The following is a 115343-nucleotide window of genomic DNA, read 5'->3' on the forward strand; positions in this document are numbered from 1 at the left end:
AACAATAGGATATACGAATAACTATATCTCTGTTTGTATACTAAAAATTGTTAAAAACCTAACCTATAGGTATATACTTTATTATAGGTATAGGTATTGATCCCGCAATTAAGAAACTGTTTAAAAAGTGTATTTTCTGAAAACTACCAATTTTTGATATACATGATTTCTAAACATGTTCTTAAGATTTTTCCCTGATCTTAAATTACGACGAAAATTCTTACACTTCTTACGGGAACCCGTATGAGATGTATTAATTTTTTTTATATGAGCTATGTATTTTAGCTATTATTTATTCAAAACAATGGCTAAAACTAGTTGTAGCCCCTTCAAAAATAGGGGGTAAATGCCCCTTTATTTCGATGTTACATATTTTTTAGGATTCGTTACATCTCTGATATTATCCCAATACAATGCTTTATAACTTTACAGTATTCGATCAATTGATCATAAAATGTTGGGCCAAACAAAATAATAACTCTTATTAAAACCGTATTAATCATGAAAAAAGTAGTATTAATTATCGTAGCTGTTTTGCTAACTACCTTATGGGCTTGTGAGAAAGAAAGCAGTATAGAAGAACAAAATGTGGCAGAAGAGGTAAAAGAAATTGATAGTAACATTTCTAAAAAAGCCAGAGCCTCCCAAAGAGCACTTTGTATATATAGTTTAACACTTGATAAACAAATTTGCGATGATAGAGATAGGGCATGTAGATGCGATCCAAGAGGGTCTGTAATTGGGGTATGTGCACAGATACAGTGTTTGCCAAATGTCTTTAACCCGATTACGCCAGAACCTGTTTATTCTAATCTTTGTAAAATAATTAGATGTGACTGGGTGTACAATGATCCGTGGAGGATATATGATAAGGTAGATCCGAGAGTATTTAATTCTATTAAAGATGTATTGAAATTGACGATCAAATCAGATACAAAAGCAATACCATTTGCTATGAACAAAAATATTTTAGGGCTACAATTTTATAAGCCTAATAACATGATGTATAGAGATTCTAAAACTCTAGAAGCAGGACCCAGTATGTTTCATCTTAAAAACACAGTGATTTTAGACAAAGTATATTTAAAAAGATTGGGACTTAAGGGCAATGTTATTAAACCAGGAAAATACCCTGTTATTTTTAATAAAAAGAACAAGACCTATAATGTAATCCTAAAGGTAAAATGATCAACTTATTTTAACAAATCATAAAACCTCCATTATATAGATTGTCAAGTCAGGTTTGTCGAAATTAGTACTCCCAACGCTTTTTTGATAGACCTGGATTGATTTTATCATATGAAATGATAAAGTAAAAATGATTACCTTTTTTTGAAATATGCCTTTCTAATGAGTAAACCGTAGATTAACATTGGAATAAATAAACAAATTACAACAGAAGAAATCTTGTAATTACTACCGATAGTATTGAAAAGATTTAGAAAATCAGCAGAACTATTAAATAACCAATTGGCAAAATTCTCAAAATCTGGAATCGCCAATAGTATGATGAGAGCAACTACGACAAATCCAATTTTGAAATAGTTTTTTTCTGTGATCTTATCTAATAAAAACATCCAGGTAAAAGGAATTAAGAAAAACCAAATAATGATATTGATCTCCTTGTAAGAAAAACCAGTAAGCTTTTCAAGAAATTTTAAAAAGTCATACGTAATTTCGAATAGAAATTCCATAATAACTTCTTGCATCTAATATCCAACCTTTTCTCTAACTCTCGCCAATACAGTATTGGCAATAGCAGTAGCTTTTTGTGCTCCGATAGCCAGGGCTTCGTCTATTTCATTAAGATTATCCATATAATAGGCATAACGTTCACGTTCGGTAGCAAATTTTTCAATCAATAGGTCATAAAAAGCTTGCTTTGCATGTCCATATCCATAGTTTCCACCTTGATAATTCTTACGCATCTCTTCTTGTTGTTCTACAGTAGCGATAAGCTTGTATAAGGCAAATAAATTACAGGTATCCGGGTCTTTTGGTTCTTCTAGCGGAGTACTATCAGTCGCAATAGACATAATCTGTTTACGCAGTTTTTTATCGGGTAAAAACAGGTTAATGATATTTCCTTTTGATTTACTCATCTTGCTACCATCTGTCCCTGGTACATACATGGTTTCTTTTTGTACCTGGGCCTCGGGTATTACAAACATTTCACCCATTTGGTTGTGCATTCGCGAAGCTACATCACGAGTCATTTCAAGATGTTGTAATTGATCTTTTCCTACAGGTATAATTTCTGCATCGTAGAGCAGGATATCGGCAGCCATTAACATAGGATATGTAAATAATCCAGCATTTACATCTTCGAGACGATCTGCTTTATCCTTAAATGAATGTGCAAGCGTTAGTCGCTGATAAGGGAAAAAACAGCTTAGATACCAGGATAATTCTGTTACCTGTGGGATATCACTCTGTCGATAAAAAACAGTTTTTTCTATATCCAGCCCACAAGCCAACCAGGCGGCGGCAGTAGAGTAGGTGTTCTCTCGTAATGTCTTGGCATCCTTGATTTGTGTAAGCGAGTGCATATTGGCAATAAATAAAAACGAATCGTTTTCTGGCTCATTGGCCATTTGGATTGCCGGTATGATAGCTCCTAATAGGTTTCCTAAATGCGGAGTGCCTGTACTCTGTATTCCTGTTAGAATTCTGGACATAGTGATATATTGATCTGTGTTATAGTTTAAGCCTTAAGTTTTGGTTAAGTATCTTATTAATTTCTAAAATTTAGTAAAGTATTTAGTTCACAGATTTTGGTATCATAAACGACCTTCTGACTGCTTATACTTCGAGTATATAACTATACTATTTTCGGCAAAGGTAATTTTTTTGTTCACATAGCTCAAACCAATTGTGTATTTTTGGGGAGATGCATATACTAAGAAACATACTTATCCTGCTATGGCGTATCTGGTTTTATATCGTTATGGGTATTCCTATACTTATTATGTTTCCTGTGTTATTAGTGCTTTCGTCGAGAGAAGAATGGTATTCACAATTTTTTGTAGTTGCTAGGTTATGGGCAAAAATTGTGTTGTACGGATCAGGTTTTTTACCCAAAGTTATCAAAGAAGCAGAGCCAGATCGTAAAAAAAGTTACATGTTTGTTGCTAATCATACTTCAATGACCGACATTATGTTAATGCTATATGCTATAAAAAATCCTTTTGTATTTGTAGGGAAAAAGGAACTGGCAAAAATCCCGATCTTTGGATTTTTCTATAAACGCACCTGTATATTAGTAGATCGAAATAGCCAACGAAGCAGGAAAGAAGTATTTGATCGTGCACAGGCAAGGTTACATGATGGTACAAGTATTTGTATTTTTCCAGAAGGAGGGGTTCCCGATGATGAATCTGTGATTTTGGATGAATTTAAAGATGGAGCCTTCAGATTAGCAATAGATCACCAAATTCCTATAGTACCATTAGCGTTTCTAGATAATAAAAAGCGATTTTCGTATACTTTTTTTAGCGGAAGCCCCGGAATTATGAGAGCTCGTGTTCTTAAAGAGGTTCCTACCCAAGGATTAACACAAGATCATAAAAAAGAGTTGAAAGAAAACACAAGAGATCTTATTTTAAAGACATTAGAAAATTATACTTTATAAAAAATAGAAAGCCGCTTCTCCATATAGACGGGAAGAATATTTACTGTTGTAAGAAAATAAACTAAAAAAGCAAAAGCGTAATTATGAACTTTGAAAACCTAGTTAAAGACATTTCTGTTGAAACAAGTGTTAGTGTAGTATAGAGGCTTACTTTTTACATAAAAATGGAGGTAGTTTTTTTATTCTTTGTAATAAAAAAGGAGATTTTAAAACAAAACGAGAAGATACTTAAGAAGGCAGACCCCATAATCAACCTTGTTTTGGAAGAAATAAAACAATGGACAAAAGACGGCATACCGGATTGAATATGAAAGATTTTCCTTAATACTAAATATTCATGTCTTGTTTTTTTATTTTAGTATAATTATTACCTAACACAAATATTATGAAAAAAACCAGCCTCTTAAAACCAATAGCAACCCTTCTATTATTATGCTCCTTAAACTTTGTTGTTGCTCAAGCTAAACAGGTAGTAGGCACAAAAAGGATTACTTCAGTTTTATTAGGCACTTCAGTTCCTTTAGAATCTAATAATAAATCAATGAGTGTTTACGAAAAGAACATAGAGTATTTTACACGAGCACAAGATTCGATTACCGTGCTGAACATTGCCCTAACCGATAAAGACTTAATTAAAAGGGTTAAAAATGAATCTAAATTATTAAGCAAAATCACAGATAAACATTTACGATCATCTAGATCTGGTCTAAAATTAAAAAACATGATCGAGATTTTGTCTAAGATATCACAAGAACACAGAAGACTTTTAAAGGAAAACGAATGAAATAGACATGAAAGAGCCTAAACCATTAAAAATAAAGAAATGTCTTTTCGGTTGTGACGTTGATTGTGAGCTTATTGAAAAGAACTAAAAGAAAACACAAGAGATCTTATTTTAAAGACATTAGAAAATTATACCTTATAAAAAAGATAAAGCCGTTTCTCCCCAGAAACGGCTTTGTTCATCATTGCTTTAACCCGGCTTATGTATTAAAACTTCGTTATGAAGGTTTCAATTACCATAAAATATAACATTTTATTAGTTTCAGCATAGCATCGCTATGGTTATACTTAAAAATGTAGCGAAGCGCTATATTTTGCAATAGTTGGAAACTGTAATAGATTTTTTAATACATAAGCCGGGTTTTATAGCAATAACTACCTAACCAACTAAAAAATCTTTATAGTTCTTAAAATTTGATACTTACTCCAGTGTATACCCCAAAATAGTATGGTTTAAAATTATTGGCATTATCATTAAATGCATTAAACTGATATTTAAAAATAGGTTCAAGGTTGATTTCGAATTGATCGGATATTTTATAATCGACACCCAGCCCTATATTACCACTAAAACTTACATCATTAAGGTTACTGGCCTCTCCTATCGGAGTTTCAAAATCACCAGCCTCTATAGAAATTTCGTTGTCTTGTAAGAATAATGTACTTATACCTCCAATCATATTTACTCCAATTTTTTTATCAACCAAAGCATATTTCATTTCAACAGGGACTTCTAGATAGGCAATACTTTGGTTAAGTAATCCAACATTTTGTTTTTGCTCTATCGCATTTCTGTCAAGGTCCGAAAATTCAGATCCGAGATCTGTGTTTCTTACGTTTCCGATGTCAGAAATCAAAATTGCTCCAGCGGTAGAATTATAGCTTACATTTTCTAGGTTTTGCCCAACTGCCGATGGAGAAAAACCAACACCTTCGGTATTATAACTAAGATCTACTTTGTTTACTCCAGAACGCACACTAAATCTTTTGTTTATGGCATAAGAAACATGCACACCATAACTCATATTTACTTGTCCGTTTTTATTATTATCTGCAAATTGAGCATCGATCGAAGACCCGCTTCCGATAGAATTATAATATACAGGGGCGACATTAGGCGAAACATTCCATTTTTTGGTTAATGTGGATTCTTCAGCTATTTCTTCTTCCTCGTCTTTATTAATAACGTCAAAAATGGATTTCTTACCATTGTTATTTGTGTTCTCAACATCTTCTTCAAGAGTTTTGTTCTTTATATCATTATCAACACTCTTTTCTGCTAAACCTTGAGTGTTTGCGTTACTTTTCTCATTTGGTGTTGTAAAAAGAGGGTGTTCTTTTTCTGAAATAGACTTTTTATTTTGTTGATCAGCTATAGTGGTTTTTTCGATTGTGTTCTCTTGCGTAACAATAGGGTCTTCTTTTTGCTTAGAAGAGATTTGTGCTGTATTGCTATTATTTGTTGCAGAATGATTCACTATTGGGTTCTTAGTTGTAGAATGGGAGGAAGGGTCCAATTCACCACCATTTTTGGGTTTTGAAGGCACTTGCTCCAAGGTCTTAGCAACTGCATTTTCTTTTGTGACAGATGGCTCAAAATAATTATGTTGACCAGCATCATTATCTTGATCAAGATTAGTATTTTCTGTTTTCTGATTAGTGGGATTGGTTTCTTTTTCTTCTGAAGTGACTATAACATCTTCTATAGGAGGGTTAACCTCTTTGTTAGTGGGTGTTTTAGTATGTTCAATTATATTTTGAGTATCAGAATCGGTAATGATATTATTTTGTTGTAGATCATTAGTATTAAACGGTAAAGAGCTTATACCAAATATAAGTGCAATTAATGCTGCAACACCAGCAGCTCTATACCAAAATGGTATCAGAAAAATTCTTTTTTTGTTTTTATTTTGACGTGCCTTTATTTTTTCCCATACTATTTCATCAGGAATGACTTCAAAATTCTTGAATTTTTCCTGAAATAAACGATCTATATTTTTTTTATCACTCATCTTCGTTCTTCAATTGGTCGAACATAAAGCTCTTGGTTGGTTTGTAATTTTTCTTTTAAAATATTTCTTGCTCTCGCCAGATTAGATTTAGAAGTTCCTACAGATATCTCCAACATCTCTGCAACTTCTTTATGAGAATAACCGTCTAACACATAAAGATTAAATACTAATCGATATCGATCGGGTAGTTGCTGTATAATCTCTAAAAGATAATCCAGCGAAATCTCTTCTTCATCTACTTCAACCTCAACTTCTTCAATCTGTTCTTCATTAATGATATCAAAAACTTTTTGTTTTCGATATTTCTGTAATGCTGTATTAATAGTTACTCGTTTTATCCACCCTTCAAAAGAACCTTGGTTTTTATATTGACCGATTTTATCAAAAATGGTTATAAAAGCATCTTGCAAGGTATCTTCTGCACTCGAAGCATCACTAGAATATTTTAAGCAAATCGAAAACAACTTACTACTGTATAATCTATACAATTGTTCTTGCGCCTGAGCATTTTTTTTCTTACACCTTTTTATGAGTTGGTCTAAACCCACTAACAACTATTTTTAGTTTACCCATTTCTAATGCATAAAAACGGATTTAATTTATAATACAGGTACTTCTACGGTTAAAAATTGATTATCTCCATTTTCGTCTCTTCCTTGCCAGAATCTAAAGATGTAAGAATCTTCATTTCCTACTAAAAAATCAAAAGAAACTTCGACTAAATCTGTCGTTTCTAAATCTTTACAATTACCTTCATTAACTACCAAATTAACCACAGATACCGTTCGTTCATTTCCTAGCCTATCATAATCAAATCCTGCAAAAGAATGGCAATTAGATGGTCTGTAGTAAGATACAGTAATTGTATATATTTCTTTTCGATTAAACTGGTCGGGCAGTGAAGCTTCCTGTACAGTAGCTAATTCATAAAAAAAACTTGTTCCATTGTCGTCATCAGAACATCCAGTTAAGACAACTACAAGAAAAAATGTTAAAACTATTTTTATCCTTCTCATTTTCTTGGGGTTTTGAGAGATCGTATAACTTATCCATTAGGTAGATGCTCTAATGTAGATAAGGTTGCTTTTAAGGTATAAAAAAATCCCGAAGCTTCGGGATTTTAGTGTTTTTATTAAGAAAGTTTTATTCTTTTGCAATTTTTATGGCTTCCTTGATTTTTTGTTCAAGTTCTTCCATAAGTTCTGGATTATCATTAAGTAAAGATTTCACTGCATCTCGTCCTTGCCCTAATTTGGTGTCTTGATAGCTAAACCAGGAACCACTTTTCTTGACAATTTCGTAGTCTACACCAATATCTATAATTTCTCCATTTTTAGAAATACCCTCTCCATACATGATATCAAATTCTGCAGTTCTAAAAGGTGGAGCTACTTTGTTTTTTACTACTTTAACTCGTGTTTTGTTTCCTTGTACTTCATTATTACTATTTTTGATCTGTGTAGAACGACGAATATCTAAACGTACCGAAGCATAAAATTTTAAGGCGTTACCACCAGTAGTCGTTTCAGGATTTCCAAACATTACCCCGATTTTTTCACGAAGCTGATTAATAAAAATTACGGTACAATTGGTTTTACTAATTGAACTGGTTAATTTTCGAAGTGCCTGAGACATTAATCGTGCATGAAGTCCCATTTTAGAATCCCCCATTTCACCTTCAATTTCACTTTTAGGAGTAAGTGCTGCCACAGAATCAATAACGATAATATCGATAGCTCCAGATCTGATCAGGTTATCAGCAATTTCTAAAGCCTGCTCCCCATGATCTGGTTGAGAAATAATTAAATTATCTATATCTACACCTAATTTTTCTGCATAAAAACGATCAAAAGCATGCTCTGCATCAATAAATGCAGCAATACCTCCGGCTTTTTGTGCCTGTGCAATAGCATGCAAAGTAAGTGTTGTTTTACCAGAAGATTCTGGTCCGTAAATTTCAACGACTCTTCCTCTAGGATACCCACCAACACCTAATGCAAGGTCTAAACCAAGAGAACCTGTAGGAATTACATCTACTTCTTGTACAGAACTGTCACTCATCTTCATTACAGTTCCTTTTCCGTAGGCTTTATCTAATTTATCAAGGGTAAGTTTTAATGCTTTTAATTTTGCGTCTTTCTCTGTACTCATTTGTTGTTCAAATATATCGGGATTTGACATTGATAATAAACTTTTTGCTAAAGTACTATTTCTTTTTGTAGTTGGGATATGGATTCTAAAATCGTTATTAACAACAAATACCTGTATTTTATCTTAAGGTTTAGAGTTTTTAAACCTGTACTAGACATCGATTACATTTTTTTTCAGGAGTATAGCGCAACCCTTTTGTTTTTATAGCATCTATATAAAAAGCAAACATGAACAAAAGCAGAAGGAAAGAGAGATGAAATTTCTTAAAAAGGTCGTAAGACATAATCTTGATGGCTGCACAATTACTAAAATTAGTAATTGTATAGTAGAAGGTGGCTAGCTTCGTTATTATATTTTTTTAATCGTTAAATTATTTAATAACGAATTAGCCCAAAAAAATGCCTTGGAATAAGTTTCAAGGCATTTTTTAAATTCAGAAATTAGAATTTATTGATTTGCATTATCCGAATTATCTGTGTCTCTAGGTTTGCATAATGGAATTGCAGAATAATCGTCACAATTACCACTTCCGGTAATATACCCACCATTAATGATCTGTTGTTGTCTTTTGTTAAGCACTTTTGCGCCTATTAGGTTTTTAAAGCTTTTCATTATAATTTCTTTTAAAGAATTTATATTCCCTGAACATTTAATGACACTCAAGGTTTGTGTCAATCTTTCGCGAAAAGATGAATTACTTCAGATAAAAGTATAGGTTGCGAGTTCCATTTTTCAGGACTGAGATTTTTTTAACAAAAAAATAATATTTTGACAGTAGTGAATATGGCAAAATCCTTTTTTTGTTAAAAACACAAATAAGAGTTTTTGAATATTACTTTACGATTTGTATTTTTGCCGAAATTTATTTCTTTTAACTTAAAACGTAAGTATAGCATGCAACTGTACAACAAATTAAGTGCAAAAGAAAGAGCAGCTCTTATTGATGAAGCCGGTACAGACCGACTTACGCTATCTTTCTACGCATATGCACATATTGGTAATCCACAAATTTTTAGAAATCACCTTTTTATTCATTGGAACGAACTCGAGGTTTTGGGTCGTATTTATGTAGCCAAAGAAGGTATAAATGGGCAATTATCTGTCCCGGCACCTAATTTTGAAGCTTTTAAAAAACACCTGGATAGTATTTCTTTTCTAGAAAACGTACGCCTCAATATCGCAAGAGAGCAAGACGCAAAATCCTTTTTGAAGCTAAAAGTAAAAATTCGTAAAAAGATTGTAGCCGATGGATTAGATGATAACACATTTGATGTCACCAACAAAGGAGTACATGTTGATGCTTCTGCATTTAATGAACTTATCGAAGATCCTGATACGGTACTGGTCGATATGCGTAATCATTATGAAAGTGAAATAGGCCATTTTAAAGGAGCCGTTACACCCGATGTAGATACGTTTAGAGACTCTTTGGATATTATCGAAGAAGATCTTAAAGATCATAAAGAAGATAAAAAACTTGTAATGTATTGCACCGGGGGTATACGCTGTGAGAAAGCCAGTGCATATTATAAGCATAAAGGATTTAAAAATGTATTTCAGTTAGAAGGAGGTATTATAGAATATGCAAGACAAGTCGAAGCTCAGGGTTTAGAAAATAAATTTCTGGGTAAAAACTTTGTATTTGATCATAGAAGAGCAGAGCGTATTTCTGAAGATATAATAGCTAATTGTCATCAATGTGGTACCCCGTGTGATACCCATGTGAATTGCGAAAATGAAGCATGCCACCTATTGTTTATACAATGTGAAAATTGCGCGGCAGAGCTAGAAAGTTGTTGCTCGACAGAATGTATGGAAGTTAATAGGTTATCATTTGAAGAACAAAAAGCATTGCGAAAAGGGAAAGGAAATAGTAATAAGATCTTTAAAAAAGGTCGTTCTGAAGCATTAAAATATAAAAAGTAACACCTAAAAAGGTGAAGATACTATAGCAGATAGTTTTTTTTATCCTCATTTCATAGTATCTTTAACGATTGATACGTTAGAAATGGTAGATTTCTAACTTTAGTAAGAACCATATTTGTTGCGATTATGATCGCAGACAAATTTCAATATAGATAAAAAATATGGGGTGTAACAGTTGTTCCTCCGCAAAAGACGGGCAACCCAAGGGTTGTAAGAATAATGGTACCTGTGGTACAGATGGTTGCAATAAATTAACGGTTTTCGATTGGTTATCCAATATGTCACTTCCTAGTGGATCATTACCTTTTTCTTATGTTGAAATACGATTTAAGAATGGTAGAAAAAACTTCTTTAAAAATACAGAAAATCTTTCTTTAAGCATTGGAGATGTTGTTGCAACAGAGTCTTCTCCTGGTCATGATGTAGGAATTGTTACTCTTACTGGAGAGTTAGTTCGTATCCAGATGAAAAAAAAGAAAGTTGAACTTGATAATGAAGACATAAAAAAAGTCTATCGAAAAGCATCTCAAAAAGATATTGATATATGGCAGAAAGCTCGCGACAGAGAAGAAACTATGAAGGTTCGTGCTCGTGAAATAGCAATTAGATTAGAGCTGCAAATGAAAATTTCTGATATCGAATTTCAGGGAGATGGATCTAAAGCTACTTTTTATTACACAGCAGAAGAGCGAGTGGATTTTAGGCAGTTAATAAAAGAGTTTGCACACGAGTTTAATACTCGTATAGAAATGAGACAAGTAGGTTTTAGGCAAGAAGCCGCACGATTAGGGGGTATTGGGTCCTGTGGGCGAGAGCTATGTTGTTCTACCTGGCTTACCGATTTTAGATCTGTAAATACTAGTGCAGCTAGGTATCAACAATTATCTTTAAATCCGCAAAAACTAGCCGGTCAATGCGGAAAACTAAAATGCTGTCTTAATTATGAATTAGATGCATATATTGATGCACTTAATAATTTTCCTAAAACAGATATAAAGCTTCGAACAGATAAAGGGACTGCTGTATGTCAAAAAATAGATATTTTTAAAGGATTGTTATGGTATGCCTATGAAGGCGAATGGATGAATTGGCACAGAATATCTACCGAAGATGTTAATGAAATTATTGCGGCAAACAAGAACGATGAAAAAGTAGCAAGCTTAGAAGATTTTGCTTCAGAATTAATAGAAGATACTAAAACAGATTTTGAGAACGTTGTAGGACAAGATAGCTTAACGCGATTTGATCAGCCTAAACGTAGTAAAAGAAGAAATCGTAACAAAAGAAAAAATAAAAACAAGAGATCTTCAGATCAGCAAACGGCAGTTTCAAACAAATCAAAAGAAGGGAATTCTGATAAAACAAATAAATCAAATAATCGAGGTAATAAAAAACGTAGGTCTCGTAATAGGAATAATGATAAAACTTAGGTTTTTTTTAATAGTATGTATTGTAATTGGTATGATCTCCTGCGATGATAAACAGGTTTTCGATACTTATCATACAGTAGCTAATGCATGGGAAATAGATGAGAAAGCGAGTTTTACACTTCCAGAACTCGACACAACACAATCCTATAATTTATTTATAAATATTCGTAACAATAATGAATACAAATACAGCAATTTGTTTTTAATTAGTGAAATGAAATTTCCAAATGGCAAAATACTCACTGATACATTAGAGTATCGTCTTGCAGCTCCTGATGGGAACTGGTTAGGAACTGGTTTTTCTGATCTTAAAGAAAATAAATTGTGGTATAAAGAAAATGTAAGTTTTAAAGAAAAAGGAAATTATACGATAACTATAGAGCATGCCATGAGAAAGAATGGTGAAGTAAATGGGATATCGTCATTAGAAGGAATTACAGATATAGGATTTAGGATAGAAAATGTTCAAAACCCTTAATAAATTATAAAAGATAGAATCTATCTTCCATCATAGATAGACAAAAAAATATCATTAAAATACTTTTAGAGAAAGACCAGATAAGGAGGACATCGACAAAAAGGGAAAAAACCTCTTCTGATCTTTTTAAAAAATAGATTTAAATAGCTGAGATATGGCAAAGGCAAAACCCAAATCAACAAAAAAAAGAGCAAAAACTCCTGTGAGTAATACCATAAAATACATAAAAGCATTTTGGATACTATTTGGATCAGGATTGTTTTTAATAGCCTTACTCTTTCTCCTGGCTAGTTGGGGAGTTTATGGAGAAATGCCTAAATTCGAAGAATTAGAAAACCCGCAAAATGACTTGGCAACCCAGATTATCTCTTCAGATGGGGTGCAAATAGGAACCTTTTTTAAAGAGAACCGGACTCCTGTAAATTATGAAGATCTACCACAACATTTGGTTGATGCCTTGGTAGCAACAGAAGATGCAAGATATTATGATCACTCTGGGATAGATGCCAGAGGAACATTAAGAGCATTTGTTTTTTTAGGAACCAAAGGTGGGGCCAGTACAATATCACAACAGCTGGCAAAGCAATTATTTACTGGAGGATCAAAAAATAAGATCGAGCGATATTTGCAAAAAATACAAGAATGGGTAATTGCAACTCGTTTAGAAAGACAATATACCAAGAAAGAAATTGTAACGATGTATCTTAATAAATATGATTTTCTTAATCAAGCAATTGGGATAAGTTCTGCATCGAGAATTTATTTCGGAAAAAACCCTAAAGACCTTAATGTAGAAGAAGCAGCTGTATTGGTAGGGATGTTAAAAAATTCATCACTATATAACCCTCTTCGTAGACCAGAAATGGTAAAAACAAGAAGAGATGTGGTTCTTAATCAGATGGAGAAATATGAGTACATTACAGAAAAACAAAGAGATAGTTTAAAACAGTTACCACTTAAACTGGATTACTCTCCAGAAGGTCATAATGATGGGACTGCAACTTATTTTAGAGAATACGTAAGAAGTTGGATGTCAAAATGGGTAAAAGAAAATCCTAAAGGGGAAAATGCAGAGGGTGATCCCGAATATTTTGATATTTATAGAGATGGATTACGAATTAATGTAACTATAGATTCTCGTATGCAAAAATATGCCGAGGAAGCGGTGCAAGAACATATGGCTAATCTTCAGAAAGAATTTGATAAACAAGAAAAAGATAATAAAACTACCCCTTTTAGAGATTTAACAGAAACTGAAGTAGAAAGAATACTGAATCGAAGTATTAAATCGTCTGCCAGATGGAAAAAGATGCTTAGCCAGGGTAAAAGTGAAAAAGAAATAAGAAAATCTTTTGATGAAAAGGCAGAGATGAGCATATTTAGTTGGAAAGGAGCAATAGATACAATAATGACTCCTAAAGATTCTATCTTATATTATAAAAAGTTTTTACGCTCGGGATTAATGTCTATGGAACCACAAACCGGGCATGTCAAAGCTTGGGTGGGAGGAGTTAATTATAAGCATTTTCAATATGATCATGTATATCAGGGAGCACGACAAGTAGGATCTACGTTTAAACCTTTTGTGTATGCAACTGCAATCGACCAACTTAAACTGTCACCTTGTGATACCATACCAAAATCGCAAATAACAATTCCTCCGGGTTCTCATGGTGTCATTGATAAAGGATGGACACCAAAAAATAGTGATGCAGACTATACGGGGTATATGAGTCTTAAAGAAGCGTTAGCCAAATCTGTGAATACAATTTCTGCACGTTTAATGGATAGAATCGGGCCAGAGCCTATTGTTCGTCTTGCAAAGAAAATGGGAGTAGAATCAGATATTCTTGAAGTAGCTTCTATAGCATTAGGATCCGTAGATTTGAAATTGTCAGAAATGGTAGGAGCATATAGTACATTTGCTAACCAGGGGATATATACCAAACCGGTAACCATTACTAGTATTGAAGATAAAAATGGAACTGTTTTATACCAATTTGTTCCCGAAACACGTGATGTGATTAGTAAAGAAGCCGCTTATGTTACTATTAATCTAATGGAAGGTGTTACCCAATCTGGTTCTGGAGTGCGTTTACGTACAGGACCTTCATCTAGATATGATATAAAAAATGTAGTCACTGGTCACCCATATAAATTTACAAACCCTATAGCTGGTAAAACAGGAACAACACAAAATCAAAGTGATGGTTGGTTTATGGGTATCGTTCCTAACCTTTGTACAGGAGTTTGGGTTGGGGGAGATGATAGAGCTACACATTTTAGAACAACTACCTTTGGGCAGGGAGCTACAATGGCATTGCCAGTTTGGGCGTTATTTATGAAAAAATGCTATGAAGATAAAACATTAAAAATTTCTACAAAAGCTTTTCCTAAGCCAGAAAACTTAACGATCGAAGTAGATTGTAAAGCTTTTAAGAGAAATAGTGTGCAGGGCGAGAACATAGAAGAATTTAGCCTTTAAAAGAGCTTTGTCTGTGAATTGAAAAAATCTTAAAACTATCTAATTTCAAAAGATGAGATACTGTTTTTTTTAGTACTTTTAGTCTGCTAAAATTAGAACACTATGATTCGTAAAACGGTACCCAATGTTACCGAAGCTTTGGTTGGTATCAAAGATGATATGACCTTTATGCTTGGAGGGTTTGGCCTATGTGGCATTCCCGAAAATACTATTACAGAGCTTGTAACATCAAATATCAAAGGTCTTACCTGTATATCCAATAACGCAGGAGTTGATGATTTTGGATTAGGGCTTCTACTTCAAAAGAAACAAATCAAAAAAATGATCTCTTCTTATGTGGGAGAAAATGATGAATTCGAGCGTCAGATGCTTAGTGGCGAATTAGATGTAGAACTTATCCCACAAGGAACGTTGGCAGAAAGATGTCGTGCAGCCCAGGGAGGTTTTCCTGCAATTTATACTCCGGCAGGTTACGGTACCGAAGTAGCCGAAGGAAAAGAAACTCGAGAATTTAATGGCAAAATGTATGTGTTAGAACACGCATTTAAAGCCGATTTTGCATTTGTAAAAGCCTGGAAAGGCGATGAAGCTGGGAATTTGATCTTTAAAGGAACGGCAAGAAACTTTAATCCTTGTATGTGTGGTGCTGCAAAAATAACAGTGGCCGAGGTAGAAGAATTAGTTCCCGCAGGAACCTTAAACCCAGACCATATACATATTCCGGGTATATTTGTTCAACGAATTTTTCAAGGACAAGATTATGAAAAAAGAATCGAACAACGCACTGTTCGTAAAAAAGAAGAAGTTTAATCTTTTTTTGATAGATGTAAAATCATTTTTATAGTCTATTGAAAAAAGAGTATACCACTTCAAATAATAGTATTTGTTTTTAAAACCTTAAACACACACAAATCATGGCTGCATTAAGATTAGGAGATGAAGCACCAAACTTCATTGCACAGACTACAGAAGGAGAAATAGATTTTCATAATTGGTTGGGAGAAGACTGGGGAATTCTATTTTCACATCCGGCGGATTATACCCCTGTTTGTACTACAGAATTAGGTACAGTATCAAAATACACAAATGAATTTAATAAACGCAATGTAAAAGTTGCTGCATTGAGTGTAGATGGCTTAGAATCTCATCACGGGTGGATTAAAGATATTAATGAAACACAAGACACAACAGTTAATTTTCCTATCATCGCAGATGAGGATAGAAAGGTATCAGAATTATATGATATGATTCATCCCAATGCAGATAGTCAACTAACAGTACGTTCTGTTTTTGTAATAGCACCAGATAAAAAGATCAAACTTACAATAACATATCCAGCTTCTACTGGAAGAAATTTTGATGAGTTATTACGCGTTATTGATTCGCTTCAGTTAACAGCATATCATAAAGTAGCTACACCAGCAAATTGGAACCCTGGGGAAGATTGCGTTATTGTACCCTCTGTAGCTAATGAAGAAATAGCCGAATTATTCCCAAAAGGGTATAAAGAGATAAAACCTTATTTAAGGATGACACCTCAGCCTAATTTAAATTAGTAAGTATGAAATAAGCCATAACAATTAAGTTGAAACCCAACCGAAATGATTATATGGCGATTCCATCTGACCATTAAAAAACAATAAATATATAAACAGATGAAATTAGAGTTTACATGCTCTCAATGTAAGATTCAAAATAAATTTAAACCAGTAACAGTAACCAGAGGTGAATTACAAATGAAAATTGGTGATGAAGTGCAGGTTACATGCAAGTATTGTAATAAAGAAGATAAGAAACATATCAATAGAATAGATGCGGTTGTTGATAATAGGAAAATACTCTTTGCACTTATAATAAGTGGAGTAGTTGCTATTGTTCTTTTAAGTTTTTATGGTCTTATAGCTTTGGCTGTGATCTCCATACCATTATTAATATGGATTCAGGAAAGTAAGTCAACCAATCATTTTAATTCATATAAGATTAGAAGAAAATAATTATGTTAGATAAAAACGGAATTGCAAAGCGTATTGCTAAAGAACTACAGGACGGATATTTTGTAAACCTGGGAATAGGTATACCTACATTGGTTGCCAATTATATCCCTCAAGGTATAGAAGTAGAGTTTCAAAGCGAAAACGGAGTCCTGGGAATGGGACCTTTTCCTTTTGAAGGAGAAGAAGATGCCGATATTATAAATGCAGGAAAACAAACTATTACCACAATGCCGGGAGCATCATTTTTTGATTCTGCAATGAGTTTTGGGATGATTCGGGGACAACATGTTGATTTAACAATTTTAGGAGCAATGGAGGTTTCTGAAGAAGGAGATATAGCAAACTGGAAGATCCCAGGTAAAATGGTAAAAGGAATGGGAGGAGCAATGGATCTGGTAGCAAGTGCAGAGAATATTATTGTGGCCATGATGCATACCAATAAAGCAGGAGCGTCTAAATTGCTAAAAAAATGTTCACTTCCACTTACAGGAGTTAGTTGTGTAAAAAAAATAGTTACAAACCTGGCTTTTCTAGAAATCACCGATAAAGGTTTTAAACTTTTAGAAAGGGCACCTGGAGTATCTGTAGAAGAAATTAAGAATGCCACAGAAGGAAACCTCATAATTGAAGGTGATATTCCTGAAATGATATTAGATTGATTTAAATCTAATTCTAGGAATATGGTAACGAATAATAATTAAGTCTCTACGAATAATAAATCAATAAAAGAGTCGTTTAGGTATAACAGGATCCGATTATCTTGTTTTTGAAAGAAAAATACTACACTTTCAAGTGAATTCCTATACCCTTAAACCTTTGCTTTAACCTTTAAAAACCAATAATATGCATTTAAATGTTAAAATTTTGCGTATTTAGTCGATTTTTTTGTGTATTTAAACGTTATTGTTGAAAATATTTTGCATATTAGTGTCCCGATAAAAAATAATGCCCCCTATAAACATTATTTTTTATAAGGATTAAAAAAATTATTAACCCACACAAGTTTCCCCTATTATGAAAAAACGTATAAATCGTCTACAGAAATCGATCAAACCTACAATAGAATTGATTTCAAACTGTGTTTATGTGGCGAAAAAAGTATTTTTGTTGATGTGATTTTTTGTTGTTAATTAATCGCAACCTCCCCAAGTCGCGATGAATGAAACCTGTTAGCCTGTATAAGTTTAACAGGTTTTTTTTATGTCCTTTTCAGACCTCACAGGTCTCCAAGACCTGTGAGGTCTATTTTTTTAATTAGGGTAAGGGTCGTGTTTAATGCAACTTTTTAGAGTAGCTTTCTTTTTTTAACCTATTTTCCCTGCGGGATCGCATGTATTAGTTTTTTGGTATAGTCTCTTTTTGGGTTTTCATAAATCAAATCCGCATCTCCTTGTTCCTCTATTTTACCTTTATTCATGACCAATAACTGATCAGACATATATTTTACCACAGCCAGATCATGTGATATGAAGATGTAGGTAAAACCAAAATTACTTTTTAACTCATTTAGTAAGTTAAGTACTTGTGCTTGTACAGAGATATCTAACGCACTTACAGACTCATCGCAGATAATAAGTTTTGGCTGTAAAGCTATTGTACGCGCAATACCGATGCGTTGTCGTTGTCCACCACTAAACTCATGTGGGTAACGGTTAAAATGTTCCTCGGTTAAGCTTACTCGCTCTAGTAATTCTATTACTTTTTGCTTTCGTTCTTTGTCATTGTTGTATAAATTATGTGCCTGCATAGGTTCCATAATTGCTTTTCCAACAGTTAATCTTGGATTTAGTGATGCAAAAGGATCCTGAAATATCAACTGAATTTCTTTTCGAAGACTTCGTATCTCAGAAGATGATAATTGTGTGATATCTTGCCCTTTGTATATAACCTGACCTCTATTGGCTTTATCTAATTGTAAAATGGTATTTCCTAAAGTGGATTTACCACAACCCGATTCTCCTACGAGCCCCAAAGTCTCACCTTCATAGAGCTTAAAACTCACATCATCTACAGCTTTAAATTCTGCTTTTCCAAATAAACCAACCTTAGAAAAATAACTTTTTTCTACATTTATAACTTCTAGTAGGGGTGGTTGACTATACAAGTTTTGATGATGCTGTTGTCGCTGTTCTTTAGTAATGATTTCCTTTTTTTGATCTGTATCCTCAAAAAAATCCGCAATAGTTGGTAGTTTTTGATATCTAACATTCATTGGGGGCCTTGCATTAATTAATGCTTTGGTGTATTCTTTTTGAGGAGTGTGAAAAATAGTATCGGTTGTTCCGTATTCTATCATCTTTCCTTGATACATAACCAAAACATGATCTGCAACTTCTGAAACTAGTGAGAGATCATGAGAAATAAATAAAATACTCATTTTATATTCTTCCTGCAGGCTTTTTAATAAGCCGATAATTTCTTTTTGTACTGTTACATCAAGTGCCGTTGTAGGTTCATCTGCAATAAGAAGCTTTGGTTTACAAGCAATAGCCATAGCAATCACGATGCGTTGTTTTTGACCTCCGCTTAATTGATGAGGATATGATTTGTAAGCCCGATCAGGTTCAGGAAGTTTTACTTTTTCGAATAAAGAAAGTACTTCTGCTTTTATTTCTACTTTAGACAGTGATGTGTGCTGAAATAAGATTTCTGCGACTTGTTTTCCGCATTTCATAGAAGGGTTTAAAGAACTCATAGGTTCCTGAAAAATCATAGCGATCTCATTACCACGAATCGCTCTATATTCTTTTTCATTAAAACTTAATAAAGAGATATCATCATAGATAATATTCCCTTTAGTGATTTTAGAAATTTTATTAGGTAGTAGCCCCAGGATGGCTAATGAAGCTACAGATTTTCCGCTTCCAGATTCACCTACAACTCCTAATATTTCATTTTCATGAATGTCGAAAGAGATGTCGTAGAGTACTTGATTTTCTTTTTCTTCAGATAAAAAAGAGACACAAAGATTTTGTACAGAAAGCAGTGTAGTATTATCCATAACTTAAACGTTAGGTAAATTTAGGAAATTCAACGCTTTCACAGATTTCTTTTTGCAACTATTTTGGTGTGATATTTGTTATCTTTACCTGTCAAAATATATTATGAGGTTACTAAAACTTTCTCTTCGTACACGAATTTTTATTTCCATGACTATCTTGGTATTACTAGCTTCAATTTTGATTGCTGCCGTTACGATCTATCAATATAAAGAAGAGGCAGAAGAATATCATCAGGGACGATTAGAAAGAAAAGAAGAACGAATTCAGATCACAATTAATAATGTATTAAAAAGGACAACTTATCCTGTAAATAAGGAAAATATAGCATTAATTTTTAGAGAAAAAGATCGCATTTATCAAATTTCTGAAGAACATTCTATGCCTATTAATATTTATGGGCTTACGGGAAAATTATTGGTTAAATCAGAAGGTGGATTTGCAAAAGATACTACCGATATCCAAATCAACCCTATTATTTTAGATACATTGGCTTCGCTTTATAATAAGAAGTATTTGGTAAAATCTGAAAAAAATGGAGAACGATTTTTAACATCCTATACCTATATTACAGATGTTAAATCAAAACCTTTAGGGATTCTACATTTACCATATCTTGAAGATGATGATTTAATCACAAGAGAATTGTTAGAGTTTTTGCAACGTCTGGGGCAGGTGTATTTACTAATGCTTTTAGTGGCAATTGTTCTGGCTTATTTTTTGTCAAAGTACATTACGAGATCCTTAAAGACAATTTCTGAAACTATAGACCAGACCCGATTAGATAAGCGAAATAAACGAATAGATATCGGTGATGCAAGTGAAGAAATTTATTCACTGGTAAATGCTTATAATAGTATGATCGATGAACTTGAACAAAGTGCTGCAATGCTTGCCAAAAGCGAGCGAGAGGCAGCATGGAGAGAAATGGCAAAACAGGTAGCACACGAAATTAAAAACCCATTAACGCCAATGCGGTTAACAGTGCAGAGTTTTCAACGTAAATTTGACCCCAACGACCCTAAAATTCAACAAAAACTTCAAGAATATAGCGATACTTTGATCCAGCAGATCGATACGATGAGTTCTATCGCTTCTGCATTTTCTAATTTTGCACAGATGCCTGCACAAAAAAGTGAGACTCTAGATGTGGTAAAGATCATAGGGCTGGCATTGGATATTTTTAACGAGGACTATATTATTTTTCCTTCAGAAAAAGAAAAAATCATTGCTAAGTTTGATAGAACACAATTGATAAGAGTAGTCACTAATTTAGTAAAAAATGGTATACAGGCAATTCCCGAAGATCGTATCCCCAAAATTATTGTGGATGTATTCTCAGAGAATGGAGAAGTTCTTATTACAGTCGCTGATAATGGAATTGGGATAACCGAAGAAAATACTAAGAAGGTTTTCGAACCTAAATTCACAACCAAAACCAGCGGTATGGGACTTGGATTAGGAATGGTAAAAAATATTGTGGAAACCTATAATGGAAGTATTACCTTTACATCAAAAGAAGGAAAAGGCACTGTTTTTAAAGTTAGATTTCCAAAAGAATAATGTCTTACTTCGATGATTTCTAATATAAATGTTATCATCTACTGATACAGAAGATTTTGGAATAGGGATGTATTTTTACCTGTATTTTGAAAGAGATTTATAAAACAATAAACAACATATAATAAACAACATAAATTACAATGTATAATAATATTCTAACATCTCAGGATAATGGGGTTACTAAGATTACGATCAATCGTCCATCAAAATTAAATGCTCTTAATAAAGAGACTATTCAGGAATTACATGCGGCTTTTAGAGTTGCCAACCTCGATACAGATACTAAAGTTATTATCATTACAGGAAGTGGTGAAAAAGCATTTGTTGCAGGTGCAGATATTAGTGAATTTGCAGATTTTTCGGTATCAGAAGGAGGGAACCTGGCCACAAAAGGACAAGAGCTTCTTTTTGATTTTGTTGCCAATCTTTCTACACCAGTAATTGCTGCTGTAAATGGATTTGCTCTGGGTGGTGGTTTAGAATTAGCTATGGCGGCTCATTTTAGAATTGCTAGTGATAATGCAAAAATGGGATTACCAGAAGTTTCTTTAGGAGCAATACCTGGTTATGGTGGCACACAGCGTTTGCCACAGTTAGTTGGTAAAGGTAGAGCTATGGAAATGATAATGACCGCAGGAATGATCGATGCTAATCATGCATTGCAATACGGACTGGTAAATTATGTAACTGCTCAGGACGAATTAATACCATTAGCAGAAAAGTTAGCGGGAAAAATTATGAAAAACTCATCTGTAGCGATTGGTGCAGCCATTAAAGCTATAAATTCTGGGTATGAAGATGGTGTAAATGGATATGAAACAGAGATTCAACAATTCGGAAACTGTTTTGGTACCGAAGATTTTAAAGAAGGAACTACAGCATTTTTAGAAAAACGTAGAGCTGATTTCCCGGGAAAGTAAATTAGAATATTAATAAAAAGGATAAAGACTTCATGGGTATATACCCATGAAGTCTTTTTTTACCTAATATAATACATTCTTCTACCTGTAGAAATTCATCTCATCAATATATTCCCATACAGTATGTGGAAGTAAAGGTCTTACATTTTTATTTGTTGCAATAGCTTTTCGAATAAACGTCGAGGAGATTTCCATAATAGGAGCATCAATTCGATGTATTTTGGGATGATCTGTAAATTGAGATGCTACAATTCCTTCAGCAATTCTTGGATATACATAGATGTTATGGTTTTCGAGAATAACTTCATGATTTTTCCATTTATGAAAACTCTTTAGGTTATCCTCTCCCATAATAAGATGAAATTGATCCTTCGGGTATTTTTCCTGTAAGTGTGCAAGTGTATGCACGGTATAATTAGGTTGAGGTAGTTTAAATTCTACATCACTAGGTTTTAATTTTGGATACGATTGTGTTGCTCGATATACCATCTCATAGCGATGATGGTTATCTAGTAGCGAACTTTTCTTCTTATGAGGATTATGAGGAGTTACCACCATCCATAACTCATCAAGATCAGAGAACTCAGCCATATGATTGGCGATTGCTAAATGACCGATGTGAATGGGATTAAACGTCCCAAAATACAATCCGATTTTTTTCATAGAAAACAATCATTTTTTTATTCCTGTAAAACAAGAACTCCTACGTCTGGAAACCTATTTGAAAAGAAACTTTTTAACCAGTTGATATACTTCGTTTTTAGCTTTTTCTAGATCATCATTCGTTATGATAGCGTCAAACTGAGGAGCAGTAGCCATTTCGGTAGAGGCTTTGGCAACTCTCATATTGATTTTATCTTCGGATTCAGTTTTACGTTTCTTCAAACGAATTTTGAGTTCTTCAATACTAGGTGGTTTTACAAAAATTGCCAACGTACGATCTGGATATATGCTTTTAATATCTAAACCACCCACAACATCGATATCAAAAATCACATGTTTGCCGTTATTCCAAAGTCGTTGTACTTCGGTTTTTAATGTTCCATAAAAATTATCCCGATATACCTCTTCCCATTCTAGAAATTCTTCGGCTTTAATCTTGTCTTTAAACTCTCTTAATGATAAAAAGTAATAATCTTTTCCATGAACTTCTCCTCCTCGAGGCTGTCGAGAAGCTGCAGAAATAGAAAATCCGAGATTTAATTCTTCTTGATTAAGCAAGTATTTAACTAAAGTAGTTTTTCCACTTCCAGAAGGTGCCGAAAGTACAATAAGTTTACCTTGGTTCATTTACAACACGTTTAGTAATTGTTCTTTAATTTTTTCGAGCTCATCTTTCATCTGAACTACTAGTTGTTGCATGGGGGCATAATTAGATTTACTGCCGATAGTATTAATTTCACGACCTATTTCCTGAGTGATAAAACCAAGTTTCTTTCCATTAGAATCCGAAGAATTTAACGTAGTAGTAAAATACTCTAAATGATTTGCCAATCGAACTTTTTCTTCTGTAATATCAAATTTCTCAAGATAATAAATCAACTCCTGTTCAAAACGATTTTGATCGACCTCTTCTTTTAAATCAGATACAGCTTTGTGTAGTCGTTCTCTAACCGCTTCCATACGTTCAGGATCCATTTGTATAACTCTATCAAGGAGTTCGCTTATATTTTTAACACGAATATTGAAATCTTTTTCTAATGCTTTTCCTTCATCGATTCTATAATTCTCTATCGCTGTTAACGCTTTGGTAAGTTCATCTTTTATCGCATTAAATTCTTGCTCATCGATTTGTTCACGTTCTGTTTTTAAAGCATCAGGCATACGAACGGCCATTTTTAATAACTCTATAGTGTCACCTTCGTGCACATTTGATAATTGTCTGATGTATTCTTTTACAATAGCTTCATTAACCTTGTTTGAAGTTTCTTCTCCTGTTGCTTCAACATATAATCCAAAATCAACCTTACCTCTTGCTAGTTTTTTTGCAATAGTATTTCGCATTTGAAGCTCCTTTTCACGGTATTGTGAAGGGATCCTTGCATTAAGATCTAAGTTTTTACTGTTAAGTGATTTAACCTCAATCGTTATTTTTTTTGTAGGTAGCTGAAGGATAGACTTCCCGAAGCCTGTCATAGATTTGATCATAGAATTATGCTAAAAGTTGCACGAAGATAATGAAAAGTCTTAACAACGACATCTTAACTCATAAAACCAAATTTTATAATCCCGACTGTTGTCATTATTTTTTGGCCAGTTGAAAACGAAATGTTTAAATACATACAAATAATCCAAAAAAGTTAAATATATAACAATTTATTTGCTTAATGATTAGTGTTTTAATAGTTTTAAGGTTCAACTTAAATATACTCATTATGAAAACTTTTAAATTAGCTATGCTGATAGTTATTGCTATCGGTATGGCAAGATGTTCCAGTGACGTTGAAAATGATATTCAACAAGACACTACAATTACGCAACAGGATATATCTCCCGAAATTTTATCAAAATTACAGAGTATGGGGTTTGACACGGATAAAACATCCGTTACATTCGCTAAGGGAGGATATATTGTAGACGGAGATATTTTTATCACCGAAGAAACATTGAAAGAAAATAACTTTCAAAAACAAGCTTTTTATACCATTGTTGATTGCAACAGGGCAGGTAATATTCGTATTCAGAATGCTTTAGGTAATAATGCCGCAGGACAAGGATTTCAAAGAGGTATTGACTTATGGAATAGAGTTAATAGAACAACTTTACGTTTGATACCTGTAAATAACAATCCCGATATTTTGGTTCGTTTGGCAAATCCTGGTGAAATAGGAGGCTGGGGTCTTGGAGAATTTCCTACTAATGGAGTAGAAGGAGGTTTGATTATATTAAACCTTAATGAACCTAGTATTGATGGAGATCCGGTAACAGCTAGAGAATGGGGGAACATATTAACTCATGAAATTGGGCATAATATTGGATTTCTTCATGCAGAGCAAGGGTTTTTTGGTACACAAATACCGGGAACACCTAATGTGGATCCTAATTCGATTATGACTTCTGGATCAAACCCGAATGTGGTATTTAATGCTAATAATGTTTCTAATTTTGATAGAAGAGCCGTAAGACGAATGTATAGCAATAGAAATAACAGATTGTGTAACTAATCGAGTACACTAATAAATTAAGAGACTGTCTGAAAAAAATATTTGGGCAGTCTTTTTATTTTTGTGGTATTACCAAACCTTGAGAAAAAGTAACTTCAAAGGTTAATTATCATGGTGATTTTATCTATGTATTTTTCTTTTTCGAGAAAAAAATTCTCAATAATTCCGGATTCCTTGAACCCCATTTTTTTATATAAACTAATACCAGGAAGATTCGTGGCGTAAACTTCTAGCCATAGTACTTTTAATATTTCATTTTCTTTTGACCATTCTAATACATTTTGAATCAAAAGAGTACCGATGCCCTGGTTTTGCCATTGGGTATGAATTCCCATTCCAATCATGGCAGTGTGTTGCATTTTTTTACGCCAACTACCTGTAAGGTCTATGTTTCCAATAATATCACCGTCACTTTCGGCTACCAATAATAAACTATTGGATTGTTGATGAAGGTTTTGAATAAGCTCACTTTCTTCTTTTATCGTATTAGAGTATTCGTAATCAAACAAAGGAATAGTACTAGTGTTTTTAAGATACTCTAGTTTTAATGCTAATAATTGCTTGGCATCTGCCGAGGTTGCTTCTCTAATTAAAAGAGGTTTTCCTAATTTGGTATGATATGTTTTCGAGATAAAGTTCAATCGATATTATGCGTCGGGATTCTTATCCCGAATTTTTTTATAAAGTTTAATGCCCATCATAAGTATAATTGCGAGTGATAGTATCCCTACAACTCCATATATCCAGTTTACTGCATCTCGAACGATAACCAGAAAAATGACCGAAAAGAGAATGATTGTTGAACCTTCATTCCACATTCGCATTTGCCCAGATGACCATTTTACTATATCAAGCTGCAGTTGTTTATAGATATGATGGCACTTAAGATGATACATAATAAGTAAAACTACAAATCCAAGCTTAACATGCATCCAGGGTTGTTGTAGCCAAGCAGGCATTAAAATAAGTAACCAAATTGCAAATAAAGTTGCTAATATAGCAGAAGGCCAGGTGATAATAAACCAAAGACGTTTGGCCATTAATTTAAGTTGTTTACCTAATATGTTTCGATCAGGTAGAGGCTTTTGAGAAGCTTCTATTTGATAGATAAATAGCCGGGGAATATAAAATAGCCCGGCAAACCATGTGATCACAAAGATCAGGTGCAAGGATTTTATGTAATTATAATATTCGAGCATTTATTTCTAGTATGATAGCATTCTTTTTATCCACTCGGGATGTGATAGTAGTCTAAATCTAATTTCAAAAGTATTAAATAATTATGTACTGTCAACTTGGTTCGAGTCGAGAAATAAGTAATTTTTTAAATGACTATGATTTTTACGTTCTGACAAAATGTTAACGGGACGTGATTTAAGCTTCTTTCGAATTACTTACTTTTTGTAGAGAAAATGGTATTTGATTAGTTTTGATATCAAAAAACTAGCAAATCAGCTTATATTTACCCTAAAACAAAAACGTGATTTATGGATAAATTTACGTTAATAACAATTTTGAACATAATTAATTTCAACAAAGATTGAATACTATATTATTAGGTTTTGCAATTATTGTCAGTGGAAGTATAGGATATTTTATAAGTATCGCATTAGTCACTACTTCTTTTTATAAGAATCGCGCAAATAACTATCTCTCCCTATCATTGTTTTTGCTAACAAGTTTGACTTTATTTGGGTGGTTTGATATAGAAGATACGGTTTTGGAATTTTTAAACAATCCTGTATTGGAGTACCTATTTGGAGTTACTCTATTTACCTATTTTCTAATTCAAATTCAACATAAGTATCTTAAAGAAAGTTGGTATAAATGGCTTTATCTTCCCTTCATTTGCTCTTTGATTATAGAAACTATTCTTTATTTAGATACTATTTTTAACTTCTATAATTCGGATTTTGTTGATCTGCAATTTCATATTATGGATAATGCATCATTTGTCTATAATGTGTTTTTAATCTTTTGGGGAAGGAAATTAATAAAAGGTTCTCATACTATTTCAGAAGATAAAAAGAGTTGGCTATTAAGATTAAACCTTTTTATAATATGCATTATTATATGCTGGCTTTTATCTACTATAGAGTTCTATGTATTTGATTCAGAATATGCTACAAGTTTTCTATGGATACTGCTTTCCTTTTTATTGTGGTGGGTATTATATTACGGAGTGTTCAAACTACAGATAATAGTTCAAAAAGACGAAATACACCAATATTTGGTTTCAAAAAAAACACATAATACTCAGGCAAAAAAGAAAATAAGAGAGACTACTGTTTCTAAAATTATTACCTCGCTTTATATACTAATGGAAGAGGAAGAGTTATATAAAAACCCTCTTTTAAGCAGGTTAGATCTGGCAAATCGGTTAGGAACAAGCGAAGGGTATTTATCTCAAATCATAAATCAGGAAATCAATAAAAGTGTTATTCAGTTTGTAAATGAATATCGAATTGAAGCAGCTAAAAACTTATTGCATGATCCGGTATTTAATAAATATTCTATCGAAGCTATAGGTATGGAAGCTGGTTTTAAATCTAAGAGTGCTTTCTATAGTGCTTTTAAAAAGAGCTTAGGGATGTCTCCAGGTGCTTTTAGAAAACTTCAAAAAACGTCCTGATTCGTATAATCTTATTGTTTCAGGACTTCTTCAATCCCAAAATCACCTTTTTATTTTTTTGATACAGATACTTTTATCTCAGTAAATCAAAAAATATAAAATGACAATATTTAAAAAGATTAAAGTAGCTTTTGTTTCTCTTTTAGTAATGAATTCATATCTCGTATTTTCTCAAAACGCAAAAGAAGTATCTGTAGAAAAATCAGTTTTTGGGATTCAAACTGGATTATTAGGTATATGGGCTCACAATGAATTAAAATTATCAAATCAAGTTGCTTTACGAAGTGAAGTTGGTTTAGGAGGTCTTAATACAGCAAACATTAGACCTGTGTTAGCATTAGAACCTCGTTGGTACTACAATCTAAAAAAGCGTGCTGATAAGAATAAAAGAATAGATGGTAATAGTGGTAATTACATATCTCTCAGAGCCCGTTATCATTTTCATAGTACTGAAGATGCTAAAAAATCTAATCTATATCATTTATTGACTGTTGCTACTTGGGGAATTAGAAGAAACATTGGCAAGCATTTTAATTACGAAGCTGGAGTTGGTACAGGGCTTGGTTTTGAGAAAGGGAATGACAGAGAGGTTAATTTCTTGGTGCCTTATGCTACCTTCACTATCGGATATCGTTTTTAGCAATTTTCGTAATCTTTAAATAGTACAGAATACCGTTTTCTTTCGATCAAGTGTTTTTCTGAATAGATCATCAAACTTTACAATTTTCAACTATAATAATTTCAAAAATAAAACTATGATGAATTCATATATTAAGATAAAAACAGAAATAATAAAGTATGTTAAAGCGTGTTTGCTAATACTCGTTTTATTAATTTTTACCACCTGTCAATCTGATGATGATACACCTTCTCCTATAGTAGATCCAATTAATGGTTTTTGGGTATCAGCCGAAAAAGGGTGGATTTTTGAATTTACTGACGGTAAAGATATATTTTATAATATAAATACTGCGGGATGTTCAATTCAGGATGATGATTTTGTTCCTGAAGAATTTTTTGGATTAAAATTAGATCTGGTGAGCGAAAATGAGCTAATAGCATCTACCGACTTATCAGATTCAGATGTGAAATTTACCCGGTTACCAAATCAAAATCCAAACTGTTTGCCAGATCAGATTTCTGCTACAGAAGATCCACAGGTTAATTTTGATCATTTCTGGAATATTTTTAATGACCACTATGCTTTTTTCGAAACTAGAAATGTAGACTGGTCTCAATATGAGAATTTAAGAGATCAGGTTACAGCTGAGAACTTATATGATATTGTAGAAGAGCTAGTCCTTTTGTTAGAGGATGAACATGTAGGTGTCACAGATGAAGATAAAGATATTCAAATTGAACCAGGAGAGCCAAAATTATTAGAAAGACTAAATGCTAACCTAAGTGAAGATCTCATTATAGAGAATATAGACGATTATGATGCTCTTGCAAGTCAAAAAGTGACAACAATAGTAACAAAATATTTAGGGGGGAATTATGAAATAGATGACAATGGGAATATTCTATGGGGATTGATCAATGATGATATTGGATACATTAATATTGTAAAGATGGAAGGATATGGTACAAATTTTAGTGATGAGTTGACCGCATTAAATGCTGTATTAGATACGATGATGAACGATCTTAAAGCATCAGGAGTTTCTAAACTAATTATTGACATACGTTTTAATGATGGAGGTCATGATACTGCAGCCTTAAATATGGTATCCCGTTTTATGGATCAGGAGCGAATTTCATATTTTAAAAAAGCTAGATTAGGTAACGGTTTTACCGAAAATAAATCCTTTTCTGTAGGACCTCGTGGAGATTTTCAATTTACAGGAGATATCATATTGCTCACAAGTCCCTATAGTATAAGTGCAGCAGATCTTTTTGCTTTATGTATGAAAGATTTACCGTATGTGACCATTGTAGGAGAAAATACTGCTGGTGCTTTTTCTACTATTCTTACGCATGTATTGCCTAATGGAGCAGAAGTAGGACTATCGAATGAAATATATACTGATGCACAAGGAGAAGTTTTTGAAGTTATTGGTATCGGTCCTGAAAAAGAAGAAAATCGAATACCATTTTTGTCAACCTTAGATTTTCAAGAAGAAAAAGATAGGGGGATAGAACGTGCTTTGGAATTACTTAGTAATTAGACAGTTTATTCAGCGCGCTTCAAGAAGAGAATCCAATTTAAAATAAATTACGCTTGTCGTTAAGTTTAGGTATAACAAAAGTGTTATAGAATATAAACCCGTTGCGCATTTTGATATATCAAAATGCGCAACGGATAATATAAATGCAATAGTATGATCTCATAGCTATTGGTGTTTCCAATGTTCTCGTAATAGCAAAAGAATTTTTTGAATTTATTTTTCTACAAAAAGATAATTAAGCTGCAAGGTGTTGAACTCAGTATTAAAACGTTTAATTTCTTCGGTAATTAATTTGTCAAAATTAGCTAATTGATCATCGATCTTTTTAGTGAGTTCATTTTTTACAGCAATATCTTGTTCTGTAGGACCAAAATCCCCCATACCTACCAAAGAATTTAGGTGTCCTAGTTTATTGGTAAGTTTAATAGGAAAGTTTAAAGGATCCTGATTACTTTTGTTTTTGGTTTGGTATAATGCTTTTTCGATTTCGCCAAATTGTTTTTGTAAGTCTGAAGCCTTTTTTACCAGATCTTTAGTTGCCGAATTGTCTTTATACTGTGTCGAAAATGCTTTAAGCTGGGCGTTAATTTTTCTGATTTTCTTTATAGATTTATGCGCCTTGTCTACTGTTTTATTTATACTGGTAATAAAATCAAATTGCGATTGCATTTGTTGTGATGATGCTTCTGTTCTGGGATCGGCAACAATAGTAAAAGGTTGTTTAGATACTTCTTTCCCATTTACTGCAAGACTTACATTATAATTACCAGGTACAACTTTTGGGCCATTAAGATTTGCCCACCAAAGAATCATACCATCTAATTTTTCTGCTCCCTCTCCTCTCATATTCCAGGCAAATAGTTGTGCACCTTTTTTCTCTATTTTTAATTGATCTTTTTTATCTTTTGCTTTTGTACTAAATGATTTTAGGGTGTCATTTTTAGTATTAAAATAGGTTAAAGAAACTGTATCTTTTGCTGCATCATAATTTTTGAGATAGAAATAAGTCATAACACCAGCGGGATGATTAGTTCCTGCGGTCTTAGAATCTTTAACACTTCCTCCACCCATGCGATAAGAGTTCTTGGGTTTATATAGAATATGATTTTGAGTTTTCATAGTATTGTTTAACTGATGTAAGACTGTTAAATCATCAATTATCCAAAGACTTCTTCCTTGCGTAGCAACAATCAAATTATTATCCTTAATGGTTAGATCTGTAATAGGTACAATAGGTAAATTCAATTGAAAAGATTCCCAGTTTGCTCCATCATTAAAAGAGATATACATACCTGTTTCTGTGCCTGCATATAATACTCCTTTTTGATTGGGATCCTCACGAAGCACCCGTGTAAAATGTTCGTTTTTGATTCCGTTTGTAATTTTTGTCCATGATTTACCATAATCGGTAGTCTTATATAGATAAGGAGCAAAATCCCCTGATTTATATTTAGTACCGGCGATATAACATGTACCTTCTGCAAAAACACTGGGTTCGATACTATTGATCATCATCCATTCTGGCATGCCTTTTGGCGTTACATTGTTCCAGGATTTTCCTCCATCCTGACTTACATGCACAAGACCATCATCACTTCCTACCCAAAGTAAACCTTCTTTGACAGGACTTTCTGCTGCTGCGAAAATAGTACAATAATATTCTACAGATGTGTTGTCTTGTGTGATAGGGCCTCCAGAAGATTTTTGTTTATCAGGGTCATTTCTGGTTAAATCGGGACTAATCACTTTCCAGCTTTGTCCTTCATTTTCGGTGACATGAACATGATTAGAGAATGTATATAGTCTGTTTGGATTATGTTTAGAGAATAGTATTGGGAAATTCCATTGAAAACGATATTTCATGTCCTCTACGCCATGCCCCATAGGATTATCTGGCCATACACTAATAGAGCGTACGGTTTCTGTTTTATGATTTACCCGGGTAAGAAAGCCATCATAACTCCCTCCATAAACAATATCATTATCTTTAGGATCGACAGCAATATGGGCCGATTCCCCTCCGGCTGTACTTTCCCAATCATCTTCAGAAATACTCCATCCTGTACTTCTATGATTGATACGTATAGTAGAATTATCCTGTTGAGCAGCATAGATTCTATAGGGAAAACTATTATCGGTAGTCACTCGGTAAAACTGCGAAGTGGGTTGATTGTGATATGTACTCCAGGTCTCACCACCATCGTATGTAACTTGTGCACCACCATCATCGCCAATTACCATACGTTTTGGGTTTTCTGGAGCAATCCATAGGTCATGGTGATCTCCATGCGGAGCGCGATAACTGCTAAAATTTTTACCCCCGTCTTTACTTTTATGATACGATACATTAACGACATAGACAACATCTATATCTTGGGGATCGGCATAAATACGACTATAATACCATGCACGTTGACGTAAGCTTCTACTACTGTTTAATTGGCTCCAGGTGTCACCGCCATCATCACTGCGATATACCCCGCCTTTTTCTTTATTTTCTACAATAGCCCACACTCGTTCACTATTTACGGGAGAAACAGTTACTCCCATAATTCCTAAAGTATCTTTGGCAAATCCTTTGTGTTGCGAAATCTCATTCCATGTTTGTCCACTATCTGTACTTTTCCAAAGGGCAGAACCTTTTCCTCCAGAACTAAGGCTATATGGTGTTCTTCTTGCATTCCATGTTGAAGCATACAAAATTCGAGGATTATTAGGGTCTAAAGTTAGATCTACTGCTCCAGCATCCTGATTTGCAAACAGTACTTTATTCCATGTTGTTCCTCCATCAATACTTTTATATACACCACGATCTTGAGTAGGTTTATATATATTACCCAATACTGCAGCATATACAATATCAGGATTAGTAGGGTGAATAGTTATTCTCGGGATATGTCTGCTTTTAGGAAGACCAGCTTGCACCCATGTTTTACCAGCATCAACACTTTTCCAGATACCATAACCCGAAGATACATTTCCTCGCAATGTTTTTTCTCCACCACCGACATAGATTACATTAGGATCACTTTTAGATATGGCAATAGCACCAATTGATCCTCCAAAGAAACCATCAGAGATATTTTTCCAGGTACGTCCTCCGTCTGTAGTTTTCCATACTCCTCCACCAGTGGCCCCAAAGTAAAATAAATTAGGTTTTCCTGGTACTCCTGTTACAGCAGCACTTCGTCCGCCGCGAAATGGTCCAATAAGTCTATATTCTAGAGCATCATAGAGTTCCTGATTATACGTTTGAGAGTTGGATGTAAAAATACTTGAGAAAGTAAAAAAGAGTATAAGAATTAGGCTAGCGAATTGTGAATGCATAGTTAGTTGATATTTAATTTAATGGCCCCGCATTTTCAGAGAAATTATAGATAAAATAGATTTGATGGGATACTAAAGTCAGGAATTAAAAATTATTCCAAAAGATTTTCACTTAATTTTAACCTTAACTATTATCGTTATTCTTATCTGCTTTTAGTAGTATATGCAAATTCGTCCCTGATTTGTATGAATTCGTCACAAAGTCTGGGTTGTATTTCCCTTTTTTCTGTTTTTGTTCTAGGTTCGTCACCTTTAAATACGGGTAAACCATAATTTAAAAATGGTTAAACATTGGTTTCGAAATGCTAACTATCTACGTTTATTTTCGAATTCAATTTTGATAAAGTATAAAGGGCTTATTTATAGATTGATAACTTTTAAAGTTGATTAGAGAAGTACAATTTTACGCAAAGAGTGTGTTTTTTCTAATCATTATATATTAAAACATAAATGAGCTTAGTATGAAAAAAATTACTCTTGCATGCGATTGTAAATTAAAACTTAATCTATTTATTGTATTTCTTTTTTTTAATGTTGTTGTAAAAGTTCAAGCACAATGTTCAAATTTATTGACCAATGGAGGTTTTGAAGACATAACCACGGGTTTGATTAATGGTGATAATCTTTTTGCTGATATTTCTCCATGGATATCATCTGGGGGTGTACCTAGTATAGTTCGAGTAGATGGAGCAGGAGGGTATGACTATCCAGCACCAAGTCCAGAGGAAGATACAGATGCTACCACGGGAGCAGGAGTTTTTCAGCACTATTTCGATATATTTGGATCAACTACAATTTATCAAACATTTACACTTAGTACTCCTTCAACAATTACGTATTCAGGGTATTTTTCTACCCGCGATAATCTAAATGGACAAGGTAGTATTTCAATATATAATGGTATTGGTACTGCAGGAATTGTTGAAGATACCTCGACAGTTCTAACTATCATTTCTAATGGCGATTCTACAAATACTCCTTGGTTTTTTGTACAACGCACAGTGTCACTAGCAGCAGGAACATATTCATATGCCGTGTTTATGAACCAGAATATTAATTTTGATGGGGCTACGGTAAATGCAGTTCCTTCTGCTCCTGTAGTTAGCACTCCTGTTACCTATTGTGTAGGCGCTACTTCTAGTGCATTAACGGCTACAGGCAGTAATTTATTATGGTATACTGTTTCTAGTGGAGGTACAGGAAGTGCAATTGCCCCAACGCCAAGTACAGCTACTGCTGGAAACACTTCCTATTATGTAAGTCAAAGTGTGAATGGTTGCGAGAGTTCTCGTTCCGAAATTGTAGTTACGGTAAATGCAGTTCCCTCTGCTCCTGTAGTTAGTACTCCTGTTACCTATTGTGTTGGTGCTCCAGCGAGTGCATTAACTGCTACAGGCAGTAATTTATTATGGTATACTGTTTCTAGTGGAGGTACAGGAAGCGCAATTGCCCCAACCCCAAGTACAGTTACCCCAGGAAACACTTCCTACTATGTAAGTCAAAGTGTGAATGGTTGCGAGAGTTCTCGTTCCGAAATTGTAGTTACGGTAAATGCAGTTCCCTCTGCTCCTGTAGTTAGTACTCCTGTTACCTATTGTGTTGGCGCTACGGCCAGTGCATTAACGGCTACAGGCAGTAATTTATTATGGTATACTGTTTCTAGCGGTGGTACAGGAAGCGCAATTGCCCCAACCCCAAGTACAGTTACCCCAGGAAACACTTCCTACTATGTAAGTCAAAGTGTGAATGGTTGCGAGAGTTCTCGTTCAGAAATAGTGGTTACGGTAAATGCAGTTCCTTCTGCTCCTGTAGTTAGTACTCCTGTTACCTATTGCATTGGTGCTACGGCCAGTGCATTAACGGCTACAGGCAGTAATTTGTTATGGTATACTGTTTCTAGCGGTGGTACAGGAAGCGCAATTGCCCCAACCCCAAGTACAGTTACCCCAGGAAACACATCCTACTATGTAAGTCAAAGTGTGAGTGGTTGTGAGAGTTCTCGTTCAGAAATAGTGGTTACGGTAAATGCAGTTCCCTCTACTCCTTTGGTTAGTACTCCTGTTACCTATTGTGTTGGTGCTACGGCCAGTGCATTAACGGCTACAGGCAGTAATTTGTTATGGTATACTGTTTCTAGCGGTGGTACAGGAAGTACAATTGCCCCAACCCCAAGTACAGCTACTGCAGGAAACATATCCTACTATGTAAGTCAAAGTGTGAGTGGTTGCGAGAGTTCTCGTTCCGAAATAGTGGTTACGGTAAATGCAGTTCCCTCTGCTCCTGTAGTTAGTACTCCTGTTACCTATTGTGTTGGTGCTCCAGCGAGTGCATTAACTGCTACAGGCAGTAATTTATTATGGTATACTGTTTCTAGCGGTGGTATAGGAAGCGCAATTGCCCCAACCCCAAGTACAGTTACTGCAGGAAACACATCCTACTATGTAAGTCAAAGTGTGAGTGGTTGTGAGAGTTCTCGTTCAGAAATAGTGGTTACGGTAAATGCAGTTCCTTCTGCTCCTGTAGTTAGCACTCCTGTTACCTATTGCATTGGTGCTACGGCCAGTGCATTAACGGCTACAGGCAGTAATTTGTTATGGTATACTGTTTCTAGCGGTGGTACAGGAAGTACAATTGCCCCAACTCCAAGTACAGCTACTGCAGGAAACACATCCTACTATGTAAGTCAAAGTGTGAGTGGTTGCGAGAGTTCTCGTTCAGAAATAGTGGTTACGGTAAATTTATTACCGACTATTAATATCACAAATCCACCTACTTGTTTAGCTAATTCAACAAGTTATTCTTTAGAAGTGACTGTCAGTTCAGGAAATGTGACAAGTACTTCTGGGATAGTAAGTAATATTTCGGGAAATGTCTGGAATATTAGAGGAGTAACATCAGAAACTGATATTGATGTTACAGTTACAGAGGTTACAGGTTGTCAAGAAACAGTATCAATCAATGCACCTTTATGTGTTACAGATATTGCAAATTTGGATCTCACTAAGACAGGAGAATATATAGATGAAAACGGTAATGGTATTACTGATGCAGGAGATCAGATAGAATATACATTCACTGTAGAAAACACAGGAGCAGTAGATGTTACAAATATTGTTCTTGTCGATGATCTATCAGGAATAGAGGTTTTTGGCGGTCCTATTGATCTAGCTGTTGGTGAAATAGATACAGATAGTTTTACGGCTACTTATATCTTGACAGAAGACGATATAATTTCTGGTATGGTTACGAATCAGGCTTTAGTAATGGGCGTTGATTTAAATGGTAGAGATGTGATAGATATATCTGATGACCCATTTGACGATACTGATGTGGATATGGATAATGATGGTGACTTTGAAGATGAAACTGTGCTTATACTTGCATCGAATACAGGGATTACTATATACACAGGGATGTCTCCAAATGGAGATGGTGTTAATGATGAGTTTAGGATAATAGGGTTAAATAATTTTCCTGAAAATACCTTACAGATATTTAATCGCTGGGGAGTTAAGATATTCGAAAGAGATCGTTATGAACAATCTGGTGTAAAATTATTTGATGGTATAAGTGAAGGCAGAGTTACAGTACAAGAAGAGGAAAAACTTCCTGTTGGCACATATTATTATATGCTAGAATATAAAAATGCTAGCGGCACTACTATGGCTAAGGCTGGTTATTTTTATATAACCAGATAAGCCTTTAAAATAATATCAAAACAATATTCCCCCTAAATCAAAATACCAATGGATAAGAGATTAAATATAAGTATTCTACCTATACTTTTTTTAACCGTTTTGTTGAGTTCAGCTCAGCAGGATGCACAGTATACTCAGTATATGTATAATACAATTAGTGTGAATCCTGCCTACGCAGGTAGTCGAGGGGTACTAAGTTTTATGGGGCTTCATCGTAGTCAATGGGTTGGCTTAGATGGTGCTCCAAAAACACAGACTTTAACTTTTAATACACCACTCGACTATAGTAAAATGATGGGATTAGGAGTCTCAATAATTAACGATAAGATAGGGCCTTCTAAGGAGACTTATTTTAATATTGATTTTTCATATAATATACCAGTTTCAAGAGAAGGAAAATTAAGTTTTGGTATAAAAGCTGGAGGGCATTTATTAAACGTTGATCTTCAGGAATTGACAAGATTTAATGAAAATGACATAGCATTTGAAAATAGCATAAATAATAAGTTTAGCCCTAATGTTGGAGCTGGAATTTACTATCATACAAACCGTTTTTACTTAGGATTAAGTGCTCCTAATTTATTAGAAACAGATCATTTTGATGAGAGTGTTACTACTAATAATAGTACTAAGGCAAGTTTTTTGGCAGAAGAACGTATTAATTATTATTTGATAGCTGGCCATGTATTTGATGTAAGTGATGATGTGAAATTTAAACCAGCAATATTGGGAAAATTAGTGTTTGGAACCCCTTTACAGGTGGATGTTTCTGCTAATTTATTGTTATATGACCGCTTAACATTAGGAATAGCTTATCGATGGGATGCAGCAATGAGTGGCATGGTGGGTTTTCAGGTATCAAAGGCTATGATGATTGGTTTTGCGTATGATAAGGAAACTACAAAACTAGGCAAAACACAGTTCAACGATGGAAGTTATGAAATAATGTTGCGATTTGAACTTTTCAAGAAAGATGATAGAATACTAACTCCTCGTTTCTTTTAACAAAAAATTTAATTCTAATAGTAAGATATGAAGAAATATTTACTAAAATCACAATTAATTTTTGCAATACTATTGATTGGTAATACTTCTGTTTTTTGTCAACAAAAAAAAATAGAAAAAGCCAAAATGCAATATGAAAAATATCGATATATTGATGCTAGAGAAACCTATCTTAAAATAGTAGAAAAAGGATACAGAAGTGTAGAAGTTTTTACTAATTTAGGGAATACTTATTATTTTAATGGAGAATTTGAAGATGCATTAAAATGGTATAAAGAATTAGTGGATTCTTATCCTGATCAGGTAGAGCCAGAATATTATTATAGATACGCTCAATCACTAAAAGCTGTAGAGAAGTACGAAGATTCTGATATATATATGCGAAAATTTGCTGAGCTTAGAAATGATGATAATCGAGCAAAATTATTTTTGAATACACCTGATTACTTAAAGCAGATTGAAGATAAATCTGATAGATATCAGATAGAAAATATGCCTACTAATTCTGTATTTGCCGATTTTGGAACAGCCTTTTTTGGAAAATATATTGTATACAGCTCATCAAAAGATTCATTGATGTTAAATAAGAATATTCATAAATGGACAGGAGAAGCTTTTTTAGATCTTTTTATGGCAGAATACGATACAGAAAGTAGTAGCTTTTCAAAAATCAAGAGCTTCGATAAAGTCATAAATTCAAAATATAATGAGTCAACACCGGTATTTACAAAAGATGGAAAAACCATTTATTTTACGAGAAATAATTTTGAAGAAGGTAAACTGGGTCGTGATCAAGGAGGAATAAGTAATTTAAAAATATATCGCTCCTATAAAAATGATCAGGAACAATGGACTACACCACAAGATTTACCATTTAATAGTGATGAATATTCTGTGGCACACCCTACGTTGAGTAGTGATGAGAAAACATTATATTTCTCGTCAGACATGTCTGGAGGAATGGGGCTTTCTGATCTATATAAAGTGACTATTAATGATGATGGTAGTTTTGGAGAACCTAAAAATTTGGGAGATCGGATTAATACAGAAGGAAAAGAAACATTTCCATTTATAGGAGCAGACAACAAGCTATATTTTTCATCTGATGGACATATGGGGTTAGGAGGATTAGATGTATATGTTACAGCCCTTGATCCACAAAACCAACAAGAAAAACAGGTGATTAATATAGGAAAGCCGATTAATAGCCCAAAAGATGACTTTGCGTTTATAATTGATGATAATACCAAAAGAGGATATTTTTCATCTAATCGAGATGGAGGAAAAGGAAGAGACGATATTTATAGTCTCGTAGAATTAGAACCGCTACGAAAAGAAATTATTTTAGAAGGATATGTAACATTACAAGAAGGAGTATCTGATTCTATCCAAATCACAAAAGTTTCGGTATATGATGGCAAAAATAATTTGATTGAAACCGGAGAAGTAAATAAAGAAGGGTGGTATTCTTACAAAGTATACGAAAATGAAGATTATTTTATTAAAGTAGAGAAAGATGGATATGCCACTGTAGAAAAATTAGTTTCTACTAAAAACCTATCGAAAACACCACTACTAATTCCTGAGATTATACTAAAAAGAAAAGTGATTATTGCTAAAATAGGAGACGACCTCGGAAAACTACTTTCACTTAACCCTATTCATTTTGATTTTAATGACTATTTAATACGTGATGATGCAAAGATAGAATTAGCAAAAGTTATAGAAATAATGCAGCAATATCCAAACATGAAAATCGAAATACGATCTCATACAGACAGTAGGGCTTCTGCCGAGTATAATAAAAAACTAAGTGCTAGACGAGCTAAAAAAACAGAGAATTACATTGCAATTGTTGGTCAAATTGATAGAAGTCGTATTGCCTACAAAGGTTTTGGAGAAGAAGAATTGTTAAATGATTGTGTCACTGATAGCGAATGTTCTGATGAAGAGCATGAAAAAAATAGAAGAAGTGAATTCATTATTGTTCAGTAATTTATAGATTCAAGATGAATTCTGTAGAATAGAGAAGATTGTTAAAAAGGCAATCTTTTTTATTTTGGTACTATCCTATACTTTAAGATTCTCATTTGATCCGTTTTTATAGATTATGAATTGCTCTTATGATTTTCTAATTTTGAAGTATGGTTATAGAAGGTTTTATTCTTGTCTTAAGTTGTTTGGGCGTTATTCAGGCTCTTTTCTTATGCTTTTATCTTTTTACGCTTAAAAAAGGAAATATAAAAGCAAATATATTTTTGGCTTTGGTATTATTGGGATTAACGATACGGATAGGGAAATCTGTTTTTCATAATTATATAGAAGTTGATCCCAGATTAAGAAATTTAGCGATTTCGACTATATTGGCTGTAGGTCCTTTTCTTTGGTTTTACGCAAAAGCTCTTTTTGAGAAACAACAAACATTTTCGAACCAACACTATATTCATTTAATACCTTTTGGATTATTTGTTTTGTGTAGTCCTTTTATTCCTAATAATGGAGATGTGCTCTCATTTGTTGCATATTCTTTGACCCTCCTTCATTTTGGTATCTATTTATTCATTTGCTGGAAAACTATTTTAAAAATTACAAACGATACAAATCCTCAACTTTTAAAATGGTATAGAAATATTGTGGTTGGAGTGAGTTTGATTTGGGCACTGTATGTAGGTATTTTTCTAAGGTTGATCCCATTTTATATTTTAGGCGCTATTTCTTTTTCATTTTTAATATATATGTTTTCTTATCTGCTTTTAAAAAGACATGTTTTTGCTTTAGAAAAATATAGTAACTCCAAAATTGATCGAGAAACCTCTAAAGAATTACTTCATCGTGTAAAGGAACTATTTGAAAATGAGAAAATTTATTTAGATAGTGCTATTTCGTTAAAGACTATAGCAGAAAAATTATCAGTTCCCTCTAGAGAACTATCTCAGGTGATTAATGAAAATGAACAGAAGAATTTCTCTGAGTTTGTAAATCATTTCCGAATAATAAAAGCCAAAAAATTGCTGGTAGATTCTGAGTATGCATTAGAAAAAATTGCAACTATAGCTTATGATTGCGGTTTTGGTAATGTTACATCTTTTAATCTTGCTTTTAAGGCTGAAACTAAGCTTACACCTTCACAGTATAGAACTCAATATAGTGCTGCTTAATTGATTTTTCGTTTTAAAGATCGTGTTTTTTAAAGGATTTTGATCTAGTCTTTTGGATTTTGCGTTCAGAAAAATTTAAAATGACATCAATGAATAAATCAATGTTCTTACTGTTTTTGATTGTGACAGCTTGTACTAAAATTGAAAAACCTTCAGAAGTTTTACAAACAAAAACACATCCAACAAAAGAAATCATTATAGATAGTCTTAAGCATCCCTGGAGCATTGCTTTTTTATCAGAAGAAGAAGTTCTGGTGTCTGAGAAAGATGGAGATTTAGTAAGAGTAAACCTTATTTCAAAAGAAAAAAGAATGATTAAAGGGTTTCCACGTGACCTTACTGATAGTATTAGAGTTATTACAGGAGGTGATAATTCTGGTATTTTTGAAGTATTGTTGGATCCTGATTTCAGCAACAATAAATACGTATATCTTTCGTATGCTGCAAAAAGAAAAGGAGAAGGAAGTGCTACAAAAGTAGTGCGTGCAGTACTAAAAAATGATTCCTTAGTTACTACAAAAACATTGCTCGAAGCCGGGCCTTTTACAAGAGAATATTTTCATTATGGAGGAGGGATGACTTTTGGGCTTGATGGTAAATTATACATTACGATGGGGGAACGATTGTTTAAAGAAATTGATGAACCCGAAATGCCTATTGCTCAAGATATAACCGATAAACGAGGGAAAATCTATCGAATAAACCCTGATGGAAGCATACCTGATGATAACCCTGATTTTGGTACAACCGCGGTTCCTGGAGTTTATGCAATCGGAATTAGAGCTGCACAGGGGATAACAACACATCCAGAAACAGGTGAGATATGGTTTAGCGAGCATGGCACCCGACAAGGGGATGAGGTTAATATGCTAAAGCCTGGAGCTAATTATGGCTGGCCAATTATAACTACAGGAGGTTATCGAAGTAAAGAGTATTATCCTCCTAAAATTGAAGGAGCTGTATTTACGGATCCCATTTGGTATTGGCAGCATACTGTTGCGCCTACCGGACTCATATTTTATACGGGTGATGAATTTCCCGAATGGAAAAATGATTTACTGGTTCCTGGATTGAGTAGAGGAAGTCTGTGGAGATTTAGAATTGAAAATAAAACTATAAAAAGTACCGAGGAATTATTTACTGACGATAGAATACGATCCAGAAAAATAACGCAAAGCCCAGAGGGAAAACTCTATTTACTAACCGATGAACCTAATGGGAAAATCTTAAGAATAAAAAATAATCAATAACCTTAATATGAAGTGATTTAAACTTTTTTTTATTGAAGCGAGAAATCGCTAGTTTTTGATCATTTTGAAGCTTTTTTTGCATTACATAGCAGCGCTACGGAATAATAAAAAATCAAAAAAGGGCAAAAAGAAGCATTTTATAGCCAATTGAGAAAAGTTTAAACCACTTCTTTAATAAAACAAAACACATGAAAACCTATTTTTGGATAACCCTATTTTTAGTTAGCTGTAACATCACCATAGCACAATCAGAAGATGATAATATACGCTCTTCGATTAATAAATATCTGAAGGGAACCTCATACAGCCAACCAGAAGTGATTAAAGAAGCTTTTTATGATGAAGCGAATTTGTTTCTTACTCATAAAGAAAAAAAACTATGGATTGTACCTATTAAAGAATATGCTTCATGGTTTGAAAAAAGGGAGCAAGGAAAATTTAATGGTAGAACAGGTAAAATATTATCTGTAGACAGAGAAAATGATATTGCTATGGCAAAAGCTGAAATCTTGATAGAAGGTAAAGATGTACGATATATCGATATTTTTCTTCTGAAAAAGATTGATGGAGAGTGGAAAATTATTAGCAAAGCTGCTACAACCAAAAAGTAAAAACAACTAGTTATTTTTTGTAATAAGTTTAATTCTCACTTCCCGGTTCAGAAAATACCCAGTAACAATGGTTGCTAATATATCTGCAATCGGGAAAGAAATCCAAACCCCTAATTCACCATAAAACTTAGGAAGAATTAAAATAAGTGGAATAAAAAAGAAACCTTGTCTTGATAATGTAAGTAATAAAGCGGGAATGGCTTTTCCTACGGCTTGAAAATAGGCAGCTCCTATAAGCTGAAGTGCAATAATAGGTGTTGCAGCAAACACCCATCGCATAGGTTCTGCAGTATGAGATAACACATATTGATTTAGAGCTAATTCTTTGGGAGCTAGATTAGGGTTGTTACTCAGAAATAAAGTCGTTATTTCTGCCGGGAAAATCATTAACCCAATAAAAACTAATGATGCCAAAATCGCAGCATATTTGATTGCGGTATTAATAGATTCTCTAACACGAGGATAATGTTGCGCACCATAATTATATCCAGCAATGGGTAAAAACCCTTGTGTAACTCCAAATACAGGAAACAAAGCAAACATTAGCATTCGACCAATAATAGCATATACAGCTACCAAGCCTTCTTGCCCGAGGTCGAATAAAATATTGTTCATTAATAAATAGGTAATGCTTACTACAGCTTGCCTGGCTAGGGTTACTCCACCAAGTGAAGCAATTTCTGAAACGATCTCTTTGTGTAAGCCAAGATGACGAAAATTAATCTTTAATTCAGAGTTTTTAGAACTGAAAAACCAAAATATATATAAAAAACAAGCAAGATACGAGCCTGTTGTCGCCCATGCAGCACCGTGCATTCCCATATCCATTACGTTAATAAAAAGATAGTCCATAAACAGATTACCAACTGTAGGGATGATCATAGCCGTCATAGCAAATTTAGGCTTTCCTTCTGCTCTGATCACCGTATTACCCATCATAGCAAAACCAAGGATGGGTACACCATATAAAATAATCGTATAGTAGATTTTGGCTGGTTCAAAAATATCTCCTTTTCCACCAAATTTTGGAATAATATCATCGACAAAAACCAAACCTAAAACGACCAAAGAAACCATAAAAAGCAGGGAAAGAGTAATCTGATTTCCAAAAGTCTTGAGTGCTTTTTCCTTATCATTAGCACCCAATGCTCTAGAAATTATGCTAGAACCTCCTACACCTATAGACATCCCTAATGCAGCAATAAAAAAGGATACGGGAAGTACTACATTAATAGCTGCAATGGCAATAGACCCAATCCAGTTACCAACAAAGATCGAATCTATTAGAATATTAAGTGACATCACCAATATCCCAATAGATGCTGGGACTGCTTGTTTTATTAGCAATTTCCCAATAGGCTCTATCCCCAGAGCTTCAGCCGTTATTTTTGCCATTATACCGTTTGGGTTTTAACAGTAACCCATTCATTTACCCAATTTGCAAGTAGGTCTGCCCAATCATCACGATCATTAAGACAAGGAATGGTTGTGAATTCTTTACCCCCGACTTCGTGAAAAATTTCTTCTCCTTCCATGGCTATTTCTTCTAAAGTTTCTAAACAATCTGATACAAATGCCGGAGTTACAATAGCCATTTTTTTGATTCCATCTTTCCCCATTCGTTCTATAGTACGATCGGTATAGGGTTGTAACCATGGATCAAAACCTAGGCGGGATTGAAAAGAAGTAGAGTAAGTACTATTTTTAAGGCCTAATTTTTTTGCTACTTGTACGGTTGTCATTTCACATTGATGACGATAACAGTACTTATGTTGCTCTGATCCTTTTTTAAAGCAACACTTACCGTCCATTTTACAGTTTCCATTACTAATATCACTTTTACGAATATGTCTTTCAGGTACTCCGTGATATGAAAATAAAAGATGTTCATATTCAATACCTTCTAGTTTTTCTGCAATACTATCTGAAAGAACTTTGATGTATTCAGGTTTATTGTAAAAAGCAGGAAGATCAACAAGTTTCATATTCGGGAAATGTTCTTTTCGCAATTTTTCGGCAAGAACCAAAATGGTTTCTGTAGTTGCCATAGCGAATTGAGGATAAAGAGGAACAATCATGACTTCATTTACACCTTTGTCGTGTAATTCCTGCAATCCCTTTTTGATATTCATCGAACCATAGCGCATTGCCAAACCAACAGGGATTGAAGTACGATCTGCTACTTTTTTCTGTAATCTTTCTGATAGTACAATTAGGGGAGAACCTTCGTCCCACCAGATTTTTTTATAAGCTGCTGCCGATTTTTTCGGTCGGGTATTTAAGATAATCCCTTTTACCAGTAAAGTTCGCGCCCATAACGGAACATCGATTACTCTGGGGTCCATCAAAAATTCACCAAGATATTTTTTTACATCCTTTGGATCAGTACTATCTGGTGATCCAAGATTAACAAGGAGAACTCCTTTACTCATAATTTTCTTTTTGCACACACAAAAATACAAACTATAAAGAGTAATGATACTAAAAGTGATAAGACTTTTTGATAGTGGTATTGTAGAATTAGTGCATAATCCTATTAAAAACCAAACAGAACTTAAAATACGTTAAATTCTGGCAAACCGAAAGTTGGATAGTTTTATTTTAGTATTTTTAGGTGATTAAAAAAAGCAAAGATGAAACGTATAATTGTAGATGTCGAAAAAGATAAACTACCCTTTATTCTGGAGTTGTTAGAACAGTTTGATTTTGTATCTGTTTTGGCAGATGCTTCTGATGAGGATCAAGGAATGTATGATTCGATAGTATCCTTACAAAAAGGAGTAGGTATTCCCAGAGGGGAATCATTCGACTAAATGAGTTTTAGTTTAAGCTCATCACATATTTTTTTGGAGTAGTGCCAAATTTCTTTTTAAATGCAGCTATAAAATGGCTAGCAGTGCTATATCCAACTTTTAAGCCTACTTCATTTACATTATGACTTCCCGAGGCTAATAGTTGTCGGGCTACCTCCATTTTGTAATCAAACAAGAATGTATATACCGGTTCACCATAAATTTGTTTAAATCCATCTTTAAGTTTTTTAAGGGGCAATCCAATCTCATTAGATAATTCCTGAAGTGTAGGAGGTTCTGCCATACGAGCAATAATAATTTCTTTGGCTTTCCGAATTTTTAGTACATTTTCTTCATCTACCAAAAATGGACATTGCTCTACATCTGCATCCCCTGGTCTGTTAAAATAGAGACTTAATAATTCATATGCTTTTCCTTTAAAGTATAACAGCTTAATCGATCTATGTAAGTTATAGTTCATAATTTGATTTAATACCACAGCCATTGAAGGAGAAATTTTAGCATCAGTATAGTATTTTTTATCACGGTTTCCTTCCCCAAGAAAAGGAATATAATCTGCTTCTTTAGAAAATAAAGAGTGAAACTTTTTTATTGAAATAAGGATAGTGATCAACCAGGAATCCTTTTCCATTTCGAGATTCATAGGAAGATCGCGTTGTGGATTATAGAGAAGAAGCGAATTTTCTTCAGAAAGGTTTATAGCGTAGCTTCCGTTATTAAAGTTAAATTTAATTCCCCCCTTAATACAGAAATGAAATTGGATAAAACTACTATCGATGTCTCTTACAACTCGTTGATTTTCATTGGTTTCATTTTGAAATTTTAGAATATGAAAACCATCTTCTATTTGGGTTTCTTCTAGAATCCCTGGAGCGTTATTTTTTAGTTCAATTTCCATAGTTGTAAAATTTTATTTATTTAGAATGAGTCTAAACTGTCGACGTAAGAATCTCCGGTACCTATACAAAAATAAGGGTTTTTACCCATTTTTTTACAAAAAATATCTTAAACAACGTTTTTCGACACTTAAAATTCTTCTGGCGTTATTTTTTCTGATATATCTAAAATACTTTTGTTATGGAATATTATAGAATTGACTGCATGGAGTCTCACTTAAGAGCGAAAGGAACAAATTTTTACACTATTGGACTTAGTTATAAAAAAGCTGATGCAGAGATCAGAGGTCATTTTAGTGTAAACGAAGAAGCCAAAGAAGGAATACTACAACAAGCAAAAAAAGAAGGCATTGAAGCCTTGCTTGTTACCTCTACCTGTAATCGAACCGAATTACATGGTTTTGCTCAACATCCATTTCAATTAATCAAATTACTTTGCGAACATACTCATGGAACCGTAGAAGAGTTCGAAAAAGTAGCATATGTGCATAAAAATAGTAAGGCAGTATCACATTTATTTAAAGTAGGTACAGGTCTGGATAGTCAGATATTAGGTGATTTTGAAATCATAAGTCAGCTAAAAAAAAGTTTTAAAGCTTCTAAAAAAGTAGAAGTTACTAATCCTTTTCTTGAAAGACTTGTCAATGCCGTAATTCAGGCAAGCAAACGCATCAAGAATGAGACTGAGATTTCATCAGGAGCAACCTCAGTTTCTTTTGCCTCAGTTCAATATATTCTTAAGAATGTAGAAAACATTTCAGACAAGAAAATAGTGCTTTTCGGGACTGGTAAAATAGGTAGAAATACCTGTGAAAATTTGGTAAAACATACCAAGAATGACCATATCACATTAATTAACCGAACAAAGGATAAAGCAGAAAAAATAGCAGGAAAATTTAATCTTGTCGTAAAGGATTACGCTAATATTCAGTCAGAAATAACAAATACAGATGTTCTTATTGTGGCTACGGGAGCGCAGAATCCTACCATTTCTAAACAACTAATTCATTCGCAAAAGCCATTATTGATTTTAGATCTGTCTATTCCAAAAAATGTATCAGATGATGTGGTTGAGTTACCTAATGTAACTTTGGTACACTTGGATCATTTGTCAAAAATGACAGATGACACATTACAAAAAAGAAGACAATATATCCCACAAGCCGAGGGTATTATAGAAGAAGTAAAAACAGAATTTGATAGTTGGTTAGAAACCAGAAAATTTGCTCCCACTATTAAGGCACTTAAAAATAAATTATCTACATTAAAAGATGCAGAAATTAATCTACAACGAAAAAAGTATGCAGATTTTGATGAAGAACAGGCAGATATTATTAGTAGCCGAATCATTCAGAAAATCACGAATCATTTTGCCAATCATCTTAAAGATGATAACACTTCGGCAGATGAAAGCATAGAATTGATTCAAAAAGTATTTCAATTACAAAACAAATAGCTTTGGCAAAAACGATTCGCATAGGTACCAGAGATAGTGAATTAGCACTTTGGCAAGCAAATACCGTACAAAAAAGTTTAGAAGAACTTGGGTATAAAACTCACTTGATCCCTGTTAAATCAACTGGGGATATTATATTGGATAAACCATTATATGAACTTGGGATTACCGGGATTTTTACTAAAACATTGGATATAGCCATGTTACAAGGCGATATTGATATTGCAGTGCATTCGATGAAGGATGTTCCGACGATTCTACCAAAAGGAATTATAGAAGCAGCCGTTTTAAAACGCGCTAATGTAAATGATATTCTGGTTCATAAAGGGTTGGATTTTTTAGAAAATGAAGGAACAATTGCTACCGGAAGTCTTCGAAGAAAAGCACAATGGTTACATAAATACCCAACACATACAGTAGTTGATCTGCGTGGAAATGTAAATACACGTATGCAAAAACTAACCGATAATGATTGGAATGGTGCCATATTTGCCGCTGCTGGATTAGAACGTATTGATCTAAAACCAGATAATTATATTGATCTGGATTGGATGATTCCTGCACCAGCACAAGGAGCAATGTTAGTTGTAGCAAAAGAAGAAGATGAGTATTGCAGAAAGGCATTATCAAATTTAAATGATAACCCATCTGAAATATGTGTACGTATTGAACGCGAGTTTTTACGAAAATTAGAAGGAGGCTGTACAGCACCAATAGGAGCACTAGCAGAAATTAAAGGGGATGTTATCTACTTTACAGGGGCTTTGTTTAGTCTTGACGGAAATGATAAGATCGAAGTGAATAAAGAAATAAAAATAGGTAATGTAGAAAACCTGGGAAAGATATGTGCTCAGGAAATATTGAATAACGGAGGACATGAATTGATGAAAGAGATAAAAGCAGAAATCGGATAGATTGGATACTTCACCAACAATACTCTCAACCAAAAAGCTTTCTGCAACGCAGAAAGAGTTATTGCTAAATACTGGTCTTGGATTTGTCGAGTATGAAGCCATAACTATAGAGATTTTAGAAATTACAATTAAGCATACAGTCCAGAATGCAATTTTTACAAGCAAGAACGCCGTAAAAGCAATTAAAAACTCTAGAATGGTCATTTCAAACTGTTTTTGTGTAGGAGATAACACTAAAAAGCTTTTAGAAGAAAATGGCTTAAATGTGGTAGAAACGGCTCAAAATGCATCAGATTTAGCTAAAATCATTATAAAAAAATACAAAAACGACTCTTTTTTGTTTTTCTGCGGAAACTTGAGAAGAGATGAATTACCAGATCTTTTGAAACAAAATAATGTTGAGATAAAAGAGCAGATTGTATATAAAACACATTTAAAACCGAATAAATTCATCCGTTCGTTTGATGGAATATTGTTTTTTAGTCCTTCCGGAATTCAAAGCTATACTTCAGAAAATAAAATAGGAGAAAGTATTTCGTTTTGTATAGGAAACACAACCGCTTCTGAAGCTAAAAAGCATACAGATAATATTATTGTTGCAAATAAACCTACGGTAGAAAACGTCATTGTTCAAGCCGTAAAACATTTTACTAAAAAATAAATAATAAAGCAATTTTTGCAAAGTCGAAAATTCACGATAGCTATGACACAACTTAAAAACGACTTATTTCTTAGAGCACTAAAAGGAGAAACTGTAGAACGCCCACCAGTATGGATGATGCGTCAGGCAGGGCGATATTTACCAGAATTTCGTGCACTAAAAGCAAAATATGATTTTTTTACACGTTGTAGAACACCAGAATTGGCAGCAGAGATAACCGTACAACCTATAGATATCATTGGTCCAGATGCGGCAATCTTGTTTAGTGATATTTTGGTGATCCCACAGGCTATGAATATCGAGGTCGAAATGAAAGACGGAATTGGTCCCTGGCTTCCTAATCCAATTCGATCTTTGGCAGATGTAGAACAGGTAATTGTTCCCGATGTCTACGAAGAATTAGGATATGTAATGGATGCGATAAAACTAACCAAAGAACGTTTGGATAGTCGTGTTCCTTTAATTGGTTTTGCCGGTTCACCATGGACAATTCTATGTTATGCCGTACAGGGACAAGGGTCTAAAAACTTTGATAAAGCCAAAGAATTGTGTTTTGCACAACCAGAAGCAGCACATCAATTATTGCAAAAGATTACCGATACTACTATTGCATATCTTAAAGCAAAAGTAGCAACAGGAGTTAATGCAGTTCAGGTATTTGATAGCTGGGGAGGGATGTTATCACCAGTAGATTACCAGGAATTCTCATGGAAATATATCCAGCAAATTGTAGATGCATTAAAAGCAGAAACCGAAGTAATCGTTTTCGGAAAAGGATGCTGGTTTGCATTACAAGAAATGGCACAATCGGGAGCTGCTGCTCTTGGAGTAGACTGGACATGTTCTGCGCGTAATGCTCGTTATCTTACCGGAGGAAATATAACACTACAAGGTAATTTTGATCCTTCGAGATTATTATCTCCACCAGCAGAAATCAAAAAAATGGTTAAACAAATGATAGATGCTTTTGGTAAAGATCATTATATCGCTAATTTAGGACATGGGATTTTACCTAATATTCCTGTAGAGAATGCTCAAGCCTTTGTAGATGCAGTAAAAGAATATCAAGCATAAGAATGAGTATAAGGAGTCTGTTAAAACGATTAAGTTTTAGGCAAATCCTTAAGGTAACAGGGATAATGTTTCAGAATCCTTTACTGGTCTATCCAACATTAAAAGCTACAAGGAGAACCATGATTATTTGTGATTTGCATTATGGAAAAGCACATCATAAAAACGGAAAAGCTAATGCTTTTCGACATGCGTTATGGAATATATTGATTTGTCATACTACTTTTAGAGTAACCAAAAACAAAGAAAAATCTGTAAGCTGGGCACAAAAAATAACTGATTTACATGAAAAACTAGCTCCAAATAAGCCAATAGAAACTGCAATGGATTTGCATAACAACGAAATTGGTAGAAAATATTTTTTGGACCTAACTACTTATTTTGAAGAAGAAATAATCACTTTTTTAAAGGAAAACACTCAAAAAGCTAAGAAAGTAACAGATAGTAAAGAAATACTGGATCATAAAGATAAATTGGTTTATCTTTTGGAGATCGATACTAGATCATGAAATATTTCCAAAATTGAAACAAAAATGATAAAAAGACTACTTATAGAAGGAGTAAATCAATCAAAAAAATAGTGACCAATGCTTAAAAATATCATTAACGGGATCAAAGCTTATTTCGGAACGTTTAAACTTATTTCAAAACTAGGATTATGGAAATTTTTTGCGATTCCTATTTTGATAAGCGTAATCACAGGATTATCTTTTGTAGCATTAGTATATTTCTTTTCAGATAATCTGGGAGCTTTAATTTCTCGGATTTGGGTTTGGGAATGGGGATCAGAAACATTTGCAACCATTAGCACATATATTGGTGGGGTATTAATCCTGGTGATAGGATTAATACTATATAAGCACATTGTAATGGCCTTATCCGCTCCATTTATGAGTCCGGTTTCAGAAAAAGTAGAAACGCATCTTCTGGGAGAAACAAATCATTCTCACCGTAATACATCTTTTAGCCAACAATTATCCAGAGGTATCCGTATTAACGTACGAAATCTATTTAGAGAGTTATTATTTATGATTCCGTTAATTATTTTAAGTTTTATTCCGGTTATTGGTATTGTAGCAACAATATTAATTTTTCTGATACAAGCATATTATGTAGGTTTTGGTAATATGGACTATACTATGGAACGTCATTTTAATTATAAAGAAAGTGTCCGGTTTGTAAGAAAAAATAGAGGAACTGCCATTGGTAACGGAATTGTGTTTGTACTCATGTTATTTATCCCAATTATAGGATTTATTATCACCTTACCTATATCTGTGGTTGCAGCTTCTACCGAAACTGTAAAAATTTTGAAAGAAAAAGGATTAATCGAACTAAAGAACGTTTCTGAGGAGATTTCCAAAATTGAAGCATAATATCATAGCTAAATTCAATTGGCTTTTTAAGATCTGATAAAAAAATTATATAATTATAATGAAAGATAAGTTTTATCAATACATACAAGACTTACAAGATACTATAACCTCAAAATTAGAAGAAATAGATGGTAAAGCTAAATTTCAGGAAGATCTATGGGAGCGTTCTGAAGGAGGCGGAGGAAGAACCCGTGTGATCGAAAATGGAAATGTATTCGAAAAAGGAGGGGTGAATATTTCTGGAGTTCATGGGGCACTTCCCAAAGCCATGCAAAGCTATTTTAAAGTAGGTGAGGTTGACTTTTTTGCCTGTGGTTTATCATTAGTACTACATCCCAAAAATCCAATGGTACCGACAGTACATGCCAATTGGCGTTATTTTGAAATGTATGATAAAAACGGAACAATTGTAGATAGCTGGTTTGGAGGAGGACAGGATTTAACACCATACTATTTGTTTGATGAGGATGCAAGGCATTTTCACCAGGTATGTAAAAATTCTTGTGATAAACATGATCCAGATTTTTATACTGTATATAAAAAGAAATGTGATGAGTATTTCTATAATGCACATCGCGGAGAAGGCCGTGGAGTAGGAGGTTTATTTTTTGATTATTGTAAGGCCAATGATGAGATGTCGATGCAAAACTGGTATGATTTTGTAACCGAAGTAGGAAATAGTTTTTTAGAAGCGTATACTCCAATTGTAGAAAAAAGAAAAGAGCTGCCATATACAGAAACGCAAAGAGATTGGCAGGAAATTCGACGTGGACGTTATGTAGAATTTAATCTGGTACATGATAAAGGAACTCTATTTGGGCTAAAAACTAATGGAAGAATAGAAAGTATTTTAATGAGTCTTCCTCCTCATGTACAATGGCGATATGATTACCACCCAGAAACGGGTAGCGAAGAAGCGCGATTAGTAGAAGTACTAACAAACCCTGTAGATTGGGTATAATACCTTTATAACTTGAGTTTATTGTAGTAAAAGCATTTTTTCTTGATCAATAAGAGAAAGAAGATGTTAATATTAATGTAGAAAATTTTATTTCCAATTTAGACCATAGAGTATGATAATTGGCCGTTTTATCACATGGTGTAATGCCATATAATACTTACTTAAAACTTAAAATAGAAAGAAAAAATCAGTTAAAGTGCTTAAAAATTCGGCTGAATGACAATTATGTGGTTTTTTTTTATTAACTTGCAAGACAATCATTTAGGGCTTATCTATATAATGTTATAATAATTAACACAAATGCCTTATGAAAAAAATTCTACTATTGCTAATCGTAATCCTTATTGTAGGATGCGAATTTTTACCCAAAGAATCTAAGTTTTCTAAGTTTTCGAAAAACACAATCGAATTTAGAAACAATACTATTGTGCTTACCAGTGCCTATTCTAAAACATCTCCCGAAGAATTTAAAAGCAGATTAGATTCATTAGAAAATAAACCAAAGTTTAAAAAGGTTGCTTTACATGAATTAAAAAAAATAGAAGATAAAAAAGTAGATTTCGAACTATTTGTTGATGAAAATAATGTAGAAAACTACGTATTTATCTATACTTGTGATTTCTATCAGTTTGATGAGCATAGAGCCGCTAGAGTCGTTGCTGCACTTAATGATCAATTGCAAGATGAATCTAATATTCAGGAAGTAAAATATAAAAGAATTCATGGTCGTTTTTTCTTTACTCCAACATCAAAAGTAGTTAAGCTTAAATATTTAAAAGCTTATAAAAAAGATAGAAAATTCCAGACAGAATATATAGTTGCTTCAAAATCAGGAGGAATCGGATTGTTGATTAGTAACCTGGAGGATATTGATTTTGAAAGTTCTATAAAGCGATTTGCTTCAAAATAAGATAAGGAGATAGTAATTTATCTTTTATCTTGCTTCTTTTCTAAAGATGATGCATAGAATAAAGGTAGTTTTTGTTATTATTTTCGTTGTGAGTTGTGCTCGTAGTGTAGAGCCAACGGTAGAAAATATTAATAAAATATTTACGTCTAAAGATTTTACTTTTGAGTTTAACAGCCATACCGGGGATAAAAAATCTCTTAGTTTTAGGAATGATTATCTAGTTTATAAAAGTGATAAACCTACATATCGCAGAGAAATAAGTTACGACGAGGTACTTTTGATTAATGACTTTATTCAAAAGATTGTTAATCGTCATTCTAAAATATTAGACCCCGAGACCTCCTCACATTATATTATAAAAAATACAGCGTATAAAGTAGTAATCATACCAGATCAGGAAGATTACTACTTTGATGCTTTACTTAAAACATTAAAACTTGATACGGTAAAATAAATAATATTACTCAAAAAGTAATGAAAAAGAAGTCTCCTTATTAGGTATAGAGTGAACCGTTAGACTACCTCCATGCATATGCATTATTTGTTTAGAAAGACTTAAGCCTATACCTGTACCATCGTTTTTTGTGGTAAAAAAAGGTATAAATATCTGGCTCATGATATCAGGATGTATGCCCGGGCCATTATCTTTAACTGTTATGTATTTTTTTCCTTCAGTAGTAATTCCAACAATAAACATAAGAGTTGCTTTTTCGGTATCTTTTAAAGCTTGAATTGCATTTTTACAAAGGTTTAGCAATATCTGAGTAATTAGCTTTTCGTCTGCATAAATTTCGAGATCTTCTGTAGTAGTAAGCATGTCAAAAGAAATGACATTAAAGTCAATTTCCTGGCTCATCAAAACTTTTACCTTCTCTAATAATTCATCTACTTTAATTATTTTCTTATCGGGTACAGGTACATTTAAGAAGCTACGATACGACTGTACAAAACTCATTAAATCATTTCCCTGATTTTTGATTACTTCTAGTCCTTTTGCAGTATTATGAATTTTATTTTCATCAATTGCTGTAACCGGTATGATCCCGCTTTTATCCTTATAATATCCCAAAATAGATTCTGATATTGAAGTAATGGGAGTAACAGAGTTCATAATTTCGTGAGTCAAAACTCTAATGAGTTTTATCCACGAATCTGTTTCTTTTTCGTCTAATTCGTTATGGATATCTTGTATGGTTATTAATCTTAAAACTTCGTTATTTAATACTATTTCTGAAGATTTAATAGACAACTGTATCGTCTCTCGCTCGTTGGTAAGTTGAAAGAGTTTTCGTTCAAATGGTTTAATATTATTAAATAAGTCATACAATTTTTTATCAACCTGCACTAGCTGTTTTATATGGTTTAGAGGAGTATAATTTAGTAATTTTTCGACTTTAGGATTGTTAAAAAGAATATGCCCTTTATGATTAAAAGTCAAAATACCAATTTCTGCTTGCTTTAGTATTTCTTGGTAATACTGTTCCTGTGTCTGGTTTTTTAAGTGTACTTTTCGAATTACATCATTAAGACTATTAAGGCTCTGATTTAATTCGTTAAATGATTTTGGGCCTCCTTTTTCGGGAAATCGAAGTGTGAAATCTTCATTTTTAATTGAATTAAAAAAGTAGGCAATCTTTCTATTATTATGGTTTAGATATTGGATTAAAAATATCGTTTGTAATGAAAGTAATAATAGAACAAAAAAAGACAAAATATACAATTCTTTAAAAAACGCAAAGGCTAATATCAATGCAGTTAAGGAAAGCATTACTACTCTTAGGATTAATTTTGTATAGAGATTTTGGCTTACCATTAGTTTTCTGATTTTTTTATTTTGTTATATAAAGTCTGTCTCGAAATACCAAGTTGATTTGCAGCAGCACTATAGTTTCCATTATGTTTGTCAAGTGCTTTGGCAATCATGAGTCGTTCCATTTCATCAAGAGTCTCAGGACCTTTATCCAAAGAAACCCCTGGGCTGTTACTCAATAAAAAATCTGTTGGTTTCAATACATTTCCTTCACATAAAATTACTGCTCTTTCTATTGTGTGTTGTAACTCTCTTACATTTCCTGGCCAGCGATATCCCATTAATTTTTCTTCGGCAGCAGTATTTATTCGAAGTGACGATTTGCCATATTTTGTCGCGAATTTTTTTAAATAAAAATCTGCAAGTATCAGGATATCATTATTTCGTTCTCGCAATGGAGGTACTTCAATATGAATCGTATTTATCCTATATAATAAATCTTCGCGAAAAATACCTTCATCTACCATTTGATTAAGGTTGCAATTAGTGGCACAAACCAGGCGTATGTTTACGGAGATAGGTTTATTAGAACCAACCCTTACAACTGTTCTGTTTTGTATTGCAGATAATAGTTTGGCTTGTGTTTGTAGTGATAAGTTTCCGATTTCGTCAAGAAACAAAGAACCGTTGTTTGCTGCTTCAAACTTTCCTGCGCGATCTTCTTTGGCATCTGTAAAAGCTCCTTTGGTATGACCAAAAAGTTCACTTTCAAATAATGTTTCTGATATTGAGCCCATATCTACTCCAATAAAAACCTCGTTTTTTCGGGGAGACATTCTATGTAATTCTCTGGCAATTAGTTCTTTTCCTGTTCCGTTTTCACCTGTGATTAAAACGTTAACATCTGTTTTTGCCACTTTTCTAACTAGGTTTAAGACAGCAGTTAGTGCTTTAGAGTTACCAATAATATAGTTGCTGTCTTGATTGATAACCTGTTTTAGGTGGTTTTCTTTCTGCTTTAGTTCTTGTACTTCTTTTCTGGATTTACGAAGTAAAAAAGCAGACTTTATTGTAGCCAGTAGCTTTTCATTATTCCAGGGTTTTAATATAAAATCGGTAGCTCCTTCTTTTAACGCTTTTACAGCAAGATCGACAGCACCATAAGCCGTCATCATAATTACCGAAGTATGAGGAGCTTTTTTCTTTATTTCTCTAAGCCAGAATAAACCTTCATTTCCTGTATTGACACCGGCAGAAAAATTCATATCTAATGCCACAATATCATAATCACTTAGATTGTGCAACGAAGAAATTTGATTGGGATTAGAAATTGTTTTAATGTGTTTGTACTCAAACTGCAATAAAATTTCTAATGCGCTTAAAACACTCTTATTATCATCAATGATTAAAATTTTTCCATCCTGCATCATTTATTATTTAAGTTACCATAGTAAAACTACAAATTTGAGACAGTACTCCTATAGAGGTGTAAAATTATTTGACACTATTTGTATAATAATTTTACATTTTAAAAATTCAATATAAATGCTTTTTATGTTAATGTATTGATATGTAATGTTTTGTGTTTTTGGCACGGCATTAGGTTATGGTTTGGCATCAAAACGTTATTTAAGTGTTTATAAATGATAAAGTCTAAAAACAAAATCTTATATTTTCTCTTGATCTTGATATCAAATACAATGTATTCTCAAGAATCATGGTCATTAGATGACTGTGTAGCCTATGCTGTAGATCATAATTTACAACTCAAGGATTTTAAATACAATCAGGATGCTAACAAAGAAACATATCGGCAATCGGTAAGAAATTTATTGCCAAGTATCAATGCATTTTCAGATTATAATATTCGATATGGAAGATCGGTAGATCCCAATAATAACAATATTGTAAACACTGATTTTTTCTCTAATAATTATAGGTTGAATGCAGAAATTGATTTGTTTAGAGGTTTTCAAAAAATAAACACAATCAAAGCTTCAAAATTTTTGAATAAAGCAGCAAATGAAGAAGTGCTGCATCAAAAATATCTACTGGCATTTAGAGTAATGTCTGCTTTTTATGATATTCAGTTTATGGAAGGACTTTTAACCATTTCTAAAGAACAAGAAGAAGTATCCACTACTAATTATACACTTGTAAAAAGACAAGTAGAACTTGGTCAAAAAGCAAAAGCTGATTTGTATGAAGCAGAATCTGCATTATTAGCCGATCAATTATTGGTTACTCAAAATGAGAATAATGTAGCAGCTGCAAAACTTAAACTCATACAAGAAATGAACTTAGAAGATGTTACTACTATTTCTATTCAATCTTCTCTTATAGAAGCCGATGATAATGTGGATGTTTTTAAAGCAAATAGAGATTCTATTTACAGTAAAGCGACAACTTTTGTTCCTATCATAAAAGCACAAGAGTTAAAAGCAAAAGCAGCCAAAAAGCAATTAGCCATAGCCAGAGGGGGCTTGTACCCCTCTCTGTCTTTTTTTGCAGGTTATCAAACAGGATTTTATGAAACCAATGTTAATGACAATACAGGAAGAGTTATTTCTTTTAAAAATCAGATTAAAGATAATGTCTCAAAATATGTTGGAGTTTCGCTTAACATTCCTATCAGTAATGGATGGTCAAATCGGTCACGTGTAAAACAGCAAAAGGTAGAAATGATGAGAGCAGACAATAATTTTGATATTCAAAAACAAGAACTGTTTAAACTAATACAACAACTTGTTCAGGAAGGAGATGCACTACGTTTTGAATATCAACAGAGTTCGCAAAAAATGAATGCACAGGTATTAACTTTTAAGATAGCACAAAAGAGATATGAAAAAGGGTTGATAAGTGCTATAGAACTTAACCAATCTAAAAACTTATTAGCCAACTCACAAAACGAAAACCTACAGGTACAATTACGTTTAAAAGTAAACGAAAGCACATTGGATTTTTATAATGGATTACCTGTTTTTAATATAAATAGAGCACAATAAAATGGATATAAAAATTGAAAAGAAAAAAGGGTTAAGACCTAAACATTATGGATACATTGCTATAGGTATAGTATTGTTTTTTGTAGGTTGGAAAATGGTATTCGGAAACTCGGCAGCTACATTTAGAACAGAAAAAGAAAAATTGTCGATAGCAGAAGTTTCTTTTGGGAAATTTGATGATTATATTACCATTAATGGTGCAGTAGCCCCAATAAGTACAATTTATATGGATGCTTATGAAGGAGGTAGAGTAACAGAAAAGCTTATCGAAGAAGGAGCGATGGTAAAAAAAGGAGATATTATATTAAGGTTAGAAAATAGTGCTCTTTATGAACAGATTTTGGCTAGTGAAAGTAATTTAGCATTAAAACAGAATGACCTTCGTTCTACAAAGTTGACTTTTGATTCTAGACAAGTAGAAGGCCAAAAAGACCTGGTGAGCTCAGAATATGAATTACAAAAATTGAAGCGAAATTATGAACAGAGTAAGGCTTTGTTTGATGATGAATTGATTTCTCGGGAAGAATATCTAATTTCAAAAGAAAACTATGAGCTATCCAAAAAACGACATGAAATAATTAAGCTTCAAACAGAACAAGATAAATCTCTTCGAGCTACTTCTTTATCAGGATTAGATACCGATCTGGAGCGTATGCAAAAAACACTTTCTATGGTGTATGAACGTTTGGATCATCTAAATGTAAGAGCTCCTGCCGATGGTCAATTAGGATTTTTAGATGCAGAAATAGGTCAGAATATAAGACAAGGACAACGCATAGGGCAGATAAATGTATTAACAGATTATAAAATAGAAGCAACAATAGACGAGCATTATATAGATAGAGTAAAAAGAGATTTAACCGCAGTGTTAGATCGTAATGGTAAAGAATATCAACTTCGCCTTCGTAAAGTATATCCCGAGGTACGCAACGGGAAATTTAAAGTAGACCTGGTTTTTGCAGATCAAAAACCCGAAACTATACGAACAGGGCAGAGCTATAATATAAAACTGCAACTAGGAGCATCAAATGATGCACTTTTACTACCTCGAGGAAGTTTTTTCCAGAGTACCGGAGGGCAATGGATTTTTGTTGTGGATGCTTCGGGCGAAGTAGCATGGAAAAGAGCCATACGTATAGGGAAACAAAACTCGAGATATTATGAATTACTCGAAGGACTAGAAGCAGGAGAAAAAGTAATTACTTCAAACTATGATAGTTTTGGAGACGCCGAAAAAATAATTTTAAAATAAATAGCATTTAGAAAATAAAATCAATCAAAAAATGATACAGATAGAGAACATAAAAAAGAGTTTTAGAACCGAGGAAGTCGAAACTCTGGCATTAAATAATGTAAATCTAAAAGTTGAAGCAGGAGAATTTGTAGCCATAATGGGACCATCAGGTTGTGGGAAATCTACTTTACTTAACATCATTGGTATGTTGGATAACCCTAATGAAGGATATTATCACTTTAATGGTGAGGAAGTAGGTGGATTGAAAGAAAATCAACGTACCAAAATTAGAAAAGGAAACCTTGGATTTGTATTTCAGAGCTTTAATTTGATTGATGAACTTACCGTTTTTGAAAACGTAGAGCTCCCTTTGATTTATCTTAATATGAAAAAGAGCGAGCGAGAGCAAAAAGTAAAACAGGTACTAGAGCGAATGAAAATTGCACATCGCGAAAAACATTTCCCTCAGCAATTATCAGGAGGGCAGCAACAGCGAGTTGCTATAGCCAGAGCTGTTGTAACCAATGCCAAGCTTATTCTTGCCGATGAACCTACAGGAAATCTTGATTCTAAAAACGGTATCGAGGTTATGAACTTACTTACCGAACTTAATCAGGAAGGAACTACCATTGTTATGGTAACGCACTCAGACAGAGATTCGCATTATGCGCATAGAGTTATTAACCTGTTTGACGGACAAATTGTAACCGAAAGCCAAAATAAACCTTTTAAGGTTAATGGGTAATACTCGTTAAATAAACCATTAAAACCAAAGTCATGATAAAATATTTATACCACATAGCAATCGCAATATTACTTTTTTGTATCAATCTATGCCAGGGTCAATCAGAAACAATAGCTGTACAGCATTTTGATAAAGTAATTGTAAGTCCGCATATCCAGGTGATTTTTATTGAAGGTGAAAAAGAAAGTGTTATGATCGAAAACACACGTGTACCACAGGAAAAAATTAATATCGAGGTAGCAGGAAATACACTTCGTATGTATTTGGATGGAGCCAAAACAACAACCAAAACAGTGAAAACAAACGAAAATGGGTGGGAGAGAAAGAAACCTATCTATAAGGGAACCATGGTAACTGCTGTTATAACATATACTCAACTCAGAGAACTTTCAATACGAGGAGAAGAAATAATTGAATGTAAAAGTCCAATAAAAAGAGATGACTTCAGATTAAAAATCTATGGTGAATCTAAAATGACGATGAATTCATTAAAAGTAAACTCACTACGTGTTTCTATTTATGGAGAAAGTTACCTGGAAATTAAAGAGGGTAGTGTAAACGATCAAAAATATACAGTGTATGGAGAAGGAAAAGTGAACACTTTAGGGATGATTAACGAAAATACCAAGATCACAGCATATGGCGAAAGTAATTTTAGAGTAAGAGTTTCAGATCATTTAAAAGTTACTGCATACGGAGAAACAACTGTGGCTTATAATGGAAATCCTTCGATAAATAAAGGAATAATTTTAGGCGAAGCAACGATTCATAAAATAAATTAAACATCAGATCAATCAAAACCTGACATCAAAAAACGACAGTTATGCTAAAAAATCATTTAAAAATAGCCTGGAGAAATCTTACAAAAAATAAACTTCAGACAAGTATAAACCTACTAGGTCTTACTGTAGGTACCGTTTGTTGTCTAAGTATCATAGTATATGTATTTGCTCAATTGGGTTATGATACACATCACAAAGATGCCGAATCTCTTTATAGAATAAGAACTGTAATTACGGGTAATGGTAATGGTGGTGCTGATTTTAATGCAGCTACAAGTTCTCCTCCTATAGCTTTTGCTTTAAAAGAAGATTTTCCAGAAGTACAAGAAGCTTGTCGTATTGTATATTTTGGTGAAGGTAATGATGCACTATTGCGAGTTCAGGATAGTAAAGAAAGCTATTACGAATCTCGTGGTTATTTGGCAGACCCAACTTTTTTTAACCTATTTAGTTATTCTTTTAAAGAAGGTAGTGCCACAGGCGCATTAGTAAATCCTAATACTGTTGTCCTTTCTGCTACGTTAGCCAAAAAATTATTTGGAACGGAGCAAGCGTTACACAAAAATTTGGTTCTAGGCAGTGGTGAGGATGAATTAATTTTGACCATTACAGGGGTTTTTGAGGATAACATCACAAAATCTCATCTTAATCCAAATTATATTTTAAGTATGAATTCTCCTGGGTTGGGAGAGTTTGTAAGAAATGAACAAAACTTTGCAACTCAGAATTTTGTACATAGTTATGTAAAATTGCTGCCTGGGTCTAATGAGAAGCAACTGCAAGAAAAACTACCTGCATTTTTGCAAAATCGTGGTGCACAAAATTTGGCAGCAGTAGGTTTTGATAAAGCCTTACTATTGCAAAAGGTTAAAGATATTCACCTTTACTCTAAGGGAATCTCTAATCAGATTGATACCGTTTCGAATATTCAATATCTATATTTACTACTTATTCTTGCTCTATTTATCCAGGTAGTAGCATGTATTAACTTCATTAATCTTAGTACGGCACGGGCAAATAAGCGTGCCAAAGAAATTGGAGTGAGAAAAGCAGTAGGTGCAAATAGAGGCTCCTTAATACGTCAATTTTTAGGAGAATCAATAGTACTATCTCTTTTTGCTTTAGTGATAAGTATTCCTATAACAGCTTTGGTATTACCTTTTGTTAATGTACTTACCAAGGGAAACATACACTACACTGCTTTGTTTGATTTGAAAATTTTAATGCCTTTACTAGCATTAAGTATATGTAGTGGGTTGTTTGCCGGCGCATATCCAGCTTTGATCTTATCTGCTATCAAACCGGTTAAGGTACTTAAAGGCACCATTAATGTATCAACAGGTAGCGGGAACTTCCGTAAGGCATTAGTTGTCTTTCAATTTATTGTATCAATTGCCTTGATAGCTGCAGTAATAATAGTGAATAAGCAAGTAGAGTATTCACAAACTAAAGATATGGGGTTTGACAAAGAAAACCTTATTGCAATTCGTTTAGGAACTGATGAGGCGATAGGAAAATTTGATGCACTGCGATCTCAAATATCAACAGTATCAGGAGTTACCGATGTTGCAGGGAGTAATCACTACCCATCAGAATATATAATGAATGATTTGGGATTACACCTTCCGGGAGAAAACCCTGCAAATCAAACATTGGTTAAATACAATGGTGTTAGTGATAATTATTTTAAAACCGTAGGAACACCTCTGCTTATTGGTCGTGATTTACGGGCTAATGATAGTACTCAGGTTATCGTTAATAAAGCTACTATTGATGCATTTGATATTGATATCGATAATGCATTAACTTCTAAATTGATACAAACATATGAAGGAGAAACTTCTGTGTTTGAAATTGTAGGGGTTGTAGCCGATTATCATTTTGCATCGTTAAAAGAATCAATAGCTCCGATCTTACTTTTCAATGATAGTGAACCAGGATGGCTTATCGTTAAAACAGAAACTACAGATTTTAAAACCTTGTTAGCTAATCTAGATCGTAGCTGGACATCTATAAATCCTAGTACACCCTTTGTGTACACCTTTGTTGATAAGGAAGTCGGAAAATTATTTGTTGAAGAAAAACGACTAAGTCAAATATCAATTGTATTTACTTGTTTGGCTATTTTAATCAGTTGTTTAGGTTTATTTGGACTGATTTCCTTTATGGCAGAGCAGAAGAAAAAAGAAATAGGAATTCGAAAAGTATTAGGTGCGAGCGTAGGGAATGTGATTAATATGCTTACTAAAGATTTTGTACAACTGGTACTTATAGCATTACTCATAGCTACTCCTCTTGCATATTATTATATGGAAGACTGGTTACAAGGTTTTGCATATAGAATTTCGATTAGTTGGTGGATTTTTGCCTTAGCAGGTGCTATTACTATGGGTATTACAATATTAACTGTCTGTGTACAGGCATTTAAAGCAGCAACTGCCAATCCGGTAAAAAGTTTGCGTACAGAATAAATCATCATCTAGTGCTAAAGGTGCTATCAATATCAAAAAAACAGCAGTTATGTTTAAAAACTATATCAAAATCGCTTGGCGAAACCTAAAAAGAAACAAAGGGTATTCGGTGGTAAATATTGGTGGACTCACCATAGGTTTATCGGCGGTGATTTTTATGCTTTTTTATATAAATCATGAGAATAGTTATGATGTATTTCATACTGATTATGATAGACTTTTTAGAATAGAAAGAACATATGTAAGTAGTATCCAAAGTGATATTTGGGATAGTACACCTTATATATTATCAGATGAATTGCAAAGCTCTATTCCCGAAATTACTAATGCTACCAGTATAAGAACTACCGCAAACTACCTGGGCGTTAATGATGCAATGTATCATGAAAAGAATGGATTGTTTGCAGATAATGAATTTTTAAAACTATTTACTTTAAAGTTTGTAGAAGGTGATCAGAACAGCTCTTTAGAAAACCCAATGAGCATAGTACTTTCAGAATCATTAGCCAAAAAACTTTCTCCAGAAAGTAATATTATCGGAAAAACAATACATATCGATAAAAAATATGACTGTGTAGTTACTGGCGTATTTGCTGATTATCCCGATAATTCTCATTTAAAGATTGATTACCTACTATCTTTTAGTTCATATGAAACCATTACAAGAAATACACTCGATGCGGGGTGGGGTGCAAATAATGCATCTACTTATGTCCAGCTAAGGAATAACACAGAAATCGGCAAGGTGTCAGAAAAAATAAAAGGGTTTTTAGCAGATCACCTTACGCTGGAAGATGGAATTCAGGAATTACTTAGCCTTAGACCTATTAGAGATATTTATATGAAAACGTCTAAGGTAAGAGGAGGAGGAGGAAATAGGAGTGAGATTACTACACTGTATCTTTTTCTTGCAGTTGTAATTTTTACTGCTTTAATCAGCTTGTTAAATTATATAAATTCATCCACTGCCCAGGTTATGAAGAGAGAATTAGAAATAGGAATCAAAAAGGTTATGGGTAGTACAAAGAGCCATTTAAGGTACCAATTTATTACCGAATCATTGGTTATGGTATCCATTTCTTTTATCATTGCTATAGGTTTGGTGGTATTGTTTCTTCCATTATTTAATAAGATTGTCGGAAAGAATTTATCTATTGTTTTTAGTCAGGATTGGCCATTTTTTATATATGCTATGCTTGGTTCACTTCTGGCAGGTATTTTGGCTGGTTTATATCCTGTTTTCTTTCTTACATCCTTAAAAATTTCTTCTTTTCTTCAAGGTAATTCGTCTATTAAACGTCGTTCTGGTCTAAGAAAAGCTCTGGTTGTTTTTCAATTAGTATTAGTGATACCACTGGTATTTACTTCAATACTTATTATAGAGCAGTTTAAATATATAGAGCAACGAGATATTGGATTTGTAAAAGAAGATTTATTAGTGTCATTTATAGATGTTACCAATAAAGAAGACAGAGAGGTACTTAAAACAATAGGAGAACGATTACTACAAAACCCCAATATTCTTAATTATTCTATATCAGATTCGGGTCCATTTGGTGGAGGAAGGCAACAAAGTATAGATTGGGAGGGTAATACAACTAATGAAAAAGCTGTGATTAGGTCACACAGGATAGATTACGATTTTTTGAAAACCTACCAAATGAAGCTAATTGAAGGAAGAGATTTTTCTGAAAATTATGCTACAGATATCCAAAGCGCATGTATCATAAACCAAACTGCTTTAGAATTGTTTGGCTGGGATAATGCCTTGGGTAAGAAAATCGATAATGGTCGTTTAAAAGTGATTGGTGTAGTAAAAGATTTTAATGATTATACCGCATTCAAGAAAATACCACCTATGATTCTTTTTATGGATCAAGGCTCGGGTAGTTCGTATGTAACCATAAAAGTAGCTTCAAATAAAAGGGCAGAAGCCCAAACATTGGTCAATACACTTTTTAACAATAATTTTCCAGAAAACCCCATTGAGTTCAGCTTTTTGGATGACAATCTTGACAACAGTTATTTGAACTCATTAAAAGGTACAATCAATATTTTCATTTTTTTCTCGGTGTTAGCTATACTATTGGCAGTACTTGGGTTATATAGTCTGGTATCCTTTTCGTTAAAAACTCAACAAAAAATGATAGCAATACGAAAAGTGCTGGGAGCCAATGCGAAAAGTATTTTTCTAATACTACTTAGAGAGTACATGATATTATTCTCTATTGCTGCAACATTAGGACTTATTACGGTTTATTTCATTGCAAATAAAATAATACATGTTTTTGCATATCATGAAGGTGTCAAATTCATCTATCTAATTATGGCAGGATTACTAGCCTTATTTGTAGTGCTTTTTTCGGTGAGCAGCAAAATAGTTTCTGCTGTATTACAGAATCCCATAAAAAGCTTACGAAAAGAATAAATCATCATTTAAAAACAACAGTTATGTTAAAAAATCATTTAAAAATAGCCTGGAGAAGTATCTTAAAAGACAAGATGTTTACGTTCATCAAAATAGGAGGTTTTGCTGTTGGGATAATGGCTTGTGTATTGATCGCACTTTTTATCAAAGATGAATTCAGCTATGACAAGCATTATGTTTCTGAAAAACAAATTTATAGGGTATATACAGAAGTAATACATAAGGGTGAACTTATTAAATGGACTCATTATCCTGCACCTTTTGCTAAAGCGCTAAAAAAGGATTTTCCTGAAATAGAAAAGTCAGGGAGATTTCTTACAAGCGAACTTTTTGGTACCGGAAACAAAGAGCTTCGAATAGAAGGAGAAACAGAAAACATTTTTGAAAATGGATTCATTTTTGCCGATCAGGAGTTATTAGAAATTTTAGAAATACCACTTGCACAAGGAAGTACTAAGAGTGCTTTATCCCAACCAGGAACTATCGTAATCTCTCAAGCAAAAGCTGATAAATATTTCCCTAACGGAGATGCTATTGGTAAAACACTGATTTTAGATAATAATACAGAGAAACCTTATAAAATCACTGGTGTAATGAAAGATTCACCAGAAAACACCCATTTTAAGTACAACTTTCTGATGACAATGGTGGGCAGGGATTTTTATCCTTATGAAAAACATAATTGGGGTGCGCAGAATTATCACACTTATGTTTTAGTGAATGATAATACCAATATTCAAGAATTAGAACAAAAAATGTTCTCTATTGTTGAAGATTACATGATCCCTACAGCTAGAGAATCTAACAGGTTTGATAAAATCGATTTTCTAAAAAGCTATCAATTCAAGCTACAACCTATAAGCGATATCCACTTAAAATCAACAGATATTAGTGATGGATTAAAACATGGTGATATCCGTTTTATATGGTTATTTGGTGCCATTGCAATATTTATTCTGCTATTGGCATGTATTAACTTTATTAACCTATCTACAGCCAAATCAGCAAATCGTGCCAAAGAAGTAGGGCTGCGAAAAACCGTAGGAGCTTTTAGGAGAAATTTAATTTCTCAGTTCATCACCGAGTCAGTCTTGTTTAGTATCATTTCATTTGTTTTGGGAGTAGTATTGGCATGGGCATTACTGCCATATTTTAATACGATTGCCTCAAAAACTTTGATTGTACCATGGGGTCAATGGTGGTTTTTATCCGTATTACTGTTTTCGGCATTATGTATTGGGATTTTGGCCGGATTATATCCTGCTTTTTACCTCTCTGCTTTTAGACCAGTAAATGTATTGAAAGGAAGTTTAAGTACAGGTAGTAAAAGTGGTAAACTAAGAAGTAGCCTGGTTATTTTTCAATTTACTACATCCATTGTTCTTATCATCGGCACATTAATCATATACCAACAGATGAATTATATTATGAACAAGAAACTGGGTTATGATAAAGAACAAGTTCTGGTTATTCAAGGCACAGAAAGTTTGGAAAATAAGACACAAAACTTTAAGGATCAACTCTTAAAATTACCCGAAGTAAAACAAGTTTCTGTTAGTGATTATTTACCTATCGAAGGAACAAAAAGAAACGGAAATACTTTTAAAGAAAAAGGAAAAGAAAATGATGGTGTAGCTGTTCCTGCACAAAGATGGGAAGTAGATCACGACTACATTAATACCTTGGGTATACGTATAAAAAAAGGACGAGATTTTTCAAGAGAATTAGCTTCAGACTCTACCGACGCTATGGTCATTAATGAGGTCATGGCTAAGAGTTTTGGTTTTGAGAATCCTTTAGGAAAAAAAATAACTAATGGAAGACACTCCTGGACCATAATTGGTGTAGTAGAAGATTTTCATTTCGAAACCTTAAAAAATGACATTGAGCCATTGGCAATGGCAGTAAATAATAGTCCAGGGATGATTTCTGTACGTTTAAGAACAGATCATATAAATGAAGTATTAAAATCAATTGCTACAATTTGGGATACAAATGTTCCTAACCAATCTTTTAGATATAGTTTTCTAAACCAGGATTTTTCTAAAATGCACGAAGATGTACAACGTATGGGCAAAATCTTTGTCAGTTTTGCTTTGTTTGCAATCCTTGTAGCATGCCTTGGTTTATTTGCTCTTTCTGCCTTTATGGTAGAGCAGCGTAAAAAGGAGATTAGCATCCGCTTGGTTTTGGGAGCCCCTTTTAAGAGTATATATAAGTTATTGACATTAGATTTTTTAAAACTGATTATCATTTCAATAGGTATTGCCATTCCTATTGGTTGGTATATGATGAGCAGATGGCTAGAAGATTTTGCATATCGTATTAACATCGGTTGGGGAATATTTTTAATAGCAGGAATCCTGGCAATAGTAGTAGCTATTTTAACTATAAGTTACCAATCTATCGGAGCAGTATTTATTAAACCGTTAAAAAGTTTACGAACAGAATAATAAAAACATCGCAGAAGTGCCAAATCAATTTTGGTACCGTAAGTCTAAAAATAATATATCATGTACACCTTATATTTTAAAATAGCAATTAGATATCTGTTAAAGAATAAGCTCTATTCTTTTATTAATATTTTGGGATTAGCCATAGGAATCGCTTCTTTTATTTTGATCATGGTTTATGTGAATTATGAACGTAGCTATGATACTTTTGAGGGATCAGAGAATGTATACCGTGTATATATGGATGCTCTTAAAGGTGATGTTTTTGAAGTATCTGATGCACAAACTGCTAATCTTATTGGTCCTACATTAAAACAAGAATTTCCTGAAGTGATAGAGCAGGTACGTCTCTACCGTTTTGATAAAGTGACTTTTAAATATGAAGAAAAAATCATTGAAGAATCCAAAGGTGCCATGGCAGATGAAACCTACTTTGAAGTATTTAAGTATCCACTTTTAAAAGGAGATAAACAAAATGTATTAAAAGAACCTAATACTATTGTACTTACAGAGTCTTTTGCTAAAAAAATATTTGGAACACAAAACCCTATAAAAAATACATTATCAGGTTTTTATGCAGGTGAAGAAGTGCTATTAACGGTAACTGGGGTCTTAAAAGATATTCCCGAAAATACCCATATGAAAACCAATTTCCTGATTTCTTTAAATACTTATGCAACCTGGTTTGCATCAGATGTAGAAAAAGAATTAAACTGGGGACATTGTAATTTTTATACGTATTTAAAAATTGATAAAAATGCTGATAAAGCCCTTCTGAAAAGTAAAGTAATTGCTAGTGATTTTGAAGATGATGAAGATGAAAGATATAATATAGAACCTCTGGAAGATATTCACCTATATTCTAATAAACCTTATGAAGCTGAAACCAATGGAAGTATCAGCAGAGTAAAATTCTTAACAGCAATCGCTTTTATAGTATTGTTATTATCATGGCTTAACTATATTAACTTATCTACAACCAAATCATTAGAGCGTGCCAAAGAAGTAGGTGTTCGTAAAGTGGCTGGGGCACAACGCTTGCAACTTATCTTACAATCGTTAACAGAATCGATTGTTCTAAATGGTATTGCTATTGTGATAGCCATTATACTTACTATAAGTATGCTTTCGCTATATAATAATATTACAGGAAAAGAATTGGTAATACAGACTTCAACTATTACTCAGTTATTACCCATTATTGGTTTTATCGTAGTTGGCGTGCTTTTGGCAGGACTATATCCAGCTATTTTATTAAGCGGATATTCACCTTCAAAGGCATTAAAAGGAAAAATACGCACTTCTGCCAGTGGATTAAACATTAGAAAAGGATTGATTGTTTTGCAATTTCTAGCCACTATCGTTTTGCTTATTGGTACGTTAGTTATTACTAAACAAATAGATTTTATGCAAAAGCAACCGATTGGCGCAGAATTAAATCAAACTATTTCTTTTCATGGTGAATTTTTAAACAATATGACAGATTCTCTGGCTAGAAGAAAATGTAAAATTCTTGAAACAGAGCTACAAAAATTTCCTTTTGTATACGGTACAGCAAGAACTCAAACCTATCCTGGGGATGGTTATGATAATTTATCATCATTCATAGGAATGAAATACCCCAACGGAACAGAGGATAGCAAAAAAATATTTTATAATTATACAGCAGATAGTAATTATCTTGATGTATTAGATATTCAATTTCTTGCCGGAAATAACTTTATAAACAATCCCAAAGGAAATAGCAATACGGTTATAATTAATGAAGCTTGTATGCGCGAAATGGAAATTTTTAATCCAGATGATGCAATCAATAAAACGGTAAGCTTTTTTGGAAGAGAATGGGTAATTTCTGGGGTTATTGAAAATTACCATCATTTTGGATTAAAAAAAGGAGTACATCCTATGGTTATTTTACACGGTAATAGCAGTAATAATTTATTAGTAAAATTTGATGACACTGTTGCTTCTACTTTGGGATACAATAAAGCGATTACCCAGATAGAAGAAAAATGGAAACAAATACTACCACAACGTACATTTGGCTATACATTTTTAGATAAAAAGTTTGAAGCACAATATAATGATGATAAAGAGTTTAGTGCTGCTTTCAGGATGTTTACGCTTCTGGCAATATTTATCGCAGCATTAGGCTTGTTTGGGTTAACATCGTATACCTGCGTACAACGTAAAAAAGAAATAGGGATTAGAAAAGTAAATGGAGCAAGTATTTTTAAGATTCTGAAATTATTAAACATTGATTTTATCAAATGGGTTGGGATTGCATTTATAATTGCGATTCCTGTGGCCTGGTATACGATGAATTCGTGGTTAGAAAACTTTGCATTAAAAACAAATCTTAGCTGGTGGATATTTGTACTTGCAGGTATAATGGCACTTGGTATTACATTGCTTACGGTAAGTTGGCAGAGTTTTATGGCAGCCAACGGAAACCCCGTTGATGTGCTAAGAGATGAATAATATGTGATTTTAAATCAATTAAGAAACAACCATTATGTTAAAAAACCATATCAAAGTAGCCTGGAGAACCCTTTTGAAACACAAAGGTTTGTTTACCATTAATATTCTGGGTCTTGCCATAGGGATTGCTACTGCTCTTGTTATATTTCTTTTTGTGGTAGATGAATTAAGTTATGATCGCCACTATAAAAAAGCAGATCAAATTGTTAGAGTAGTGCTAAAAGGAAAGATGAATGGCGAACTAATAAAAGAAGCTGTTACACCAGGCCCTGTTGCATATACATTACAAGAAGAGTTTCCAGAAGTTTTACAGGCAACTCGTATTAAATCAAGCGGAACACCCCAAATTACCTATAAAAACAACACATTTAGAGATCAAAAATTTGCATATGTTGATCCTAATTTTTTTCAGGTATTTACATTGCCACTCATTAAAGGAGATCTTGTAACAGCATTACAAGAACCTAATACTGTCGTTATTACTCAAAAATTAGCATCAAAGTATTTTGGAAATGAAAACCCTCTGGGAAAAGTTTTGGAGTTTAAAGAATGGAATCAACGCTATACGGTTACAGGAGTAATTAACGATGTGCCTGCAAATTCTCACTTTCATTTTGATGCTTTTGGGTCTATGGAAGGATTTGCAGCTGCAAAAGAACACAAATGGATAGAATCTGGTTACCATAGTTATCTTGTTCTTGATAAGCGTATAGATTATAAAAATGTAGAAGAAAAACTACCAAAAATTGTGCGTAAGTATATGGGGCCGCAGATAAAAAAATCTATGGGGATGACTTTTGAAGAGTTTAATGGAAAAGGAAATGACATTGGATTATTTCTACAACCTTTGACCGATATTCATCTTCACTCAGATTTTGCAGATGCTACCAATCTAGAGCCTGGTGGTGATATAAAAACTGTATACATTTTTGGAGCAATAGCCATATTTATCTTAATTATTGCCTGTATCAATTTTATGAACCTTTCTACAGCAGCAGCATCAAAAAGGGCTAAAGAAGTAGGAGTAAAAAAGGTATTGGGATCACCAAAAAGTCAATTAATTAAACAATTTTTGATAGAATCTTTTATTGCAACTATGGTAGCTATGGTTTTGGCTTTAATTCTGGTTATGATTTCATTACCATTGTTTAATGACCTGTCTGCAAAAGCATTAGATATAACTTATATTCTTCGCCCTCAGGTACTAATGTATTTATTAATATTAGGAATCATTATTAGTTTTTTGGCCGGAGGTTACCCTGCTTTTTTTCTTTCATCATTTGCCCCCATCACTGCACTTAAAAACAAATTTACCAACACAGGTAATAGTAAGGGATTAAGAAGTGGATTGGTGATTTTTCAATTTGCGATATCGGTAGGTCTTATTCTGGCAACTATAGTAGTAGATCAACAGATGTCTTTCATTCAAAATAAAGATATAGGTTATGAAAAAGATCAAATACTGGTATTAAGGGATTCATGGATGTTAAAGAACAATGAAGAAGTTTTTAAGGAACAGTTATTTAAAGACCCAAGAGTATCCAACATTACAATGTCTGGCCATATTCCTGCAGGACCATCTTATAATCATATGTCAAGTATTTATCCAGGTCAGGATTCTGATGCTATTAGAAGAACTATTGTATACAATATTGATGAACATTATATCCCAACGATGGGAATGGAATTGATTGCAGGAAGAAATTTTGCCATAGACGAAGGATCAGAGACCACAAATTTGATTATTAACGAAACGTCTGCCAGGATTCTAGGATTTACCGATAATGCAATTGGTCAGGCAGTAACAATGTCTATAGATAATGAAGGAGGTACAAGACAATATTCTGTGATCGGAGTGGTAAAAGATTTTCATTTCAAATCATTACATCAAACTATAGATCCTCTAATAATGATTAATGAACCAAGTTCGGGGCTTATTGTAAGAGCAAAAACTTCTGACATGAAAGGGTTAATTGCCACAGCAGAAAATATATGGAACGACTTTAAAGTAAATGAACCTTTTAACTATGCCTTGCTCGATGAGTTGTACAATCAAACCTATCTGAAAGAGCAAAAAATGGGAACTATCCTTAGAATATTTGCTTTGCTCACCATTTTTGTGGCATGCCTGGGATTATTTGGCCTGGTAACTTTTACAGCAGAGCAACGATTTAAGGAAATAGGAATTCGTAAAGTATTAGGATCTACAATACCTCAAATTATCACTATGCTCTCATTTGATTTTATGAAACTGGTATGTATTTCTTTTTTGATAGCATTTCCTCTTGGATTTTATCTCATGAATACATGGCTTCAAGATTTTGCTTACCGTATACAAATACAGTGGTGGGTATTTGTTCTGGCCGGTTGTATAACTCTATTAGTTGCATTTATGACTATAGGTTGGAAAAGTTTCAGAGCAGCGTCAATGAATCCTATAAAAAGCTTAAGAACAGAATGATTTAAGTCCTTATGGGTCTTTAAAAACTAGTAAGGATAATATAAAAAGTAAAATCATGATTAGAAACTATTTCAAAATTACGTGGAGAAATCTAAAAAGAAACGGATGGTTTTCTTTCATAAATATTGGTGGACTAGCTTTAGGAATGACAGTCGTTATTATAATTGGTTTATGGGTATTGGATGATTTTACTTTTAATCAGTATCATAAAAATTATGATCGGATAGGACAGATTTATCATAACACGACGAATTTTGAAACTAATGAAATTAATACTGATCCTTCTGTGTTATATACATTTGGGAGTGTCTTAAAAGAAAAATACCCAGAATATTTCAAATACGTTTTAAGATCAGATTGGGTCAAAGATCATACTCTTTCTAACGATGGAAAAATTTCTACAAAAACAGGAACATTTATTGAGAGTGGTGCTATAGAAATGTTTTCATTACAAATGATAAAGGGAACGAATGCCAGCTTGGATGAATTGAATGCCATTGTTTTATCAGAATCTGCTGCATTAGCCATTTTTGGTCAGGAAAATCCTATAGGAAAAAGTATAAAGATTAATAATGAGATGGACGCCGTTGTTAAAGGTGTCTTTGAAGATTTACCAAAAAACACAAGATTTCGTCATGTACAATTTTTTGCAAATTGGAATTTGTTTGAAGCAAATGATAAATTATTTGAATGGGTAAAAGATGTATGGGATGGTTGGTATTTTAATATGTATGTAGAATTAAAGCCAGATGTTGATATTGAGGAAGTAAATAAAAACTTACAGAATTTTTATATCCAATATGGGCCGCATGATTTAGTAGATAGTTATAAAGAATCTAACCTTTATCCATTTGTATACCCAATGAATAAATGGCATTTGTATTCAGAGTTTGAGCAAGGCATACCTGCAAAAGGACGTATTACTTTTGTCTGGCTTTTTATTTATATCGCAATATTTGTCTTATTACTTGCCTGTATTAACTTTATAAGCCTTAGTACAGCTCGTTCAGATAAGAGAGCTAAAGAAGTAGGCGTACGAAAAACAATGGGATCCAAAAAAAACCAGCTTGTCTATCAATTTTTGATTGAGTCTCTTATAGTATCTTTTATTGCACTATTGTTTGCATTAATATTGATATCGGTTTCGTTACCATGGTTCAATGAGCTTTCTCAAAAAGACATGAGTATACCTTGGGATAATGCGCTGTTTTGGAGTATCGTATTGTTTTTTACAGTGTTTACAGGTCTTTTTTCTGGAATCTACCCAGCTTTTATTCTTTCTTCTTTTAACCCTATAAAAGTAATCAAAGGAACCTTTAGAATGGGTAAGTATGCAGAAACCCCAAGAAAAGTTTTGGTAATATTCCAGTTCAGTATATCGATTATGCTTGCTGTAGGTACTTTTATTGTATTTGAACAGATCCAGTTTACCAAAGACAGGCCTATTGGGTATGATGGGAATGATCTTATATACTTAAATATGAACAATCCTGATTATTTTGGAAAATACAATTTACTTCGTAATGAGTTAAAAAATGCTGGAGTAGTTGAGGAAATCGCTCAATCTTTTTCTCCTCAGACTGCTATATATAATAGAGGCGGAGGGTTTAATTGGCCGGGGAAAGATCCAGAAATGGAAGACGAGTTTGGTCTTATGGCCATAACCCATGATTATGGAAAAACCGTAGGATGGAAGTTAATAGAAGGAAGGGATTTCTCTAGAGAAATGCCTACTGATTCGTCAGCCCTTATTGTTAATGAAGCAGCTGTAAAATATATGAAATTGAAGAAACCCGTAGGAACCTATATTACCTATGGGAAAAGTGAACCTCTAAAAATCATAGCAGTTGCCAAAAATATGGTTATGGAATCACCTTATAAACCCACTAGTCCTGCTATTTATTACATTAGTTATAGCAATGTCAATTTTATGCATATAAAATTAAAATCTGATATTGATATAAATACTGCTATTACTGAGATTAAAAGAGTGTTTGCAAAAGTAATCCCTTCTGCAAATTTTGATTACCGTTTTGTGAATCAAGATTATAACCTCAAATTTAGATCTGAACAACGTTTAGGAAACCTGGCTAGTGTTTTTACACTATTGGCTATTTTAATAAGTTGTCTTGGTTTATTTGGTTTAACTTCTTTTGCTGTAGAAAGACGTACTAAGCAAATAGGTATTCGCAGAGTATTAGGTGCTTCTAAATTTAATATTTGGAAAGCCCTATCTAGCGGATCTATAGTACTTGTTTTACTTTCCTGTTTGATAGGAATCCCTATTATCCATCATTTCATGGAACAATGGTTACAAAATTATAACTATCGAATGGAAATTTCATTGTGGATTTATGGTGTTGCTATTATTGGAGCATTACTATTAACCTTATTAACAGTAAGTTTTCAAATTATTAAAGCAGCATCAATTAATCCAATAAAAAGTTTAAGAACAGAATAAATAAAAAGTTACTATGTTAAGACATAACCTTATACTCTTTCTTAGAAATATCAAAAAGTATAAAAGCACTTTTTTGATTAACATCATAGGGTTGTCTTCAGGATTGGCCTGTGTATTTTTGATTGCACTTTGGGTGTTAGATGAGGTTCAAGTAGATAGATTTCATGAAAATGATAAATATCTGTATCAGGTTTGGAATAAGTTTGAAAGTCGCGAAGGTCCTAGAATCTTTAATTGGACTCCAAGTATTTTGGCAGAAACAATGGCTGATAAATTACCCGAGGTAAAATATGCAGTATCTCAAACAATACCTGCACAATTTGCTAAAGTACCACTTCATGTAAATAACAAAGTTATAAAGACTGATGGTGTATTTGCAGGTAAAGACTACTTCAATATATTTTCCTATCCTTTGATAGAAGGAGATAAAGATCAGGTACTTGAAGGGATGAATTCGATTGTTATTTCAGAATCTCTGGCGAATCAACTTTTTGGTTCACTAAATGGAGTTGTGGGAAAAGTAATCGAATGGGATGCAATGGGCATGTTAGAAAAACATCAAGTGAGTGGTGTTTTTAAAGATATTCCTGCTAATTCAACAAATCAATTCGATTTTATATTACCCTTAGCTACCTATAAAAAAGGAATTATACATAATGGCGGAAAGAATGATTGGGTTAATAATAATCCGATAACGTATATTTTACTAAATGAAGGAACAAACGTAGAAGAATTTGCTGCTAAAATAGAAAACTTCTCAAAGCTACAGGACGAAGATGTTACAGCAGACCTTATAATGACCAAATATTCATCTAATTATCTCTACGGTAATTTTGAAAATGGACAGCAAGTTTCTGGACGGATGAATTATGTATACCTGTTTTCATGTATTGCATTATTTATTTTGATCATAGCCTGTATCAATTTTATGAATCTTTCTACGGCAAATGCATCAAGGCGTTTAAAAGAAATAGGAGTTAAAAGGGCATTAGGGTCCAAAAGAACTACACTTATCACACAGTATTTTGGAGAATCAGTGATGACTGCGTTTATTTCTTTATTGTTGGCACTTTTAATAGTATTTCTTTTTATCCCACAATTTAATATAATTACAGGTAAAGTACTATCCTTAAGTTTTGACCCTTTGATTTTTGGTTTATTCTTATTGATTGCTCTTTTTACAGGAATATTGGCAGGAAGTTATCCTGCATTACACCTTTCACGTTTTAAACCAGTAACTATTTTAAGAGGTCAATTAAAAAATTCATGGGGAGAAATTTGGGTTAGAAAAGGTTTAGTGATATTTCAATTTTCATTATCGATTATTTTAATTATAGCAGTCCTATTAGTTTCTCAACAAGTGGTTTATGTACAATCCAAAAACCTAGGAATGGATAAGGATAACGTTGTTTATTTTAAGCAAGAAGGCCATTTAAGACAAAATGCAGAGGCTTTTTTAAAAGAATTAAAAGAGATCCCAAACGTAGTCAATGCTGCCATGACTAGTCAAAATATCATAGGAACAAATATTAATACAACCGGAGGATTAGTTTGGACAGGGAATGAAGAAGAGCGTCGATCTCGTTTTAAAGAACTTCGTATTGGTCATGATTTTATAGAGACAATGGATATGAAACTTAAAGAAGGAAGATCATTTTCTAGACAGTTTCTCGCAGACAGTGCTGCAATAGTATTTAACGAAACTGCCATAAAGATGATGGGTATCAAAAATCCAATTGGAAAAACGGTACGCTACGGATCAACGCAATATAGTATTATTGGAATCTTAAATGATTTTCACTTTCAATCTTTTCGAGAAGTTGTACGTCCTATGTTTTTTAGATTAAATAATAATAGATCCAATTTAGAATTTGTAGTTCGAATTGCTGGTGGAACAGAAAAAGAAACCTTAGCTAAACTTAAAGATTCTTATGCTAAGTTTAATCCTGGATATGTATTTGAATATAATTTTTTAGATACAGATTTTCAAGCGCAATATGCAGCAGAACAACGGGTAGCTTCCTTATCAAAATATTTTGCTGGTTTAGCCATTTTAATCTCCTGTTTAGGTCTGTTTGGTTTGGCTAGGTATATGACAGAGCGAAGACGAAAAGAGATTAGTGTTAGAAAAGTATTAGGACAAAGCGCTTCCCAGATTACTATGATGTTATCTATGGAGTTTACAAAGTTAGTTTTGATAGCAATAGGTATTGCAGTCCCAGTAGCATATCTACTGGGGAGTAATTGGCTTTCAGGTTTTGCATATAGAATTCCTTTAAAAGGATGGTATTTTATAGGTGCTGGTTGTATGGCTTTATTTGTTGCCTTGCTTACTGTTGGATCACAAGCAATAGGTGCGGCAAATAAAAACCCTGTAAATGGATTAAAAGAAGAATAAGGAGAATCACAATATCAAAAAACAAAAAGTTATGTTTAAAAATTATATCAAAATAGCATGGAGAAATGCTCTTCGACAAAAACAATTTACTATTCTCAATATACTTGGGCTTAGTATTGGGATAGGAACATGCTTTATTATTGGATTATATATCCATAGTGAAATGACTTATGATACTTTTCATGACAAGGCAGATCGTATTTATAGAGTTAATCAGCCTAATATTTGGGACGATTGGAATGAAATAGCCTCTAATACAGGACCTAATGTAGCTATTGCATTACGAGAAGATGCCCCAGAGTTTGAAGAAGTAACAAGACTTTTAAGGACCGGTACACAGATTGTAAAATCTAATCATAACGAAGAGGCAAGTTTATATAGCGAAGAGCAATATTTTGCTGTCGAAGAAAACTTTTTTGACGTGTTTTCTTTTAAATTTTTACAAGGTGATTCTAATACAGCACTTAGTGAACCTATGAGTATGGTGATGACAAAAAAAACAGCAGAACGTTATTTTGGTACAGAAAACCCAATAGGAAAAACAGTAGAAGTAAAAGATTATGATAACTCATGGAAAACCTATACTGTAAAAGGAGTACTTGCCGATGTTCCTTATAAATCGCATATTCAATTTGATATGTTGGTTTCCTTAAAAAGTTATTCTGAAATGATGCAAAGGAACGGTTGGAAATGGATTTGGACAGCATTTTCGACCTATGGATTAGTGAAAGAAGGAACCGATATAGCTGCATTTACCAAAAAAATTCAGGCTATTCCCCCAAAATGGGCGCCACCTACAACAGAACGTATTTTTAATCAAACATTTAAAGAATTTACAGCAGGACATGATTGGACATTATACCTGCAACCTCTTAGAGAAATATACTTATCTGAAGCTCCTGCCATTCACTCCTTTGGACCAACTGGAAATCCAATGTTTGTTAAAATATTTGGAGCAATAGGTGTACTGGTACTTATATTATCCAGTATCAATTTCATGAACCTCTCTACCGCAAGATCATCAAAGAGAGCAAAAGAAATAGGAGTGAGAAAAGTTTTGGGATCCAAACGAAAAGCACTAATCAAACAATTTGTTATAGAATCTACACTCTTTGTTTTGATAGGGACTGTTTTTGCCTTGATATTCGTACAACTTTCTTTGGGCATATTTAGTACAATTGCAGATGTACAGCTCGAACTGATTCCATATTTAGGAAACCCAATATTTCTAGGAATTGTGCTATTATTTGTATTAGGATTAGGTTTAATTTCTGGAAGCTACCCTGCGTTTTACCTTTCAATGTTTCAACCTATAGAAACCCTTAAGGGAAAAATAAGCACAAAATTTAAAGGAAAAGGAATTAGAAATGGATTAGTTGTCTTTCAGTTTACTATTTCTATTGCTCTGGTAATTTGTACCTTATTTGTACAAAAGCAATTGGTATATACTTCTTCGTTAGATCTAGGATTCGAAAAAGATAATATTCTACAAATTCATAATATTGAGCAAATCGGTTTTGATACTGAAGCACTTAAGACAAAGCTTTCGTCAAATACTGCTTTCTCAAAAGTTGGAAAATCATTTGGACTACCACCAAATATATGGTCCGGAGATCGATACAAAACACTGGGTGCTAATGACCAGGTGGTTCAACTTAGAAATGTAAGAACAGAAGAAGATTATCTCGATGTATTGGGAGTAGAATTTGTTGCCGGAAGAAATTTTGATTCGTCAAGATCCAATGATAAATATAAAGTGATATTAAATGAAAAAGCGGTTAAAACCCTAGGGTGGGGTAATCAAGAATCTTATAATGCAGATTCTCCTATAGGAAAAATACTGGCTTTAGCTTCTGGAAGTGAAGATGAATTTGAAGTGATGGGCGTAGTTAAAGATTTTAATATTAATAGCGTACAACAAGAAATAGCACCATTGGTCATCATTCATCATCAAAATGATAAGGTTTGGGATTATGGTGCAGGCTTATCTTATTATTCGATGAAACTTAATCCTGCAGTGGTTAAAAACCCTGGTGAACTTCAAACATTGATTGATAAAGTTAAAAATGATATTGCACAAATAGACCCTTCAGTTCCATTTGAATATAGTTTTATGGATCAGGATTTTGAAAACACTTTTGTGTCAGAACAAAGAATGGGAGTAATACTTAGTATATTTACCATTATGGCTTTGCTTATAGCATGTCTTGGCTTGTTTGGTCTGGCTGCTTTTACGGCAGAGCAACGTATCAAAGAATTAAGTATTAGAAAAGTACTGGGTGCCAAGGTATCAGAATTAGCTTTTTTGTTCTCTTCAGAATTTACAAAACTGGTTCTTATTTCTATTATTCTTGCTTCACCTATCGCATACTTTTTGGTAGATGAGTGGCTTAAAGATTTTGCGTATAGAACCCCAATAGATAGTTGGGTGTTTATAGTAGCAGCGATAAGCGCATTTGTAATTACATTGGTAACAGTAAGTTTTCAAACCATTAAAGCAGCATCAACAAATCCTGTAAAAAATTTAAGGGCAGAATAAAACTATTTCAGACCTCACAGGTCTCAAAGACCTGTGAGGTCTGGAGCAAGGACTATTTTAAAAATTAAAAAATAAATCTAATTAAAACCTGGGTATCTAAAAAGAACAATAAAACGTAATGATAGACAGCGCAAAGTATTCTAACGCCTGATTCTTAAAAAACACAGATTACTTTGTACTTTGTAGAAACGAAAAGCAGGACTTTTTAGATATCCTATTTTAAATCCAGATTAAAATATCATAAACAACTAAAAAAATAAAACATGTTATTACAACTAAAAAATATATCAAAGTGGGTACACTCAGGAGGGCAGAAGGTGTTCTTACTAAAAGACATTAATTTTTGGGTGAACGAAGGAGATTTTATCTCAATTATGGGGCCCTCTGGTTCAGGAAAATCTACTTTGCTCAATATCATCGGGATGCTAGATGATTTTAATGAAGGAGAATATACATTTCTGGAAGAAAAAGTACATTCACTTAAAGAAAAACACCGTGCTAATCTGTATAAGGAATATATAGGATTTGTGTTTCAGGCCTATCACCTGATCGATGAATTAACGGTAAAAGAAAATCTTGAGATGCCATTATTATATAAAAAACACAATGCGTCAGAAAGAAAATCTTTGGTGGCTGATATGTTGGATCGCTTTAATATTGTGGGTAAAAAAGATCTTTTTCCTTCTCAGTTAAGTGGAGGACAGCAACAATTAGTTGGTGTTGCCAGAGCACTTATTGCTAGTCCAAAATTAATCCTGGCAGATGAACCTACCGGGAATCTTAATTCTAAGCAAGGAGAAGAAATTATGGAAATTTTTACGCAATTAAATAAAGAGGGGGTAACCATTATACAAGTAACTCACTCAGAAAAAAATATGGCATATGGTTCTCGAGTCATCAATTTATTAGATGGTAAAATTGAGTAAGTATTTTGTTTTAATCAGACTTCGCAGGTTTTAAAAACCTGCGAAGTCTGATTGATTCTTTAAGATTTCACTGAAAGTAGGGTATTTTCAAGAATACCTTCAGTCTACATTTGTTTTCAAATAAACCTGAATAATCAAAAACTATGACTGAGCAAAAAGAAATGACATTATCATCGAACTGGACAACTCTTGGTATTTACATACAACTTCTGGCGTGTTTAATAGGTGTCCCTTACATGTTTTTTTTATTTATGCAAAAAGAATTTGATATTGGAATGGTAATTTTTGGAGCGTTTGTTTTAGGGATTACAGCACTGATTATTTGTCAGTTTATATATGCATGTGATGCTCGGGTCATAAACGACAAACTGGTATTAAAAAAACAATTTAAACCCTCAAAAACGTATTCTTTTGAAAAAATCGGTAATCCACGTTCATTCAGGATAAAAAGGACAAGTTATGTAACAGTAAAAATGGAAAATGAGGATAAGGTCTTAGAAAAATATTTGATCATCAATAATCATCACTTGTTATCATTTGAAAATAAAAATGCCAAACAAGTGCTGATTTCTTTGAGAAATATGGATAAACAAGAAAATGAGACTCTGAACAATACTGATATTAAGTAAGGAGTTACTCCTCAGAAATGAATAGATAGCTTTAAAATATCACTCAGAATCTATTTCGGGAGCAACTGTAAATTGTTTTATAGCAGAATTTGGTTCTATGATGTTGTATCCTTTCCAGAATTCTGGATTGTATCTGGATAGGTATTCTGGTTTAATACTCTTATTTTCGGTGCTGGCCTTGTAATCAGCTTCGGATAATGGGCTAGAGTCAAAAACAACAATCTCGAACTTATTTACATTTGCCATAATCACATCGAGTGCCAGAGACAGCTCATTTTGTTTACGCCTTCCTTTTACATGTTTATTTTTTTCGATCACTTTTAGAGGGCGGTCAAAACCAAAACGATTTCCTCTACGCATTTCAAGATATTTCAGGTCGTATTTGTTGTTTTTTCCTTTAGAAAAAATCACTTTATTACGATATAAATTATCCTGAAACATAACTCCCAGAAGTTTAAAACTTTTAAGGTTTTTTACATTTTCATAATCGGCTCTAACAATAGCAAAATCTTCAGTATTAACATATAATGTACCTTTAAAATCTGCTCTCCATTTTGGCGAAAAATTAATAATATATACACTATTATCATCCATATAGGTGTAATCGATAAGTTCGAAATTATATCTGCCTGATTTGTTCAAAAAATTAGACATCACATCTTCGTTAAAGAAAAGGCTTGACATCAAACTTTCTAATCCAGATTTTCGATGTTTTAAAAATTCACTCTTGTCGTCTTTTTTCTTTTGATTATCGATTTCATCTTTAACAACCGACGCTTCTTCTGTATTTTCTAGCAAAGAATCTACTTGTACCTTGGTGCCAAAGAGGCCAGATTTTATTTTAAGGTAAGAATTAGGTTTTACATTTTTCTTAAATATAGTTTCCATACGTTCGGCTACAGCCTCCATAGACACCCTATTATTTTTATCGTAGAGTTCTGCGGCCTTTATAATGTGAAGTTTCCTCTTATCGAAATTACCATACAGATCACATAAAATTTCGGTATAATATTCTGCTCTTTTGGGAAGAATAGAGGTTACACTATCGATCAATTTTTTATTAAGCTCTTTGATCGTAGATTTTTTAAATTTGACATCAAACTTTTTTACGGTATTAAACTCGGATTCTCTAAAAAACAATCGTCTTTTGGATAACCCAAAATTATAATTTTGATCTACTCGTTCTTTAACATTATCAATAATTTCGTCTACGGTTAGATTTTTATTTGAAATAAAAACACCTTTTAACTCTATTGCTTTGGGCTGGATATAAATGATACTATCGGTTACATTCTTTACGGATACACCTACTTTTTCATACCCCATTGAAGAGATGTAGATAGAATCAATTTTGGCAAGATCACCATTTAGATTTAGACTAAACCTTCCTTCTTCGTTAGTGATTACTCCTTGATTTTCTGATAATTGTATGGTAGCATAGGGAATAGGCTCGTTAGTTTTTTTATCCACTACCTTAGAAGTAATGGTTTGAGCAGTTACCATAGTACCTATGGATAAGAATAAAAATAAAGCCGATACTACCTGATTATAGTGCATAATTTGATATTTAGATCAATAAAGTCCCTATATATAAGACGCTATGTTGGAGTATAAAGTTGCCTGATACATCCAACAAAAGGAAGACTGAAACAAGAACCATTTGTTACAAAGGAATTTACAAATTAAAAAAATCACAATCAAGATACTAGTATCTTGATTGTGATTTTTTTAAGTATTTAAATATATGGCTAGTGACGATATGGGTTGTATTGCCCTAAAAGCTTGTATAATTATGAGTTAGATTAATCATCTTTAGATCCAGGATACTATATTTCTTAAAAAAATAATGCACTTAATTTGTGTAACTTACGGTTTTACCGTAAATTTATGGTGTCAAAATTGTAAAGTCAAAGGGAGGACTTGGAGTAAACACAAAAATGATGCAGTATATACTGCATCATTTTTTTTATGTAAATATAAAGCAATAGGTGATCTCAAATAAAAAAATCACGATCAAGACAGCGCTTCCAGATCGTGATTTTAAATGGCATATCGATTAAGATTACTCTTCTTCTATAGGCCTTAAGTTATCTCCAGAATTTCTGTCGATTAATTTATTATAAGGATCAATGCCTGCTTTTATCGGTTTTTTATCGGTAACAATAGTAAATGTATTTTCACCAGGTTGTAGCCATTTTCGTTCTAAATAATACGGAGTTTTAAGGGGTACTTCCTGTTCGTCAACACTATCTTCACCAAATAATCCAATCTCGATGTAATTAGTAGTATCATCGGTACGTTCTTCTTTGCCCGTATCATCATAATAGATTTTTTTTGAATCTACTGTAAAAGTGGTTTCATACGTACCGTTATCCAGTGCTTTGGTCTTAGCACTAGTAACACGATTTTCATAAAGTACTATTTTTGTAAACCCATCTTCTACAGCGTATTTTAAAGAATCTGGAGCTATTTTATAAATGGCATCATATAGATTTTCTGAAGTAGGATACACTCCTTTTTCATACTCTCTATACTCATTAAGAAAACCTTTAAGAGCTTCATTCACGTTGTTTTCACCAAGAAGATCCTGAAGTTCATACATCACCATAGACCCTTTTTCATACCAGATATGTGGCCCTGTTTCTACATTTATTAGAGATCGTTCTGGTTTAAAACTAAAAGCTCTGCTTTGTAAATACCGATCTAAAGAATATTTAAGGAAGTTTTTGATTCCGTTTTCACCATATTCATGTTTCATGGTCATAAGCGAGGAATATTCTGCCAAAGTCTCAGAAATAATATTGGCACCAGATGTTTTACTAGGAGTGACTAGGTGACCCCACCATTGGTGTGCTACCTCGTGAGTGGTCACTCTAAATGCATAATTAAAATCTTCGGATTTATCAAAATTAGCGGCAAACCCAAAATCTTCAGAATAGGGGATAGTCGTTACAAAAGACTGCGCAAATGTCGAATGTGCAGGAAATTCTACAATCCTGATTACCGAGTTGGGATACTCATAAAAATTGGTTGAGCAGTAGTCTAAAGCTATCTTAACTCCTTTGATAAAATGCTCCAAGTTGCGTTTGTGTTTTGGAGAGTGGTAAATCTCGATATTCACTTTTTTTCCACTTGGTGCAGTCCAACTGGATTTTTCTACATCATATCTCGCAGATACTACATTAAAAAACAGATCAGTCTTTGATTCTAAGGCATAATGATAATAAGCTCTGTTATTTTCTTGCCATTGTTTTACCAATTTACCAGGAGCCAGAGCAGTTTGATCTACAGACGTACTAAGTATAGCTTCAAAATTAATGTAATTGGCGTCTTCATTAAACAGATTTTTCTTTAATGCCAGACTGTCCGTTCGAGGAGGGTATAGATAATCGAGTTTTTTTAACCCGTGTTTTACACGCACTCCATTTTCGACCAGGCTTCGCTCATAATGAAATCTCGGGAATATAGTATTATTAAGAAAAGATCCATTATGCAATATTTCGGTCTCCATACGATTGGTGAAACCTTTGGTTTCTGAAAATACTTCTATGGTAAGATTAGCTTTCTCATTAGGCTGCATTGCTTTAGGAAGCTTATAAAAATACATCCTGTATACAGAATCTGTAACCACAGGCGAGAGGGGACTACCATTATAAATCACTTTTTTCAGGCTGGTATGAGAACCCGGGTATTGAACCTCTAGCAATAAGGTGTCTATAGGAGAATCATAATTGTTTATGATTTTGAAATCTCCTTTGGCTTTTATATTACGGTCTTCAGGAAAAATATCGATATATGCTTTTAGATCGGTTACTTGCGGATGAGCCTGGCCAATATACTTTTCATATTTTTTTTCGGCATCTGCATTGATTTTTTCCAAGTGGTTTCCGGCAACCATTGTGTTAAGTACATTAAGATTATAGTAACTATACCCGGCAACTGCGATAAAAGCCATTACGGTAACTACAAATACTCCAATGGTTTTGGGGGTGAACCTTTGTTTGGCCAACAATAACCGCTCTTTGGCCGTAGCAAAAAACCCTCGAGTCCAGAATACTTTTCCTATGATCATCAAGATCGTAGTACATAGAATCCAATACATATTTAACCAGGTGATTCCTGTAAGATAATGGCCAAAACCATTAAGATCACTTAGAAAAATTGGTGTAGTACCAGTAAACATATACATAGGATTGGTACTTTTAAAAGCAAGCGCTACCAAAAGAGGTAATCCAAAATAGATGATAATAACTATAAAATGACCTAAAAACTTATTATTTACCAGTACATGTACAAAGAAAGAAAGTAAGATAGTCATTAAAAAACCAGGAAATACCAAAGCAAAATTATAGATAAAATACATCCCCAGATCATACTGAAAATACCCGTTAAAAGTTTGAAAGAAAATACCAATGATGATATTTACAATCGTAAGAACAAAAGCGATACCAATAAGCGATATTATTTTTGAAAAATATAAACTAGAATCACTAATAGGTAAGGCATCATAAAAAACAAAGGTCTTATTTTTTCTTGTTCTGTGAACAGCTTCTCCCGAATAGATAACCAGTATTATAATAGAAAAAAAAGAGATAACACCATTGATATACATTACAACATATCGGGTTAATGGTAAATTCGGAGTTCCGTAAGTTTCATTAAGATTGTAAATACTGAACACAGAAAAGATGACTCCTATAATCATTAGAATAATAAAAACAGGACTTTTAAAAATAGATAAAAATTCAATTTTACTAAGAGAAAAAAGGTTGTTCCACTCTGTTTTTTTGGTAAAAACTTGGGTTATAGACGTGATTAGTGAAGGTGTATACTCACCGTTTTCTATTTTATTTCCTTTTTTACCAGAAAGTAAAAATTTCTTATAGTCGAATCTAAAAAGAGTAATGAGAAAGAATAGTAAGCCTATGGCTAACCAGAACATTCTATTTAATAAGAAGCTACCATATATTGGTAGTTGGTTTGTATTCAACTCATTAATTGACCAGTATTTCTTAACAAAAGTAAAAGCTCTGTTTCCAAAAGGATCTAGATAAGGTGTTAACCATTGGTTGTCGAGACTAGATACAAAATCTCCCGAAATACTATATAATAAAAACAAGCAAATTCCGCCTAGATAGATAATAGGCATTTTCTTAAAAAAGGCCATTAGGCAAAAAAACAAAGAACCAATTACTAATGCGTTGATTTGCAGTAAGAATATAAAAGGAAAAAGGTATGACGACAGGTTAAAATCGGTATAATTTCCGTAATCGGCACGTGCCAGATACTCACCAAAGCCAAACCCTATCATGGTACCTAATACAACAGATAGATTGAGTAAAGTAACCATAGCATAGCTACCCAAAAACCGACCTAAAACATAAGATTTTTGAGTAATCGGAAACGTAAAATACGTTTGCGCTGTTTTATGATCCTTATCTCTAAAAATGGGAACTCCCATAATCGCAGCATAAAAGAAAATACAGATAACCGATATAGGCCCCATGGTCTCTGCTATTGTATTGGGACTATTGACAAATTGAGCAGTTACCGATTTTTCAAAAACAGACATTAAAATGGCTATTGTAAATCCCAGAGCAACATATATCCAGGTAGCAGGTCGTTTTAAACGGTATTTTAGTTCGAATAAGAATATTTCTATCATATTGTTGCCTCCTGTTCTTTTCTGTTAATACAGTAGAAATAGAAATCTTCTAAGTCATTATTTACCGCTTCAAATCCTTCTCCTGGATTAGCATCACTATATACGTTTACATAAAATTGCCCGCCTCTTAGGTAATTCGATAGCACAGTAAATTCGTTTTCAAAAGCCTCTAATTCAGATTTGTCGATATGTTTTCTGTATACTTTTCCATTTAGAGTATCAGACAATGTTTGTGGATTACCTTGTACCAATATTTTACCTTCATTAAATACAGCCATATTTTGACATAGGTTGGTTACATCGTCTACAATATGCGTACTTAAAATAACAACAGCATTCTCACCTAACTCACTTAATAGATTATGAAAACGGTTACGCTCCAGGGGATCCAATCCCGCCGTAGGTTCATCAACAATAATTAGTTTTGGATTCCCTAAAAGGGCTTGAGCAATACCAAAACGCTGTCTCATTCCTCCCGAAAAATCACCGAGATTGCGATTTCTAAACTTATATAGATTTACTTTATTTAGTAAATCTGCAACATAACCTTTACGTTCCTGGTTATTGGTAATACCTTTTACCTTTGCAATATGATTAAGCATCATTTCTGCAGAAACCTTTGGGTAAACGCCAAAATCCTGAGGCAGATATCCTAATACTTTTCTTAATTCCCCCGGTTGTTTAAAAACATCAATTCCATCAAAATCAATAGTTCCCGAATCGGCTAGTTGCAATGTAGCGATAGTTCTCATTAATGTTGATTTTCCTGCACCATTGGGGCCTAACAGGCCAAACATTCCTTTCTCTAAAGTGAGATTAACATCATTTAATGCTTGTGTCCCATTGGGATACGTTTTATTAAGATTCTTTATGGTAAGCATATTTACAAATTTGCCAGTTAAATTATTAAACTCTTTCTATCCTGTTCTATTTATTGCAAATTTATCACTTTGCTACTTAATTATTTTATAGCCTCTTTATTAGGAGATTATGGTTATTCTGCTTAATAACAAAGAACAAAAGTCAGAATGAATTCATTTCAATATTAGTAATCTTTGTTAAGATTTTGTTACATGATTTGATATATTTTTAAGTAAAATTACCTTTAGGTACCTAATTATTAATGATCGGTTAGTAATAGATATATGAGTATCTTTACGAGATTAAATTTTTACAGTTAAGAATGCAACAAATACGTAGAAACAGAAGACTAAGGACAAATGATGCTATTCGTTCTTTGGTAAGAGAAAACATAATAACTCCCCATGATTTTTTGGTTCCCCTTTTTATTGTGGAAGGAAAAGGTATAAAAGAAGAAATATCTTCTATGCCTGATTACTATAGATATAGTTTAGATTTACTAGGTAACGAAGTTAAAGAGCTATGGTCATTGGGGTTAAAATCGGTACTACTTTTTGTAAAAGTACCTGATCATCTTAAAGATAATAAGGGTACAGAAGCATTAAATTCTAATGGCTTGATGCAACGCGCAATAAAAATTGTTAAAGAAGCTGTTCCCGAAATGTTAGTGATGACCGATGTAGCTCTGGATCCATATTCTTCATATGGCCATGATGGTATTGTAGAGGATGGGGAGATCATTAATGATGAAACCTGTAAAGTTTTGGCAGAAATGTCATTATCACATGCACAGGCAGGGGCTGATTTTGTAGCACCAAGTGATATGATGGATGGGCGAATCTTAAGTATGCGGGAACTGCTCGAAAAAGAAAATTATAAAAATACTGGCATCATGAGCTATAGTGCCAAGTATGCTTCTGCTTTTTATGGTCCTTTTAGAGATGCTTTGGATTCTGCTCCGGGATTTGGAGATAAAAAAACATACCAGATGGATTTTGCTAATCGTGACGAAGCAATCAAAGAAACACTTATAGATATCGAAGAAGGAGCAGATATAGTAATGGTAAAACCTGGATTGTGTTATCTTGATATGGTAAGAGATATTAGAGATGTGGTAGATGTACCTGTTGCTGTATACCAGGTAAGTGGTGAGTATGCGATGTTAAAAGCAGCTGCAGAAAAAGGATGGCTAGATCATGATGCTGTAATGTTAGAACAAATAATGGCTTTCAAAAGAGCAGGAGCACAAATTATTGCAAGTTATTTTGCTAAAGATGTGGTTAAGCTTTTGAGTTAATTTTGTAACCCGGCTAAGATCTGCGATGATAAAAAGACAATAATTAAATCGATATAAATATCTTTTAGTTAAGAAAGTTTATGTATTAGTGTGACGCTAAAAACCTTAGTTTAACAATAGAATTTAATAAAATCATAAGTTTATGGTCAGTAGAGATAGGATATATCAGACGTTTGGAGAGTTACTTTATGTAATTGCAATGAGTGATGGGGTGATACAAAAAAAAGAAGTCGAAACGCTCGAAGATATTTTAAAAGGACATCCGAAAGGAAAAGATATTAAGTGGTCTTTTGATTACGAAAATGAGAATCAAAATGATGTCGAAACGTTATATAAAAAGATAATCGAAGTGTTTTCTGATAATGGTCCTGATGAGGAGTATGAATTTATGATGTATGCATTAGCCAAAATTGCAGATGCCAGTGAAGGGATGGATCCAAAAGAAGAAAAAGTGATTACCAATTTCTCTAGGGATTTGTTAGAACGTTTTAAAAAAGATATTGAGAAAATCAAAGAAAAATATAAGTAGTCTTTTCTAACCAGAGACTAGTAACACTATCCATTATTTATATGCAAAAAATAACCTTATTCCTCATGGCAGCAGTTTTGTTATGTGTAAGCTGCCAATCTGAAAAAAAGGAAAATTCTAACCTTAAAATAGGAACAAAAAAAGAGAAATCCTCTCCTTATGACCTGGGCAAGAAAATATTTAACGGTAAAGGAAAATGTTATACTTGCCATAAGATTGATAAAAAGTCTATCGGCCCTGGAGTTATTGAGATTATGAAGGTTTATAAAGCTCAAAATAAAGATTTGATCTCATTTTTGAAACAAGAAGCAGATCCCATTGTAGATCCTGAAACCTTTGCTGTAATGAAAACCAATTTTGCGATTATCAAAACATTTACAGAAGAAGAGCTCAAAGCTGTAGAAGTGTATATGACCGAAGTAAAGACCAATAAAGCAGAATGATATACAGAATCTTAGTATTTGTTTTTTTGATTTCTGGTACCATTATGGCCCAGCAAGACACCCCAAAAAACGCTTTTCTCGAAAAATGGAAAAACTCTAAAGATTATCTTTTAAAAATTGCAGAGCAGATGCCAGAAGATGATTTTGGATTTAAACCAACAGAACGAGAAATGAGTTTTAAGGAACAATTATTTCACATTCGTGGAAATATGCTCTGGTTAGGGATTACGTATTTTTCTTCAGAAGAATTTGACAGAGAGAAATTAAAAGAAAACCTACCAGAAACCAAGACAGAAATCATTGCTTTACTCACTAAAGCATTTGATAAAGTATATACTCGCATCCAGAAAACCGATGAAGATGACTTGAAGTTTGAGGTTGATTTTTTTGCAGGGCGAAAATCAAAACTTCAAATTCTTAACCTATTACAAGACCATGTTACCCATCATCGCGGGCAACTCATTGTTTACCTCAATTTAAACAATATTGAACCGCCACGATATGTGGGGTGGTAAGAGGTTATGAAATCTGTTTTTTTAATATTATTAAATACAAAACGTACCTTAGAGTATTTAGATGATCAGGATGAAATAGATCTGAATATAAAAAGTATATTTCTTTTCTTCTATTATGGAATGGTTGTCTATTTTTTGAATTTAGACATAGAAACTGTTTTAATTAACCCTTTTTGGGATATGACATTTGTTTCGTCTCTTTTTGTATTCTTTGGAGTGTTAATGAGTTTAGGGTTACATAAAATAAATATGTGGTTAAAAGGTAATGGGAGTTATGCAGATATACAAGCAGTTATATCTCATGCTTCAATACCAATTACCCTAAGTTTAAGTATTATCTTCTTCTCTAAGAGAATTTTTTTAAGGATCTGGATTTTGATTGGAAAATACTCTATTATCTAAGTTGGATACTAACTATTAAGATTTTAATTCAAGGGTTTTTGAAGTATAATAATTCAAATTATCGTAGAATGTTATTGAATATTAGTCCTTTACTTTTGTTTTATATTGGACTTTTAATATTAAAATTTATGAAGTTTAAATAATTTATTCCATAAATTAAATGGCAAAGAGGGAAGTAATTAGTTAATTTAGCGTTTTCAAGAAAACCACAATGACTCTATTAATTATTTACGCCGTACTTTCTATTTTCTTTTCGTTTTTATGTTCGATACTAGAAGCAGTTTTGCTTAGTGTGACTCCAACTTTTATCAATGTCAAGAAAAAAGAGGGCAAAGCATATGCCAGTAGCCTTGAAACATTAAAAAAAGATGTTGATAAGCCACTAATTGCAATTCTTACAATCAATACCATTGCACATACCGTTGGAGCTATTTTGGTCGGAGTACAGGCAAAAAAAGCTTTTGGAGATGAGGGTAATGGTGTTTTTATTGTTTCGAGTATAATGACGTTATTAATTTTGGTAGCTTCTGAGATTATTCCAAAAACAATAGGAGCAACCTATTGGAAACAACTGGCAAATTTTACATCCAAAATTCTTAAAATTTTGATATGGCCATTGAAATGGACAGGTATACTTTGGGTATTACAATTAACGACCAAACTTATTGGTGGTAAAGGACATCATGGATCTGTATTAAGCAGAGAAGATTTTACGGCTATGGCAGATATTGCCCATGAGGAGGGTGTTTTTGAAGAATCAGAATCTAAGGTAATTAAAAACCTATTATCTTTTAAAGAGGTTTTTACTAAAGATGTGATGACCCCCAGAACAGTAATGAAAATTGCTTCGGAGGATACAACACTTGAAGAGTTTTTTAATGAAAATCAAAATCTTCGTTTTTCTAGAATACCTGTCTATAAAGAGAATGCAGACAATATAACCGGTCAGGTATTAAAGGATGATATTTTTAAAGAAATGGCAAATCAGAATGGGCATAAGAAGATTGGAGAAATAAAAAGACCTATACTTTTTACGACAAGAAATTTGCCAATACCTGATTTGTTTAATGAACTGATTCAGTCCAAAAATCATTTAGCTTTGGTAGTTGATGAATATGGTTCTGTAAATGGACTGGTAACCATGGAAGACGTTATAGAGACATTATTAGGTTTGGAGATAGTAGATGAAAGTGATACCGAAACTGATATGCAAATCCTAGCTCGAAAAAATTGGGAAAACCGCGCAAAACGACTTGGGATTTTGGATGACAAAAAAGAAGAATAATGGATGAGGTATATGTAGAAACCCCTTTAGGAATCGCCACTATATCAGGAGATGAAGATGGTATTGCAAGCGTTTCTGTTACCAAAGAGGCTGCTAATACTCCTTCAAAAACTATTCCTTCACATTTACAAAAGGCAGTCTTACAGCTCAAAGAATATTTTGATGGTCAACGTACCGATTTTGAGCTTACTTTGAATCCGTCAGGAACTGATTTTCAGAAAAAAGTTTGGGCCGAATTACTCAAAATTCCTTTTGGAAAGACCGTATCCTACCTTGATATTGCCAAGAAGCTTGGAGATCCAAAAACAATACGAGCTGCAGCAAGTGCCAATGGTAAAAATCCATTATGGATCATTGTACCTTGCCATCGGGTTATTGGTAGTGATGGATCACTTACCGGATATGCAGGTGGATTATGGCGGAAAAAATGGTTGCTCGATCATGAAAACCCTGTAAAACAACAATCGTTATTTTAATTTCATAAAAATTGTTTAGTTAGTTATTTTAATATTTCCAGTTTCAAAAAATGAAACTGAGATATCGTATTATTGTTTTTTTGTCATAACAGTGATGATAAATATAGGAGTCATCAAATTTTGAAACCCTTTATTTATCTGCAATTAATTTTCATACATTAGCTAAACAAGTTATTTGTTTGTAATACTATCATATTAACTCAAAACTTACATAGAAATGGTAAAACGGATACTCAAATTTTTCTTTAAAAGCTTACTTACTATTATTTTACTCTGTGTAACATTACTGTACATTTTTGATTATGATTATATTCTAAAAGGAGTTAGGGTGGTTTATATGACAGGCCATACCACTGCATATATTGATGATTATTCGTATTTTGATAATCGTACTATAGAAAAGGGAAATGCTACTCTCGCTTGGGCTACTCATCCAGAATATAATAGAACGCAAAGCACAGATAGACTTAATGCTATTAATAAAGAACTAGGTACTGTTGCCTTTATGATTATTAAGAATGATAGTATTTGGTATGAAAACTACGCTGAAGGATTTGGGATCGATTCTAAAACCAATTCTTTTTCTATGGCAAAAAGTATGGTAACTGGTATGCTGGGAAAAGCAATTATGGATGGTTATATTAAAAACCTGGATCAGCCAGTTGGAGATTTTCTTCCCGAATTTTCGCAAGGTCTTGCGGCAAAAACCACTGTAGGAGATCTTTCTTCTATGTCTTCTGGCTTAAACTGGACCGAACATTATACCAGTCCGTTTTCTATTACAGCCAGAGCCTATTATGATCCCAATATCAGAGATGTAATGTTAGGACTGGATGTTGTCGAGGAGCCAGGACAAAGGTTTGAATACTTAAGCGGAAATACTCAATTATTAGGTATGGTTATTGAAAAAGCTACCGGTAAAAAGCTTGCAACCTATTTAAGTGAGAGTTTTTGGAAGCCTTTGGGGATGGAACATGAAGCCATATGGCAATTAGATAGTGAAGATAGTGGTATGGAAAAAGCATATTGCTGTATTGCAAGTAATGCCAGGGATTTTGCTCGTTTTGGAATGCTGTTTAAAAACAAAGGAATGTTTGCAGGCGAACAAATACTACCAGCAGAATTTACAGAATTGGCAACAAAACCAAGATTTGAAGATGGACAAATGTATGGATATGGTTTTTGGTTGTCTGATCATCTGGATAAGAAAATTTTTGCTATGCGAGGTATTTTAGGGCAATATGTAATTTGTGTCCCAGAGGATAATATTATGATTGTACGATTAGGACATAATCGCGGTCAGTTTGTACCCGGAGAATCATTTACAGAGGATTTCTTTGTCTTTATTGAAGAAGCTTATAAAATGCTTAATAATGCTTCATAAACTTAATCTAGAACATATCTTGTTTCTGGATATAGAAACTGTTCCCGAACATGAGCATTTTGAAAACCTTAGTGAAGAAACAAAATACTTGTGGGCCGATAAAACCAAATATCAACGTAAAGAAGAATTCTCTCCCGAAGAGTTCTATGAAAGAGCAGGGATATGGGCCGAATTTGGTAAAATAGTATGTATATCTGTTGGGTATTTTGCACTCAAAGGTGAAACGAGATCTTTTAGGACCACATCCTTTTATGGAGAAGAAAAACAGTTACTGGTAGATTTTAAAAACTTAATCGAAACCCATTTTGGAAGACCACATCATTTGCTTTGTGCCCATAATGGAAAAGAGTTTGATTTTCCTTATATCGCTCGTAGAATGATTATTCATAATATAGGATTACCTCATAAATTGAATTTATTTGGTAAAAAACCCTGGGAAGTACCTCATTTAGATACTTTGGATTTATGGAAATTTGGAGACTATAAACACTATACGTCTCTAAAATTACTTACCAATATTTTAGGTATTCCATCACCAAAAGATGATATTGATGGAAGCCAGGTACGACAAGTTTTTTATGAAGAACAGGATATTGACCGTATCATCATTTATTGCGAGAAAGATACAATTGCTGTTGCTCAGGTTTTACTTCGGTTGCGACAAGAAGAATTATTAGACGAAGATGAGGTTATATCTGTATGATTTAGACAAAAACTTAACCTTTTAATCAATTTGTTTTCTGATATGGAAAAGAAAGGAAACGAGTCCTTTCTTATTCCATAATACTACTAATTTTGACGAAACGTTTACAAAGTCGAGCCGAAAACAGGAGTAACAACTCATTTATTTTAATCAGGGTTTGAATTTTTTAATCTTTCTGTAGCCTACAGAATTATTTTAAACATAAAAAAGTAACATATCTTTTATGTTATTGTTCTTTCTAATTATGACGTGGTGAAAAGATTGCTTACGAAGTATATATCTAAGATACAGATTCTATTAATATGTGCAAATCTTTTTTGAGATAAAATTTTTCTTATGTTATTCTTAAGACATATAATTGATGATATAGTGGTACTCCTAAATAGCAAACAAAAAACCACCTTGTAAAAGGTGGTTTTGTACAGTATATTTGATTTTATCTATTTTAAAATAAGTTTTTTGGTTATGGTTTTAGTATCTGATTTAACCGATACAAAGTACATTCCAGATGGTAAATTATTCAATTCTATTTTATTTGCAGACATTTTACCGTGTCGTACGGTTTGACCTGCTTTATTAACGATTCTGTATGTAGATCCATTAAAATTATTCATTTTGATTATAATGAAATCTTTTGCAGGAATTGGGTGAATAACAATGTCAGAGCTTTCTAAATCTGTTTTAAGACTCTGCATTGTGGCATTACCTACACAGAAGTTTTTAGTATCCTCAGAAGTAAATGATCCACCAGAAGCTAGTACTGCACCAGAGGCACTATTGGTTAATTCATAAGAACCATTACCAACACTACAGCAAATCCCATCACCATATGTATCTTTAAATACTAACGTATAACACCCTGCATCCAGCGTTTTAGTTATATTAAGAGTAGAACCATCAGGTTGAGATGGATATGTTCCTCCAGAATGTACTACCTGGTTGTTACTATCTTTAATCTCCCAGCTTGTTTCTTCAGGGTAGTTATCAAAAGTAATACGCAGTTTTACATCATACGTAGCAGATGCTCCTGTAGTAGTTACATTAAGCGTGTTACTAGCTGCAGATTCGTTTCCAGCCGCATCCTTAGCTTTTACGGTAAACTGGTATGCTGTATTAGCCGTTAATCCTGTAATATTTCTTGTAGTTGCAGTTACCGATCCAAGATTAGTAGATCCCTGATACACATCATATCCGGTCACTCCTACATTATCGGTAGCAGCATTCCATGATAGGGTAAGTGTTGTTTGTGCCACATTAGAAGCTGCTAATCCAGTTGGAGCAGAAGGGGCTTGAGTATCACCACCAGTTGATCCCCCGATCACTACTGTATAGTCTTCTACTTCACCATAATTAAATGATTCACAAGGGCCAGGAATGGTATTGTATCTCATAGATACTCTCATTCTTGTACTTCCGTCTTTTGCACTTGAAGGTACAGTAAAGCTACCACTTACCGGAGTTGTTTGTGAAGCCGCATTAGTCCATACTTGTTCTCCTGTATCGGCAAAGTCACCATCTTGATTATAATCAATCCATACAGAGTATCCTTCATTATATTTAGTTCCGGTCCATGTAGGAGTAATGGTAATGGTATTGGCATTACCTTTAGATAGGTTAGTAGATTCAGCAGTAAAATCACTATATCCACCACTTGCTCCTGTAGATGTTTTATCGATGGTTCCTAATTTTACATTACTAATGTATTCATCAGTTACACTTTGACCATTAGAGTCACAGTAATTAAGTTGTACATCTGTAGTTGTAAAATTAGTAGAGCTACTATAATTAGAAGTAGTTCCATCGGCACATTTACTTCTTAGCTGTACTTCATAAGTAGTAGATGGGTTTAATCCAGAAATCACTTTAGAAGTTCCGTTTTCGGCAGAAGTTGTCCAGTTTGTTGTTCCAGTTTGTCTGTAGCGAAGATCATAGGTTGCACCGGCTACAGCAGTCCATCCTATAGTTGCAGTGTTTGATCCCACAGCCGAAGAAGATACTCCTGTAGGTACTGAAGCAGTACAAGGCGTAGTTGTTCCTGTTAACCCAGTAACAATAAGAGAAAAATTTTGACTCCCTCCTGTTAATGTTCCTTTATGAGTAACCGTAATAGTATAGGTTCCAGAAGCATTAGCTATGTCCACTCTTTCAAATGGATCCACATTATTGTCTCCTGTACTATTTGTAGTAATACTGGTAAGCTTGTACGGGCTAGATGTATTAGAACCTTTTGTAACTCTAATATCTAAATCATTTACTAATACAGGTGTATTAGAATTTGTTGCAGTTACAGCAGTTCCTGCTCTATCTGTCCAGGAAATAGAAGCCATTAATGGGCTACTACCATCTGAGTCAACAGTTATAGTATACGTTTGGCCACTCGTAAGTGTTAGTTCTTCTATTTTTGAAGCAGTTCCTTTATTGGTAATAGCTTCGGCAGCAACTTTGGCATTTAATAACCCCCATCCGTGAACTGCGTCAGGTCCAGAAGGGCCAACATCATCAGCAGTATGAAGCGCTAATCCTTTTAAGGTCGCAGCTTTCATAAAGTTTCCATTATTACTATTGTAGTATTGTTGTAATAGTAAAAGCGTACCGGTTACATTAGGTGCAGCCATTGAAGTACCAGAAATACTGTTATATGCTGTATCACTATTGTCATAGGTAGAGTATACACCAGTACCATTACCAGTAATGTCTGGTTTAATTCTATAATCATCAGTTGGACCTTCACTACTTTGAGAGTTGATAGTCATGCTATTAAGAGTCCCATCATTATTTACATTGGCATCTTGACCATTAGCAACTACAAGATTGTTTTTTGAAGTAGAGTGTCCTGTTAATTTATCATAAGAAGAGTTTCCATCAAGTGGTTGAGCGTTTGAATTGTTATCAAGTCCATCATTTCCTGCAGCTACTACCATAAGATAGAATGGTGCGTTAAACATGATTTCATCCCATTTTCTGGATTCATCTATATAAGCTCCAAAATACTGATCAGGAACTGCACTGGCTCTAAAACCATAAGAGTGATTAGATAATAACATTCCATTTGCAGCAGCTGTTGTTGCTTCTGAATCGTCATTATTCCAATCATGTGTTTTAGCTTTTGCTTGAGAAGCCATTCCTTTTGCATTGGCCTGTACTCCAGAGGCAACTATTGTTCCCGTAACATGCTGGGCATGAAAACTATTACCATTAAGTGTTGTAACACCATCATTAATAGCAACCCTGTTATTTCCTCCTGCACCGTCAAATTCCTGGTGAGTAGGTCTTGTCGCTCCACCATCCCAGACATAAGCAGTCATATTTTGCCCGTCTAGATTTAGGCCTAAAGAACCTCCTGAGTTTAAATGATTTGCTCGAGTAGATTTTGCAGCATCTACATTAAATGTAGTGTAATAGATAGGGGTACCATCTTTTGCTAATCTTTGTAGTTCTGAAAAGCTTCCGTCGGCATTTGTCATTTTGACTTGCCATCCGTTTCTTTTGGCAGCTGCTATAGCTTCTTTCTTTTGTAATGCAGCTTTACTTGCTAATTCAGTCTGTAGTTGATTTAATTTTACCAGATTACTTTGTTGAGCGATCTTTGCCTTTTGTGAAGGATTTTGAGCGAAAAGTCCACCAGATAAAAATATCATTGAAGAAATAATAATGATATTTAATTTTGGTGACACTTGCCCATTAAAGCCCCTCAACGAAATAAGGCTTTTGTAGCTTTTTTTCATTGTTATTGAGTTTGAGTTAGTGTTATTTTTGTTTTTTTGAAGAATTCAAAGAAAACATTCGAATTTCTTAAATTATTCGCAATAAAAAAAAGTTTTTCGATGAAGAGAAAGAAAATTACTGTATAAAACATTAAGATTATTTTAATGCAACTATGTTGCAAGAAAAATCTTTCTTTTATTGTCTAGTTAACTTATTGTTTCAAAACGAAATGCACAACGGGTTTATCAAACATATTTTTATATTAAATTGATATATGTACGTAGTATTATGATGTTTTTCTTACAAAAGAAAAGTATAGGATTAAGCATTTTTAATTTGTCGCCTTAAGACTACGATTGCTGTAAATAGAAGACCCCGAAACAAACTGTTTCGGGGTCTTTTAAAAAATATTGAATTTATATTATTGCTTGATAATAAACTTCTTAGTTAGTGTTTTATCATTTGATATTACCGAAAAGAAATACATCCCATCTGGTAAACCGCTTAATTCTACCTTGCTTTCAGACACTTTACCATTTCTTACCATCTGACCAATGTGATTAATGATTCTATAGTCTAAATCCTTATCATTGTTCATTTGAATTGTAATAAAGCCTTTTGCAGGAACAGGAGAGATCACAAATTCAGAATTTTTCAAATCTGTTGTTGTAATGTCGTTACTGTTGATATTATTTAATTGCGTATTAAAAGGTGGAGTGGCAAAGAATGCACCACATGCTCCAAGATTATTCCATCCAGAGTTAGTACGTTCATAAAGATATCCTTGATACGTTACACGATCACCAACCTGATAATTTACTGAACTATCATATGCAGCCACACCTGTACAAGGGTCAGAACTTCCTCCTGTTGTAGTCACATTAACTGTATTACTAGAACCAGAAACATTCCCAGCAACATCTTTAGCTTTTACCGTAAACTGGTATGCTGTATTAGCCGTTAATCCGGTAATATTTCTTGTAGTCGCAGTTATCGATCCAAGATTAGTAGATCCCTGATACACATCATATCCAGTTACACTAACATTATCGGTAGCAGCATTCCATGATAGAGTAAGCGTTGTTTGTGCAATATTAGAAGCAGCTAAACCAGTTGGAGCAGAAGGGGCTTGAGTATCGCCACCTGTTGATCCACCGATCACTACTGTGTAGTCTTCTACTTCACCATAATTAAATGATTCACAAGGACCAGGAATGGTATTGTATCTCATAGATACTCTCATTCTTGTACTTCCGTCTTTTGCACTTGAAGGTACAGTAAAGCTACCACTTACTGGTGTTGTTTGTGATGCAGCGTTGGTCCATACTTGTTCTCCTGTATCGGCAAAATCTCCATCTTGGTTGTAATCGATCCATACTGAGTATCCTTCATTATATTTAGTTCCGGTCCATGTAGGAGTAATGGTAATGGTATTGGCGTTACCTTTAGATAGGTTAGTAGATTCAGCAGTAAAATCACTATATCCACCACTTGCTCCTGTAGATGTTTTATCGATGGTTCCTAATTTTACATTACTAATGTATTCATCAGTTACACTTTGACCATTAGAGTCACAGTAGTTTGTTGGATTACCACCATCAGTAGTGGTGGCTGTTACAGTATTACTAAAATCAGATTGGTTTTCGGCAGCATCTTTAGCCTTTATTTTAAAAGAATATGCTGTATTTGCAGTTAACCCTGTAGCTTGATATGTAGTAGTGGTTACTGTACCAATAACAGTATTACCTTGATATACATCATATCCGGTAACTCCAACATTATCTGTAGAAGCAACCCAAGAAAGATCAATTGTATTTTGTGTTGCATTGGATGCTGTTAAATTTGAAGGAGTAGAAGGGGCTTGAGTGTCTGCAGTTGATGATCCTACAAGAGGGACTTTCCAAACACCTCTTCCATAAGTACCTGCTAATAATACTTGATCTGTATAATTAACTTCCAAATCTCGTACAGAAACATTAGGTAAATTTTGAGAATAATTTTCCCAATTGTTATTTCCTTGCTTATAATACACTCCTAAATAAGTACCTACATAAATAGTTTCGGTACCTTTTTGGTGTCGGACTACATTTTTGGCTTCACTTGGCAAATTACCTGATATGTTAGAAAAATTTGATCCCTGATCAGTAGATTTAAAAACTCCGTTAGAAGCTCCTGATGAAGAATAACCACTGGTAGATATGTAAATGATATTAGTGTTATCATTGTGCACTTCTATAGAAGTAATATCTGTAGTAGAAGTATGGATTTTTGTCCAGTTTACTCCTTTATTCGTACTTTTATATAAATCATTTTTACGAGAAACATAAATATTGTTTGTATTAGACGGGTCTACTTCAATATGATCCAGTTTACCACCAAAATTGAAGGTAGTAAGTTTTTGAAAAGAATTATTATTTAGTTTATAAAAGCTAGAATATCCTGCATAAATATTTCCATCTTTATCAGAAACCAAAGGAGTAACCCAATTTCCTGATTCAGGACCCCGGGTTACATGAGTTTGTGTTGTTCCTCTATTGGTAGTTTTATAAAGAGATCCTCCACCTTGTATAAATCCATAATATGTATTGGGATCTGTACCACTTACTGCACAATCCATCCCATCGGCACCAAAATAGTTATTCCAAGTGTTTCCGTTACGTGCATATCCTCCATTATCCTGAAGTCCTCCTACAACATTATTAGAGCTACTATTTGCTGCTACCGATATTCTGTAAAACTGACCTATTTGTAGTCCTTTGGTTAAATCTGTAAAGCTTCCTCCATTATTTTCTGATAAGTATACTCCTCCATCACTACCACACATTAATTTTCCGTTATAATAACGTAAAAAGTGAATATCTGCATGGGTGTATGTAGCTTGTTGAGGGTTTGCCCAACCATTGATTACCGAGAAGTTATTTCCCCCATCGGTAGATTTCCATACATTAAGACATCCTACAAAAACAGTATTGGCATTTGTATCCGAAACGGTTAGTGCTAAATCATACCAAGCTTGACTTGATTCAAAGATATTAGTAGTTTCTTGAGTTTTTGTAAAACTATTTCCACTATCGGTTGAGCGGTATAAACCTTGAAAAGCATAATTAGCATTTCTGGTTTTGGCACTTAAAACATAGACATAGTTAGGATTGGCAGGTGTGACTTCGATGACAAACCTTCCCGAACTTGATGGTAGTCCACTTTGTATTTTTGTAAAGCTGGTTCCGCCATTTGTCGATTTATAAAAAGAATCTTTTGTAGCTGCATAAATTACATTAGAATCGCCTGGCTTGAGTTTAATATCCTTTACGTCTCCATTCAATGTTTTAGTCCACGCAACTCCTGCGTTAGTAGTTTTGTAAACTCCCTGACTAGTTGCGACCCATAATGTATTCGAATTATTGGGATCGATATAAATATCATTACTCGTAGTTTGTGAATTTGAAAACTCTAGACCTGTTTTTGCCCAGGTATTTCCTCCGTCAGTAGATTTGAGAACTCCAATGCTATATGAATCATTTGCATCATCATCTCCGGTAGAAATATAAACAATATTCGAATTATTAGGATCGATAGCTATACCAGAAACACCAATTTGAGGAAGATCGTCTGACAAAGAGGTCCAATTTGCACCTTTGTCTGTAGATTTCCATATTCCTCCTGCCGGAGCTCCAATATAAAATGTATTAGGATTATTAGGATCTATAATAGCAACATTTACACGTCCTTGTCCTGGAGACCATGAACCTGTTACTTCATGATTAAATGGCCCCATAGGAACCCAGCTTGCAGCTGCATTTGTAGAAGAAGTCATACTGTTCTTTTCTTCCCAGGCTCTCCATAAGTGCTCAGGAGTTGGTACGGTACCATCTGGTAATAAAGAATTCTTCCAATATTCCTGCCATCTCTTAAAAGGCTTATATCCACTACCTTTTTTCTTATGATTTTTGTCTGTCCAATAGGTATTAAATGCAGTAGTAATCTTTTGAAATTTTACGGGAGTGTTGACTCCTGAAGAACTCTTGCTTTGATTTAAATCCTGCATCCAGGGGGCGCTTGAATTATATTGGGAATGCCCAATATAGCAAATGAGTGCGGCTAAAATGATAAGTGGTTTTTTCATTTTTTGTGTTGAGTTTATGTTAAAAAAATTGATTTATTAAACTTGATGAACTAGAAGTTCATAGATCCATAAGGGTAATTAATCATTACCACTCTATAAATATTATTATAGAATAATAGAAAGTTTTTTATAGGGTTAATTCGTTTCTCGATATTCTTTGAAGTAGAGAAAAACTAGTAGTATACTAAGATTATAAAATTTTAAATCTTATTGCTAATACTGGGAGGAGGTAGGTTTTTGATTTGGTTTCATGTTGAGTTGTGTTTAAGTTAGTTAAATTCCCTTCAAAAAATCGAAGGATCATGACCAAAGGTCATCAAATCTTTTTAATAAAAAAAAGTTTTTCGACAAAGAGAATAAAATTGCTGTACAAAACATTAAGAACTTCATAATGCAACTATGTTGCAAGAAAAATCTTTCTTTTATTCTATGTTAATTTGGTTGATCAAAAAAACTCAATGTTCGCAATTCATTATAATATACTTTATTCGGAAGATAAAAACCTACATGACCACCATATTCTGGGGTTTCAAGAAATAAATTAGGGTTTTCTTCAGCTTCATCAAAAGGATAACAAAGATCTCCCAGGAAAGAATCATTTTTGGCATTAAGGATTAATGTAGGTGTTTGTATATTTTTCAGAAATTGTTTAGAACTACATTTAGAATAATAATCCATTGCATTTTCATACCCATGTGCTCTACTGGTATAGAGCTCATCAATATCCATAAGAGATGTACAGGCTTTAATATCGGATATACTTAGGATATTAGAAAATTGTACTTGTCGATCATATAGCTTGGCTTTGAGGTGATTAATAAACCGTTGTTGATAGATATAATTTTTGGGTTTATTTATTTCTGATAGCGAATCATAAAGATCACAAGGAACCGAAATAGCCGCAGCAGTTTTTATCTCTGGGGCTAATGAACGACCTTCTCCCAGGTATTTTAGTATAATATTACCTCCTAAACTAAATCCGCATATCGATATATTTGTATAGGTATGTGACATAAGAATATGCCTAATAATACGATCCAAATCTTCACTGGATCCGGCATTATAGGATCTATAAAGACGATTTACTTCTCCACTACAGTTTCTAAGATTTATTGCTACAGAATCCCAGCCATTATGATTTAGGTGTCTTGCTAACCCCAGTATATATTGGCGTTGTCCATTACCCTCTAATCCATGAATAATGACTGTGAGTTTTTTTGAGTTTGGTATTGTACTGTAACTCCAGTCAAGATCGATAAAATCTCCATCATCAAGCTCTACACGTTCTCTTTTTTGAGATACTCCTTTTACTTTGCGTAGTAGATTAGGATATATAGTAGAGATATAATCATTTCTGAATAAAAAAGGAGGGGTATACTTAGATTCAAGTAACGGCATTAGTATAATATGTTATCCTTTGGTTGTTCTTTTTCTGGAAGATTTTTTTCATCAAGCATATCACGCAGGTCAATTTCAATAGTTTTACATAATGCAGTCATTGGCACATCATTAATTCTTCCTTCAAAAGGATCTTCACTATTGCTTCCAATTTTTTCCATAGTAAAGAAAACCCAACTTATTAAAATAGAAAGCGGTATCATTAAAAAGACAAACCATTGCTCTATACCATTAGTCATTACGTTTAGTTTATTTTCAAAAACATTAAGTAACCCAAAAGGTAATAGTAGAATAAATATCCAGGTAAACAACGTACTAAAATAGGCATATTGTCTCGGGAAGGGAGTATTTTTTATACGTTCGCATTTACCTTGAAGATTGTATAGTTCTTCTAGGATATTATGCAAAAGCTGCTTGTCAAACTCTGTAATTTTACCTTGATCCAGGAGTTGTTTAATATGAAGTCCTTGATTTTTAACTAAATGAGTAGAGGGATTCTTCCTTTTTAGTAAATCATGATATTCCTGATCAGATACAAAAATTTTTGAGGCGTCACATGCAGGTTTTTGTTCTCCGTGTTTTTTAAAAAGGCTTTCAACGGCTATGTTTTCTTTTAAACTAAAAGAAGTTGGTTGTCTGAGTTGAATTCTTAAAGCATTGATCCAGGCTATATGTCTATAAATCAAAATTTCCTTAGTTTTTTGATCATCATGTACCAGGCATAATACCTGATTGGCCCAGGTTCGGGAATAGTTTACGATACCACCCCAAATCTTACGAGCCTCCCAAAACCGATCATAACTTTGACTGTTTTTAAAACCGATATAGAATGCTACAGCTATACCAATTACAGTGAGAGGTTGAAAAGGAATATCAATAAATTTCCAGTCTAAAAAATGATACAGTGAAAAAATAACTGTAGTGTATATAGTGAAGAAAATGATGTTTTTCCAAGCATAACGAAGGATAAGCCCCCAACCAATATTTCGTTTAATATACATGATGAGTTTTTTTTAAAGTAAAAAGGCCATATAGGTTTTCAAAACCTGTTTCATTAAAATCCTGAAAATAGTATACGGTCTGGATATTTTTTGTTTTATGTGTGTTATCAAATATACATAATTTAATAGCATTCTGTTATGCGCGCATAATAAGTTATTTTGTATTTTTGCCACTCAAAAAGAGCGATATGTATTTAAAAGATTTTGAAATTAGATGGAATGATATTGATGCAAATCGTCATTTGGCGAATAAAGCATATATAGAATTTGCAGCACATACCCGAATGTCTTTTTTAACAGAGAAGGGCTTTGATCAACGTCTTTTAGGTAAGTTTAATATTGGCCCTGTCGTATTTTATGAGCATATTTATTACTTTAAAGAAGTGTTTTATGGTAGACCGGTAAAAGTTTCTTTAGAAATTTCGGGATTAAGTGAAGATGGAAAATTTTTTGAGTTTAGACATAAATACTATGATTATAAAGGGCGAAATTTTGCACAATGCGAAATGATGGGTGCCTGGATGGATTTAAATACTCGAAAGTTAATTGCACTTCCCAAAGAAATACACCAACTATTAGATGCTGTAGAACGACCAGAAGATTTTAAGGTACTTACCAAAGAGGATACAAGAAAATTCGCTAAAACTCCGGTAGATTTAGAATAGGTTTAAGAGGTTATCTTTTTAGGAGGTTTGGTAACCAGATATACGCCCAAAAAAACCAATAGTGCAGATATTATTTTAACTGTATTTAGCGTATCTGCACCCATTAGCATGGCAAAACTAATTGCTAATAGGGGTTGTAAATAAATGAATGCCGCAATTGTAGAAGCTCTTAAATGTCTTAGGGCAAATATATTTAACAAATAGGTAAGAAATGTAGTTGCTACGACAACGAAAATCATTTTCCAGATTACCTCATAAGGTAATGAACTCCATGTTACTTCACTAAATTCTGAAATGGTAAGCGGAAAATTAATAATAACACCTAGTAAGAAAAACCATTTCATTAAAGTAATAGAATGATACTTGGCTGTCAAGGGTTTTACCAATACTAAATAGATAGCATATGAAGCTGCATTGATAATAAATAAAGCATTTCCTAATGGGATGTTTGGAGCATCCTGACGTATTTCGGAACCAAAAAGGATAAGACCCAGCGCTCCCGAAAAACCTAGAAAAATACCAATAGTTCTTAAAATAGTAATTTTTTCTTTTATAAAAAAAGCAGATAAAATAAACACCAAAATAGGAGAAATGGTGATCATTACAGAACTGTTGATAGGTGTTGATAATTGCAATCCTTTAAAAAACATAAGCATGTTGATTGCCATTCCAAATACAGTACAAGCAACTACCCTTGGCCAATCATTGCGTTCTATTTTTTGTTTTGGCGCCCATATAGATGCAAGCCAAAATAATAGTGCAGCACCAACTACACGTAATAAAATAAAGCCAAATGGTTTGATATAGATAGGCATAACACCTTTGGCCACAGTATGGTTTATGCCATATATCAAACTGGCACCAAATGCAGCCAGTAATGCAGCAGTTCTTTTATCCATTAATGGCAATACTGGCCTGTTCGACCACTTTTTTGCTGTTTCCGACAAAGATTTTATCATCAATAATGATTACCGGTCGTTTTAAAAAGGTATAATGATCTAAAATTAATTTTTTATAACCCTCTTCAGATAAATTCTGATTTTTAAGATCCCGCTCTTTGTATAACCGTGCTCTTTTACTAAATAAAGCCTCATAGTTTCCAGCTAATTCATACATTTCTTCAATTTGCTCTGTGGTAATGGCTTCGTTTTTAATGTCTTGTAAAATGAAATCTGAAGATGGATTTAACTCATTTAAAATGCGTCTGCAAGTATCGCAAGTAGACAAATGATATATTTTTTTCACAGTTGATTATTTTAAGTGTCAAAATCATCACAAAGGAAATTCATTTCACAATTAAAACTCATATTTTTAGCTAAAAATTATGAAATGAATCACAACGATCATGTTGTTACTAAATGATATGATCATTGGTACATTCTATACTCGTGCTAATTACAGTGAGAGTATGACTTTTTTAAAAACAATAAAATTAAATATATAAACGCCATGCAAGATCCAATAACAATTACTCGTGTCAATCGAAAAATGTTAGAAAAAATGTTAGATAGTTATTCTTTAGACCAATTAAATGAAGTGCCTGAAGGATTTAAAAACAATTTGATCTGGAACATTGCACACGTGGCGGTAACCCAACAATTATTAGTGTATAAATTGAGTGGATTACCAATGATGATTGACGACGAAATGGTAGATCTGTATAGAAAAGGAACAAAGACAGAACGGCCAGCTACCGCAGAAGAAGTGTCAGAAATAAAGAAGCTTTTATTTACAACATTAGATAAAACAGAAAAGGATCTTAGTAATGATATTTTTAAAAATTACAATGATTACGAAACTAGTACCGGATTTATATTAAAATCTGTTGAAGATGCAATGAATTTTAATAACTATCACGAAGGGATTCATTTAGGATATATTTTGGCACTTAGAAAAGCTATACAATCGTCTTAGATTTTTTAAAAATGCGATTTATATAGTATTTTTCACAAAATATGTTAAACATATACTTTTCTTAATCATGAAAGAAATATTCTTAATAACTTTCACTTAAAACCTAAGATAGCTATAACTTAAAAATAAAATCATGGAAAAAGGAATTAAAATTAGCATAATATTACTGTTGTTTTTTTGTATTGCTTGTAGTTCTGATGATGACAAATTATATGGCCCAGAGGCAGTAGAGTCTAATTTCAAAATGAATAATAAGGTGTATTCGACACCCTTTGGGCATTATCAAAAAGATAATTCTGTAAATAATGTAGAAGATAGATATGTGATATTTCTTTTTAATATTGATTTGATACCAATTACCGAGGAAGATGGAGGCATCCTTTGTTCTTCTCTTTCAGATTTAAATCAAGGTATTACTATTTATCTAAATTCTAGTGAGGATAATATTCTTGCTCCTGGGAATTATAAATATACTAATGATTCTTCTGCGAATTCTGGTTTCACAGGAACTGTATTTCATGATGCACATGTGGAAGGAGATTTTTGCGAAACTATTGAGGTGAATCAGTTGGAGATATCTGGAGGAGAGTTTACGGTATCAAAAAATGAATATATATATACCATTACGTATATCTTTACCTCAAATGATATTACTATTAAAGGCTCTTATCAAGGAGAATTAAGGGAAACTACATTTAGTAATTTGTTATAAATAAATTTAGAATAACTCCTAATATTCATAGGAGTAAAATGTTATAACTTCCTTCTTATTGAATTACAACAGCAAAAAACGAGACAACCTCTTCCTTATTCAATCTTAATTCTATAGGCCCCTCTGCATAGGAGTTGATTTCATATTGATTGTAATAGAGTACCACCTCTTTGTCTGTAAACCCTATAGCCGAAGGTAAGCTGTAAGTATCATTTTCAAAAAAGAAACCTGTACTATTAATCGATTCGTCTTCTGGGATTTTATGTTGTGTTCTAAAGATTTTTTCTGCATAATCTTCAAACTCATCATAATTTTTAAATAATGCTTTATTCGAAAATTGTTTCCCTGTCTTGGTGTCAATATTGAGATAAGAAACTGTACTATTTCCATGAGCACCACCAGTAAATATATAAGAATCCATTAGGACAGAGAGTAAACTTTGACATCGAAAACTAAGCTCACAATCAATAGAAGCTTCATAAGGAATAATTTCTTCAGGGAATTCTTCACTAATATTTTGATATGAACTATTAAATTGAGAGATCGCTTCTTTCAGAGTTGGTGCTGATGTGTTTTCGCCAATATTCAAAATAGAACAAGCAGCATTTTCTATTTCTTTATTAATAGTAGTGGCAATTGGGGTGTCATCAACAGTTTTTAGTAAATTGATCTCTAAAGAAGCGCAATCGACATTTTTGCAATCAAGAAGAGTATCTACAGTAAAATTTTGTTTTTCAAAAGTGAAAGATTCTGTATGGTCGCAGCTATATAATCCCAAAAAAATTAGTAGCAAAAGAATGAATTTTGACTTCGTGTTAGTTTTTGTGTTAATCATCTACTAAAGGTATTCGACGAAATATGATTAGAACGAATTAAATCATACATTTGTCCCGTTTTTCAACATAAAACGACCAAGTTAATTTATTCTTGTTAAAAACTAATAAATAGATGAAATTTAACACTAAAACAATTCACGGAGGACAGAAACACGATCCGGCTTATGGTGCCGTTATGCCTCCGATATATCAGACATCTACATACGCTCAAACCACTCCGGGAGGACATAAAGGTTTTGAATATAGCAGAACGCATAATCCAACAAGAAAAGCATTAGAAGATTCTTTTGCCAGTATCGAAAATGGAAAATTTGGACTTGCTTTTGGATCGGGACTTGCTGCCATAGATGCAGTAATCAAATTATTGAAACCTGGTGATGAGGTTGTTTCTACTAATGATTTATATGGAGGAACGTATCGTTTGTTTACTAAAATCTTTGAAGATTTTGGAATTAAGTTTCACTTTATAGGGATGGAAAATGCAGATAAAGTAGAAGATTATGTAAATGAGAATACGAAATTAATATGGGTTGAAACACCTACCAACCCTATGATGAATATTATTGATATTAAAGCCATAGCTGCAATATCAAAAAAACATAATCTTTTATTGGCTGTAGATAACACTTTTGCTACTCCATATTTGCAAAGGCCTTTGGATCTTGGTGCCGATATTGTAATGCATAGTGCTACCAAATATTTAGGAGGGCATAGTGATGTGGTTATGGGAGCATTGATCGTAAAAGACGAAAAACTGGCAGAGCGACTTTACTTTATTCAGAACGCAAGTGGTGCTGTTTGTGGACCACAAGATAGTTTTTTGGTGTTAAGAGGAATCAAGACCTTACATATACGTATGCAACGACACTGTGAAAATGGTGAAGCCATTGCAAAATATTTGAAGAATCATCCTAAAATAGAAAAAGTATACTGGCCAGGTTTTGAAGATCACCCTAATCATGAAGTTGCCAAAACACAGATGGATGGTTTTGGAGGTATGATTTCTTTTGTTACTAAAGGAAGTGATTATGATAGTGCAATTAAGATCGTAGAGAATCTAAAATTTTTCACTTTAGCAGAATCTCTTGGAGGAGTAGAAAGCCTTGCAGGACATCCTGCAAGTATGACACATGCTTCAATACCAAAAGAAGAACGAGAGAAAACAGGAGTAGTTGATTCTTTAATTAGATTAAGTGTCGGAATAGAAGATGTTAATGATCTCATTGCAGATCTCGAACAAGCTATTGGATAGCCTAATTATTAAATTAAAAAAATAAACTTGTTTTTTTAGGAATATCATATATTTGGCGTGATATTTCAACCTATAGATAAGAATCTATTAATTCAATTAACATATGCAAGCAAAGATAGATGCATTCATGGAAGAGGTAAGGGCTCGTAACGCACACGAACCTGAGTTTTTACAAGCGGTACAAGAAGTTGCCGAAACTGTAATCCCTTACATCGTTACAAAAGAAATTTATAATGGGAAAAACATCCTGTTAAGAATGGTTGAGCCAGAGAGAGCGATCATGTTTCGTGTACCCTGGGTAGATGATAAAGGAGAAATTCATGTGAATAGAGGGTACCGTATTCAAATGAATTCTGCAATAGGACCATATAAAGGAGGGTTGCGTTTTCACCCTTCTGTAAACATAAGTATTCTGAAATTCTTGGCTTTTGAACAAGTTTTCAAAAATAGCTTAACTACACTTCCGATGGGAGGTGGTAAAGGAGGATCCGATTTTGATCCTAAAGGAAAATCAGACGATGAAATTATGCGTTTTTGCCATAGTTTTATGAGTGAGCTTTTTAGACATATTGGCCCTGATACAGATGTTCCTGCGGGAGATATAGGAGTAGGAGGTCGCGAAATAGGATTCCTATTCGGGATGTATCGTAAAATGCGTAATGAATTTACTGGTGTTCTTACTGGAAAAGGACTTACATGGGGAGGATCTCTAATTCGTCCTGAAGCTACTGGATATGGAACGGTTTATTTTGCAAAAAATATGCTCGAAACCCAAGGAGATTCTTTTGAAGGAAAAACAGTAACAGTTTCTGGTTCTGGAAATGTTGCGCAATACGCTGCAGAAAAAGCAACGCAACTGGGAGCGAAAGTAGTAACGTTATCAGATTCTTCTGGATACATTTATGATAAGGACGGAATTGATGCAGAAAAACTAGCTTTTGTAATGGAACTTAAGAATGTAAAAAGAGGACGTATCAATGAGTATGCCGATAAGTATCCTTCTGCAGAGTTTCATAAAGGACAAACCCCGTGGGGAGTAAAATGTGATATAGCCTTACCATGTGCTACCCAAAATGAATTAAATGGAGATGATGCACAAACGTTAATTGCTAATGGTTGTGTTTGTGTTAGTGAAGGTGCTAATATGCCAAGTACACCAGAAGCAATTACAGCTTTTCATAAAGCTAAAATTTTCTTTGCCCCAGGTAAAGCTTCTAACGCAGGAGGTGTAGCAACATCTGGATTAGAAATGACGCAAAACTCATTGCGTTATAACTGGACTCGCGAAGAAGTAGATAATAAACTAAAACAAATTATGGAAGATATCCATTCTGCTTGTCTGGAATATGGTAATGATGGTAATGGATATGTTGATTATGTAAAGGGAGCTAATATTGCCGGTTTTGTAAAAGTAGCCGATGCTATGCTAGCGCAAGGCGTTATATAAATAAGATTTATTTTATAAGCAAAAGCCGTTTAGAGAAACCTCTAAACGGCTTTGTTGTTGATTAAAAGAATATTTAACCCCGATTATGCATTTCGTTTCCTATAAATTATGTTATCCATGAATCAAGTGTAAGGATGATATCATTTTGTTATGTATTTTTATAGTTAAATTGGTTCTTATGAAGCATGCTGGTCTTTTCTTTTTTTTAGTGCTATTAATCTCATGTGGAGTCACACATACGATTTATGATTATGATGAACAACAGGATTTTTCAATATATAAGACCTATGCTTTTTATCCAGAAATGAGTTCTGGGCTTAATGATTTGGACCAAAAACGATTATTGATGGTAGCAGAAACTGTTATGCAAAGTAAAGGGTTTACCAAATCTGAAACTCCGGATATTTATATGAATTTTAAGACGATTATTAATAAAGCACCTTCACGTAATAGTATTGGAGTAGGAGTTGGTAGTGGTAGCGGTGGTGTTAGTATCGGTGTAGGAGGATCTATTCCTATTGGCGGACCAGAAACTTTTCTTGAACTTACTATTGATTTTGTCGATGTAAAAAAAGATGAATTGGTATGGCAGGCGATTGCCGAGAAGAGGTTTTATCCTAATGCCTCGCCAGACGCACGTACCAATTTCTTTCAAAAAATTATTGAAAAATCCCTGGTTAAATATCCGCCTAAGCATAAAGAATAAGATTACCTTTTTATTTATTTTCGATTTATAATGATAATCAACTCACCAGCAATAGTAATACATTCCTTACGATATAGTGAAGCAGACCTGATTGTTTCATTGTTTACGAAAACGAGTGGGTTACGCTCTTATTTACTAAAAGGAGTTTTAAAATCTAAACGAGGAAAAATCAGAGCATCATTATTTCAACCACTCACCTTATTAGAAATACAAGCTTTTCATAGAGATAAAGGCTCTTTAGAGAGAATTAAAGAGGCCAAAATAAAAACAATTTATAAATCGTTACATACAGATTTTGTAAAAGGGACATTGGTGTTTTTTATTTCTGAAGTACTTAAGAACTCTATACAAGAAGAAGAAACGAATACAGATCTATTCGAATATATTGAAACCGCTTTAATGTGGCTAGATACACATGATACTATTGGTAATTTTCATATTACATTTTTAACCAAGCTTACCCAATATCTTGGCTTTTATCCAGATGCCCCTCATGCAGAATCAGACTATTTTAATATGCAGGAAGGCGTTTTTCAATCTATCAGTAGTAATATATATTGTGTAAGCGGAGATCAGGTAAAATTATTTAAACAATTTTTAGGCACAACATTTGAGGCAAGTATGGATATTAAACTATCGAAGAACACACGAAGTGATATTCTAGCTATGCTATTAGTATATTTTGAACTACATTTGCACGGTTTTAAGAAGCCGAAATCACTTTCAGTTTTAAACGAAATTTTTAATTAAGATAATGCGGTTATTTATATTTCTTTTATTGACTATGTTTTTTGCATTGCCTTGTAATGCTCAAAAAA

The 115343-nt window shown here is 33.4% G+C and carries 94 protein-coding genes (2 of these 94 running past the window's edge); 65 read left to right on the top strand and 29 right to left on the bottom strand.

Going from position 1 to position 115343, the window contains the following annotated elements:
- Both DK441_RS12755 and DK441_RS12760 read left to right on the top strand, forming a co-directional pair.
- Window positions 1–2, top strand: partial view of a helix-turn-helix transcriptional regulator gene (locus DK441_RS12755; RefSeq protein WP_108808119.1) — a 2-nt sliver only. 223 nt of this gene lie to the left of the window's left edge; only 2 of the gene's 225 nt are visible here; its start codon lies beyond the left edge, outside the window; only part of the stop codon is in view: it crosses the left edge, with 2 bases visible at window positions 1–2.
- A 499-nt stretch (window positions 3–501) separates the two neighbouring features.
- Window positions 502–1188 (top strand): hypothetical protein, encoded by a 687-nt coding sequence (locus DK441_RS12760; RefSeq protein WP_109851069.1) that lies wholly within the window; start codon window positions 502–504, stop codon window positions 1186–1188.
- A gap of 134 nt (window positions 1189–1322) precedes the next feature.
- Here DK441_RS12760 and DK441_RS12765 read toward each other — a convergent pair whose 3' ends face one another.
- Window positions 1323–1709 (bottom strand): hypothetical protein, encoded by a 387-nt coding sequence (locus tag DK441_RS12765; RefSeq protein ID WP_109851070.1) that lies wholly within the window; start codon window positions 1707–1709, stop codon window positions 1323–1325.
- A complete protein-coding gene (trpS, locus tag DK441_RS12770) occupies window positions 1710–2678 on the bottom strand; it encodes a tryptophan--tRNA ligase (protein ID WP_109851071.1) in 969 nt (322 codons plus the stop codon).
- A 212-nt stretch (window positions 2679–2890) separates the two neighbouring features.
- Here trpS and DK441_RS12775 point away from each other — a divergent pair, with 212 nt between their 5' ends.
- Window positions 2891–3631: a 1-acyl-sn-glycerol-3-phosphate acyltransferase gene (locus DK441_RS12775; protein ID WP_109851072.1), complete on the top strand. Its 741-nt coding sequence runs from the start codon at window positions 2891–2893 to the stop codon at window positions 3629–3631.
- A 385-nt stretch (window positions 3632–4016) separates the two neighbouring features.
- Window positions 4017–4415, top strand: a complete 399-nt coding sequence (locus tag DK441_RS12780) for a hypothetical protein (protein WP_109851073.1) — start codon at window positions 4017–4019, stop codon at window positions 4413–4415.
- Between the two features lie 406 nt (window positions 4416–4821).
- On the opposite strand, the gene DK441_RS12785 is transcribed toward DK441_RS12780, so the two are convergent.
- The 5 genes from DK441_RS12785 to DK441_RS26585 all read right to left on the bottom strand — a co-directional run bounded on the left by DK441_RS12785 (window position 4822) and on the right by DK441_RS26585 (window position 9189).
- A complete protein-coding gene (locus DK441_RS12785) occupies window positions 4822–6426 on the bottom strand; it encodes an outer membrane beta-barrel protein (protein WP_109851074.1) in 1605 nt (534 codons plus the stop codon).
- Window positions 6423–6974, bottom strand: a complete 552-nt coding sequence (locus tag DK441_RS12790; protein WP_025665265.1) for an RNA polymerase sigma factor — start codon at window positions 6972–6974, stop codon at window positions 6423–6425. The genes DK441_RS12785 and DK441_RS12790 overlap by 4 nt, the downstream gene beginning before the upstream one ends.
- 51 nt (window positions 6975–7025) lie before the next feature.
- Window positions 7026–7442: a lipoprotein gene (locus DK441_RS12795; RefSeq protein ID WP_109851075.1), complete on the bottom strand. Its 417-nt coding sequence runs from the start codon at window positions 7440–7442 to the stop codon at window positions 7026–7028.
- Between the two features lie 127 nt (window positions 7443–7569).
- On the bottom strand, window positions 7570–8577 hold the full coding sequence (gene recA / locus DK441_RS12800; RefSeq protein ID WP_109853509.1) for a recombinase RecA: 1008 nt from the start codon (window positions 8575–8577) through the stop codon (window positions 7570–7572).
- Window positions 8578–9024: 447 nt separating this feature from the next.
- The gene (locus DK441_RS26585; RefSeq protein WP_159099241.1) at window positions 9025–9189 is read right to left on the bottom strand and encodes a hypothetical protein; all 165 of its coding nucleotides are present in this window, start codon (window positions 9187–9189) and stop codon (window positions 9025–9027) included.
- A gap of 282 nt (window positions 9190–9471) precedes the next feature.
- On the opposite strand from DK441_RS26585, the gene DK441_RS12805 reads away from it, so the two are divergent.
- The 8 genes from DK441_RS12805 (at window position 9472) to DK441_RS12840 (ending at window position 17549) form a co-directional block, all read left to right on the top strand.
- Window positions 9472–10503 (top strand): rhodanese-related sulfurtransferase, encoded by a 1032-nt coding sequence (locus DK441_RS12805; RefSeq protein WP_109851076.1) that lies wholly within the window; start codon window positions 9472–9474, stop codon window positions 10501–10503.
- Window positions 10504–10664: 161 nt separating this feature from the next.
- Window positions 10665–11933: a regulatory iron-sulfur-containing complex subunit RicT gene (locus DK441_RS12810; protein WP_109851077.1), complete on the top strand. Its 1269-nt coding sequence runs from the start codon at window positions 10665–10667 to the stop codon at window positions 11931–11933.
- Window positions 11920–12411 (top strand): gliding motility lipoprotein GldH, encoded by a 492-nt coding sequence (locus DK441_RS12815; protein ID WP_109851078.1) that lies wholly within the window; start codon window positions 11920–11922, stop codon window positions 12409–12411. The genes DK441_RS12810 and DK441_RS12815 overlap by 14 nt, the downstream gene beginning before the upstream one ends.
- Window positions 12412–12565: 154 nt before the next feature.
- Window positions 12566–14896, top strand: coding sequence for a penicillin-binding protein 1A (locus tag DK441_RS12820; protein ID WP_109851079.1), 2331 nt, complete (start codon window positions 12566–12568; stop codon window positions 14894–14896).
- Between the two features lie 102 nt (window positions 14897–14998).
- A complete protein-coding gene (locus DK441_RS12825) occupies window positions 14999–15706 on the top strand; it encodes a CoA transferase subunit A (RefSeq protein WP_109851080.1) in 708 nt (235 codons plus the stop codon).
- Window positions 15707–15810: 104 nt separating this feature from the next.
- A complete protein-coding gene (locus DK441_RS12830) occupies window positions 15811–16452 on the top strand; it encodes a peroxiredoxin (RefSeq protein WP_074405685.1) in 642 nt (213 codons plus the stop codon).
- Window positions 16453–16551: 99 nt separating this feature from the next.
- Window positions 16552–16890, top strand: a complete 339-nt coding sequence (locus DK441_RS12835) for a hypothetical protein (RefSeq protein ID WP_109851081.1) — start codon at window positions 16552–16554, stop codon at window positions 16888–16890.
- Between the two features lie 2 nt (window positions 16891–16892).
- Window positions 16893–17549 carry a CoA transferase subunit B gene (locus DK441_RS12840; RefSeq protein WP_025665255.1) on the top strand — a complete coding sequence of 219 codons (657 nt, stop codon included), beginning with the start codon at window positions 16893–16895 and terminating at the stop codon, window positions 17547–17549.
- Between the two features lie 650 nt (window positions 17550–18199).
- On the opposite strand, the gene DK441_RS12845 is transcribed toward DK441_RS12840, so the two are convergent.
- Window positions 18200–19891, bottom strand: coding sequence for an ABC transporter ATP-binding protein (locus DK441_RS12845; RefSeq protein WP_109851082.1), 1692 nt, complete (start codon window positions 19889–19891; stop codon window positions 18200–18202).
- 103 nt (window positions 19892–19994) lie between these two features.
- Between DK441_RS12845 and DK441_RS12850 the strand changes: the two genes are divergently transcribed.
- Complete coding sequence (locus tag DK441_RS12850; protein WP_109851083.1) at window positions 19995–21452, top strand: ATP-binding protein; 1458 nt, start codon at window positions 19995–19997, stop codon at window positions 21450–21452.
- Window positions 21453–21592: 140 nt separating this feature from the next.
- On the top strand, window positions 21593–22372 hold the full coding sequence (locus tag DK441_RS12855) for an enoyl-CoA hydratase/isomerase family protein (protein WP_109851084.1): 780 nt from the start codon (window positions 21593–21595) through the stop codon (window positions 22370–22372).
- Between the two features lie 81 nt (window positions 22373–22453).
- Here the strand turns inward: DK441_RS12855 and nadD are convergent, their stop codons facing one another.
- Genes nadD through DK441_RS12870 form a run of 3 tightly spaced genes read right to left on the bottom strand, consistent with a single transcriptional unit; the run spans window position 22454 to window position 24520 of the window.
- Window positions 22454–23035, bottom strand: a complete 582-nt coding sequence (nadD, locus tag DK441_RS12860; protein ID WP_109851085.1) for a nicotinate (nicotinamide) nucleotide adenylyltransferase — start codon at window positions 23033–23035, stop codon at window positions 22454–22456.
- 54 nt (window positions 23036–23089) lie between these two features.
- Window positions 23090–23662 carry a guanylate kinase gene (gene gmk, locus DK441_RS12865; protein ID WP_109851086.1) on the bottom strand — a complete coding sequence of 191 codons (573 nt, stop codon included), beginning with the start codon at window positions 23660–23662 and terminating at the stop codon, window positions 23090–23092.
- Window positions 23663–24520, bottom strand: coding sequence for a YicC/YloC family endoribonuclease (locus DK441_RS12870; RefSeq protein WP_109851087.1), 858 nt, complete (start codon window positions 24518–24520; stop codon window positions 23663–23665).
- Window positions 24521–24747: 227 nt separating this feature from the next.
- On the opposite strand from DK441_RS12870, the gene DK441_RS12875 reads away from it, so the two are divergent.
- Window positions 24748–25536, top strand: coding sequence for a M57 family metalloprotease (locus DK441_RS12875; protein WP_160112083.1), 789 nt, complete (start codon window positions 24748–24750; stop codon window positions 25534–25536).
- 95 nt (window positions 25537–25631) lie between these two features.
- Here DK441_RS12875 and DK441_RS12880 read toward each other — a convergent pair whose 3' ends face one another.
- A complete protein-coding gene (locus DK441_RS12880; RefSeq protein ID WP_109851089.1) occupies window positions 25632–26177 on the bottom strand; it encodes a GNAT family N-acetyltransferase in 546 nt (181 codons plus the stop codon).
- A gap of 6 nt (window positions 26178–26183) precedes the next feature.
- Complete coding sequence (locus DK441_RS12885; protein WP_109851090.1) at window positions 26184–26735, bottom strand: CopD family protein; 552 nt, start codon at window positions 26733–26735, stop codon at window positions 26184–26186.
- A 341-nt stretch (window positions 26736–27076) separates the two neighbouring features.
- Here DK441_RS12885 and DK441_RS12890 point away from each other — a divergent pair, with 341 nt between their 5' ends.
- From DK441_RS12890 to DK441_RS12900, 3 genes are all read left to right on the top strand, one after another.
- The gene (locus tag DK441_RS12890; RefSeq protein ID WP_109851091.1) at window positions 27077–28168 is read left to right on the top strand and encodes an AraC family transcriptional regulator; all 1092 of its coding nucleotides are present in this window, start codon (window positions 27077–27079) and stop codon (window positions 28166–28168) included.
- A 100-nt stretch (window positions 28169–28268) separates the two neighbouring features.
- The gene (locus DK441_RS12895; RefSeq protein ID WP_235015760.1) at window positions 28269–28808 is read left to right on the top strand and encodes a hypothetical protein; all 540 of its coding nucleotides are present in this window, start codon (window positions 28269–28271) and stop codon (window positions 28806–28808) included.
- Window positions 28809–28923: 115 nt separating this feature from the next.
- On the top strand, window positions 28924–30336 hold the full coding sequence (locus DK441_RS12900) for a S41 family peptidase (protein WP_109851092.1): 1413 nt from the start codon (window positions 28924–28926) through the stop codon (window positions 30334–30336).
- A 213-nt stretch (window positions 30337–30549) separates the two neighbouring features.
- Here DK441_RS12900 and DK441_RS12905 read toward each other — a convergent pair whose 3' ends face one another.
- Entirely contained in the window at window positions 30550–33663 is a 3114-nt protein-coding gene (locus tag DK441_RS12905) for a glycosyl hydrolase (RefSeq protein ID WP_109851093.1), read from the bottom strand.
- Window positions 33664–34124: 461 nt separating this feature from the next.
- Between DK441_RS12905 and DK441_RS12910 the strand changes: the two genes are divergently transcribed.
- The 6 genes from DK441_RS12910 (at window position 34125) to DK441_RS12935 (ending at window position 43385) form a co-directional block, all read left to right on the top strand.
- Window positions 34125–37361, top strand: a complete 3237-nt coding sequence (locus DK441_RS12910) for a gliding motility-associated C-terminal domain-containing protein (RefSeq protein ID WP_109851094.1) — start codon at window positions 34125–34127, stop codon at window positions 37359–37361.
- A gap of 48 nt (window positions 37362–37409) precedes the next feature.
- Window positions 37410–38366 (top strand): type IX secretion system membrane protein PorP/SprF, encoded by a 957-nt coding sequence (locus DK441_RS12915; RefSeq protein WP_109851095.1) that lies wholly within the window; start codon window positions 37410–37412, stop codon window positions 38364–38366.
- A 27-nt stretch (window positions 38367–38393) separates the two neighbouring features.
- A complete protein-coding gene (locus DK441_RS12920) occupies window positions 38394–40361 on the top strand; it encodes an OmpA family protein (protein ID WP_109851096.1) in 1968 nt (655 codons plus the stop codon).
- A gap of 149 nt (window positions 40362–40510) precedes the next feature.
- Complete coding sequence (locus DK441_RS12925; protein ID WP_109851097.1) at window positions 40511–41524, top strand: AraC family transcriptional regulator; 1014 nt, start codon at window positions 40511–40513, stop codon at window positions 41522–41524.
- Between the two features lie 89 nt (window positions 41525–41613).
- Window positions 41614–42774: a PQQ-dependent sugar dehydrogenase gene (locus tag DK441_RS12930; RefSeq protein WP_200822850.1), complete on the top strand. Its 1161-nt coding sequence runs from the start codon at window positions 41614–41616 to the stop codon at window positions 42772–42774.
- Window positions 42775–42962: 188 nt separating this feature from the next.
- Window positions 42963–43385, top strand: a complete 423-nt coding sequence (locus tag DK441_RS12935) for a nuclear transport factor 2 family protein (protein ID WP_109851099.1) — start codon at window positions 42963–42965, stop codon at window positions 43383–43385.
- 6 nt (window positions 43386–43391) lie between these two features.
- On the opposite strand, the gene DK441_RS12940 is transcribed toward DK441_RS12935, so the two are convergent.
- Window positions 43392–44780, bottom strand: a complete 1389-nt coding sequence (locus tag DK441_RS12940; RefSeq protein WP_109851100.1) for an MATE family efflux transporter — start codon at window positions 44778–44780, stop codon at window positions 43392–43394.
- A complete protein-coding gene (hemH, locus tag DK441_RS12945) occupies window positions 44780–45817 on the bottom strand; it encodes a ferrochelatase (RefSeq protein ID WP_109851101.1) in 1038 nt (345 codons plus the stop codon). The genes DK441_RS12940 and hemH overlap by 1 nt, the downstream gene beginning before the upstream one ends.
- Window positions 45818–46018: 201 nt before the next feature.
- Between hemH and DK441_RS12950 the strand changes: the two genes are divergently transcribed.
- Window positions 46019–46198: a hypothetical protein gene (locus tag DK441_RS12950; protein WP_025665239.1), complete on the top strand. Its 180-nt coding sequence runs from the start codon at window positions 46019–46021 to the stop codon at window positions 46196–46198.
- Between the two features lie 7 nt (window positions 46199–46205).
- Here DK441_RS12950 and DK441_RS12955 read toward each other — a convergent pair whose 3' ends face one another.
- Window positions 46206–47096: an AraC family transcriptional regulator gene (locus DK441_RS12955; RefSeq protein ID WP_109851102.1), complete on the bottom strand. Its 891-nt coding sequence runs from the start codon at window positions 47094–47096 to the stop codon at window positions 46206–46208.
- A 203-nt stretch (window positions 47097–47299) separates the two neighbouring features.
- Here DK441_RS12955 and hemA point away from each other — a divergent pair, with 203 nt between their 5' ends.
- The 9 genes from hemA (at window position 47300) to DK441_RS13000 (ending at window position 54897) form a co-directional block, all read left to right on the top strand.
- Complete coding sequence (gene hemA, locus DK441_RS12960; RefSeq protein WP_109851103.1) at window positions 47300–48550, top strand: glutamyl-tRNA reductase; 1251 nt, start codon at window positions 47300–47302, stop codon at window positions 48548–48550.
- A gap of 2 nt (window positions 48551–48552) precedes the next feature.
- Window positions 48553–49464: a hydroxymethylbilane synthase gene (hemC, locus tag DK441_RS12965; RefSeq protein ID WP_109851104.1), complete on the top strand. Its 912-nt coding sequence runs from the start codon at window positions 48553–48555 to the stop codon at window positions 49462–49464.
- A 1-nt stretch (window position 49465) separates the two neighbouring features.
- Window positions 49466–50125 carry a uroporphyrinogen-III synthase gene (locus DK441_RS12970; protein WP_109851105.1) on the top strand — a complete coding sequence of 220 codons (660 nt, stop codon included), beginning with the start codon at window positions 49466–49468 and terminating at the stop codon, window positions 50123–50125.
- Between the two features lie 42 nt (window positions 50126–50167).
- Complete coding sequence (gene hemE, locus DK441_RS12975) at window positions 50168–51199, top strand: uroporphyrinogen decarboxylase (protein ID WP_109851106.1); 1032 nt, start codon at window positions 50168–50170, stop codon at window positions 51197–51199.
- A 2-nt stretch (window positions 51200–51201) separates the two neighbouring features.
- Window positions 51202–51705, top strand: a complete 504-nt coding sequence (locus DK441_RS12980; protein ID WP_109851107.1) for a hypothetical protein — start codon at window positions 51202–51204, stop codon at window positions 51703–51705.
- 78 nt (window positions 51706–51783) lie between these two features.
- Complete coding sequence (locus DK441_RS12985; RefSeq protein WP_109851108.1) at window positions 51784–52572, top strand: EI24 domain-containing protein; 789 nt, start codon at window positions 51784–51786, stop codon at window positions 52570–52572.
- A gap of 58 nt (window positions 52573–52630) precedes the next feature.
- Window positions 52631–53533, top strand: a complete 903-nt coding sequence (hemF, locus tag DK441_RS12990) for an oxygen-dependent coproporphyrinogen oxidase (protein ID WP_109851109.1) — start codon at window positions 52631–52633, stop codon at window positions 53531–53533.
- A gap of 307 nt (window positions 53534–53840) precedes the next feature.
- Complete coding sequence (locus tag DK441_RS12995; RefSeq protein WP_025665230.1) at window positions 53841–54443, top strand: hypothetical protein; 603 nt, start codon at window positions 53841–53843, stop codon at window positions 54441–54443.
- A 46-nt stretch (window positions 54444–54489) separates the two neighbouring features.
- Window positions 54490–54897 carry a hypothetical protein gene (locus DK441_RS13000; RefSeq protein WP_160112084.1) on the top strand — a complete coding sequence of 136 codons (408 nt, stop codon included), beginning with the start codon at window positions 54490–54492 and terminating at the stop codon, window positions 54895–54897.
- Between the two features lie 6 nt (window positions 54898–54903).
- Here DK441_RS13000 and DK441_RS13005 read toward each other — a convergent pair whose 3' ends face one another.
- Window positions 54904–56256: a PAS domain-containing sensor histidine kinase gene (locus tag DK441_RS13005; RefSeq protein ID WP_109851111.1), complete on the bottom strand. Its 1353-nt coding sequence runs from the start codon at window positions 56254–56256 to the stop codon at window positions 54904–54906.
- On the bottom strand, window positions 56256–57620 hold the full coding sequence (locus DK441_RS13010; protein WP_109853511.1) for a sigma-54 dependent transcriptional regulator: 1365 nt from the start codon (window positions 57618–57620) through the stop codon (window positions 56256–56258). Before DK441_RS13010 ends, DK441_RS13005 begins: the two co-directional genes overlap by 1 nt.
- Window positions 57621–57893: 273 nt before the next feature.
- Here DK441_RS13010 and DK441_RS13015 point away from each other — a divergent pair, with 273 nt between their 5' ends.
- The 14 genes from DK441_RS13015 to DK441_RS13080 all read left to right on the top strand — a co-directional run bounded on the left by DK441_RS13015 (window position 57894) and on the right by DK441_RS13080 (window position 83206).
- Window positions 57894–59198: a TolC family protein gene (locus tag DK441_RS13015; RefSeq protein ID WP_235015761.1), complete on the top strand. Its 1305-nt coding sequence runs from the start codon at window positions 57894–57896 to the stop codon at window positions 59196–59198.
- A gap of 1 nt (window position 59199) precedes the next feature.
- The gene (locus DK441_RS13020) at window positions 59200–60450 is read left to right on the top strand and encodes an efflux RND transporter periplasmic adaptor subunit (RefSeq protein WP_109851113.1); all 1251 of its coding nucleotides are present in this window, start codon (window positions 59200–59202) and stop codon (window positions 60448–60450) included.
- A gap of 31 nt (window positions 60451–60481) precedes the next feature.
- Window positions 60482–61177: an ABC transporter ATP-binding protein gene (locus DK441_RS13025; RefSeq protein ID WP_025665224.1), complete on the top strand. Its 696-nt coding sequence runs from the start codon at window positions 60482–60484 to the stop codon at window positions 61175–61177.
- Window positions 61178–61209: 32 nt separating this feature from the next.
- A complete protein-coding gene (locus DK441_RS13030) occupies window positions 61210–61959 on the top strand; it encodes a head GIN domain-containing protein (RefSeq protein ID WP_109851114.1) in 750 nt (249 codons plus the stop codon).
- 41 nt (window positions 61960–62000) lie between these two features.
- On the top strand, window positions 62001–64430 hold the full coding sequence (locus tag DK441_RS13035; protein ID WP_109851115.1) for an ABC transporter permease: 2430 nt from the start codon (window positions 62001–62003) through the stop codon (window positions 64428–64430).
- A gap of 49 nt (window positions 64431–64479) precedes the next feature.
- Entirely contained in the window at window positions 64480–66858 is a 2379-nt protein-coding gene (locus tag DK441_RS13040; RefSeq protein ID WP_109851116.1) for an ABC transporter permease, read from the top strand.
- A 23-nt stretch (window positions 66859–66881) separates the two neighbouring features.
- On the top strand, window positions 66882–69311 hold the full coding sequence (locus tag DK441_RS13045) for an ABC transporter permease (protein WP_109851117.1): 2430 nt from the start codon (window positions 66882–66884) through the stop codon (window positions 69309–69311).
- A gap of 60 nt (window positions 69312–69371) precedes the next feature.
- Window positions 69372–71792, top strand: coding sequence for an ABC transporter permease (locus DK441_RS13050; RefSeq protein WP_109851118.1), 2421 nt, complete (start codon window positions 69372–69374; stop codon window positions 71790–71792).
- Window positions 71793–71826: 34 nt separating this feature from the next.
- On the top strand, window positions 71827–74253 hold the full coding sequence (locus DK441_RS13055) for an ABC transporter permease (protein WP_109851119.1): 2427 nt from the start codon (window positions 71827–71829) through the stop codon (window positions 74251–74253).
- A 55-nt stretch (window positions 74254–74308) separates the two neighbouring features.
- A complete protein-coding gene (locus tag DK441_RS13060) occupies window positions 74309–76714 on the top strand; it encodes an ABC transporter permease (RefSeq protein WP_109851120.1) in 2406 nt (801 codons plus the stop codon).
- Between the two features lie 73 nt (window positions 76715–76787).
- On the top strand, window positions 76788–79112 hold the full coding sequence (locus DK441_RS13065; protein ID WP_200822851.1) for an ABC transporter permease: 2325 nt from the start codon (window positions 76788–76790) through the stop codon (window positions 79110–79112).
- 31 nt (window positions 79113–79143) lie between these two features.
- Window positions 79144–81651, top strand: a complete 2508-nt coding sequence (locus DK441_RS13070) for an ABC transporter permease (RefSeq protein ID WP_109851122.1) — start codon at window positions 79144–79146, stop codon at window positions 81649–81651.
- A 263-nt stretch (window positions 81652–81914) separates the two neighbouring features.
- Complete coding sequence (locus tag DK441_RS13075) at window positions 81915–82577, top strand: ABC transporter ATP-binding protein (RefSeq protein ID WP_109851123.1); 663 nt, start codon at window positions 81915–81917, stop codon at window positions 82575–82577.
- Window positions 82578–82720: 143 nt separating this feature from the next.
- A complete protein-coding gene (locus DK441_RS13080; RefSeq protein ID WP_109851124.1) occupies window positions 82721–83206 on the top strand; it encodes a hypothetical protein in 486 nt (161 codons plus the stop codon).
- A gap of 39 nt (window positions 83207–83245) precedes the next feature.
- Here DK441_RS13080 and DK441_RS13085 read toward each other — a convergent pair whose 3' ends face one another.
- The 3 genes from DK441_RS13085 to DK441_RS13095 form a co-directional block, all read right to left on the bottom strand.
- Window positions 83246–84763, bottom strand: a complete 1518-nt coding sequence (locus DK441_RS13085) for a carboxypeptidase-like regulatory domain-containing protein (RefSeq protein WP_109851125.1) — start codon at window positions 84761–84763, stop codon at window positions 83246–83248.
- A 505-nt stretch (window positions 84764–85268) separates the two neighbouring features.
- Window positions 85269–88871 carry a M1 family aminopeptidase gene (locus DK441_RS13090; protein WP_109851126.1) on the bottom strand — a complete coding sequence of 1201 codons (3603 nt, stop codon included), beginning with the start codon at window positions 88869–88871 and terminating at the stop codon, window positions 85269–85271.
- Entirely contained in the window at window positions 88868–89752 is an 885-nt protein-coding gene (locus DK441_RS13095) for an ABC transporter ATP-binding protein (protein WP_109851127.1), read from the bottom strand. Before DK441_RS13095 ends, DK441_RS13090 begins: the two co-directional genes overlap by 4 nt.
- A gap of 302 nt (window positions 89753–90054) precedes the next feature.
- Between DK441_RS13095 and hemB the strand changes: the two genes are divergently transcribed.
- From hemB to DK441_RS13140, 9 genes are all read left to right on the top strand, one after another.
- Entirely contained in the window at window positions 90055–91029 is a 975-nt protein-coding gene (gene hemB, locus DK441_RS13100; protein ID WP_109851128.1) for a porphobilinogen synthase, read from the top strand.
- A 142-nt stretch (window positions 91030–91171) separates the two neighbouring features.
- On the top strand, window positions 91172–91558 hold the full coding sequence (locus DK441_RS13105) for a TerB family tellurite resistance protein (RefSeq protein WP_024769622.1): 387 nt from the start codon (window positions 91172–91174) through the stop codon (window positions 91556–91558).
- A 41-nt stretch (window positions 91559–91599) separates the two neighbouring features.
- Window positions 91600–92001, top strand: coding sequence for a c-type cytochrome (locus tag DK441_RS13110; protein ID WP_109851129.1), 402 nt, complete (start codon window positions 91600–91602; stop codon window positions 91999–92001).
- A complete protein-coding gene (locus tag DK441_RS13115; RefSeq protein ID WP_235015762.1) occupies window positions 91998–92516 on the top strand; it encodes a DinB family protein in 519 nt (172 codons plus the stop codon). The genes DK441_RS13110 and DK441_RS13115 overlap by 4 nt, the downstream gene beginning before the upstream one ends.
- Before the next feature lie 6 nt (window positions 92517–92522).
- Window positions 92523–92918, top strand: coding sequence for a hypothetical protein (locus DK441_RS13120; RefSeq protein ID WP_109851130.1), 396 nt, complete (start codon window positions 92523–92525; stop codon window positions 92916–92918).
- Between the two features lie 211 nt (window positions 92919–93129).
- Window positions 93130–94203: a CNNM domain-containing protein gene (locus DK441_RS13125; RefSeq protein ID WP_109851131.1), complete on the top strand. Its 1074-nt coding sequence runs from the start codon at window positions 93130–93132 to the stop codon at window positions 94201–94203.
- Entirely contained in the window at window positions 94203–94679 is a 477-nt protein-coding gene (locus DK441_RS13130; RefSeq protein WP_109851132.1) for a methylated-DNA--[protein]-cysteine S-methyltransferase, read from the top strand. Before DK441_RS13125 ends, DK441_RS13130 begins: the two co-directional genes overlap by 1 nt.
- A 217-nt stretch (window positions 94680–94896) precedes the next feature.
- The gene (locus tag DK441_RS13135) at window positions 94897–96063 is read left to right on the top strand and encodes a serine hydrolase (RefSeq protein ID WP_109851133.1); all 1167 of its coding nucleotides are present in this window, start codon (window positions 94897–94899) and stop codon (window positions 96061–96063) included.
- Complete coding sequence (locus tag DK441_RS13140; RefSeq protein WP_109851134.1) at window positions 96053–96766, top strand: 3'-5' exonuclease; 714 nt, start codon at window positions 96053–96055, stop codon at window positions 96764–96766. The genes DK441_RS13135 and DK441_RS13140 overlap by 11 nt, the downstream gene beginning before the upstream one ends.
- Before the next feature lie 440 nt (window positions 96767–97206).
- Here the strand turns inward: DK441_RS13140 and DK441_RS13145 are convergent, their stop codons facing one another.
- The 4 genes from DK441_RS13145 to DK441_RS13160 form a co-directional block, all read right to left on the bottom strand.
- Window positions 97207–100491: a GEVED domain-containing protein gene (locus DK441_RS13145; RefSeq protein ID WP_235015763.1), complete on the bottom strand. Its 3285-nt coding sequence runs from the start codon at window positions 100489–100491 to the stop codon at window positions 97207–97209.
- Between the two features lie 401 nt (window positions 100492–100892).
- Window positions 100893–104594, bottom strand: coding sequence for a GEVED domain-containing protein (locus DK441_RS13150; protein WP_109851136.1), 3702 nt, complete (start codon window positions 104592–104594; stop codon window positions 100893–100895).
- Window positions 104595–105026: 432 nt separating this feature from the next.
- Window positions 105027–105992: a YheT family hydrolase gene (locus DK441_RS13155; protein ID WP_109851137.1), complete on the bottom strand. Its 966-nt coding sequence runs from the start codon at window positions 105990–105992 to the stop codon at window positions 105027–105029.
- Window positions 105992–106993, bottom strand: coding sequence for a bestrophin family protein (locus DK441_RS13160; protein ID WP_109851138.1), 1002 nt, complete (start codon window positions 106991–106993; stop codon window positions 105992–105994). The genes DK441_RS13155 and DK441_RS13160 overlap by 1 nt, the downstream gene beginning before the upstream one ends.
- A 188-nt stretch (window positions 106994–107181) precedes the next feature.
- On the opposite strand from DK441_RS13160, the gene DK441_RS13165 reads away from it, so the two are divergent.
- Window positions 107182–107658 carry a thioesterase family protein gene (locus DK441_RS13165; protein WP_109851139.1) on the top strand — a complete coding sequence of 159 codons (477 nt, stop codon included), beginning with the start codon at window positions 107182–107184 and terminating at the stop codon, window positions 107656–107658.
- 2 nt (window positions 107659–107660) lie between these two features.
- On the opposite strand, the gene DK441_RS13170 is transcribed toward DK441_RS13165, so the two are convergent.
- Window positions 107661–108557 (bottom strand): DMT family transporter, encoded by an 897-nt coding sequence (locus DK441_RS13170; RefSeq protein WP_109851140.1) that lies wholly within the window; start codon window positions 108555–108557, stop codon window positions 107661–107663.
- On the bottom strand, window positions 108550–108903 hold the full coding sequence (locus DK441_RS13175) for an arsenate reductase family protein (RefSeq protein WP_109851141.1): 354 nt from the start codon (window positions 108901–108903) through the stop codon (window positions 108550–108552). The genes DK441_RS13170 and DK441_RS13175 overlap by 8 nt, the downstream gene beginning before the upstream one ends.
- Before the next feature lie 204 nt (window positions 108904–109107).
- On the opposite strand from DK441_RS13175, the gene DK441_RS13180 reads away from it, so the two are divergent.
- Complete coding sequence (locus DK441_RS13180; protein ID WP_109851142.1) at window positions 109108–109572, top strand: DinB family protein; 465 nt, start codon at window positions 109108–109110, stop codon at window positions 109570–109572.
- Window positions 109573–109705: 133 nt separating this feature from the next.
- Window positions 109706–110284, top strand: coding sequence for a hypothetical protein (locus DK441_RS13185; RefSeq protein ID WP_109851143.1), 579 nt, complete (start codon window positions 109706–109708; stop codon window positions 110282–110284).
- Between the two features lie 55 nt (window positions 110285–110339).
- On the opposite strand, the gene DK441_RS13190 is transcribed toward DK441_RS13185, so the two are convergent.
- Complete coding sequence (locus DK441_RS13190; RefSeq protein ID WP_160112085.1) at window positions 110340–111077, bottom strand: DUF3298 and DUF4163 domain-containing protein; 738 nt, start codon at window positions 111075–111077, stop codon at window positions 110340–110342.
- 155 nt (window positions 111078–111232) lie between these two features.
- Here DK441_RS13190 and DK441_RS13195 point away from each other — a divergent pair, with 155 nt between their 5' ends.
- The 5 genes from DK441_RS13195 to DK441_RS13215 form a co-directional block, all read left to right on the top strand.
- On the top strand, window positions 111233–112372 hold the full coding sequence (locus tag DK441_RS13195) for a cystathionine gamma-synthase (protein ID WP_109851145.1): 1140 nt from the start codon (window positions 111233–111235) through the stop codon (window positions 112370–112372).
- A gap of 103 nt (window positions 112373–112475) precedes the next feature.
- Window positions 112476–113819, top strand: a complete 1344-nt coding sequence (gdhA, locus tag DK441_RS13200; RefSeq protein WP_109851146.1) for an NADP-specific glutamate dehydrogenase — start codon at window positions 112476–112478, stop codon at window positions 113817–113819.
- Window positions 113820–113997: 178 nt separating this feature from the next.
- Window positions 113998–114525, top strand: coding sequence for a DUF4136 domain-containing protein (locus DK441_RS13205; protein WP_109851147.1), 528 nt, complete (start codon window positions 113998–114000; stop codon window positions 114523–114525).
- Between the two features lie 30 nt (window positions 114526–114555).
- On the top strand, window positions 114556–115275 hold the full coding sequence (gene recO, locus DK441_RS13210) for a DNA repair protein RecO (RefSeq protein WP_109851148.1): 720 nt from the start codon (window positions 114556–114558) through the stop codon (window positions 115273–115275).
- Window positions 115276–115279: 4 nt separating this feature from the next.
- Window positions 115280–115343, top strand: partial view of a TonB-dependent receptor gene (locus tag DK441_RS13215; protein ID WP_109851149.1) — the beginning only. 2342 nt of this gene lie beyond the right edge of the window; only the first 64 of its 2406 coding nucleotides appear in the window; the start codon lies at window positions 115280–115282; its stop codon lies off the right edge, out of view.

Origin of the sequence: Aquimarina sp. AU58, assembly GCF_900312745.1 — a bacterium.
Lineage (GTDB): Bacteria > Bacteroidota > Bacteroidia > Flavobacteriales > Flavobacteriaceae > Aquimarina > Aquimarina spinulae.

Excerpts from the sequence above, each read along its gene's own strand:
- DK441_RS12760 (WP_109851069.1), top strand. The coding sequence starts at position 502 with ATGAAAAAAGTAGTATTAATTATCGTAGCTGTTTTGCTAACTACCTTA.
- DK441_RS12765 (WP_109851070.1), bottom strand. The coding sequence starts at position 1,709 with ATGCAAGAAGTTATTATGGAATTTCTATTCGAAATTACGTATGACTTT.
- trpS (WP_109851071.1), bottom strand. The coding sequence starts at position 2,678 with ATGTCCAGAATTCTAACAGGAATACAGAGTACAGGCACTCCGCATTTA.
- DK441_RS12775 (WP_109851072.1), top strand. The coding sequence starts at position 2,891 with ATGCATATACTAAGAAACATACTTATCCTGCTATGGCGTATCTGGTTT.
- DK441_RS12780 (WP_109851073.1), top strand. The coding sequence starts at position 4,017 with ATGAAAAAAACCAGCCTCTTAAAACCAATAGCAACCCTTCTATTATTA.
- DK441_RS12785 (WP_109851074.1), bottom strand. The coding sequence starts at position 6,426 with ATGAGTGATAAAAAAAATATAGATCGTTTATTTCAGGAAAAATTCAAG.
- DK441_RS12795 (WP_109851075.1), bottom strand. The coding sequence starts at position 7,442 with ATGAGAAGGATAAAAATAGTTTTAACATTTTTTCTTGTAGTTGTCTTA.
- recA (WP_109853509.1), bottom strand. The coding sequence starts at position 8,577 with ATGAGTACAGAGAAAGACGCAAAATTAAAAGCATTAAAACTTACCCTT.
- DK441_RS26585 (WP_159099241.1), bottom strand. The coding sequence starts at position 9,189 with ATGAAAAGCTTTAAAAACCTAATAGGCGCAAAAGTGCTTAACAAAAGA.
- DK441_RS12805 (WP_109851076.1), top strand. The coding sequence starts at position 9,472 with ATGCAACTGTACAACAAATTAAGTGCAAAAGAAAGAGCAGCTCTTATT.
- DK441_RS12810 (WP_109851077.1), top strand. The coding sequence starts at position 10,665 with ATGGGGTGTAACAGTTGTTCCTCCGCAAAAGACGGGCAACCCAAGGGT.
- DK441_RS12815 (WP_109851078.1), top strand. The coding sequence starts at position 11,920 with ATGATAAAACTTAGGTTTTTTTTAATAGTATGTATTGTAATTGGTATG.
- DK441_RS12820 (WP_109851079.1), top strand. The coding sequence starts at position 12,566 with ATGGCAAAGGCAAAACCCAAATCAACAAAAAAAAGAGCAAAAACTCCT.
- DK441_RS12825 (WP_109851080.1), top strand. The coding sequence starts at position 14,999 with ATGATTCGTAAAACGGTACCCAATGTTACCGAAGCTTTGGTTGGTATC.
- DK441_RS12830 (WP_074405685.1), top strand. The coding sequence starts at position 15,811 with ATGGCTGCATTAAGATTAGGAGATGAAGCACCAAACTTCATTGCACAG.
- DK441_RS12835 (WP_109851081.1), top strand. The coding sequence starts at position 16,552 with ATGAAATTAGAGTTTACATGCTCTCAATGTAAGATTCAAAATAAATTT.
- DK441_RS12840 (WP_025665255.1), top strand. The coding sequence starts at position 16,893 with ATGTTAGATAAAAACGGAATTGCAAAGCGTATTGCTAAAGAACTACAG.
- DK441_RS12845 (WP_109851082.1), bottom strand. The coding sequence starts at position 19,891 with ATGGATAATACTACACTGCTTTCTGTACAAAATCTTTGTGTCTCTTTT.
- DK441_RS12850 (WP_109851083.1), top strand. The coding sequence starts at position 19,995 with ATGAGGTTACTAAAACTTTCTCTTCGTACACGAATTTTTATTTCCATG.
- DK441_RS12855 (WP_109851084.1), top strand. The coding sequence starts at position 21,593 with ATGTATAATAATATTCTAACATCTCAGGATAATGGGGTTACTAAGATT.
- nadD (WP_109851085.1), bottom strand. The coding sequence starts at position 23,035 with ATGAAAAAAATCGGATTGTATTTTGGGACGTTTAATCCCATTCACATC.
- gmk (WP_109851086.1), bottom strand. The coding sequence starts at position 23,662 with ATGAACCAAGGTAAACTTATTGTACTTTCGGCACCTTCTGGAAGTGGA.
- DK441_RS12870 (WP_109851087.1), bottom strand. The coding sequence starts at position 24,520 with ATGATCAAATCTATGACAGGCTTCGGGAAGTCTATCCTTCAGCTACCT.
- DK441_RS12875 (WP_160112083.1), top strand. The coding sequence starts at position 24,748 with ATGAAAACTTTTAAATTAGCTATGCTGATAGTTATTGCTATCGGTATG.
- DK441_RS12885 (WP_109851090.1), bottom strand. The coding sequence starts at position 26,735 with ATGCTCGAATATTATAATTACATAAAATCCTTGCACCTGATCTTTGTG.
- DK441_RS12895 (WP_235015760.1), top strand. The coding sequence starts at position 28,269 with ATGACAATATTTAAAAAGATTAAAGTAGCTTTTGTTTCTCTTTTAGTA.
- DK441_RS12900 (WP_109851092.1), top strand. The coding sequence starts at position 28,924 with ATGATGAATTCATATATTAAGATAAAAACAGAAATAATAAAGTATGTT.
- DK441_RS12905 (WP_109851093.1), bottom strand. The coding sequence starts at position 33,663 with ATGCATTCACAATTCGCTAGCCTAATTCTTATACTCTTTTTTACTTTC.
- DK441_RS12910 (WP_109851094.1), top strand. The coding sequence starts at position 34,125 with ATGAAAAAAATTACTCTTGCATGCGATTGTAAATTAAAACTTAATCTA.
- DK441_RS12915 (WP_109851095.1), top strand. The coding sequence starts at position 37,410 with ATGGATAAGAGATTAAATATAAGTATTCTACCTATACTTTTTTTAACC.
- DK441_RS12920 (WP_109851096.1), top strand. The coding sequence starts at position 38,394 with ATGAAGAAATATTTACTAAAATCACAATTAATTTTTGCAATACTATTG.
- DK441_RS12925 (WP_109851097.1), top strand. The coding sequence starts at position 40,511 with ATGGTTATAGAAGGTTTTATTCTTGTCTTAAGTTGTTTGGGCGTTATT.
- DK441_RS12930 (WP_200822850.1), top strand. The coding sequence starts at position 41,614 with ATGAATAAATCAATGTTCTTACTGTTTTTGATTGTGACAGCTTGTACT.
- DK441_RS12935 (WP_109851099.1), top strand. The coding sequence starts at position 42,963 with ATGAAAACCTATTTTTGGATAACCCTATTTTTAGTTAGCTGTAACATC.
- DK441_RS12940 (WP_109851100.1), bottom strand. The coding sequence starts at position 44,780 with ATGGCAAAAATAACGGCTGAAGCTCTGGGGATAGAGCCTATTGGGAAA.
- hemH (WP_109851101.1), bottom strand. The coding sequence starts at position 45,817 with ATGAGTAAAGGAGTTCTCCTTGTTAATCTTGGATCACCAGATAGTACT.
- DK441_RS12950 (WP_025665239.1), top strand. The coding sequence starts at position 46,019 with ATGAAACGTATAATTGTAGATGTCGAAAAAGATAAACTACCCTTTATT.
- DK441_RS12955 (WP_109851102.1), bottom strand. The coding sequence starts at position 47,096 with ATGGAAATTGAACTAAAAAATAACGCTCCAGGGATTCTAGAAGAAACC.
- hemA (WP_109851103.1), top strand. The coding sequence starts at position 47,300 with ATGGAGTCTCACTTAAGAGCGAAAGGAACAAATTTTTACACTATTGGA.
- hemE (WP_109851106.1), top strand. The coding sequence starts at position 50,168 with ATGACACAACTTAAAAACGACTTATTTCTTAGAGCACTAAAAGGAGAA.
- DK441_RS12980 (WP_109851107.1), top strand. The coding sequence starts at position 51,202 with ATGAGTATAAGGAGTCTGTTAAAACGATTAAGTTTTAGGCAAATCCTT.
- DK441_RS12985 (WP_109851108.1), top strand. The coding sequence starts at position 51,784 with ATGCTTAAAAATATCATTAACGGGATCAAAGCTTATTTCGGAACGTTT.
- hemF (WP_109851109.1), top strand. The coding sequence starts at position 52,631 with ATGAAAGATAAGTTTTATCAATACATACAAGACTTACAAGATACTATA.
- DK441_RS12995 (WP_025665230.1), top strand. The coding sequence starts at position 53,841 with ATGAAAAAAATTCTACTATTGCTAATCGTAATCCTTATTGTAGGATGC.
- DK441_RS13000 (WP_160112084.1), top strand. The coding sequence starts at position 54,490 with ATGATGCATAGAATAAAGGTAGTTTTTGTTATTATTTTCGTTGTGAGT.
- DK441_RS13005 (WP_109851111.1), bottom strand. The coding sequence starts at position 56,256 with ATGGTAAGCCAAAATCTCTATACAAAATTAATCCTAAGAGTAGTAATG.
- DK441_RS13010 (WP_109853511.1), bottom strand. The coding sequence starts at position 57,620 with ATGCAGGATGGAAAAATTTTAATCATTGATGATAATAAGAGTGTTTTA.
- DK441_RS13015 (WP_235015761.1), top strand. The coding sequence starts at position 57,894 with ATGTATTCTCAAGAATCATGGTCATTAGATGACTGTGTAGCCTATGCT.
- DK441_RS13020 (WP_109851113.1), top strand. The coding sequence starts at position 59,200 with ATGGATATAAAAATTGAAAAGAAAAAAGGGTTAAGACCTAAACATTAT.
- DK441_RS13025 (WP_025665224.1), top strand. The coding sequence starts at position 60,482 with ATGATACAGATAGAGAACATAAAAAAGAGTTTTAGAACCGAGGAAGTC.
- DK441_RS13030 (WP_109851114.1), top strand. The coding sequence starts at position 61,210 with ATGATAAAATATTTATACCACATAGCAATCGCAATATTACTTTTTTGT.
- DK441_RS13035 (WP_109851115.1), top strand. The coding sequence starts at position 62,001 with ATGCTAAAAAATCATTTAAAAATAGCCTGGAGAAATCTTACAAAAAAT.
- DK441_RS13040 (WP_109851116.1), top strand. The coding sequence starts at position 64,480 with ATGTTTAAAAACTATATCAAAATCGCTTGGCGAAACCTAAAAAGAAAC.
- DK441_RS13045 (WP_109851117.1), top strand. The coding sequence starts at position 66,882 with ATGTTAAAAAATCATTTAAAAATAGCCTGGAGAAGTATCTTAAAAGAC.
- DK441_RS13050 (WP_109851118.1), top strand. The coding sequence starts at position 69,372 with ATGTACACCTTATATTTTAAAATAGCAATTAGATATCTGTTAAAGAAT.
- DK441_RS13055 (WP_109851119.1), top strand. The coding sequence starts at position 71,827 with ATGTTAAAAAACCATATCAAAGTAGCCTGGAGAACCCTTTTGAAACAC.
- DK441_RS13060 (WP_109851120.1), top strand. The coding sequence starts at position 74,309 with ATGATTAGAAACTATTTCAAAATTACGTGGAGAAATCTAAAAAGAAAC.
- DK441_RS13070 (WP_109851122.1), top strand. The coding sequence starts at position 79,144 with ATGTTTAAAAATTATATCAAAATAGCATGGAGAAATGCTCTTCGACAA.
- DK441_RS13075 (WP_109851123.1), top strand. The coding sequence starts at position 81,915 with ATGTTATTACAACTAAAAAATATATCAAAGTGGGTACACTCAGGAGGG.
- DK441_RS13080 (WP_109851124.1), top strand. The coding sequence starts at position 82,721 with ATGACTGAGCAAAAAGAAATGACATTATCATCGAACTGGACAACTCTT.
- DK441_RS13085 (WP_109851125.1), bottom strand. The coding sequence starts at position 84,763 with ATGCACTATAATCAGGTAGTATCGGCTTTATTTTTATTCTTATCCATA.
- DK441_RS13090 (WP_109851126.1), bottom strand. The coding sequence starts at position 88,871 with ATGATAGAAATATTCTTATTCGAACTAAAATACCGTTTAAAACGACCT.
- DK441_RS13095 (WP_109851127.1), bottom strand. The coding sequence starts at position 89,752 with ATGCTTACCATAAAGAATCTTAATAAAACGTATCCCAATGGGACACAA.
- hemB (WP_109851128.1), top strand. The coding sequence starts at position 90,055 with ATGCAACAAATACGTAGAAACAGAAGACTAAGGACAAATGATGCTATT.
- DK441_RS13105 (WP_024769622.1), top strand. The coding sequence starts at position 91,172 with ATGGTCAGTAGAGATAGGATATATCAGACGTTTGGAGAGTTACTTTAT.
- DK441_RS13110 (WP_109851129.1), top strand. The coding sequence starts at position 91,600 with ATGCAAAAAATAACCTTATTCCTCATGGCAGCAGTTTTGTTATGTGTA.
- DK441_RS13115 (WP_235015762.1), top strand. The coding sequence starts at position 91,998 with ATGATATACAGAATCTTAGTATTTGTTTTTTTGATTTCTGGTACCATT.
- DK441_RS13120 (WP_109851130.1), top strand. The coding sequence starts at position 92,523 with ATGAAATCTGTTTTTTTAATATTATTAAATACAAAACGTACCTTAGAG.
- DK441_RS13125 (WP_109851131.1), top strand. The coding sequence starts at position 93,130 with ATGACTCTATTAATTATTTACGCCGTACTTTCTATTTTCTTTTCGTTT.
- DK441_RS13130 (WP_109851132.1), top strand. The coding sequence starts at position 94,203 with ATGGATGAGGTATATGTAGAAACCCCTTTAGGAATCGCCACTATATCA.
- DK441_RS13135 (WP_109851133.1), top strand. The coding sequence starts at position 94,897 with ATGGTAAAACGGATACTCAAATTTTTCTTTAAAAGCTTACTTACTATT.
- DK441_RS13140 (WP_109851134.1), top strand. The coding sequence starts at position 96,053 with ATGCTTCATAAACTTAATCTAGAACATATCTTGTTTCTGGATATAGAA.
- DK441_RS13145 (WP_235015763.1), bottom strand. The coding sequence starts at position 100,491 with ATGAAAAAAAGCTACAAAAGCCTTATTTCGTTGAGGGGCTTTAATGGG.
- DK441_RS13150 (WP_109851136.1), bottom strand. The coding sequence starts at position 104,594 with ATGAAAAAACCACTTATCATTTTAGCCGCACTCATTTGCTATATTGGG.
- DK441_RS13155 (WP_109851137.1), bottom strand. The coding sequence starts at position 105,992 with ATGCCGTTACTTGAATCTAAGTATACCCCTCCTTTTTTATTCAGAAAT.
- DK441_RS13160 (WP_109851138.1), bottom strand. The coding sequence starts at position 106,993 with ATGTATATTAAACGAAATATTGGTTGGGGGCTTATCCTTCGTTATGCT.
- DK441_RS13165 (WP_109851139.1), top strand. The coding sequence starts at position 107,182 with ATGTATTTAAAAGATTTTGAAATTAGATGGAATGATATTGATGCAAAT.
- DK441_RS13170 (WP_109851140.1), bottom strand. The coding sequence starts at position 108,557 with ATGGATAAAAGAACTGCTGCATTACTGGCTGCATTTGGTGCCAGTTTG.
- DK441_RS13180 (WP_109851142.1), top strand. The coding sequence starts at position 109,108 with ATGCAAGATCCAATAACAATTACTCGTGTCAATCGAAAAATGTTAGAA.
- DK441_RS13185 (WP_109851143.1), top strand. The coding sequence starts at position 109,706 with ATGGAAAAAGGAATTAAAATTAGCATAATATTACTGTTGTTTTTTTGT.
- DK441_RS13195 (WP_109851145.1), top strand. The coding sequence starts at position 111,233 with ATGAAATTTAACACTAAAACAATTCACGGAGGACAGAAACACGATCCG.
- gdhA (WP_109851146.1), top strand. The coding sequence starts at position 112,476 with ATGCAAGCAAAGATAGATGCATTCATGGAAGAGGTAAGGGCTCGTAAC.
- DK441_RS13205 (WP_109851147.1), top strand. The coding sequence starts at position 113,998 with ATGAAGCATGCTGGTCTTTTCTTTTTTTTAGTGCTATTAATCTCATGT.
- recO (WP_109851148.1), top strand. The coding sequence starts at position 114,556 with ATGATAATCAACTCACCAGCAATAGTAATACATTCCTTACGATATAGT.